Annotated in this window: 113 protein-coding genes and 8 pseudogenes; 48 read left to right on the plus strand and 73 right to left on the minus strand. The window is 55.4% G+C overall.

What is annotated here, in order from left to right; translation table 11 throughout:
- The first annotated feature begins 396 nt into the window (after window positions 1–396).
- Window positions 397–957 (plus strand): type 1 glutamine amidotransferase domain-containing protein, encoded by a 561-nt coding sequence (locus tag LB462_RS25705; RefSeq protein ID WP_224513971.1) that lies wholly within the window; start codon window positions 397–399, stop codon window positions 955–957.
- Window positions 958–1,054: 97 nt separating this feature from the next.
- On the opposite strand, the pseudogene LB462_RS25710 reads toward LB462_RS25705, so the two are convergent.
- Window positions 1,055–1,681, minus strand: a pseudogene (locus tag LB462_RS25710) (protein-L-isoaspartate(D-aspartate) O-methyltransferase); the annotation flags it as partial.
- 145 nt (window positions 1,682–1,826) lie between these two features.
- Here LB462_RS25710 and LB462_RS25715 point away from each other — a divergent pair.
- Entirely contained in the window at window positions 1,827–2,732 is a 906-nt protein-coding gene (locus LB462_RS25715; RefSeq protein WP_224513973.1) for a hypothetical protein, read from the plus strand.
- A 121-nt stretch (window positions 2,733–2,853) separates the two neighbouring features.
- Here the strand turns inward: LB462_RS25715 and LB462_RS25720 are convergent, their stop codons facing one another.
- Window positions 2,854–3,063 carry a cold-shock protein gene (locus LB462_RS25720; protein ID WP_183663394.1) on the minus strand — a complete coding sequence of 70 codons (210 nt, stop codon included), beginning with the start codon at window positions 3,061–3,063 and terminating at the stop codon, window positions 2,854–2,856.
- Between the two features lie 1,408 nt (window positions 3,064–4,471).
- Between LB462_RS25720 and LB462_RS25725 the strand changes: the two genes are divergently transcribed.
- The 5 genes from LB462_RS25725 to LB462_RS25745 all read left to right on the plus strand — a co-directional run bounded on the left by LB462_RS25725 (window position 4,472) and on the right by LB462_RS25745 (window position 7,317).
- Window positions 4,472–4,708, plus strand: coding sequence for a DUF7662 domain-containing protein (locus LB462_RS25725; protein WP_224513974.1), 237 nt, complete (start codon window positions 4,472–4,474; stop codon window positions 4,706–4,708).
- A gap of 188 nt (window positions 4,709–4,896) precedes the next feature.
- Window positions 4,897–5,217 (plus strand): hypothetical protein, encoded by a 321-nt coding sequence (locus LB462_RS25730; RefSeq protein ID WP_224513976.1) that lies wholly within the window; start codon window positions 4,897–4,899, stop codon window positions 5,215–5,217.
- Between the two features lie 433 nt (window positions 5,218–5,650).
- Window positions 5,651–5,914 (plus strand): GlsB/YeaQ/YmgE family stress response membrane protein, encoded by a 264-nt coding sequence (locus LB462_RS25735; RefSeq protein WP_224513978.1) that lies wholly within the window; start codon window positions 5,651–5,653, stop codon window positions 5,912–5,914.
- A gap of 102 nt (window positions 5,915–6,016) precedes the next feature.
- Complete coding sequence (locus tag LB462_RS25740) at window positions 6,017–6,367, plus strand: hypothetical protein (RefSeq protein WP_224513980.1); 351 nt, start codon at window positions 6,017–6,019, stop codon at window positions 6,365–6,367.
- Entirely contained in the window at window positions 6,364–7,317 is a 954-nt protein-coding gene (locus LB462_RS25745; RefSeq protein WP_224513982.1) for an adenylate/guanylate cyclase domain-containing protein, read from the plus strand. Before LB462_RS25740 ends, LB462_RS25745 begins: the two co-directional genes overlap by 4 nt.
- Window positions 7,318–7,522: 205 nt before the next feature.
- Here LB462_RS25745 and LB462_RS31265 read toward each other — a convergent pair whose 3' ends face one another.
- From LB462_RS31265 to LB462_RS25755, 3 genes are all read right to left on the minus strand, one after another.
- Entirely contained in the window at window positions 7,523–7,729 is a 207-nt protein-coding gene (locus tag LB462_RS31265) for a hypothetical protein (protein WP_255627736.1), read from the minus strand.
- Window positions 7,729–8,142 carry a DUF6064 family protein gene (locus LB462_RS25750; RefSeq protein WP_255627739.1) on the minus strand — a complete coding sequence of 138 codons (414 nt, stop codon included), beginning with the start codon at window positions 8,140–8,142 and terminating at the stop codon, window positions 7,729–7,731. Before LB462_RS25750 ends, LB462_RS31265 begins: the two co-directional genes overlap by 1 nt.
- Before the next feature lie 69 nt (window positions 8,143–8,211).
- Window positions 8,212–9,078: an aldo/keto reductase gene (locus LB462_RS25755; RefSeq protein WP_224514185.1), complete on the minus strand. Its 867-nt coding sequence runs from the start codon at window positions 9,076–9,078 to the stop codon at window positions 8,212–8,214.
- A 386-nt stretch (window positions 9,079–9,464) separates the two neighbouring features.
- On the opposite strand from LB462_RS25755, the gene LB462_RS25760 reads away from it, so the two are divergent.
- The 4 genes from LB462_RS25760 (at window position 9,465) to LB462_RS25775 (ending at window position 11,730) form a co-directional block, all read left to right on the plus strand.
- A complete protein-coding gene (locus LB462_RS25760; protein WP_224513984.1) occupies window positions 9,465–10,547 on the plus strand; it encodes a transporter substrate-binding domain-containing protein in 1,083 nt (360 codons plus the stop codon).
- A gap of 272 nt (window positions 10,548–10,819) precedes the next feature.
- Entirely contained in the window at window positions 10,820–11,002 is a 183-nt protein-coding gene (locus LB462_RS25765; protein ID WP_224513985.1) for a hypothetical protein, read from the plus strand.
- Entirely contained in the window at window positions 10,995–11,258 is a 264-nt protein-coding gene (locus tag LB462_RS25770; RefSeq protein WP_224513987.1) for a hypothetical protein, read from the plus strand. The genes LB462_RS25765 and LB462_RS25770 overlap by 8 nt, the downstream gene beginning before the upstream one ends.
- 16 nt (window positions 11,259–11,274) lie before the next feature.
- Window positions 11,275–11,730, plus strand: coding sequence for a hypothetical protein (locus tag LB462_RS25775; protein WP_224513989.1), 456 nt, complete (start codon window positions 11,275–11,277; stop codon window positions 11,728–11,730).
- A 33-nt stretch (window positions 11,731–11,763) separates the two neighbouring features.
- Here LB462_RS25775 and LB462_RS25780 read toward each other — a convergent pair.
- A pseudogene (locus tag LB462_RS25780) lies at window positions 11,764–12,230 on the minus strand (YciE/YciF ferroxidase family protein).
- 364 nt (window positions 12,231–12,594) lie between these two features.
- On the opposite strand from LB462_RS25780, the gene LB462_RS25785 reads away from it, so the two are divergent.
- Window positions 12,595–13,683, plus strand: coding sequence for an extracellular catalytic domain type 1 short-chain-length polyhydroxyalkanoate depolymerase (locus tag LB462_RS25785; protein WP_224513991.1), 1,089 nt, complete (start codon window positions 12,595–12,597; stop codon window positions 13,681–13,683).
- Between the two features lie 293 nt (window positions 13,684–13,976).
- A complete protein-coding gene (locus LB462_RS25790; RefSeq protein ID WP_370637301.1) occupies window positions 13,977–15,191 on the plus strand; it encodes a cation:proton antiporter in 1,215 nt (404 codons plus the stop codon).
- A 137-nt stretch (window positions 15,192–15,328) separates the two neighbouring features.
- Here the strand turns inward: LB462_RS25790 and LB462_RS25795 are convergent, their stop codons facing one another.
- Both LB462_RS25795 and LB462_RS25800 read right to left on the minus strand, forming a co-directional pair.
- Window positions 15,329–15,928, minus strand: coding sequence for a general stress protein (locus LB462_RS25795; RefSeq protein ID WP_224513992.1), 600 nt, complete (start codon window positions 15,926–15,928; stop codon window positions 15,329–15,331).
- Between the two features lie 31 nt (window positions 15,929–15,959).
- Window positions 15,960–16,280, minus strand: a complete 321-nt coding sequence (locus LB462_RS25800) for a PepSY domain-containing protein (RefSeq protein ID WP_224513994.1) — start codon at window positions 16,278–16,280, stop codon at window positions 15,960–15,962.
- A gap of 266 nt (window positions 16,281–16,546) precedes the next feature.
- Here LB462_RS25800 and LB462_RS25805 point away from each other — a divergent pair, with 266 nt between their 5' ends.
- Both LB462_RS25805 and LB462_RS25810 read left to right on the plus strand, forming a co-directional pair.
- Complete coding sequence (locus tag LB462_RS25805) at window positions 16,547–17,641, plus strand: zinc-binding metallopeptidase family protein (RefSeq protein WP_224513996.1); 1,095 nt, start codon at window positions 16,547–16,549, stop codon at window positions 17,639–17,641.
- A 71-nt stretch (window positions 17,642–17,712) separates the two neighbouring features.
- Window positions 17,713–18,576: an alpha/beta fold hydrolase gene (locus LB462_RS25810; protein ID WP_224513998.1), complete on the plus strand. Its 864-nt coding sequence runs from the start codon at window positions 17,713–17,715 to the stop codon at window positions 18,574–18,576.
- Between the two features lie 223 nt (window positions 18,577–18,799).
- Here LB462_RS25810 and LB462_RS25815 read toward each other — a convergent pair whose 3' ends face one another.
- From LB462_RS25815 to LB462_RS25835, 5 genes are all read right to left on the minus strand, one after another.
- Window positions 18,800–19,387 (minus strand): sigma-70 family RNA polymerase sigma factor, encoded by a 588-nt coding sequence (locus LB462_RS25815; protein ID WP_224514000.1) that lies wholly within the window; start codon window positions 19,385–19,387, stop codon window positions 18,800–18,802.
- A 540-nt stretch (window positions 19,388–19,927) separates the two neighbouring features.
- Complete coding sequence (locus LB462_RS25820) at window positions 19,928–20,182, minus strand: DUF6894 family protein (RefSeq protein ID WP_224514001.1); 255 nt, start codon at window positions 20,180–20,182, stop codon at window positions 19,928–19,930.
- A gap of 59 nt (window positions 20,183–20,241) precedes the next feature.
- The gene (locus tag LB462_RS25825) at window positions 20,242–20,739 is read right to left on the minus strand and encodes a YciE/YciF ferroxidase family protein (RefSeq protein WP_224514003.1); all 498 of its coding nucleotides are present in this window, start codon (window positions 20,737–20,739) and stop codon (window positions 20,242–20,244) included.
- Window positions 20,740–21,031: 292 nt separating this feature from the next.
- Window positions 21,032–21,751 (minus strand): Crp/Fnr family transcriptional regulator, encoded by a 720-nt coding sequence (locus LB462_RS25830; protein ID WP_224514014.1) that lies wholly within the window; start codon window positions 21,749–21,751, stop codon window positions 21,032–21,034.
- A 43-nt stretch (window positions 21,752–21,794) separates the two neighbouring features.
- Window positions 21,795–23,696 carry a hybrid sensor histidine kinase/response regulator gene (locus tag LB462_RS25835; protein ID WP_224514016.1) on the minus strand — a complete coding sequence of 634 codons (1,902 nt, stop codon included), beginning with the start codon at window positions 23,694–23,696 and terminating at the stop codon, window positions 21,795–21,797.
- A gap of 633 nt (window positions 23,697–24,329) precedes the next feature.
- On the opposite strand from LB462_RS25835, the gene LB462_RS25840 reads away from it, so the two are divergent.
- A complete protein-coding gene (locus tag LB462_RS25840) occupies window positions 24,330–24,722 on the plus strand; it encodes a con-10 family general stress protein (RefSeq protein WP_224514027.1) in 393 nt (130 codons plus the stop codon).
- A gap of 152 nt (window positions 24,723–24,874) precedes the next feature.
- On the opposite strand, the gene LB462_RS25845 is transcribed toward LB462_RS25840, so the two are convergent.
- From LB462_RS25845 to LB462_RS25870, 6 genes are all read right to left on the minus strand, one after another.
- On the minus strand, window positions 24,875–25,075 hold the full coding sequence (locus LB462_RS25845; protein WP_224514029.1) for a hypothetical protein: 201 nt from the start codon (window positions 25,073–25,075) through the stop codon (window positions 24,875–24,877).
- Between the two features lie 142 nt (window positions 25,076–25,217).
- The gene (locus LB462_RS25850) at window positions 25,218–25,397 is read right to left on the minus strand and encodes a hypothetical protein (RefSeq protein WP_224514031.1); all 180 of its coding nucleotides are present in this window, start codon (window positions 25,395–25,397) and stop codon (window positions 25,218–25,220) included.
- A gap of 48 nt (window positions 25,398–25,445) precedes the next feature.
- Window positions 25,446–25,688: a hypothetical protein gene (locus LB462_RS25855; protein WP_224514034.1), complete on the minus strand. Its 243-nt coding sequence runs from the start codon at window positions 25,686–25,688 to the stop codon at window positions 25,446–25,448.
- Window positions 25,685–26,026, minus strand: coding sequence for a hypothetical protein (locus LB462_RS25860; RefSeq protein ID WP_224514036.1), 342 nt, complete (start codon window positions 26,024–26,026; stop codon window positions 25,685–25,687). Before LB462_RS25860 ends, LB462_RS25855 begins: the two co-directional genes overlap by 4 nt.
- A 186-nt stretch (window positions 26,027–26,212) precedes the next feature.
- Window positions 26,213–26,665 carry a hypothetical protein gene (locus LB462_RS25865; protein WP_224514038.1) on the minus strand — a complete coding sequence of 151 codons (453 nt, stop codon included), beginning with the start codon at window positions 26,663–26,665 and terminating at the stop codon, window positions 26,213–26,215.
- Between the two features lie 270 nt (window positions 26,666–26,935).
- The gene (locus tag LB462_RS25870) at window positions 26,936–27,484 is read right to left on the minus strand and encodes a DNA-3-methyladenine glycosylase (protein WP_224514189.1); all 549 of its coding nucleotides are present in this window, start codon (window positions 27,482–27,484) and stop codon (window positions 26,936–26,938) included.
- A gap of 218 nt (window positions 27,485–27,702) precedes the next feature.
- Here LB462_RS25870 and LB462_RS25875 point away from each other — a divergent pair, with 218 nt between their 5' ends.
- Window positions 27,703–28,617 carry a hypothetical protein gene (locus LB462_RS25875; protein ID WP_224514040.1) on the plus strand — a complete coding sequence of 305 codons (915 nt, stop codon included), beginning with the start codon at window positions 27,703–27,705 and terminating at the stop codon, window positions 28,615–28,617.
- A gap of 684 nt (window positions 28,618–29,301) precedes the next feature.
- Window positions 29,302–29,733 carry a hypothetical protein gene (locus LB462_RS25880; protein ID WP_224514042.1) on the plus strand — a complete coding sequence of 144 codons (432 nt, stop codon included), beginning with the start codon at window positions 29,302–29,304 and terminating at the stop codon, window positions 29,731–29,733.
- 99 nt (window positions 29,734–29,832) lie between these two features.
- Here LB462_RS25880 and LB462_RS25885 read toward each other — a convergent pair whose 3' ends face one another.
- From LB462_RS25885 to LB462_RS25920, 8 genes are all read right to left on the minus strand, one after another.
- The gene (locus LB462_RS25885) at window positions 29,833–30,318 is read right to left on the minus strand and encodes a pyridoxamine 5'-phosphate oxidase family protein (protein WP_224514044.1); all 486 of its coding nucleotides are present in this window, start codon (window positions 30,316–30,318) and stop codon (window positions 29,833–29,835) included.
- Window positions 30,319–31,353: 1,035 nt separating this feature from the next.
- On the minus strand, window positions 31,354–31,572 hold the full coding sequence (locus LB462_RS25890; protein ID WP_224514046.1) for a hypothetical protein: 219 nt from the start codon (window positions 31,570–31,572) through the stop codon (window positions 31,354–31,356).
- Window positions 31,573–31,665: 93 nt separating this feature from the next.
- Complete coding sequence (locus LB462_RS25895; protein WP_224514047.1) at window positions 31,666–31,854, minus strand: hypothetical protein; 189 nt, start codon at window positions 31,852–31,854, stop codon at window positions 31,666–31,668.
- Between the two features lie 222 nt (window positions 31,855–32,076).
- Window positions 32,077–32,475 carry a hypothetical protein gene (locus LB462_RS25900; protein ID WP_224514048.1) on the minus strand — a complete coding sequence of 133 codons (399 nt, stop codon included), beginning with the start codon at window positions 32,473–32,475 and terminating at the stop codon, window positions 32,077–32,079.
- A gap of 172 nt (window positions 32,476–32,647) precedes the next feature.
- The gene (locus LB462_RS25905; protein ID WP_224514050.1) at window positions 32,648–33,505 is read right to left on the minus strand and encodes an SDR family oxidoreductase; all 858 of its coding nucleotides are present in this window, start codon (window positions 33,503–33,505) and stop codon (window positions 32,648–32,650) included.
- Between the two features lie 14 nt (window positions 33,506–33,519).
- The gene (locus LB462_RS25910; RefSeq protein ID WP_224514052.1) at window positions 33,520–34,500 is read right to left on the minus strand and encodes a DUF3618 domain-containing protein; all 981 of its coding nucleotides are present in this window, start codon (window positions 34,498–34,500) and stop codon (window positions 33,520–33,522) included.
- Window positions 34,497–34,916 carry a phage holin family protein gene (locus LB462_RS25915; protein WP_224514053.1) on the minus strand — a complete coding sequence of 140 codons (420 nt, stop codon included), beginning with the start codon at window positions 34,914–34,916 and terminating at the stop codon, window positions 34,497–34,499. Before LB462_RS25915 ends, LB462_RS25910 begins: the two co-directional genes overlap by 4 nt.
- On the minus strand, window positions 34,909–35,478 hold the full coding sequence (locus tag LB462_RS25920; RefSeq protein WP_224514055.1) for a nutrient deprivation-induced protein: 570 nt from the start codon (window positions 35,476–35,478) through the stop codon (window positions 34,909–34,911). Before LB462_RS25920 ends, LB462_RS25915 begins: the two co-directional genes overlap by 8 nt.
- A gap of 302 nt (window positions 35,479–35,780) precedes the next feature.
- Between LB462_RS25920 and LB462_RS25925 the strand changes: the two genes are divergently transcribed.
- Window positions 35,781–36,167: a hypothetical protein gene (locus LB462_RS25925; protein WP_224514057.1), complete on the plus strand. Its 387-nt coding sequence runs from the start codon at window positions 35,781–35,783 to the stop codon at window positions 36,165–36,167.
- A gap of 140 nt (window positions 36,168–36,307) precedes the next feature.
- On the opposite strand, the gene LB462_RS25930 is transcribed toward LB462_RS25925, so the two are convergent.
- The 3 genes from LB462_RS25930 to LB462_RS25940 form a co-directional block, all read right to left on the minus strand.
- On the minus strand, window positions 36,308–37,285 hold the full coding sequence (locus LB462_RS25930) for a PAS domain S-box protein (RefSeq protein ID WP_224514059.1): 978 nt from the start codon (window positions 37,283–37,285) through the stop codon (window positions 36,308–36,310).
- 309 nt (window positions 37,286–37,594) lie between these two features.
- Window positions 37,595–37,861, minus strand: coding sequence for a hypothetical protein (locus LB462_RS25935; protein WP_224514061.1), 267 nt, complete (start codon window positions 37,859–37,861; stop codon window positions 37,595–37,597).
- Window positions 37,862–38,138: 277 nt separating this feature from the next.
- Entirely contained in the window at window positions 38,139–38,666 is a 528-nt protein-coding gene (locus LB462_RS25940) for a DUF4142 domain-containing protein (protein ID WP_224514191.1), read from the minus strand.
- Window positions 38,667–38,987: 321 nt separating this feature from the next.
- Here LB462_RS25940 and LB462_RS25945 point away from each other — a divergent pair, with 321 nt between their 5' ends.
- From LB462_RS25945 to LB462_RS25955, 3 genes are all read left to right on the plus strand, one after another.
- Window positions 38,988–39,356 carry a hypothetical protein gene (locus LB462_RS25945; protein ID WP_224514063.1) on the plus strand — a complete coding sequence of 123 codons (369 nt, stop codon included), beginning with the start codon at window positions 38,988–38,990 and terminating at the stop codon, window positions 39,354–39,356.
- Between the two features lie 598 nt (window positions 39,357–39,954).
- Window positions 39,955–40,986: a blue-light-activated histidine kinase gene (gene lov, locus LB462_RS25950; protein ID WP_224514065.1), complete on the plus strand. Its 1,032-nt coding sequence runs from the start codon at window positions 39,955–39,957 to the stop codon at window positions 40,984–40,986.
- A gap of 145 nt (window positions 40,987–41,131) precedes the next feature.
- Window positions 41,132–41,404, plus strand: coding sequence for a hypothetical protein (locus LB462_RS25955; protein ID WP_224514066.1), 273 nt, complete (start codon window positions 41,132–41,134; stop codon window positions 41,402–41,404).
- Between the two features lie 44 nt (window positions 41,405–41,448).
- Here the strand turns inward: LB462_RS25955 and LB462_RS25960 are convergent, their stop codons facing one another.
- The 3 genes and pseudogenes from LB462_RS25960 to LB462_RS25970 form a co-directional block, all read right to left on the minus strand.
- On the minus strand, window positions 41,449–42,069 hold the full coding sequence (locus LB462_RS25960; RefSeq protein ID WP_224514068.1) for a cysteine hydrolase family protein: 621 nt from the start codon (window positions 42,067–42,069) through the stop codon (window positions 41,449–41,451).
- Between the two features lie 67 nt (window positions 42,070–42,136).
- Window positions 42,137–42,630: pseudogene (locus LB462_RS25965) on the minus strand (YciE/YciF ferroxidase family protein).
- Window positions 42,631–42,810: 180 nt separating this feature from the next.
- Complete coding sequence (locus LB462_RS25970; protein WP_224514070.1) at window positions 42,811–44,127, minus strand: Nramp family divalent metal transporter; 1,317 nt, start codon at window positions 44,125–44,127, stop codon at window positions 42,811–42,813.
- 184 nt (window positions 44,128–44,311) lie between these two features.
- Here LB462_RS25970 and LB462_RS25975 point away from each other — a divergent pair, with 184 nt between their 5' ends.
- The 5 genes from LB462_RS25975 to LB462_RS25995 all read left to right on the plus strand — a co-directional run bounded on the left by LB462_RS25975 (window position 44,312) and on the right by LB462_RS25995 (window position 48,583).
- A complete protein-coding gene (locus LB462_RS25975; RefSeq protein ID WP_224514073.1) occupies window positions 44,312–45,481 on the plus strand; it encodes a zinc-dependent alcohol dehydrogenase in 1,170 nt (389 codons plus the stop codon).
- A gap of 14 nt (window positions 45,482–45,495) precedes the next feature.
- Complete coding sequence (locus tag LB462_RS25980) at window positions 45,496–46,290, plus strand: SDR family NAD(P)-dependent oxidoreductase (protein WP_224514074.1); 795 nt, start codon at window positions 45,496–45,498, stop codon at window positions 46,288–46,290.
- Between the two features lie 206 nt (window positions 46,291–46,496).
- Entirely contained in the window at window positions 46,497–47,393 is an 897-nt protein-coding gene (locus tag LB462_RS25985) for a DUF72 domain-containing protein (RefSeq protein WP_224514076.1), read from the plus strand.
- Between the two features lie 459 nt (window positions 47,394–47,852).
- Complete coding sequence (locus tag LB462_RS25990) at window positions 47,853–48,158, plus strand: hypothetical protein (protein WP_224514078.1); 306 nt, start codon at window positions 47,853–47,855, stop codon at window positions 48,156–48,158.
- Window positions 48,159–48,379: 221 nt separating this feature from the next.
- Entirely contained in the window at window positions 48,380–48,583 is a 204-nt protein-coding gene (locus LB462_RS25995; protein WP_224514080.1) for a DUF3606 domain-containing protein, read from the plus strand.
- Window positions 48,584–48,912: 329 nt separating this feature from the next.
- Here the strand turns inward: LB462_RS25995 and nadE are convergent, their stop codons facing one another.
- From nadE to LB462_RS26010, 3 genes and pseudogenes are all read right to left on the minus strand, one after another.
- The gene (gene nadE / locus LB462_RS26000) at window positions 48,913–49,734 is read right to left on the minus strand and encodes an NAD(+) synthase (RefSeq protein WP_224514193.1); all 822 of its coding nucleotides are present in this window, start codon (window positions 49,732–49,734) and stop codon (window positions 48,913–48,915) included.
- Between the two features lie 150 nt (window positions 49,735–49,884).
- A pseudogene (locus tag LB462_RS26005) lies at window positions 49,885–50,214 on the minus strand (GFA family protein); the annotation flags it as partial.
- Window positions 50,215–50,389: 175 nt separating this feature from the next.
- Window positions 50,390–51,550: a cystathionine beta-lyase gene (locus tag LB462_RS26010; protein WP_224514082.1), complete on the minus strand. Its 1,161-nt coding sequence runs from the start codon at window positions 51,548–51,550 to the stop codon at window positions 50,390–50,392.
- Between the two features lie 155 nt (window positions 51,551–51,705).
- On the opposite strand from LB462_RS26010, the gene LB462_RS31615 reads away from it, so the two are divergent.
- Window positions 51,706–52,110: a DUF6766 family protein gene (locus LB462_RS31615; RefSeq protein WP_370637305.1), complete on the plus strand. Its 405-nt coding sequence runs from the start codon at window positions 51,706–51,708 to the stop codon at window positions 52,108–52,110.
- A 344-nt stretch (window positions 52,111–52,454) separates the two neighbouring features.
- Here the strand turns inward: LB462_RS31615 and LB462_RS26015 are convergent, their stop codons facing one another.
- The 3 genes from LB462_RS26015 to LB462_RS26025 form a co-directional block, all read right to left on the minus strand.
- Window positions 52,455–53,057, minus strand: coding sequence for a general stress protein (locus LB462_RS26015; protein ID WP_224514084.1), 603 nt, complete (start codon window positions 53,055–53,057; stop codon window positions 52,455–52,457).
- Between the two features lie 454 nt (window positions 53,058–53,511).
- On the minus strand, window positions 53,512–54,552 hold the full coding sequence (locus LB462_RS26020; protein WP_224514086.1) for an ATP-dependent DNA ligase: 1,041 nt from the start codon (window positions 54,550–54,552) through the stop codon (window positions 53,512–53,514).
- A 33-nt stretch (window positions 54,553–54,585) separates the two neighbouring features.
- Complete coding sequence (locus LB462_RS26025; protein ID WP_224514088.1) at window positions 54,586–55,188, minus strand: flavodoxin family protein; 603 nt, start codon at window positions 55,186–55,188, stop codon at window positions 54,586–54,588.
- Window positions 55,189–56,929: 1,741 nt separating this feature from the next.
- Here LB462_RS26025 and LB462_RS26030 point away from each other — a divergent pair.
- The 3 genes from LB462_RS26030 to LB462_RS26040 all read left to right on the plus strand — a co-directional run bounded on the left by LB462_RS26030 (window position 56,930) and on the right by LB462_RS26040 (window position 59,400).
- Window positions 56,930–58,327 (plus strand): cytochrome B6, encoded by a 1,398-nt coding sequence (locus LB462_RS26030; RefSeq protein WP_224514090.1) that lies wholly within the window; start codon window positions 56,930–56,932, stop codon window positions 58,325–58,327.
- Window positions 58,328–58,355: 28 nt separating this feature from the next.
- Entirely contained in the window at window positions 58,356–58,958 is a 603-nt protein-coding gene (locus LB462_RS26035) for a DUF4142 domain-containing protein (RefSeq protein WP_224514093.1), read from the plus strand.
- Between the two features lie 283 nt (window positions 58,959–59,241).
- Window positions 59,242–59,400, plus strand: coding sequence for a hypothetical protein (locus LB462_RS26040; protein WP_370637302.1), 159 nt, complete (start codon window positions 59,242–59,244; stop codon window positions 59,398–59,400).
- A gap of 129 nt (window positions 59,401–59,529) precedes the next feature.
- Here LB462_RS26040 and LB462_RS26045 read toward each other — a convergent pair.
- Together LB462_RS26045 and glf are read right to left on the minus strand one after the other, a co-directional pair.
- Window positions 59,530–60,636: pseudogene (locus LB462_RS26045) on the minus strand (glycoside hydrolase family protein); the annotation flags it as partial.
- A 76-nt stretch (window positions 60,637–60,712) separates the two neighbouring features.
- The gene (gene glf / locus LB462_RS26050) at window positions 60,713–63,094 is read right to left on the minus strand and encodes a UDP-galactopyranose mutase (RefSeq protein WP_370637303.1); all 2,382 of its coding nucleotides are present in this window, start codon (window positions 63,092–63,094) and stop codon (window positions 60,713–60,715) included.
- A 1,012-nt stretch (window positions 63,095–64,106) separates the two neighbouring features.
- Between glf and LB462_RS26055 the strand changes: the two genes are divergently transcribed.
- Window positions 64,107–64,820 (plus strand): Hint domain-containing protein, encoded by a 714-nt coding sequence (locus LB462_RS26055; RefSeq protein WP_370637304.1) that lies wholly within the window; start codon window positions 64,107–64,109, stop codon window positions 64,818–64,820.
- A gap of 79 nt (window positions 64,821–64,899) precedes the next feature.
- On the opposite strand, the gene LB462_RS26060 is transcribed toward LB462_RS26055, so the two are convergent.
- Window positions 64,900–65,631 carry a DUF1236 domain-containing protein gene (locus LB462_RS26060; protein ID WP_224514097.1) on the minus strand — a complete coding sequence of 244 codons (732 nt, stop codon included), beginning with the start codon at window positions 65,629–65,631 and terminating at the stop codon, window positions 64,900–64,902.
- Between the two features lie 65 nt (window positions 65,632–65,696).
- Window positions 65,697–66,092, minus strand: coding sequence for a DUF1236 domain-containing protein (locus tag LB462_RS26065; protein WP_224514099.1), 396 nt, complete (start codon window positions 66,090–66,092; stop codon window positions 65,697–65,699).
- Between the two features lie 263 nt (window positions 66,093–66,355).
- On the opposite strand from LB462_RS26065, the gene LB462_RS26070 reads away from it, so the two are divergent.
- The 10 genes and pseudogenes from LB462_RS26070 (at window position 66,356) to LB462_RS26105 (ending at window position 73,885) form a co-directional block, all read left to right on the plus strand.
- A complete protein-coding gene (locus LB462_RS26070) occupies window positions 66,356–66,643 on the plus strand; it encodes a DUF1236 domain-containing protein (protein WP_224514101.1) in 288 nt (95 codons plus the stop codon).
- A 67-nt stretch (window positions 66,644–66,710) separates the two neighbouring features.
- Entirely contained in the window at window positions 66,711–66,989 is a 279-nt protein-coding gene (locus LB462_RS26075) for a hypothetical protein (RefSeq protein WP_224514103.1), read from the plus strand.
- Between the two features lie 85 nt (window positions 66,990–67,074).
- Window positions 67,075–67,713: a hypothetical protein gene (locus tag LB462_RS26080; RefSeq protein WP_224514104.1), complete on the plus strand. Its 639-nt coding sequence runs from the start codon at window positions 67,075–67,077 to the stop codon at window positions 67,711–67,713.
- Window positions 67,714–67,764: 51 nt separating this feature from the next.
- Window positions 67,765–68,019 (plus strand): DUF982 domain-containing protein, encoded by a 255-nt coding sequence (locus LB462_RS26085; protein ID WP_224514106.1) that lies wholly within the window; start codon window positions 67,765–67,767, stop codon window positions 68,017–68,019.
- A 359-nt stretch (window positions 68,020–68,378) separates the two neighbouring features.
- Entirely contained in the window at window positions 68,379–68,627 is a 249-nt protein-coding gene (locus LB462_RS26090; protein WP_224514108.1) for a hypothetical protein, read from the plus strand.
- A gap of 678 nt (window positions 68,628–69,305) precedes the next feature.
- Window positions 69,306–69,716: an ATP-dependent DNA ligase gene (locus LB462_RS31815; protein ID WP_444359183.1), complete on the plus strand. Its 411-nt coding sequence runs from the start codon at window positions 69,306–69,308 to the stop codon at window positions 69,714–69,716.
- Window positions 69,717–69,843: 127 nt separating this feature from the next.
- Window positions 69,844–70,557 (plus strand): ATP dependent DNA ligase, encoded by a 714-nt coding sequence (locus LB462_RS31820; RefSeq protein ID WP_444359184.1) that lies wholly within the window; start codon window positions 69,844–69,846, stop codon window positions 70,555–70,557.
- A gap of 12 nt (window positions 70,558–70,569) precedes the next feature.
- Window positions 70,570–70,750: pseudogene (locus tag LB462_RS31620) on the plus strand (ISL3 family transposase); the annotation flags it as partial.
- A gap of 316 nt (window positions 70,751–71,066) precedes the next feature.
- The gene (locus tag LB462_RS26100; protein WP_224514110.1) at window positions 71,067–73,304 is read left to right on the plus strand and encodes a bifunctional diguanylate cyclase/phosphodiesterase; all 2,238 of its coding nucleotides are present in this window, start codon (window positions 71,067–71,069) and stop codon (window positions 73,302–73,304) included.
- A gap of 68 nt (window positions 73,305–73,372) precedes the next feature.
- Complete coding sequence (locus tag LB462_RS26105) at window positions 73,373–73,885, plus strand: isoprenylcysteine carboxylmethyltransferase family protein (RefSeq protein ID WP_224514113.1); 513 nt, start codon at window positions 73,373–73,375, stop codon at window positions 73,883–73,885.
- Window positions 73,886–74,038: 153 nt separating this feature from the next.
- Here LB462_RS26105 and LB462_RS26110 read toward each other — a convergent pair whose 3' ends face one another.
- The 5 genes from LB462_RS26110 to LB462_RS26130 form a co-directional block, all read right to left on the minus strand.
- The gene (locus tag LB462_RS26110) at window positions 74,039–74,833 is read right to left on the minus strand and encodes an ABC transporter permease (RefSeq protein ID WP_224514115.1); all 795 of its coding nucleotides are present in this window, start codon (window positions 74,831–74,833) and stop codon (window positions 74,039–74,041) included.
- The gene (locus LB462_RS26115) at window positions 74,830–76,011 is read right to left on the minus strand and encodes an ABC transporter permease (RefSeq protein ID WP_224514116.1); all 1,182 of its coding nucleotides are present in this window, start codon (window positions 76,009–76,011) and stop codon (window positions 74,830–74,832) included. The genes LB462_RS26110 and LB462_RS26115 overlap by 4 nt, the downstream gene beginning before the upstream one ends.
- Window positions 76,008–77,075, minus strand: a complete 1,068-nt coding sequence (locus tag LB462_RS26120; RefSeq protein WP_224514118.1) for an ABC transporter ATP-binding protein — start codon at window positions 77,073–77,075, stop codon at window positions 76,008–76,010. The genes LB462_RS26115 and LB462_RS26120 overlap by 4 nt, the downstream gene beginning before the upstream one ends.
- 123 nt (window positions 77,076–77,198) lie before the next feature.
- Entirely contained in the window at window positions 77,199–78,239 is a 1,041-nt protein-coding gene (locus tag LB462_RS26125) for an ABC transporter substrate-binding protein (protein WP_224514128.1), read from the minus strand.
- Window positions 78,240–78,340: 101 nt separating this feature from the next.
- Complete coding sequence (locus tag LB462_RS26130) at window positions 78,341–78,889, minus strand: cupin domain-containing protein (protein ID WP_224514131.1); 549 nt, start codon at window positions 78,887–78,889, stop codon at window positions 78,341–78,343.
- Between the two features lie 170 nt (window positions 78,890–79,059).
- Here LB462_RS26130 and hisD point away from each other — a divergent pair, with 170 nt between their 5' ends.
- Window positions 79,060–80,343: a histidinol dehydrogenase gene (hisD, locus tag LB462_RS26135; protein WP_224514133.1), complete on the plus strand. Its 1,284-nt coding sequence runs from the start codon at window positions 79,060–79,062 to the stop codon at window positions 80,341–80,343.
- 229 nt (window positions 80,344–80,572) lie between these two features.
- On the opposite strand, the gene LB462_RS26140 is transcribed toward hisD, so the two are convergent.
- The 14 genes and pseudogenes from LB462_RS26140 to LB462_RS26205 all read right to left on the minus strand — a co-directional run bounded on the left by LB462_RS26140 (window position 80,573) and on the right by LB462_RS26205 (window position 95,645).
- The gene (locus tag LB462_RS26140) at window positions 80,573–81,397 is read right to left on the minus strand and encodes an isocitrate lyase/PEP mutase family protein (protein ID WP_224514134.1); all 825 of its coding nucleotides are present in this window, start codon (window positions 81,395–81,397) and stop codon (window positions 80,573–80,575) included.
- A gap of 506 nt (window positions 81,398–81,903) precedes the next feature.
- Window positions 81,904–83,424: a DUF1254 domain-containing protein gene (locus LB462_RS26145; protein WP_224514137.1), complete on the minus strand. Its 1,521-nt coding sequence runs from the start codon at window positions 83,422–83,424 to the stop codon at window positions 81,904–81,906.
- Between the two features lie 63 nt (window positions 83,425–83,487).
- A complete protein-coding gene (locus tag LB462_RS26150) occupies window positions 83,488–84,918 on the minus strand; it encodes a DUF1254 domain-containing protein (protein WP_224514138.1) in 1,431 nt (476 codons plus the stop codon).
- Between the two features lie 90 nt (window positions 84,919–85,008).
- Window positions 85,009–85,821, minus strand: coding sequence for a transporter (locus tag LB462_RS26155; protein ID WP_224514140.1), 813 nt, complete (start codon window positions 85,819–85,821; stop codon window positions 85,009–85,011).
- A gap of 248 nt (window positions 85,822–86,069) precedes the next feature.
- The gene (locus LB462_RS26160) at window positions 86,070–86,411 is read right to left on the minus strand and encodes a hypothetical protein (protein WP_224514142.1); all 342 of its coding nucleotides are present in this window, start codon (window positions 86,409–86,411) and stop codon (window positions 86,070–86,072) included.
- 111 nt (window positions 86,412–86,522) lie between these two features.
- Entirely contained in the window at window positions 86,523–87,782 is a 1,260-nt protein-coding gene (locus tag LB462_RS26165) for an alpha/beta hydrolase (RefSeq protein ID WP_224514144.1), read from the minus strand.
- A 45-nt stretch (window positions 87,783–87,827) separates the two neighbouring features.
- Window positions 87,828–88,040: a hypothetical protein gene (locus LB462_RS26170; protein WP_224514145.1), complete on the minus strand. Its 213-nt coding sequence runs from the start codon at window positions 88,038–88,040 to the stop codon at window positions 87,828–87,830.
- A complete protein-coding gene (locus tag LB462_RS26175; RefSeq protein ID WP_224514147.1) occupies window positions 88,037–88,843 on the minus strand; it encodes a DUF2092 domain-containing protein in 807 nt (268 codons plus the stop codon). The genes LB462_RS26170 and LB462_RS26175 overlap by 4 nt, the downstream gene beginning before the upstream one ends.
- Window positions 88,844–89,327: 484 nt before the next feature.
- Window positions 89,328–89,901 (minus strand): annotated as a pseudogene (locus LB462_RS26180) (amidohydrolase family protein); the annotation flags it as partial.
- A gap of 312 nt (window positions 89,902–90,213) precedes the next feature.
- Window positions 90,214–92,007 (minus strand): adenylate cyclase, encoded by a 1,794-nt coding sequence (locus LB462_RS26185; RefSeq protein ID WP_224514149.1) that lies wholly within the window; start codon window positions 92,005–92,007, stop codon window positions 90,214–90,216.
- Window positions 92,008–92,451: 444 nt separating this feature from the next.
- On the minus strand, window positions 92,452–93,075 hold the full coding sequence (locus tag LB462_RS26190; RefSeq protein ID WP_224514151.1) for an exopolysaccharide biosynthesis protein: 624 nt from the start codon (window positions 93,073–93,075) through the stop codon (window positions 92,452–92,454).
- Between the two features lie 32 nt (window positions 93,076–93,107).
- Window positions 93,108–93,413: a hypothetical protein gene (locus tag LB462_RS26195; protein WP_224514153.1), complete on the minus strand. Its 306-nt coding sequence runs from the start codon at window positions 93,411–93,413 to the stop codon at window positions 93,108–93,110.
- A 51-nt stretch (window positions 93,414–93,464) separates the two neighbouring features.
- Window positions 93,465–94,445, minus strand: coding sequence for a TerC family protein (locus LB462_RS26200; RefSeq protein ID WP_224514155.1), 981 nt, complete (start codon window positions 94,443–94,445; stop codon window positions 93,465–93,467).
- 519 nt (window positions 94,446–94,964) lie between these two features.
- Window positions 94,965–95,645 carry a DUF1194 domain-containing protein gene (locus tag LB462_RS26205; RefSeq protein WP_224514156.1) on the minus strand — a complete coding sequence of 227 codons (681 nt, stop codon included), beginning with the start codon at window positions 95,643–95,645 and terminating at the stop codon, window positions 94,965–94,967.
- Window positions 95,646–95,837: 192 nt separating this feature from the next.
- Here LB462_RS26205 and LB462_RS26210 point away from each other — a divergent pair, with 192 nt between their 5' ends.
- Entirely contained in the window at window positions 95,838–96,431 is a 594-nt protein-coding gene (locus LB462_RS26210) for a P-loop NTPase family protein (RefSeq protein ID WP_224514158.1), read from the plus strand.
- Window positions 96,432–97,079: 648 nt separating this feature from the next.
- A complete protein-coding gene (locus LB462_RS26215; protein ID WP_224514160.1) occupies window positions 97,080–97,943 on the plus strand; it encodes an alpha/beta fold hydrolase in 864 nt (287 codons plus the stop codon).
- A gap of 251 nt (window positions 97,944–98,194) precedes the next feature.
- Here the strand turns inward: LB462_RS26215 and LB462_RS26220 are convergent, their stop codons facing one another.
- The 7 genes from LB462_RS26220 to LB462_RS26250 all read right to left on the minus strand — a co-directional run bounded on the left by LB462_RS26220 (window position 98,195) and on the right by LB462_RS26250 (window position 104,958).
- Window positions 98,195–98,950, minus strand: a complete 756-nt coding sequence (locus LB462_RS26220; protein WP_224514162.1) for an ABC transporter ATP-binding protein — start codon at window positions 98,948–98,950, stop codon at window positions 98,195–98,197.
- On the minus strand, window positions 98,947–99,828 hold the full coding sequence (locus tag LB462_RS26225; RefSeq protein ID WP_224514163.1) for an ABC transporter ATP-binding protein: 882 nt from the start codon (window positions 99,826–99,828) through the stop codon (window positions 98,947–98,949). The genes LB462_RS26220 and LB462_RS26225 overlap by 4 nt, the downstream gene beginning before the upstream one ends.
- 2 nt (window positions 99,829–99,830) lie before the next feature.
- On the minus strand, window positions 99,831–100,724 hold the full coding sequence (locus LB462_RS26230; RefSeq protein WP_224514165.1) for an ABC transporter permease: 894 nt from the start codon (window positions 100,722–100,724) through the stop codon (window positions 99,831–99,833).
- Window positions 100,721–101,716: an ABC transporter permease gene (locus LB462_RS26235; RefSeq protein ID WP_224514197.1), complete on the minus strand. Its 996-nt coding sequence runs from the start codon at window positions 101,714–101,716 to the stop codon at window positions 100,721–100,723. The genes LB462_RS26230 and LB462_RS26235 overlap by 4 nt, the downstream gene beginning before the upstream one ends.
- Before the next feature lie 79 nt (window positions 101,717–101,795).
- Window positions 101,796–103,397, minus strand: a complete 1,602-nt coding sequence (locus tag LB462_RS26240) for an ABC transporter substrate-binding protein (protein WP_224514168.1) — start codon at window positions 103,395–103,397, stop codon at window positions 101,796–101,798.
- Between the two features lie 26 nt (window positions 103,398–103,423).
- Window positions 103,424–104,170: an SDR family NAD(P)-dependent oxidoreductase gene (locus LB462_RS26245; protein ID WP_224514170.1), complete on the minus strand. Its 747-nt coding sequence runs from the start codon at window positions 104,168–104,170 to the stop codon at window positions 103,424–103,426.
- Window positions 104,171–104,196: 26 nt separating this feature from the next.
- Window positions 104,197–104,958, minus strand: a complete 762-nt coding sequence (locus LB462_RS26250; RefSeq protein ID WP_224514171.1) for a GntR family transcriptional regulator — start codon at window positions 104,956–104,958, stop codon at window positions 104,197–104,199.
- Window positions 104,959–105,046: 88 nt separating this feature from the next.
- On the opposite strand from LB462_RS26250, the gene LB462_RS26255 reads away from it, so the two are divergent.
- The 3 genes from LB462_RS26255 (at window position 105,047) to LB462_RS26265 (ending at window position 107,412) form a co-directional block, all read left to right on the plus strand.
- On the plus strand, window positions 105,047–106,294 hold the full coding sequence (locus LB462_RS26255) for a glucarate dehydratase family protein (RefSeq protein ID WP_224514173.1): 1,248 nt from the start codon (window positions 105,047–105,049) through the stop codon (window positions 106,292–106,294).
- 29 nt (window positions 106,295–106,323) lie between these two features.
- The gene (locus tag LB462_RS26260) at window positions 106,324–107,046 is read left to right on the plus strand and encodes a ribonuclease activity regulator RraA (RefSeq protein ID WP_224514175.1); all 723 of its coding nucleotides are present in this window, start codon (window positions 106,324–106,326) and stop codon (window positions 107,044–107,046) included.
- A gap of 117 nt (window positions 107,047–107,163) precedes the next feature.
- A complete protein-coding gene (locus tag LB462_RS26265; protein ID WP_224514177.1) occupies window positions 107,164–107,412 on the plus strand; it encodes a hypothetical protein in 249 nt (82 codons plus the stop codon).
- Between the two features lie 37 nt (window positions 107,413–107,449).
- Here LB462_RS26265 and LB462_RS26270 read toward each other — a convergent pair whose 3' ends face one another.
- The 4 genes and pseudogenes from LB462_RS26270 to LB462_RS26285 form a co-directional block, all read right to left on the minus strand.
- Window positions 107,450–107,782, minus strand: a complete 333-nt coding sequence (locus tag LB462_RS26270; RefSeq protein WP_224514179.1) for a DUF779 domain-containing protein — start codon at window positions 107,780–107,782, stop codon at window positions 107,450–107,452.
- Window positions 107,783–107,851: 69 nt separating this feature from the next.
- Complete coding sequence (gene adh / locus LB462_RS26275; RefSeq protein ID WP_224514180.1) at window positions 107,852–109,369, minus strand: aldehyde dehydrogenase; 1,518 nt, start codon at window positions 109,367–109,369, stop codon at window positions 107,852–107,854.
- Between the two features lie 162 nt (window positions 109,370–109,531).
- The gene (locus LB462_RS26280) at window positions 109,532–110,524 is read right to left on the minus strand and encodes a GAF domain-containing protein (RefSeq protein WP_224514182.1); all 993 of its coding nucleotides are present in this window, start codon (window positions 110,522–110,524) and stop codon (window positions 109,532–109,534) included.
- A 134-nt stretch (window positions 110,525–110,658) separates the two neighbouring features.
- Window positions 110,659–110,920: pseudogene (locus LB462_RS26285) on the minus strand (carbohydrate ABC transporter substrate-binding protein); the annotation flags it as partial.

Raw genomic sequence — 110,920 nt, forward strand, 5'->3', positions numbered from 1 at the left:
TCAATCGCACCTGGAGGATTCCAAAGCACGGGAGAAGCTGGCCAAGTATGAAGAGGCATTGGCGCGACTTTCGTGAATGGATGGATTCTCGCGTGGGAGAAGCGATATGCGTATTCGATGGGATGAAAAGCCCTCGCAACGGGGGTACGAGGGCTTTTCGGGTGGGCTTTCCAAAAGGAAGCACAGTCAGGAGGACAGTGTTTCAGATCCCCGCAATAAAATAAGACATGTCGCCCGCCCTTTCAGCGTCCTCGGAGCGCACATTGGCAGGCTGACAGCCCTACCGCTCCATTTGGAACATTTGTGTTCGTTAAAAGTTTCCGACCTGTACAGCACGGCAGAGCTCAGCTCTCGATTGACCGTGCTGACAACATCCTGAACCGAAAGGAACAGCCCATGCCTTCCATCAATGAAGCACGTATCCTTATTCTCGCAACCGATGGCTATGAGCGATCAGAGCTCCGGGTCCCCTACGACGAGTTGCGAAAGCGCGGTGCAGACGTCAAGATTGCATCCCCGAAAGCAGGTAGCATCAAGAGTTGGGACAAGAAAGATTGGGGCGATACCGTCGATGTGGACCTACTTGCCTCGGAAGCCTCGGTTGACGACTTCGACGCGCTGGTGCTGCCAGGCGGACAGATCAACCCGGATCTTTTGAGACGGGACGACAGCGCCATGCGCATCGTGAAAGACTTCCTGAACAGCGGCAAGACGGTTGCTGCAATTTGTCATGCGCCATGGCTTCTTGTCGAAGCCGATGCCCTCCGCGGTCGCGATGCGACGTCATACTCGTCGATTAAAACAGACGTTAAAAATGCCGGAGCGAATTGGAAGGACGAGGAAGTGGTGACTGACGAGGGTATTATCACCTCGCGCAGTCCGGACGATCTCCCGGCTTTTGTTTCAAAGATCGTGGAAGAGATCGAAGAAGGGACGCACAAGCGCCGCGCAGCGTGACGCGGCGATCACATCCAAGCTGCGGTGATCTCGGCACACCTACTTCGGGTGCAGCAGTGAAGCGAAGGCCGCTCTCTGCTGATCAGTTCTACGCGCTGATCAATGGGACGAACATCACGGAGTCGAGGTCCTCCGCCTCAAAGGTGGTTTCGCTTGTGCGCGTTAGTTTGCGAAGCGTCTGGCTCCATTCGTCATGGCCGACTGGCATCACCAGGCGACCACCGATGGTTAACTGCTCCTTCAGCGCCGGGGGCACCATTGGCCCGCCGGCCGCGACCAGAATGACATCGAAGGGTGCGGCCTCGGGCCATCCCTTCGTGCCGTCACCAATACGCAGATCGATATTGTCGTAGCCGAGATCCCGCAATCGCTTACTCGCAGATTCGCCAAGCGTGCGATGGCGTTCGATGGCAAACACACGCTTGGCGATCTGGCTGGCCACCGCCGCGGCATAGCCAGATCCTGCCCCCACATCGAGGACCATTTCACCGGGCCTCAGCGCCGCGGCCTCGATCATTCGTGCAACGATGTAGGGCTGTGAGATGGTCTGGCCCTCGCCTATGGATAAGGGGCTGTCTTCATAGGCAAGCTCTTCAAGTCGCGGATCGACAAAAGCTTCACGCGGCACACGGCGCATGGCGTGCAGAATATGAGGATCATTGATCCCGCGCCGGGCGATCTGGACATCGACCATTCGGTTCCGCGCACGGGAGAAATCACGCATTCCAAGCACTCCGGTAGCGGTGCATCCAGTTTCCAAACGTCGAACGAAGTCGATTGTTCCGGTTTCAGACGGGGGGCTTAAAAGCACGGCAGTGCCGATATTTGGCAACTCGTGGCGGCCTTCGGGCGTTGCATGCCCAGTATAAATGTCATTGAAGGTTATCATCTTGGTCGACCGTGGTTCCATGAGCAAGGAACGGAAACCGGGGGCGCTGGCCGCCTTTCCTTACGACCGCATGACCGTTGAACGATTTCGTGAAGCATTTCCGCGTGCACGATGGAACAACGACAAGCGAGCTTGGTTCGTGCCGGGTAAGACGGCTGTGCGTCGTCTGGACCGTTGGCTGGCACGCGAGGCTGACCAAGCGCTCCCGCACGCCGACGCCAAAGGCCGGGATGCTTATGCGTTTGAGCCGATCACCAGCGCTTATCTGGAAGCGGCCGACGATTTGCGTGTTAGAACACCCTATTCGAAGACTGTTATCGAGCAAATGCGGGCTATCCCATGGGCGCACTGGGACGAGGAATTGCGGGCGTGGCGCGTTCCGTTCCGATCTTATGAGGAACTGTTGCATCGGTGGACCACCATAGAGGCTGCCGCTCGCCGCAACGAGCCGGAGGAACGTAAGCGGCGGTTGGGGTTGCAGAGGAATTCGTCCACTTATAAGGCCGCTCAGCTTCGTTATGCCGAACGGCGACGCCGAAGATATCCCCTGCCTACCGAAGATCTGCCGCCACTCGAGCGTCCATTGATGACGGAGCGCTATGGCATCGTTGCTTTTACGGAGGTATCCGGGGAGTTGGTCGACCCTGCCTCGCTGGCGTTGTTTTACCCGCATGCTGCTCTCGGCATGTTCAACTACGTATGGGGCAGATGGCGAGCGCCGACGCTGGCGGAGCTCGTCGCAACGTGGCCTGCTCGTCGTGTGCCCGAGTTTTTGGAGCGTTCACGCGGATGGTGGCAGCCAACTTTGAGCGAGCTGCGATTGGCACGGCAACGGGCGCGGTCCGTCGAGCGCCGAAGGCAGCAGTCCGCTAGAATGACCCCGTAATTCTTCTGCATTCCTCGTAGCATGAGGGAAATACCGGCAGCGGTTTGCCTGCCGGGACACGAGAAGAAAGGCGGGACCATGATCCCGCCTCGTTGCTGTTCTGGTATTCGGCTGGGACGGCTTAACCTGCACTCAATTGATCGGCAGACATCTTGCCGGATCTGTTATCGCGCACCATTTCGTAGTTGATCTTCTGCCCGTCGTTCAGACTGCGCATTCCGGCGCGCTCGACGGCAGAAATATGGACGAAGACATCAGCGCCGCCATCGTCGGGCTGGATAAACCCGAAACCCTTGGTTGCATTGAACCATTTCACAGTACCTGTTGCCACGATGAATCCTCCCGCTAGCAAGTTCGAACAGTATCGTTATCGTTCGACGCATCCTGTATCAAGCCTTAGAGTCGGAAAGTATGATCTTGCAGTCCCTCCTCTCCTTGAAATCGCGTGTCTTCACCTTCATCGTATCGATGTGCTTATAGTGATTAAAGGCAGATCGAGATTGACGCCCTTATGGGCGGCAAAGATCGAATTCGCGTTTCCTGCAAACAGCGTACCGAACTCGAGTCAGTCGACGTTAATGAACCGATGTCCGACCAAATAGTGACGAGGGAATAGTGCAAGGATATGACTGTCCAAACGCCCTGACGGCAAAACCCAAACTCTGGCATAGGCGACTTTTGCCGAAAACGTTTCAGCAAACTCCTCCAGGCGAGTAACTCCTGTCGTGCATTGGTTCTTGTCATGGCACTGACTCGCGGTCGCAACTCGTCTGCAAAGGTGATAACCATTGCAGCACTCGGATAACGACCGATCAAGGAATGCTATGAGATCGACTTGCTGCCTTCTACTTGCCGCTGCCCTCGCCGCTTCGACCTCATGCACGACCCCAGACACGATCCCGGATATTCAAGGCAGTTCCTTTGTCGACAGCAATGTCGCGGCCAACTCTCTCCGGAACTCGGTATATGACCAGTGCGGATGGGCCGCGGAGCCTTCAAGTCTCAGAAACTTGGTACCAGGCATTACCGTAGGCCGAGACGGGTTTCAAAGGATAACCAATGCAATTTGCGCAGCGGCCCGGGGTACGCCGGCCCCAGCCTTACCGGGGGATTCCGTCACGGTTGAGATCGAGAGGACGCTGGTGCGCGGAAGGTTTCTCGAACCGGGCGAGGCATTTGCGGTTGCGCAAGACTGAGAGTCGAATCCATCCAACGGTACAGGACGCGTGCGTGCCGCCTTCCCAGTCACGGCAGAAACTCGCAACCAGACAACTAACGTGCGTCCCGGGCAGTCGCGCGATGAGAAGGATACTGGTCCAGCTCGGATGTTGCGTCATGACCGGCGGACTAAATCAGAAGGTTTATTTGACAGGATTTCGGTCTTAGCCCACTCTGATTTCTGTTGTATATCGGGATAATATTGCAACAGAGGCCCGGCGCTTTGGCCATCCTTCGATAAGACTGTCTCTCGCTGGGCTTCATTGCAACTTAATCTGCCCCTAGCGTATATTTAACAGCTGAAACCTGTGGGCCGGGGAGCAGGACGATTGTTTTGTGTATAGCAAGCCCGGGCCTTCATCGACATCACTATTATCATCGAAACCGCGATTGGTCCGGAACAAGGACGGAGCCCCTCTAAATTCGAGGTACCCGAGTTAATCCACCTCTGCATCTCAATTGGGTAGTTGCGTCCTGCCAGATTGTGTCTCATATCCACGGGTTTTGAGGGGATGCTGAATATGACGAAATACGCGGGCCTCACCGACTACCTTAAACTTAGGACGGAAGGTGAACTTACTCTGACATTCGATGAGATTGCTGACATCATCGACGGATATCTTCCGAAGTCTGCAGAGCAGTCCCAATATTGGGAAGACGCAGCCAAGATGTGCGCGGGGCACAAAGCATCACAAAAAGCTGGCTATAAGACATATCTCGTTCATGGGAACGACAAGGTGCGCTTCGTTCGAAGTTAAGTTTGTTGCGACTCCGATGCTAGGATGGTTGACAAAAATAAACTCACTTGTCTCCTGAGGAACTGAATTCGGCGTGAGGTGCGCTTCCGGACGAGGACACCAAGCCGGGGCTCATTTACGCCGTTGACGGTATAGGCTACGCGATAGGCTCTGTTTCATCTACGCTCGTGCCAGTTTGGAGGACTATTTTGTTTGGACATCTATCGATCGCGGCAGTCAGCGCCCTGATGCTTGCAAGCAGCGTGCAATCCACGCCTGAAGCGTCGATCGGCGCGGGCAACCCCTATCCCGTCAGCAACTACACGTGCGCGGACGGCACGCATCTGGCAGTGCGTCTCCTCGGCGATCGCGCTTCGGTATCCGTCAACGGCGCGACCGCGGTCGATCTGCCCTCCATGGGATCAGAAGGAACGACCTTTTCGAATGGCCGGCAGACGCTGAGCATCGTGCAGGGGCACCTGTCGTGGGGCGTTGGCCGAGCCATGCCGTCCGCATGCACCGGCGGTTGAGCGTTCTCGTCTTGCGGAACAGCGAGGTGTTCCGCCTATCGCCGAGACGGCCAACTGGTTGCCCGCGCTAGAGGGCGATTTCAATTTGACCTTGAGATCCTACCGCCCAACCTCGGTCTCGGACGGAACATACCGCTTGCCGGCCATAAAAGCGCACGGAATGAGTGCGTCATGGCCGAGGCAGGAACGCTCTAAAGTCAACGCTAATATGATTGCTTTTCAATAGCATAGATGACAATTGGTGGCTTTTGCTACCTAATTCCGCAGTTATTGCGCCGACGAGATCGCTGAGAATGTTTCGCGGCAAGGATCTGTGAAGGTGGTGATCGTCCTGACGTCGACATCGGGATTTCATGACGTGTCTTTTTCTTCTGGAACAAATTCTTCTTCTCAGGGTTGCATTTTCGACATTGTGTCACATGGAGAATTTGAAATGGAAAATGCCGAAATTGGTTGGATTGCCGCGATCATCATAGGTGGTCTTGCAGGCTGGTTTGCTGAGATGTTTATGAAAAGCAATACAGGCGTGATCATGAACATCATTTTGGGAATTGTCGGCGCCATCATAGCCAATGCGTTGCTATCGTTTTTTGGCGTTACCCTGACGGGGTGGTTGGGCTATTTGGTCGCCGGATTCATCGGCGCGTGTATTCTCATCGCTGTGGGCCGGATGTTTCGAGGAACCAGGGCCGTATGAAACAACCACAGCACTTGGCCCGGTTGCAGGAGATTGCGACGGGTTTACTTAGCGGGGCCGATCAGGCCACGGGTTTTTTCCAGAACAATACAGGATTGATCAATGCAAATCGACCCCACGTCCAATGAAGATGAATTCGAAAATGGAAGCGACACCTACCTGGTTGACCAGGTTCTTGAACAGCGCAAGAAAGACCCGGGCGAAGCAATATCGCAATACAAACCTATGTCGGATCAACTGGCGGCACTCCGGGCGGAGATTGGCCGTCTCGCCGAGTCGGCAAGTCTTATCGCTGAGGAAGCAAGCGCAATCGTGGCCCAAGCGCCAGCACGGTTACGTTCCGAGGGAGAAAGACAATTTCATAAGCGCCCTGTGATCTCACTGCTGGCAATCGGCATTTTGAGCTTCCGTCTTACCCGGGCGCTCCTTGGCAGGTCTTACAGGATGAGATGACCATCATGGAGGCACCCCCGCTTGAACGCAAGCTTGTTGCAATTCTGGCAGCTGATGTCGAAGGGTATTCGCGATTAATGCATCGGGATGAAGAGGCAGCTCTCGCAACACTATCGTCGCACCGTTCAATCATCGACGCTATAATCGTTCAGGGCCGTGGAGAAATCTCCGGTACGGCGGGCGACAGCGTTCTGGCAGAGTTCGCCAGCGTCGTCGATGCCGTTCATTCCGCCGTATCAATCCAGCAAGCCCTGACCAAAGCCAACGCCGCTTTACCCCAGGACCGGAGAATGATGTTGCGCATCGGCATTAATGTTGGCGATGTGATGGTGAAGGATGACGGGATATTTGGAGACGGTGTCAATGTTGCCGCTCGGCTCGAGGCAATGGCGGAGCCTGGTAGCATCTCCGTGACCAGAGGAGTGCGTGATCATCTGCGCGATAGGATGGACTATGAATTCGAAGACCTTGGAGAGCATACAGTTAAGAATATTACTCGGCCCGTCCGGGTGTTCCGTGTCAAGTTCGATCCGAACGCTACTTCCCCACTCCCGATATCGGAACCTGCTGATGGAAAGTCCAGTATTCAATTAACGGATATGGACGCCACTTCAGAAGGTCGCGGTGCCGATCCAGTCGAACTTGAATTTTGGAAATCGGTGGAATCGAGCGGTGATCACGAAGAGTATCGGGCGTATCTACAACAATATCCGGATGGCGACTTCACTGCTCTTGCGAAAACGCGTTTGGCAAAGCCGACTGCAGCCAAACCAGATGTGGCGGCTGACAGGGAGGTCGAGCTCGAATTCTGGGCTTCTATCAAAGATGGCGACGTCGCGGCCAGTTTTGAGGCCTATTTGGAGAAATACCCCGAGGGAGAGTTTAAGGCTCTCGCTGAAATCCGGTTGGCCGAGCTGTCTGGATTCCAAAATCAACGGGACAATGGATAATTTTCCTCGCTTTGGCATAATCCCCACAAGCGTTGTTACAAAGCCGACATTGAAAGGAGCAGGCAACCATTCACCTATGTCATCCTTCTCGTCCTGTTTGGGGTGGTCGTTCTGTTCACTGCTTGGTTGCCGATGCGGCTTAAGAACTTTTCGACGACGCCGTCATCATGATTTCATGGCGGAGGGCTCAGCTGATTGATGGCGTTTAGGCCCCCCACCTTTTAGCGATCGCCAGTGAAATACCGACGAGACACATGGTGAGCGGCACCCACCAAACGGGATCCCTTATGGTGAAAAGCGTGACGCTGCTGCTAACGAGCCAGAGCGTCGGGATAATGAACAACAGGAAGTCGTAGCGGTGCTCGGTTGATGCCAGAAACCCGATCGTCGCGATCGCGGTCGGATCGGGCATTATGCCGAAGACTTCCGCAGTTCCCAATCCCGACCTGCAATCAACGACAGGCCGGGATAGATCAGGACAGCCACTGCCATTACGATCAGCCCTGCGAAACCGCCCGCCAATGACGCTCCCGTTCTGCGCGGGATAACCTGAACGGCGAGCAAAAGGATCGCCTGAGCCACAAAGCCACAAGCGGCGTATGTGGCTGCCCAGTTGATGCTTGACAGACGCGACCAGAGATAGGCCCAACCGACTAGCAGCCAAAGCGCAGCCAGAACCGTCGCAACGATCCTACTCGCATTCGGCCGAGCACGCGCGAGCAAGCAAACGAGGCCTACACCCACCAGTAACATCAGAATCTGAAGTGGCCAAAGGGCGAGGTTATAGCTCTCGATCTGCCTGAAAAATACCCGAGGCGAAAACATAAAAAACTCGGAAGGCAATATGACCACCACTCCGTCACAAGGCATCCTCATTCGGGCGATTGACAGCCATTATAGGTTTTCCACGTCGTCGATGGTGCGTTTGCGCAAGGCCGGGTCCATGACGGTTCCCGTTGCCGCTTCCATGTTTTCCTGTACATGCGCCACGTTTGCGGTTGCGGGAATGGCGCACGTAACAGCCGGATGCGAGATGATGAATTTGAGCATCAGTTGCGCCCGGGTCTTCGCGCCGGTTTCGGAGACCCGGTCCGGCAAGGGATGATCCGCCATCTCCGCGATGAGGTCGCCCTGCCTGAAGGGCCGATTGACGATAACGGCGATCTTGCGCTCTGTGGCGAGCCGCAGGATGCGGTCCTCCACATCGCGGTCCAAGACATTGTAAGTTATCTGGACGAAATCGATCGGCTGCGACATCAGGATATCTTCGACTTCAGAGTGGCGGCGTCCCTCCGAGGTCGTGATGCCGACATATTTAAGCTGGCCAGCGTCCTTCATTTCGAACAGCGTCTGGAGATGCTCTTTCCAGCTTAGCAAATTGTGGACCTGAAGCAGCGTGAATTGAGGCACACCCCAAAAGCTTTGGGACTGCCTGATTTGCTCCCTGCCGGACTGCGGATCGCCGATCCAGACCTTGTCGGCGGAAAACAGCGTTTGGGGCCGCGACAGCTTTTCAAGCCCGTAACCGATCGTCTCCTGCGCCGAACCATACATTGGCGAGGAATCGATCAGCCTGCCTCCTGCAGCGAAGAAGGCCTGCATAACCGCAGTACATTCATCTCTGAGCTGTGTGTCATCCCCGACGTTGAAGGTGATCCAGCTTCCGAGGCCGACGACGGGAATTTCCTCTCCGGATGAAGGAATGGGCCTGGTCAAGACCGATGGCACCTGAGCAGACAGCCGGTCGGGAAAGCCCGCCAGAGCCCCGGAACCCGCTATTAGCGCAAGAGCTTCCCGCCGATTGATTGAGAATCGCCTCCCATCTTGTCTCCTCGCAAGTCGCGCCGGTTTGCCTCTTATTGGTGGAGTATCGGGTATCCGCCGCCACTTGAAAACCCATAGCTGGATGACCGTCACTCACATTGAATTGAAGCCATGATGCAGTCCCTAAGTCTTGTAGCGCTTCCGGCTTATGGCGCGGGATGATCAAATAATTTAGCTTCGGTCCGACAAGGCAGGATAGGTTTTCCGCAACATTTGAACACATTTGGTTCTGATTGCATCGATCCTAGATGCATGGTCAGTTCTCACTGGAATCAACGGCTGACGCGGCGAAGGACGCGAGATGCTGCAAGCAGGAGTTTTTCATGTCAAAGACTGCTCTCTACCTGGGCACGTTGTGTATCCTTCTATCCGTGGGCAGTCCATTTGCGCAAGAAATGCCTCAAGCCAAACAACCGGTCAGGGTGGGACTCTATGTGAGCCCGCCATTTGTCATACAGGAGAAGGACCATTTCACAGGAATGGCAGTCGAGCTTTGGGAGGCGCTTGCAAGAACACAAGGCCTTCAGACCGACTATCAACCGTTCCCGACGGTCCGCGCCCTGATCGACGCCACTGCGGATGGCGACATCGATGTTGCCGTCACCAATCTCACCATTACGCAAGGCCGGGCGCAGCGGATCGACTTCACCTATCCATGGTTCGACGCCGGACTGAGGATAATGGTCAACGAACATCAGGGCACGGGTTTTCTGGAGGTAGTAACAGGATTGAGGGACTCAGGATTCCTTCGCGCCTATGCATGGATTGCCTTTGTCGTTGCCGCGGCGACCGTACTGCTGACCCTCTTGGACCGAAGGTTTGCTCCCGACTTTCCACGGCGATGGCGTGACGGCATAGCAGAAAGCTTCTTCTCGGTCATGTCGATTGCTGCTGGCAAATCAACAGGCCGAAAGAATGTTTTTGGGTGGGTTGGGCGGATATGGCAGGGTTTGTGGCTCGTATGCGGGATTGCCGTGCTGGCATTTGTTACGTCCTCCGTGGCGACAGTAATGACCACGCTCTCGCTGACCAACCAAATCAACAGCCTTTCCGATCTTCCTGGCAAGGCTGTCGGGGTTTTCACCGGGAGTGTGTCGGAGGATTTTGCCCGTAACTCCGGGTTGGACTTGCATTTATTCCCGGACATTGACGCTGCCGTGGCGGCTTTACTCGACGGCAGCATCACAGCCATCATCGGCGATGCCCCGGTGCTGGAATATTATGCCCACAAACACCCCGAACAAAGGGTCGATGTCATCGGAGGCGTCTTCGAGCCGGACAAATACGGCTTCGGGCTTCCTCTCAACAGTCCCTCTACAAGGCGGCTGACCGTTGAACTCATAGGCGCTCATGAGCGTGGTCTCGTGGAGCAGCTGCACGCCAAATACTTTGGCGATTCACCCTAAATGGGGGCTGACCACCAGGCTCGCCCGACTGGCCAACCAGCGCGCGACCTGCCCCAGTGTTTTTATCGTTCTTGCCGTGAGAACAAAATAAGAACGTCGGATCAACTCGTCAAGGAGGAAACCGCGCGTGCGACACGCTTGCACACAACCGGGGATGGCTTATCATCAACCTTGCAACCAAACACCTTAATGCCGAAGTGACGGCCCGTGCCATGCCGATACCAAAGCCCCACCATCCAAGAACTCATCCCGAGCGGTTTGATTCATGTCAGTTGGCGATTGAGGACAAGCTGATAGAATTGATCGGCCACGCCTCGGATATGGGCTGGCACAGAGACGAAATACTGTCGGCCATCATCGCAATAGCCGACAACTTGTCCTTGGCCCGGCGTGACGATATCGCGCTCGCGATAGAAACGCAGTTATCGAAACTGATGAAGAAAAAGGATGTCTGAATTGGCTGACGCCAAAGCGCATCCCGCGCGCCTTATCGTTGTTGTCGCATTCAGCCGGGCAGACAATGGGCAGCTTGTACCTGCCTACGATCCGATGCAGTTCGAAACCCCAGAAGAGGCCACGCGAATGGCGCGCTATCTCGCGGTAAAATGCGCTGGCGTTTTGGCATGGGTTCGCGATGCACAGCCTGACGCGGGAGGCTACGGGCCTCCGACGATCCTGTTTCAATCTGGCGACGTACCGGAGTTGGAGTAGCCCTCAAGCGATCAAGATGACGTGGGAAGCAAACATTCAAAATCTCGTCAAAATTGGCGCGGTCAAAACCACCCAGCGCAATGAAGCTGTCATTCACCAGCGCCTGGCAGACGCCGAGGCATATTTAATGGACGCTCGACATGTTACGACCACTCAATCGCGCTTCCTGCTGGCCGTCGAAGGTGTGCGCCAGGTAAGTCTTGCGGTCCTCAACCACACCGGGATCAAAGTCATTCCCCACGCCCAGCACAAGATCGACGTGTCGCAGCTGGCTGCAATGATTACACAGCTTGAAACCGTCGTTCCGGCCGCGGCAAAGACCTTGGGAGACTTCCGGCATATCCGCATACAACGGAAAAGCATGTCACCTGCCCCACCAATCTCGGTGGAACAGGCAGCCAAGGCAGTGGATATGCTGGAACAGCTTCTCGCCCGCGCCCAGATTCTAACAAATGTCGGTAAAAACGCTTAGGGGATATAACCAGAGTTTGGTAGCGATTGGATGCTACTTGTTGATCGAGGTAACCGCCAAGTTTGTAAGCTTGTTGTTGGCCGCCTTTTCCTGGTCGAGGATTTCACTCAGCAGTACGTGAGCTGGTTCATTTCCGAGAACCTTTGCCCATTCGCGCAGAGAGCCATAACGGGCTATTTCATAATGTTCGACGGCTTGGCAGGCGGCTAGTGCACCAGCTTCCAAGGCAACACCTTGCGCTTCGGCAAGAATACCCACCGCCTCTTTTAAAATACCATCCGTAGCATCGCATTTCTCGCCTGCAGGTTTGACGCCGATAGTCTTGAAAACCTTTTCCAAGGTTTTGATCTGGCCTTTAGTTTCTGCAAGGTGCTCCAGGCTCATTTTCAACGCTGCATTTTTTACCGCGCTCGATACTTTTGGAAGGGCCTTTGCGATAGCATCTCGGCATAATAAACATCTTTTAGAGTGTGCTCGAACAGCTCAGCGAGTGTCTTCATAATTTGGTGCTCCAATTGAAATCGGCACCTCAACAACTCGCAGTTACATTTATCGTTCCGGCTTCAAATAGTTTGCCCCTTGTCCGGCTCCTGTTGTTCGTCTTCTGCTGTACCGAGCCGCATCAAACGGCCCTCAGACTGTTTGCCCATCGCCGGAGCAGCATATGGCCCGGCGGCAAACACCGCGGCCACCCCTCGCCACAGCCGTCAAAGACGAGAAGGCCTTTTGTTGTTTGGCGGTCGCCTGCCGTCAGCGCGACCACCCCTTAGTTCGAATAATTTGTGCAGTGCAGCAACGATTGCTTTCGAGACGCGTTAGCCGTGTATCAGCGCCATCCCGTCGTTGACCAATGAGGACGCTGTCATGAGGAATATTGCCGATACGATCAACCGCCTGAATGGTCAGCGCAGCCTGGCCAAGCCGACCTGGACGAAGTCGAACACGCGTTTATGCATGTTGCCCGACTTCGGTTCAAATCCAGGCGACCTGCTCGCATGGACGTATATTCCGAAGACGTTCCGGCCTGGATCGCCACTTGTGGTTGTCCTTCATGGCTGCACACAAACGGCAGCCGACTATAGCGACGGCTCAGGATGGTCTGAGCTGGCCGATAAATACGGATTTGCCTTGCTATTTGCCGAACAGCAACGGAAAAATAATCCGAACCTTTGCTTCAATTGGTTTGCCACTGAAGACACGACTCGAGGCCAAGGAGAGGTATGTTCAATCAGCCAGATGATTGAAGTCCTAATGGACAGGCTTTCCATAGACCCGGCAAAGATCTATGTGACTGGCTTATCAGCAGGCGGTGCGATGGCCGCGGCCATGCTTGCCACTTATCCCGAGATGTTCAAAGGAGGCGCAATCATTGCAGGTTTGCCGTACGGCAGCGCGTCAAGCATCCCCGAGGCATTCGACCGAATGCGTGGCCACGGCTTGCAGGAAGGCCGCGTTCTCGCTGATCGGGTCCGGCGCGCATCCGATCACCAAGGACCATGGCCCTCCATTGCCGTTTGGCACGGCACCGCCGATAGAACCGTCGATCCACTCAACATGGAAGCAATCCTTGGACAATGGCGCAACCTGCACGAATTCCATCAAGCTCCGATTGCGGGAATGGTGAATGGCCATCCCATGCGCAAATGGAGCGACACAGGAGGTACCACCGTAGTTGAAGCGTACACAATCAATGGAATGGGCCACGGCACTCCACTTCAGAGAGTGGGTGCAGACAGTTACGGGTCTCCCCGTCCGTTCATGCTTGATGTCGGCATCTCATCCACTTGGCATATCGCCAATTCCTGGGGACTCCTTGGCAATGAGCGAACGCTTGTCGTTGAGCAGGAAGCGAGTGCCGCCTCTCAACCTGAGCGGGAAGCTCCACGACATGCCAACCGATCGGTCAGCGATGTGATCGAAGATGCTCTGCGCACAGCTGGATTGCTGAAGTGACGATATCCTGTCCTCTTTTGGATGAGAGGACAATGCGTCTAGATACAGCGGTGCACCAGTCGGCTGACTCTACGCTATCTAATATTTCAGATTATTTGGGTCGTGGAGAACAAAATATTCAGTTGCGAGTTCGTTCCAAAGAAGGATGAACGAGAGCCTTTGGATCCAGCGTTTGGCGCTTCTGCTCAATAAGGTCTTCGAACTTCTCGTCACCTTAAGCGTTGTGGTAGGCCGCCGCTATCTACAGGAGTACGCTTATTAACACCTATGTTGTCCTCCTCGCACTGCTTGGCGTGGTCGTTCTGTTCACCGCTTGGCTGCCTATGCTGCTCAAGGACTTTCCTCTGTCATTGCCTATGATATGCATTGCCTTCGGAACATTGTTTGTATGGACACCTCTTTCGACAATCGTCGGTTCCAATCCCCTCGACAGTCGCTACATGACCGAGAAGGTGACGGAATTCGCCGTTATCATTTCACTGATGGGGGCAGGTCTGAAGATCGATAGACCTTTGGGATGGCGGAGCTGGATGACAACGTGGCGGCTTCTCGCCATCTCAATGCCGCTGACGATTGCTGCCATTGCTGCTCTCGGCTGGAGCATCCTTGGACTTGGATTGGCGTCGGCCCTCTTGCTTGGATCTGCCTTAGCCCCGACGGACCCGGTCCTTGCCAGTGACGTTCAGGTTGGACCGCCGCAATCGGGCGAAGATGGAGAAGTTCGGTTCTCGCTAACGTCGGAAGCCGGCCTCAATGATGGTCTGAGCTTTCCCTTCGTGCATTTGGCCATCGCCTTGGCACTGGCAACGCAAGCTGGCAATCCGTGGTTGCAGAATTGGCTCCTGTTCGATGTGTTGTGGCGGCTCGGCGCAGGTGTTTGTTTGGGATGGCTGACTGGGAAGCTTTTGGGCATCTTGACCTTTCGCCTTCCAAAACGAGCAAAACTCGCGCGCACTGGCGACGGATTTGTTGCGCTGGGTATCACTTGCCTGAGCTACGGTCTGATCGAGATGGCCCATGGCTACGGTTTTGTTGGCGTGTTTGTCACGGCCCTGACGCTTAGGGCGGCTGAACGCGGAAGCGACTATCACACAAACTTGCACGATTTTGCTGAACAGATTGAACGGCTTTTGATGATGGTCGTGCTTGTGTGTTTTGGAGCAGCCATCGCAGAGGGAACAGTTTTCCGAGCGTTCGACTGGAGAGTAGCTGCAGTCGCACTCACAATTATCTTCCTTGTTCGTCCAGCCGCGGGTTGGCTCGGCTTGATTGGAAGCCCGATTCCGGGGAGGGAAAAGGCGGTCATTGCAATCTTCGGCATTCGGGGTTTGGGGTCGTTCTACTACATGGCCTATGCGACTGGTCATGCCGCATTCGCCAAAACCGATGTCCTGTGGGCCACCGTTTCGCTGGTCGTTTTGGTGTCCATCATCCTTCACGGCATCGTCGTGACGCCAGTCATGCGACGTCTAGATCGCCGGCAAAAGTCAGCTGCAAATGCTTTATGACGTCGGAGGAATGTGCATGATCCCGCTATACCAAAGCATTCTAAAAAAGAAGCCAAGCCGCAGACATCCGCGACCTGGCTTTTCCCAATCCAACATGCTCAAGAAAAACTAGAACTCCATCTCGACAGGCATAGTGTTTACGCCATCGGACGGTAGTCGCGGGCTCGCTCACGCTCCCGCACCAGTTCTTCTTCGGTGAAGTCAGCGCTGTTTTCATCAAAGCCCTGCCAACCTTCCTCTCGATACATGGCGCGTCGTGTATTCAGGTCAACGGGAGCATTTTCATCGATGACCGAACGGGCAATATCAACCTGATCATCCTCGACGCGCGCCGAAACCAACGTGCTGCCTCTTCGGACACCTTCTGCATAAACGTGAGCGTCGTTTTCATCGACGCCTGCACTCGTCATTGAGCCGATTATTCCGCCTGCAGCACCACCAGCAACAGCGCCTGCAACCGCACCCGTTGCGGTAGCGACAAGCCAGCCCGCGGCGACGACTGGTCCGACGCCCGGGATTGCCAGCATGCCAAGGCCCGCCAGGAGCCCGCCTGCGCCGCCCATGACGGCACCGACGCCAGCCCCGGTTGCTGCACCCTCGCCTGCGTTGGATTCATCCGTTTTGCCACTGCGGCTGACGATGCTGATATTGGACGAGGAAATCCCTGCATCCTCAAGCGCGTTGACAGCGGTTTTGGCATCTTCGTGATTGTCATATAGTCCTGTTACGGTTTGCATAGTTCCTCCTGTTTATTGCCCGCTGAAAAAATTATTTGGCGGCTTCGACAACGTTGCCTTGGAAATCGAGTTTTACCTCGACCGATTTGCCGTCTTTCATCGCGGTGCCCGTCCAGACGCCATCTTCACCCTTGGTCAAAGGACCGACGTCGGCGTAACCCTTGGCTTCGATGCGTTCCCTTGCCTGGCCCTCGGTGAAACTGTTGGCCCCTTCAACTGGGGCTGCCGGATTTTTTGTATCTGGAGTCGCGACGGCAGGCGTTTGGGTATCAGTTGCAGGTTTTGTTGCCTCTTGGGCGTGGGCCGCGGAGAGGATAGAGAGAGCGCCGAGCGCGAGAGCTATACGTTTCATGGTGCCTCCTTATGTGATCGATGATCGATCAGTGGAGTGACAACCCGCCGTTGCTCCCAATGTTCCCGTACTATGCGCAATGCGCCCGAAGTTTATTTTTACTCGTGCATGGGACCAGACGGCGGTGAGCAAATCTCGCCCAACTGCGATGGGCTAAATCTTCTCCCCCGCTTTCGAAACCGATATGCAATCGGAACTATCCACACATTTCCTCGTTTCAAAACGATTCTTCTCAATTCGAAGCCCTCTCCCGGAACAGCGGTCCAATGCGCCTCTTCACCTGCGACAACTGCAAGAACGTTGTCTTTTTCGATAATCGCCAATGCGTCCAGTGCAAATCCAGGCTGGCCTATGAACCTGTTACTATGACAATGCGCGCGATCAGTTCCCAGGCTGCAGGTTCGTGGCGATTTTTGAGAGGTGAAGGATTGGATGCATGCATGTGCGCAAACGCATCTTTTGAGGTTTGCAATTGGCTGGTCGATCCCTCGGAGAACCGAGATTTCTGCCTGTCCTGCCGTCATAATCGTCTTGTGCCATCCGTTAAAACATCAGAGGGCCTAAACCATTGGCGCAAAATTAGTCGGGCGCAGCAGCACCTCTTCTATTCCATTTTGCGCTGGAACCTTCCGCATCCCGATCGCACCGAGGATCCAACGGGCGGACTGGTGTTCGATTTCCTTGAAGATCAACGTCTTCCCAGTGGAGTGATTGTACCCGCAATGAGTGGCCACGACGAAGGTCTCATCACCATTCGTGCCGCCGAGGCCGATGACGCGACGCGCGAAGAGGCGAGGCAATCGGTCCATGAACTGTACCGGACGCTGCTTGGTCACCTTCGTCACGAAAGCGGTCATTTTATATGGAACAAACTTGTTCGCGACGGCAATGACCTGGAGAACTACCGCTCAGTGTTTGGCGATGAGCGGGCAGATTATGAACGAGCTCTCCAGCACTATTATGCCAATGGTCCCCTCCTGGGATGGCAGGAAAGCTTCGTCTCGGCTTACGCAAGCTCCCATCCGTGGGAGGACTTTGCCGAGTGCTTTGCACACTATATTCATATCGTTGACAGCCTTGAGACCGCACGTGAATTTGGCGTCGCAGCAAAACCGCCAGAGCATCTGGCAATGGCAGCATCAATCGATTTCGATCCTTATCAAGCGGATAGCGCCGAACAGCTTGTGAGCACCTGGGTCCCACTTAGTATCGCAATCAATTCTATACAGCGCAGCATGGGTCAATCCGATTCGTATCCATTCGTCTTGTCCTCGCCCGTTATCGTGAAACTCGAATACCTGCATCGCCTTGTTCAGAAGTTCGGGAAGCAACAAGTCATTCGCGGAGCATATGATTGCTGATCGTACCAAAGCAGGCGAAGCGATGATGCCTACAGCCAAGGCCATGACATGAGAATCTGTGGAGTCGACCCGTGTTCGAAGGTTTCGATCTAGAGCTAATCTCCCTGCGGGACGCGACGCTGCGCGTCCGGCATGGCGGAACGGGACCTCCCCTGCTGCTTTTGCATGGCCATCCTCGTACGCATACAACCTGGCACAAAGTTGCGCCGCGCTTGGCACAGTCTTTCTTTGTGGTTTGTCCTGATCTGCGGGGTTTTGGTCAATCGTCGAAACCTGTGGACACAGTCGATCACGCCGGGTCCTCCAAACGAGCAAAGGCCAAAGATTGCGTTGAATTAATGCATACGCTCGGACATGAACAGTTCTCCATAGTGGGACATGATCGAGGGAGCTACACGGCTTTTCGGACTGCCATGGACTACCCTGACACAGTGAAGTCGCTCAGTATCCTTGATGGCGTTCCGATCTTGGACGCTCTGGAGCGATGCGACGAGAAATTTGCCAAGGCGTGGTGGCACTGGTTTTTCTTCGCCCAACAAGACAAACCGGAGCGCGCTATCCTGGCCGATCCACTTACTTGGTATGGCGGATCCCCGGACAAGATGGGCAATGGCAACTTCCAAGATTTTTGTGCAGCAATTCATGATCCGCAAACCGTGCATGGCATGGTCGAGGATTATCGCGCTGGCCTGAAGATCGACCGTGCGCACGACCTGGAGGACCGCGATGCTGGGCGCAAGATCACGTGCCCCACGCAGGTCCTGTGGTCGCAACATGACGATTTGGAATTTCTCTACGGCGACGTCCTGGATGTGTGGCGTCCATGGACGACCGACTTATGCGGGCATGGCCTTCCGTGCGGACATCACATGGCGGAAGAAATCCCCGAACTGCTGACGAGGGAATTGGCTGCGTTCCATGAGCGACATCAGTAACTTAAAAAGAGTCTTGAATGTCATTATTAAGCTCCGTGAATGACCTCTGAACGCAATCCAGGGAAGTCCATTTTACCTGCGAAAATGATCCAGGTCGCAAAGGTGTGCCCGTCTCAGGCTAACGAGCGTGGGTATCGCAAATTGCATATGGAACCATTCCCTTCCCCTCGTACTGGACCTTGAATCATTGTTGTGGCGTTACACGTCGCCGAACCGTGGGCCGCTAATGCCGTCGATGTGAGGCGTGGTGCCACCCCGAGTGTTGGGGCGCTTCGAGAATTTCCTCACGGGACTTCTCACCCAACATTTCCAAGAGATGGGTCTTAGCCCGGTTTATTCTGCTTTTGATAGTTCCAATGGGGCAATCGCAAATTTCCGCGGCTTCGTCGTAGCTAGCACCCATGACACAAACCAGCATGATTGCTTGCCGGAAATCCGGGTCGAGTTGATGCAATGCTGTCTCAAGTTCATGACCCCGAATAGTCCATTCCTGGGATGGTGGCCGGGAGGGTCCGTTTTCAGCGATATCTTTTTCCCCGCCTGTGACCTCCCTCAGTTGGTGCTTTATCGCTGTATTGAACGTATTTCTCATGATGGTGAACAACCATGACTTCATGCTCGTGCCCGGAGTAAACTGGTGCAATGATCCGAGCGCGCGTTTGAGTGTTTCTTGGACAAGATCGTCTGCGTCATCGGGTTGCCGATAGAATGACCTCGCAAATGCCCTTAACGCTGGCACAAGAGTAACGAGTTCCGCTCTGCAGTTAACTTCTAACTGGTAATCTTGATAAACGGGATCGATTGCAACCATATCTTGTCCTCTCTGGATAAGAGGACAATGCGTCGAAGAGATAACTCGTTCCTCCGTCGCCTGAACTGTACGCTACCGAACATTTCAGCTTTTTTGGGTCGTGGAAACCAAAGTGTTTACTAGCTCGTCTGTGCTCAGAAGAGCATGGTCGGCTCGCATGATGCAATTGAGAGCGAGTGTTTTGAGCGGCATGCTTTGTCACCTTTGAACGCTGCGGGTCCGCGCAAAGTGGCCGAGCTACAGGCCACTTTGCTTGAAGGACGAGGTCAGCGACTCTTGCTGCCCTCGCTGCCTTTCGACTGCTTGTCGGATGAGTTGCTCGATGAGCCGCTCTTATCCCGCCTGTCGGTTGAGCTTTTCGAACCACCCTTGGTGCTTGATTTGCGATCCTGACTATTTGGCATTTCTTTCCTCCATGTTGACTGGAAAAGTTCCAGTATCCAATCAACCCAGCATGAGGAAAACTGTTCCGGCTAGCTGACCTTTGGTGCGTTATCGCACCAAATCTCGTTCAGGACACGACATCGCCTTGAATCTCCATCAGTCGCCATGTCGCGGCTGCGGATCCGCCGTTAGTAGATCCGCAAAAAATATCGTTCCGATCAGCTCACCTGGCTCATTATAGACGCGAACGACCCAGCTGGTTGGGTCGAGTCCTTCGAGAACGCCATCAACAATAGTTTCCTGTGCAGCCTGTTTTGCCTCCGCCAGCGCGTGTTCGTAATCCGGAAGCTCGATCCCTTTTACGTCCTCAAGAACGACGTCCTCGTGAAAAACAAAACGAAACAATGGCATGGGAATCCCCCCGCTCTGATGAGGAAACGTGCTCATTCCAGAGTGAGCACGGCTGAACATCAAGCTGCTTTTTGGGCTTTGCTGTTAACGCCGCTTTCGGCGAGCTTGGTCAGCGCGGCATCGGTGGCGATTTCTTCCTCGAGGGTTTGCACCAGAAGTGCCGTCGCGTCTTTCATACCCAATTCGTCCGCCCAACGAGCCAATGTACCGTACCGGGCCATTTCGTAGTGTTCGACTGCCTGAGCTGACGAAACCAATCCTGCATCAAGAGCCGGCTGGCCTTTGAAATCTTCCAGGACGTCTTCACCTTCAGCGATGATGCCTTCAATCGCATCACAGGTTTTGCCTTGTGCACGCTTTCCGAATATCTCGAAAACCTGCTGCAGGCGCTCGACGTGGACTTCCGTTTCATCACGGTGCTTCTCGAAAGCCGCCTTCAACTCCGGCGATTCTGCGCCCCTGGCCATCTTTGGTAGCGCTTTGAGAATTTTCCGTTCGGCGTAATAGACATCCTTCAGGGTCTCGTGAAATAAATTGTCCAATGTTTTTGTTACCATGCTTTTGTCCTCCGGTTGTTATCGCTGCCCAATGTGGCGGGTGAGCAAGGAACCACGCCAGACGACGATTGTTCCGCTTGGCGATAACAAATTAGTGGGAATTTTGGTGACGGTGGAGAAATCCATGAGGGTGAAGGTGGCAATTACCAATCCTGCGAATTTCTCGACCAAGCGGAATTTTAAACATCAAGCCCTTTCCGCCGACAACTGCAAACGGTCAGCGCTCCAACCTCATCGGTTTGTGTGATGCACTGGTCTGACCCCGGGAGCCGCTCGGCCCTGCAACGCTTAACTACCGCAATGACCAGCCAGTCAGACGAACGGATTCTTCCTCGGCCAGACCATATGCCCCGTCCGCAAGCACCATTAAGCCTTCGCGGTCCAAAACTATGATCTCCGATCTCCTGGAACGGATGAGCCCCTTTCCCTCCAGGATGTGTAGAGCGACCGTAACGCCCGATCGTCTCACGCCTAACATGCGGGCAAGATGTTCATGTGTAAAGCTCATGCTATCGCCGTCCACCCTGTCATGTGCGAGCAAAACCCATCGGGCCAGCCGGTCCTCCAGTTTCGAATGCCCGTTGGCAATCGCCGTAGACCCCACCTGAATGGAAAGCGCACGCGCAAATCTTGTAAGCAATATTCTTATGGATTCCTTGGCGCGAACTGCATCCAATAAATCGGATGCGTCGATTCGAAAAGCGGTTCCATTCATTTGAACGACAGTGCGATATGCGCTGCGGTCGTCATATTGGAGAAGCGCAGAGCCGGACATCCCATCTCTACCGAATAGACCGACTTCCAGATCGCGACTGCGTGGCAAGCTCGCCATCATCGAGGCGATACCGCTTTCAAGAAAATAGACGCATTCAAGCTTTTGTGCGGGGATCTCGATCTCCTGTCCGAGCTTCAACGGAACGATCCGCATTTTAGGCAACAGTAAAGCTTTGTCCTCCTCGGACAACCTCGATAACAAATGATTGCGTATCGGGGGTAGTTGATCGCTTGCCATAGTCTTTCCTTCCAAGAACGACTTACAGGTCGTGACCTGCAAGTTATGAACTTTGGAGCATGACTTCGGAGACTTTTTGCGAGAGCTCGCTCTGCATAAACGGCTTTGACAGTAGGGATATGTCCTTGCCAGCACCGTCAGGCAATTCCGAGTAGCCGGTAGCCAGGATAACGGGCATATCCGGCCACCCTACCTGGATTTCCCGGATGAGCTGGGTTCCCGTCATGTTCGGCATTGCCTGGTCGGTCAAAACAAGATCAATACAGCTGTGGGACCGTAGAAGTTCGAGTGCCCGTCTACCGGAACCAGCTTCGATCACCGTATGACCGAGTTCTTCAAGCATGGCGACTGTGTTCATCAGCACCAAGGCATCATCGTCCACCGCCAAAATAGTCAAGGATTGCGGTGCACCAAGATCCTCCACCGTCGAAGAATCATCCTGAGCGGCCGTCGTCATTGGTTCTGGTATAACCGGCAACCAGAGCTCCGCTCTTGTTCCCTTGCCGATCTCACTCTGAAGAACGAGCTGACCGTCTGACTGCTTCATTATGCCATGAACCATCGACAGACCTAGCCCCGTGCCCTTTCCAACACCTTTGGTTGTGAAAAAAGGCTCGACGGACCGTCCGAGGGTCTCGTCATCCATACCCTCACCTTCATCGTTCACAGAGAGACAGATGTAGTCGCCCGGCGAGAGCTCCGAGTGAGCATCCGTGATTTTTGCTGTGCGGGCTGCAATCGAGATGGTGCCGCCATTTGGCATTGCATCTCGCGCATTGACCGCAAGGTTGAGAAGCGCAAGTTCAAGCTGATTGGGGTCGGTCTGGACCTTGGCGAGTGACAACGGAAACAACGTCTCGACCACGACTGTCGAGCCGAGCGATCGCTCAAGGAGGTCGGCCATGCCCCGCACAAGAGCTGGGACGTCAACGGGCTCAAGATGCAACTTTTGTCTTCTGGCGAAGGCCAGCATCCGTTTGGTAAGAGTGGCTCCGCGTTGCGCGCCCTGCATCGCGTTATCCAGCAATGCCAAGGTTTTGCGATCATCGGGTAATCTTCTCCGTAGAAGTTCCAGGCTTCCAAGAATTGCCATCAGGAGATTGTTGAAATCATGGGCAACTCCTCCAGTCAGTTGCCCGATGGTTTCCATTTTCTGGGATTGGAACAGCGCTTCGCGGGCCCTTGCCAGTTCTTGTTGGTTATGGTTTCGGTCGGTTACATCTCGGGTAACTTTGGCAAAGCCGACAAGCTCGCCAGTTTCGTTTTTGACGGCGTCGATAATTACGCTAGCCCAGAAGCGCGTGCCGTCCTTTCGAACCCGCCAGCCCTCATTCTCAAATCGACCTTGTTCCAGGGCAGTTTCTAAAGCCTTATTCGGCAGATCCAGATCCAAATCTTCCTGGGTATAGAATCGAGAGAAATGCTGCCCAATGATCTCGGAAGGAGGGTAGCCTTTGATGCGTTGAGCACCTGTGTTCCAGGTTATGACATTTCCCCGAAGATCGAGCATGTAGATGGCATAGTCAGTGACGCCCTGGACGAGTATCTTGAACTGCTCCTCGCTCAATCTCAGCGCCTCGTCCGAAGCCTTGTGTTCCGTTAGATCTCGGGTAACGTTCGCGTATTCAACTACCCCTCCGGACCTGCTGTAGATGGGGTCTATTACGACATGCGCCCAGAAACGGCTACCGTCCTTCTTGATCCGCCAGCCTTCACCTTCGAATTTGCCGTCACGGGTTGCGCGCTCCAGTGTATTCACAGGAAGACCAGAGACGTTGTCATCTTCCGTATAAAACCGCAAAAAATGCTCGCCGATGATTTCCTCTGCCCGATAACCCATAATGCGTTGCGCGCCAGGGCTCCATCCCGTCACAATACCGCTGCCATCCAGCATGCAGATGGCGTAGTCTGTCACCGCATCCGGCGATCGCTCATTGCGTTGCATTCATTTCCCTCTCGCCCTATCCGTAAACCATTGATCACCTGACAACGACAGTTCATCTGCAAGGTTCCGCCACGCTCAGATTTTGATGAAAATCGCTTACCGCCAAGCTTGCGGCAGAACAAAATTCAACACTTCCGCTTTCAAAGCGATAGCGTGAAACGATCGTGTCGGTCCGCTCGTCGCTGACTGTCTTCACTGTCAAGATTGGCACCTCCCGGTGGCGAGTCAATGTCGAGAAAGGTCTATGCCCTTTTTACAACCTTCGAACCATGTATCGTGCAAAACGTTCTCGCATTTCTCGCATATTGGATGAGATTTTCTCGCCAATGCCTTGCGAACACTGAGGTCAGATGTGGACACCCGCGTGTCAGGATAGGCGTTTGGGTCTACCGCGCCCCTGTCGCGGAGTGGTCAATGCCTCCCAAACACAAGCCGAATGCACATTCCAGATTTCAGTTCCGTCGGCGACCAATTCAGCCGCAACTTTTCTAACGCACCACAAGTGCGGTGCGCACACATGTACCTCAAAAGTATGTCCGCTAACGCACAGTCCGTCCGACACGAATCAGGAACATTTTGCTTTGGCTTTTGGTCGGGGAATAACGGGGAATTTAGTAGCAACAGGAGGAAAGTATGGCGAACAATGAACGTAACCAGCAGGGGGATACTTCGAATCGCGGCTTTGGATCTATGGATGACGACAAGCAGCGCGAGATCGCAGGCCAAGGCGGAAAGCAGTCCGGAGGCAATTTCAAGAATGATCCGGAACGCGCTGCGGAGGCTGGTCGAAGCGGTGGCGAGCAGTCTGGAGGCAATTCTAAAAATCCGGAGAGGTCAGCCGAGGCAGGTCGAGAAGGCGGACAGCAAGTCGGCGGGAACCGGGAATCCAATCAACAGTCCGGTGGAAACCACGAAGGTGAGCAACGAACCGCCGAAGAAGGTCAAAACGACCGACAGCAGGGTGGAAACTTCGCGGACGATCCCGAACGCGCTCGCGAAGCGGGTCGCAAGGGTGGACAGAGCTAAACGCTGAACTCTTCGAGAGCGGCCGGGACACATCCCAGCGCTCAGGGGTAGTCAAAAGCCCATACCCGAACCGGACAGCCTTCGGTGGTGCAAATAATGCGGAATCAGCTTTGCAGGAACTTTCGCAAATGAGAGAGACTCTCACTCGCAATTTAAGCTTTGCGTTCCGTAGACAAATGAACATCGATTAGCTGCACAATCGCCCTACGCGCCTCATGGGCAGGCCAACCGATCGAAACAGCATCGTCCAGTAGCCGCTTCAATGCTGGTCCGGCATGAGCCAGGAATTCAACTTCCAAGCTCTCCTGGCAATCCAGATCATCACGGTCGTCCTGGGGCGGTATTATAGGCATGGCGGATTCCCATTGTTATTTGCAGTCTTCTTGAGCGGTATGCGACTCAAACCTCCGCCATCACTGCCGGGAGTTTCGAGATATCGTTCATACGTCTTTCGAACTTGGCTGGCTGCTAGCTGTCGCAACGATTGAACACCGCTCACTCCATCCAGCCGAAACTGCGAATGGCGAGTAAAAATTTCCAGCACCACAGTCCACTTTCCGGGCCGCCATCAATGCGATGAACGCGACCGACATCGATTCCGCTACGATTCGTCGCAGTGAAATCCTGCGCTTGCTCTTCTAGTCCTACGCGAGTTTTTTGCCATTTAATTTCCATGGCTTTCAAACTCTGAACAATTCAATTTGTTTCAAACTTCCAATCGCTTCAAATATCTTTTCTCTTCATCAATTTGCGCAGTTCCCTTTCGACCGACGAAAGCACGTTCTGATGCATCGCCAGATTGGTATTCTCGGCAACCTCAATCATCGCGGCGAGAACCTCTTGCTTGGTCCATCCTGCAACCTGGGCGTCACCAAGCAATTCGAGTATCCGGTCTTCCACTGCTCGCTGACAGTCAGCGAAGCGATCCGGGTCGTCTCTTGTGCGCGTCGGGCCGGGAACCGTCATGAGCCATTGCCCGTAAAGTTCTCGTCGTTGAATGGCGGGAGGGCTCCGAAGTTTTTAGCGCTATAAAGCGCGATCAATTGTCCTTCGCCTTCATTGGGTACGCCCGAGAAGAGGAATACCTCACCAAGTTCAGGGTGATGACCGTGGACACCATTGAACGGGAACTCGTCGGGATCGGAGGATTCGTGAACGGTCACGTCGTCAACAAATCCGTCCTTCACATGAATAATTATTTCTGCAGAACCTGAAAGCTCCTGCGTATCCGTCAAAGCATCTCTGACCTCAAATTCAGACTCCGGATCCCAGCCTTCGTTTCCAATGAAATCCTTGTCGCGCAACCTGACTTTCCATGGCATGGCTCAATCCTCCGATCAGAGCAACAGCGGTTGTTCTTCCGCGTTTGGCAGGCTTTCCAACAGTACGCCTCGGGTCATCCCACGCGCTTCTTACGAGAAATTCGCGATAGCTGTCAGGGTCACTTAGATCACGTGACCATCCATGCCGCGTCAATAACCGCGATGCCGTTAAAGCTGGACTGGCTTGATATTGTCCACGCTGATTGACCCCGTTATAACGCCGCGTACCAGATCGGTTCTATCCGTTTCAATTTCGATCACAGTGTATAGTTTATCGTCTCTGAAAGCACTCGCGTTGATCGTTGTCACATCGTCAGCCGGCGCTGAGTCGATTTCCATAAAGTCGAGTTCGCGCCCTGCAGCAACAATTCTGGCGTCGCCCGTGGTACGGGCAGCGACAAGCACTTCGCCTTGATGGGGCGAGTTTTGCCAGCGCGGATCGCCAGCGGGTGCCGTCGGTACTAGCCGATAAAGGTGGAGCGTCTCACCCATTCCTGGCAAGGGTGATGCACGGCTCTCCGCGTCCATAACTTGCGCATGGCTTTCCACGGAACGGCCAAAGGTTGTGGCGCTACTTCTCTCAAATGCCTCATCACCATCGGCTTTGTTATCTTTCGACATCACATGCCCCTTGCTGCGTTTGCCTCCAACCTCAAACGCCATGATGTCGGAATTGTTCCGGTCTGGCCTCTGGCAGGCTGGGTGCAGCGCTCCCATGGCGCAGGCCGGGATAGCAAGGATTGAGCAATCAAGAGGGGCTGTGAAACCGCCGCTCTCTGCACGTATGCCTTGAGTGCTCGCCGGACCAACTGATTTAACACCAGCGTCCCCTGCCGTACCAAGGGCTCTTCACAAATCCCGCAACCAGACGAGACGAAGGCCAATATATCCTCACAGCTGAAACTTTTTGCTTACAAAGCGAGAACCGCGTAGCCCGAAACGCCAGGGTGTTTCGGCGGCCCGGCTGATGCCGATGCGTAGTCCACTGCAAACCTCGACATGTTCATGCCTGCGAGCGAATGAAAATGGCCACTCTAGCAGCGACATTCCGTCATGCGATTTTTGGATGCCCAGTGCTTGTGCGACTTTACCAGGCCCCGAACACAGTTGGCCGATATCGTCCGTGGCTCGCCGAGACCGCATCGCCTCGATACCCTGAGTTGGTTCGATCGCTCTGATCAGAACGGCTGATCCGGGAATGCAAACCAGGTTCAGACACCAATGAATACCGTAAGAACGGTAGACATAAGCGCGTCCAGCCGCGCCAAACATGGTCTTGTTTCCAGGCGTTGGACCCCTGAAACTATGCGATGCTGGATCGTCTTGGGAATAGGCTTCCGTCTCCACGATGCGTCCACCAATGTCCCCGACAAACATCGACATGCCAATCAAATCCCGAGCCACCGCTTCAGCATCCCGGCGGAAAAACTCGGCATCAATCGTGGCATCTTTCTGTTTTCGTTTCGAAGGGAACCAATTTGTCTTGCGTACCTTTATGAATCGCGGCGGGCCAACATCCTTGTGTCCTCCGCAATATTGTAACGACAAAAAGCAATCTACAGGAGGTTTTCATGGGTCGCGGCATTCTTCTTTGGTTACTCGGAGTTCCGATTCCAATCATCCTGCTCCTCTTTCTGTTCATGCGATAGGAGAGCAAAATGTCCCTCACCGATATGCAAACGGATGTTGATGCATCCGTGGAGACCAGTGCGAGCGCCGTCAGTTGGGGTCCGATTTTTGCGGGTGCTGTGACGGCTGCAGCCGTAACATTGCTATTGACCCTGCTGGGGTCAGGTTTCGGATTGACAATGGTTTCGCCGTGGGCTTCCGAAAGTTCCTCCGCCACAACATTTGCGGTGTCCACCGCCATCTGGTTGATCCTCGTTCAATGGGTATCCGCCGGAGTCGGTGGTTACTTAACAGGTCGCCTTAGGACCAAATGGGCGGGCATCCATACCAACGAAGTTTACTTTCGTGATACTGCGCATGGCTTTGTCGCATGGGCTCTCGCAACTTTGTTTGTTGCCGCTGTGCTCGGGTCTGCTGTTTCGTCGACAATCCATGCAGGTTTGCAGGCAGCGTCCAACGTCGCTTCCGAAGCCGCAAGTGCCGCCACCGCTGCCGCCAGCTCCACCTCAAGCGATACATCTGTTTCCTACTTCGTAGACAGTTTGCTACGGCCGGCCTCGCCTGCGTCGGCAACGCCCGAACGCGCAGGGGATGCAAGTGCAGAGGTATCACGCATTTTGTTGAACGCGGCAGCTACCGGAACGCTCCCTCCCGAAGATCGCACGTACCTTGACCAGTTGGTTGCGGCGCGCAGCGGCCTGAACGAGGCGGATGCGAAGGCACGCGTAGACGCCGTTCTCGCACGGGCGGATGCTGCAAAAAAATCGGCAGCCGAGGCAGCAGACAGTGCAAGAAAGGCCGCAGCCGCGGCGGCGTTCATGGCAGCGTTCTCATTGCTGCTCGGGGCGTTTATCGCAAGCGTTGCCGCAGCTCTTGGTGGTAGACAGCGCGATGATGACGAAACACTTTATCTGTCGGCATCAGATAGGGCCCGTGTCACCTGACGAATTCAGATGATCTGCGTTCCGCCCACGAATGGACAGCAGAATGGCTCCGTCGCGAGGTTGGATGAGAGACGAATACGGTTAAGGCGGGAGTGTGCTCTCGCCATTCACTTGGGAAAAGCTCATTACATGGCGATTGATTGATTCCGACGCCTCTGTAAGAACACTGCTTTTAAGGAGCACTGCTCTGCTCAACGAGCGGCGGTGTAGCATTGCGCGCAATTATCTTCGAGCGTCATGAAGAAAAAATTGCGATACCGGCTTTGTTACTGGCACCCGCTCAAGGAGCCAGAAGACAATCTCGTGCCACCGGACAAAGGTATGATTCTGCACTCGAGGCGTACCTCATCCAAGATTTGTTCCTTTGTTGGCTAAGTCTGATCAAGCAACCATGGCCAGCTACAGCGACATGATTGCGTCATGTCGCGGCGAGAAGACCGGCACGACGATCATGCCGACGGGATTTCTAAACCTTGGAGGTAACGGCGAAGAATACTGAGCGTCTCCTGACGGATGCCTGCCAGGAAGGCTGTGCTAGACACCTCATCCCTTGGCTGGCAAAGAATAAAGGGTCGTTTGACTATGACGATATCTCTGTTTCTCGCTGCTCTCGGATGCGAAGCTCCGCCAACCGACCGGGCGAAAGAATTGGACCTATATGGTTGGTTAATCGGAAGCTGGGAAATGGAAACCATCCGCTATCTCGACGATGGCACAACCCAAGGATCGACTGCAGAAATCCATTTCGGCTGGGTGCTGGAAGGTCGCGCCATCCAGGATATCCGGATCAGGCCAAAACGACCTGCTCCGTCCACCATGGATGGTACGACTTTGCGCATCTTCGATCCAGGCATTGGCGGCTGGCATATCATCTGGAGTGACCCACTCAACCAAGATTACTCGCGTCAGATCGGACGGGCCGAGAGTAAGGACATTGTTCAGGTCGGCGACGACTCGCGTGGCCTGAAAGCTCGATGGCGTTTCACTGAGATCACTGCCGACAGCTTCCATTGGATCGGCGAGGAAAGATCTTCCAACAGCGCTCTTGGCAAATCACTTACGAACATTTTGCCTGCAGAACCGATCCTTGCTTTGGGCAGTTTTGTGACGAAATAGCCACAGATGAATAAGTGCAGCCAGGAGTGTGCTCTCGACATTTTGTGGGGAAAAAGCTCGCGATGATATCGCGACGGGTGGTAGGGCACTTCCGAGGTATCAGTTCAAAGTGACGTCGGCCACATCTTTCTTATAGTCTGCCTTCGGATCGACTCCGATAAGCACTTTGATACCTGCCAGAATACTCGATCCGTTCAACCATATTTCAGCGCGGTCCGCTTCGAAGCGCAGCAGAACAAGTTTGGGATCGTCTTTTCCGTGCTCGTACCACGCCGCCACAAAGGTATTCCACAGTCGATCGATTGTGGCGCGATCGTTGTGGACAGCAACCGATCCATGAACGGAAGCAAAAAGATCGTGGCCCTTTGCGGCGAACGCCGCAACGGCCCGGCTGTTTTCTCCAAGGTTTTGGACAAGCGAGCTTTCCGTCGAAGTAAAGAAGAAGATGGGTCCATGATCTCCCTCTACCTGGGCTGTCATAGGTCGCGTATGGCTCTCTTCCACCCCCACCAGACCCAACATCATTGTCATGTCAGATTTTAGCGTTTTCCAGAATTTTTGCTGCAGTTCTTGAGGGGTTGTCATCTTCCGATCCTTTCTGAAATCGGATTGTAAACTGTCCGGAGCGAGAAAAGTTCCTGCCGTTTAAGCGGATAAGAATGGCGCACGCAGGTTCCAGTGTCGCGCTGGGAGATTTCTATTGCGTTCTTCGCAGCATCAGAACCGAATTTGTGGCTGCTTGAGAACATTGTTTGCAGAGCACGACAAGAAAGCGGGACTCCCGAACAAGCCTCACCAAGTGCCTGGCAATGGATCGATCGGAACAATATTTTGCTATCGGAGTTCGTGGGCCTGTCGGAGAGCGGGGGACCTCTTCGGCAGAGGCTCGGCGTGTCACCGCCCATTGAACCCCGCGTCGGGCCTCACCTGTCGTTTTTTATATAGGCATTAGCTAAATCCGTCGCCTCCGTGCGCTTGGCGTCGTATTTCCCTATGTGTTCGGCAAACGCTCCAGCTGACTCATAGGCGTGCCAACGAGCCGGAACGACGTTTCCGCACCGCGGCATGGCATCGATTTTTGCTGCATCGGCGCAGGATACCAACTTGGCCAACGTCTCGATTTGACAAGCGCATGGAATGGAATGGTATTGTCGGAGCATCCAGGGTAGGCGGACAAAGTCGCCTTGAACCCTTGGATCTCGTTCCGGTATTTGGATTATACTCTCAAACGAGCTTGGCATAGCCGCCCCTGAGCAACCGGTCTCGGCAAATCATGACCATCGATTGGATATCAACACTGCAAGAGGCAGGCGGAGTTCGCGAACCTGATCGCGGACGACGTGAAACAAACTCTGGAAATCCCTGATTTGCGCGTTGCCGAGGCTAGCGGGCTTTACCGCGTCGTGGAGCAAGGCGCGCACAGACATTTGATCGGATCATGGAGCAAATGAAGAGCGCCAGCGATATCGACGATGACTTAAGGGACGGCGCGGGATCAATAGCGGACGTGTGGACCAATCTTTCCGTGACGACTGCGAACAAGGTCCGCTCCATGCAGGGCTTGTCACCGATAGACTTCCCCTCGGGTCCCAGCGGTAGGGATTGAGGACCGATGGGCATTCAGTCAGCATAAAGCAGCAGGATGCCGCCAACCACAATCAGAACTATCGCCGGAATGTTTCTCGTCAATCCGAGGAACTTCAGCCCCTGCCCGCGAGGTTCCAAGGAGGGTGAGTTTTGATTGTCTGGCGGCCGGCTCAGCCTGCGACCACTGAGCGCTGACCAAGCCGAATAGAGCACGCCAGCAGTCACCAAAACTGCACCAAGAGCCTTCAGCATCACTCATCTCCACCACAATCGTGGAACTTCAATCATTCCACCGTCTCGGCGATCAGCTCGTGCGCCCGAATTGGTAAAGTTCGGACTCGCCTGTCAAAAGCCCTGCTTTTTTCCCGCGCTCTTGCCGTCGGAGCTTTTCGAGCGTTCCTCAAAACGATCTGCACCCTTGGCAAGGTCAGAACCTTTTTGCGCTTCGACCTTTTTCTCATCGGCAGCGGTGCTTTTTCTCAATCCGCGCGCGGCTTGCTTGCCTTTTTCTGTTGGAGCTTGCTCGATACCCATCGCCTTTCCTCCTCGCTTACTTCGCTGGGCTCAACGGTTAGATTGTGCCCTTCTTCCGCCACCTCTCGTTAGCCGCCGCGTGGCTTTTGGGGGTGCCTCGCTGTCTGCAGGCGGGTACTCACATCTCAAAGCAGGCAGGGCACAGACTCTGCCGCAAAGCAACTGATTATGGGCGTCCACCGTTGGACGCGTAATGGTCTACGTGTCCAACGGATGCCAACTTTAGCTTTTGCAATCCTTGTCGGCATCGGCTGAAGCGGCAGCAGTCTTGTCGCCCTTCTGCTGGGCCTGGACATCCTGCTGCGATGTTGCCTGATTTTTGTCGGCCGCCATGGGCATCGTGTCACCGGACTTTTGCTCCGTTTTGGCTGCCGTGCTGGAGCTTGTCGTGGTGCCCACACTCGCCGCCCCTGTTTGGGTCGTGCTATTCGCACTGTCCTGCATCGGGGCTTTCGTGCCGTCCTTCGCTATGCCCGCTTGGGTGTCTTTCTTCGCTGCGTCCGGGCAATCGGCCATAGCGGACGTTATTGCCATTGCTGAAATGGCTGCCGCGACAAAAATTGAAGCAATTGGTTTCATCTCGATCTCCTCCATAGGTGCCTTGCGACGAAACCGTTTCATGAAGGAAAAGTTCCTGTCGTTTGCGGCCAACGGCGTCGATAAATCAATTCCTTTATGGAGATTCGACTAACGGTGAACGAAAACTGACCTTTGTCATTTTACTGCCTATCCCTCATCGAACCTTACCATGCGACGAAGGGTCATTATTGTTTAACCAGGGGCACGTTGAACGTTACAATATCGGTTTGCCGCCTGTTACGGCGATTGTAGCTCCGGATACGTAGCTAGATAGCGGATCCGCGAGCATCACGTAAGCAGTTGCAAGTTCAGCCGGTTGCCCGGGTCGTTTCATCGGAACCTGGTTCCCGAAGCTTTCCACCGCATCCTTTGGCATAGTAGATGGTATGAGGGGAGTCCAAATCGGCCCCGGTGCGACCGAATTGGCACGGATCCCCTTTTCGGCAAGAAGCTGTGCCAGGCCGGCCGTAAAGTTCTGAATTGCACCTTTAGTCGTCGCATATGCGAGCAGCGAAGGATTGGGGGTGTCGGCATTGATCGACGTCGTGTTGATGATAGCGCTGCCTGGTCTCATGTGCGGAACGGCGGCCTTTGTGAGGTAGAACATGGCGTGAATGTTGACCTTAAACGTCAGCTCCCACTCCTCGTCAGAGATATCTTCTATTTTCTCGAAAGTCTTTTGATGGGCAGCATTGTTTACGAGGATATCGATGCCGCCGAGTTCGCTTATGGCGCGGTCAATGATTAAACGGCACTGCTCGGGCGACTGGATATCGCCTGCGAGGAGCACCGCTTTTCGCCCCGCCTCTTCAACGAGCCGTTTCGTTTCTCGGGCATCCTCGTCTTCATTGAGATAAGCAATCAACATGTCTGCGCCCTCGCGCGCATACGCGATAGCGACAGCCCGGCCGATACCACTGTCGCCGCCGGTAATGACAGCGCGCATGTCCCTAAGACGGTTGCTACCTTTATAGGATAACTCCCCGTGATCAGGAATAGGCCGCATCGAACCTGTGTGGCCGGGAATGGGTTGTTCTTGTGACGGAAATGGTGGAGTTGGAAAGTCAGACATCTCAGTACCTCATTTCAACTATGGTCGGCTGACGTCGCATCCTTTATACGCCCGCTTGCTGCTTCATAAGCGTCGTCGACCACGGCCGCAGTCTGATCATAGATGTCTGACGCAGCCTCCTTGCCCTTGTCGAGAATGTCTTCTGCCTTATCGGAGATACTGTCTTTGACACTTTCCGCGGCCTCTCCCGCGACAGAATCCTCAACTTGTGTGGGTGGGAGAGCCGCTCCGATCGCCGCTCCAACGGCGAAGGCGAGAGCGCCACCCACCAAAGGCTGATCTCTGAAATGCGCCAGGATTGACTCGTTCAGCCTTGTCGTTTGATCTTGGAACACACGACCGGCGGAAGCAGACGTATGACTGAATTGACGGGCTTTGTCGGCAACCTTGTCGGAAAGATCGTGCGCCGTGTCACTTACTTGCTGCCACGTGTCGGAGATCCAACCGGACGCATCATCCAGCATTGCGCCAGCTTCGTCCCTGATGCTTGTAACACGATTTCCAGCCGCATCTGCAAAACCGCGGTAGCTTCTGCCGCTCTCGTCAATGAAATAGCCGGCGCGTTTGCCTACTGTATCGGTCAGAGCTTTGAAACGGTTGCCAGCCGCGTCGGCAAAGTGGCTGTAGGACATACCTCCTTCTTCTTGTATCGGTCCGGTACGGCGGACTTCGCCGGTGATTGTTGCCAGAGGATATAGATCCGAGTCCCTAGCCTTATCGGCGTTTGTCCACTGATTGTTTTGCCCAGTCATTAGCCAAGCTAAACTCACTCCCATTAGAGCCATGGGGATCGGGTTTGCCTTGATAGCGCTACCCAAGTTGGCAGCATATTCCCCACCACCGCTGCTCTTTACGTAGCCAAGCACTTCATCGATCAGTTGCCCCGGAGACATCTTTTCCTGGATGGCGTCAATTCGCTCTTCAATGCGACGACGATCGCTTTCGATGTCTCGCTGGATCTCGGCTGCATTGGGTTTGTCGGCAGTCAGGGTCATGACATTTTCTCCTTGATGACATTGGCGTCATTGCCGAGTGAAGTAGTGGTGCGCTCCATTTTCCAGTTGCTGCCACGCAGAGCGGAAATGCCTTTGGATATTAACGCCCATGCAATGACTCCGATTACGGTGGCGACGACGAGCGCCGAGAGGGCGTTCGCACTTGGTTCAGTGAAACCTTGCGAGACGAGGATGGTGGTCAGTCCGGTTACGAGCGCACTCAGCAGAACGCCAAGCGCGCCAATCGCAAATACCACTCCAGCAGCCAGTATCTCGATCCCACCCAGTGCCCTGGTGAAACTTTCGGATGCCTCCGTCTTGGCAAGATTCAGTTCCTTGCGGACCAGTCCAGTGACATCTGTGATCAGCCCACGGACTAGCTCAGGCAACGGCCTGCTCTCGTTGACGTCAGTCATTTACGTTTCTCCTCCATTGATCACTTTGGCTACGCGCCTCGGTGGGATTGGCCGTCGATTCCCCGGTCGGGCGTCTGTGGGCAGAGGTTGTCAAAAAGCGGCTTGCTGCAAGTCCGGCGAGTGCCGCGACCCCAAGAAAGGCCAACGGTTGCCGCCGACCGAAATCCCCCGCCATATTTGCAACTTCTCTGAGTTCACGGTCCTCAATATCCTTTGCATAGGATTTAACCGTCGAGCCGAGTTCCCTGGCATACTGGCCTACCTGTGCGTCTTCTCCGGATTGCATCTCTGCGCCGACCTTTTCCAAGGCTGTCCCGATCGAGGCAGCATAGCGGGCTGCAATATTCTTTTGCTTGGATGCGACTTCCTCGACTTTGCCGGAAGCTTCCTGCAGCTGCTCTTTGGCCTTGTCTTTTACGGTGCCAAAATCATCGGAGGCTTTGCGCCTCAGATCACCAAATGATGGCTTGGTTTCTATAGTCCCGGAAATAGCATCCGGCTGATCGCCATGAGCAGACGCACCAGATCGAGATCTCGTCTCTTTTTGAGAATGGTCTTGCATCGTTCCCTCCAGTCGCCGCGGTTGGTACGCGATGTTGAATTGCATCACGAACTTTAGATGGAGGTAAAAGTTCCCGGTCGTTGTTTGGATTTTTGAAATTAAGACGAGTGACGTGGCCGTTTCGAATGATCGTCATCGGAGCACGGTTTTCGGGTTCGCTGGAAGAGGCTGGGCGAGAGCTTCTGTCCAACGCGAATGAGCGACTGTCCATTCACATTTCGGCGACGCCCGCCGCGATTCACAATCGCTGGAACAAAAGTCCTGAGCGATGGTTGATTGCAGATAACGGAGGATGCCTTTTCATGAGGATCATAAAAAGACATATTACTGCTCGTGAAGGCGGTGGCGGCCATACCGTCGAGTTTGTCTACGAGGATGGAAAACGGGCTTCGGTTGATCTGTCCGAGGCGAATTCTGTCGGTGTCGGCGAAGACGAGCTTATTCGTCAGGCAGAGCGTTTGCTCGACCAAATAGACGAAAGCGGGGTGCGAGGGGATTTGCCTCCGTATGATGCCGGGGAACGACAGAAATCTCCAAGTGCTCAAATGGCGAGCTCCTCGGGAACGGATTTCTCAACCACTCCTGATCAGCCGGAAGGGCCGCTTGCCCCAAAAAACCCGCTCCTTGAGGAGCAGGACGACGACGCCAATATTGTCGGGCTCGAGGGCGAAGGCATTCTCAAGCCTTAGGCGAGCAGGCAGCAGCTCCCATGCATCACCTATGCCGGGAATGCGCTATCTACCGATCTGCTCCTTGCTGACCTGACATTGATTGTCTCGTGCGAATGAGGATGCGGCGGACACCGGTTACTGACGCGAAGACGCAACACCTACGGATCGGCCTGGAATCCTTCAAGCTGCGCCAATACCGTACATCTTAACCCCTCAATGGCATACTCCAAATCGACCTGGTTCGGCGTGCCTGCGATACCGCTTTTTACCAGCCTGGTGCCCAGACCCTCGACGGTGGGTTCCACAACCGGCGGCCCGTTCGTTTCCCTCCAATCAAGTTTGAATGCCGGTTCCTCATTCATTTCCGCGATCCCCCATACAACGGATATCTGGCCTTGCGAGGTAGAAAGAGCGCCATACTTGAAGGCATTGGTTGTGAGTTCGTGCAGCAGCATCGCCAAGGACAACGCCGACTGGGGACCCACCTGTATCTCGGGTCCGTTGAGACTGAACTGACTGCCGCGCCCGTCCTGATCGAGATTGATCGCCCTTTCGATCAAGGTACGAACTGCGATCCGTTCGCCATATCCAGTCAATAACAAGTCGTGCGCTCGTCCCAGAACTCCAAGACGCTGGCTGATCGAAAGGCGGGCGGCCTCGATATTATCCGCTCGGCGTAGAGACTGATTGACGATGCCCTGGACCATTGCCAGCTGGTTCTTCAACCGATGGCTCAGTTCCTGACTCAACATCGACTGTAGCTCCTCCGCCCGCTTTTGCTGCGTTCGGTCGCGAACGATCTTGAGAAAGCCTTCTGCGGCACCGTCGTCGTGAAGTCGCAGCATTTCACCGCTTGCCCAAAACCTGGAGCCATCCTTGCGCACATGCCAACGCTCATCAGTCGCTCGGCCGTTTTGCAGCGCGTTTGCCAGTTCTTTGCCGGGAATATTGTGCGCACGGTCATCGCTCGTGAAGATGATATCGGCGGGCAGTCCCAACACCTCATCCTCGGTCCAGCCAAAGATATTCTCAGCGCCGGTGCTCCACGAGGTGACATTGCCGGAAAGGTCAGCAGTGATAATGGCGTAATCGATCGCGCTCTCGAGAACCATTTCCGCGATACCTCTGTTCGTCATTAGGCAGCATCCTTAACGACTTGACAGTTCCCGAGGAACCTAAATGTGGAACAGAAAAACTTCAACGCAAAATGATGTGGTCCGGACGAGGTCACTCATGCAAAATATCGCCAAACCTGTCTCTAGAGTAAGCGCTGAGCATCACCCTGTTTATCCCACTATTCCACTTTGGCCTCCCGGTCGAGAGACCACACCTGCGGATGTTTATGTTGTCGGAACACAATGGCCCGCGAAGAACAAGCTGTCAGGCAAAGATGAACCGCGTTTTTCCAATAGTTCCGAACGAAGCTCAGAGCCAACTCAGGCCTGTCACTGATCCTTGGAGATGAATTTGTTAAAGCGGCTCATTTTTCCATCCGCAGTCTTGTCCTGATAAAGGAAAGCCAGCTTTCGTTCGTCAAAAACCTGGAAAAAGTCGTTCCACGAAATCTTCTCTAGACCTTCTTCCGGCTCACCGAAATCAATACGCAGGATACCGCCTTCTCCGCTTTCCGCGACTTTAGATGGAACGCCCTTTCGCTCTTCCGCACAGCGCTGGATCGTCTTGTGATCAGTTGTCGTTTTGCTGTCGGTCATCCTCTCTTTCCTCGCTGTTACTTTGCGGCCTGCAACTACTTGGCGGGTGCTCGCCTATCGCGTTCATTCTCTTTCGCATCGTTCTTGAAAGTGGCATCACCGCCAGATTTACCGGACAGCACTCGGGGGTTTGCACTTGCCATACCATCATCTGTCGGGCCATGCCTGATGCGGGCATACTGCCCCTTGGCATCCGCTTGCGGTGAACTCTTTACCTCGTCTTTCCCAGGTATTTTGGCCTATTACCTCCTTTTGCAGGGCAGCTTGTGACCAAACTCTACTTGTTTAAATCCTCAGCCATCATCAGATGGTGTTCCAAAGCTGGACGAGTTTTTGCGGCCCAGGCCTTCAGGTCAGCGTTCTCGCCCTCGTCGCCATACCGTTTGAAGAGATCAACCGCATCCTTGTGAGCGGACACCTGGTCCGCATGATATTGTTCGGTAAAATCCGCACCCTGCAAACCCTTTAGTTTGTCGAGCGTTTCCTGCTGCGCTTCGGTCATGGAGGTCGGAAGTGCGGCCTTGACCTTGCCACCATCAACCAGCTGTTTCATTTCATCGGTTGTTTTCTGATGATCTGCAACCATCTGCTGCGCAAACGTTTTTGTCGGGGCGTCGGCACGCTCGAGAGCAAGCTTGCTCGACTCGATCTCGAACATGTCACTCGTCGCGGCCTTCAGTACGAAATCCTCTGTCGTAGGTGCAACGCCTATCAAAGAGTTAACTCCTGTTTTTTCAGTAGCCGACTGGGCAAAGGCGGGGCCGGCCAAGAGGATAGCAAGCGCAGTCATAGCAAATGGTTTCATGGCGGTTCTCCTGTTTTTCTGTCCACCCAACGTCCTAATTGCTGCAATGTTCCTCGCTCGCTAGCCCAGATGAATACATTTTGCTGAGGTGGCTTCGTCGTCTCCATCTCGGGACCGCGGAAACACGGTGCCGATCAACACCGCTTCGCGCGTGGCTTTGCCAAGGCTGCTGATGATCCTCGGTTCGACAGCATGGTCCTGTTCCGGTTTTGTCGGCCGTCTCAGGTCCTGCAATATAAGGCGCCGTTCTTCGTTCCGGATGCAAATAGGCACGAAAACAAGAGAGACGCTGTGCCTCGGTGGAACCATCGAACGTCCAGCATGTTCACCTTCAACACGAAAAGGATGAACGCGATGGACAAAAATTCACAACCTCCGGTCCGGGAAACAGCCAGAGAGGCGCGTCAGGGTCTTCTTGGCAAACCGATACTGATGGTGTTGATCGGGGGGCTATTCTTAGCTGCAGTGGCTTGGGGTGTCGCCGAAATTTATGGCGAGAGCACCGATAACAATGCCTCACAAACAAATCAGCAGAATAACCCGGGTAATCAAAATGCCCAGCCTGGTGACGTTACAAGTCCTTCCCCAGACCTGCCGAATGCGAATCCCGCGGTAGACAAGGATCCCACACCGCAAACGGGGACCGGCGGCGATAGCCAGACAAAAAATCCGCCAAACACGCAGCCGTAAGGAAGATAAAGACAAGGCGAAAGGAGCACCAAAACAGTGGTGACAACAACTCTACGCGGCGAATTTGAACGTCGATGAACATGTTGAGCACGGTGGCGGAATTTGCGATATCGCCGGAGAAGCTTCGTTCTCTTCAGCTCAAGTCAGTGACGAGCCATTGGTGGATACTTCCTGATACCCGGCCATGGCCGACGAAAGCCACGTTTCTGATCCGTGTGCCTGGCCGCCTCATCCAATTTTCTCAACAGATCTTCGAACATCCGGTCGGATGCGATCGGAAGCTTATATCGGAATCGCAACGCTTCTCTAAACTCGCGCATACTCACTTGTTCCTTAAAATTACGGAACTGTTTCCTCTTGTTCAAGTCATCATCATGGTCTGACATCAGAACGGTCCCAAAGGAATTCCACCACCAACTTCAGGGCCGGGAAATCGTTCCCCGTGCGCAACAAAAATCATTCCCAAACGCGCCATTGAATGGGTCAAAGTCGTCGGCGGCAAATTCAGTGACGGTAGTCCAGCCAACTGCATGGCGCCGGAAACCATTTGGGTGGGAAAACGTTCTGGCTTTGGCTTTAATAGAAGGGTGTTCGTAGATTGTCCGACAGCAAGCGTCGATCCGTGAAACTGCATGGTGACCGCCCGGCGGCGTCTTCGCAACGAGGATACCTGGACCGCAAGGAGCTTGCCGCAAGCGCGTTCGAGCGTACCCGCATGCCCATGGTAGTGACCGACGCCCGGCAGCTGGATTTCCCCATCGTGCTTGCCAATCAAGCCTTCCTCGAGCTGACACGCTACAGCGCCGAAGAGGTGGTCGGGCAAAATTGCCGCTTTCTTCAGGGACCGGGGACATCGCCCGCTGCAGTTGCCGAAGTTCGATTTGCGGTGTCTCAGGAACGCGAAGCCAACGTAGAATTATTGAACTATCGAAAGGACGGTTCGGTGTTTTGGAACCAGCTGCATCTCAGTCCAATACGCGATGATGACGGGCGATTGCTCTATTACTTCGGCTCGCAGCTCGACGTCACCGAATACCGCAAGGTCCAGTACCTTGAAGCAACGGAACATCGGCTGCTCAAGGAAGTCGATCATCGCGCCAAGAATGTATTGGCCGTGGTCGAAGGCATCGTCAGGCTGAGCCGATCCGACGATGCCGCCTTGTATGCAGCATCCATTCAGCAGCGGATTCAGGCTTTGTCGCATGCCCATGTTCTGCTCGCCGAGCGCGGCTGGCAAGAGATTGAGCTTGGGGAGATCATCAAGCGTCAAATGGAATCCTTCTCGAGTGAACGCGTCTCGATGGAAGGACCGGAGATTCTCGTTCCGGCGATGATTGTCCAACCTTTGGCACTTGTCGTGCATGAATTGCTCATCAACGCGGCCGTACACGGGTCACTGAGTGCCCCGTCGGGCCGGTTGAACATCCATTGGCAGGAAGTACCGGGACAAGGCGGCTTCAAACTTCGTTGGGAAGAAACCGGGGGCCGTACCCCCTCGTCCGATCGTCAGCCCGGTTTTGGTACGGCCATGGTCGGTGCGATGATAGAAAAGCAGCTTCTTGGCAAGGTTGAGCGAGAATGGTCCGATGACGGCGTTGTCGTTGATATCCTCGTACCCATGAAAAGCTGATTGGTTTTCGCCGCACCGACCCTATTTTCGGAGCTGTCATTCAGCGCCCCGAAGAGCCAAGCACGGTTCTTTGACGAGGGTGTGCGAAGCATCGTTGCGGGCGGTTGCGATAATCGAAGAAGGGTGCCAGGACGCTTGCCCGGGAATGATGCAGCAATATGGGTACGCTCCGGGAAAACCTGTGATCGAAGTTTTTTGGCTCCCGGTACTTCCTCTTGCGCATCCGGCGATATGCGCAATCATCGGCATGATGTCAATCATTTGGCAAGGGACACGGAAAAGCTCGGCGCTGAAGCGACAAGTGAACAACGCGTTAATTGCAGGACGCGGCGATTTGGATTTCTCGAAACCATATCTGACAACCAACGGCGCGCTTCACAATCGCGCAGTGGGATGCATTTACAGCGACCGCCATTGATTGCTAACAGCCGGCCGTAATCGCCATCAAGCTGCTTCGCCAGCTTACACACGACGGCGCGCAACCCAGCTATCCAACACTTCTTCCGTCGAAGCAGTCTCGACTTGCTGGGATAACCGTTGACCGTAGAAGAGCTGCATCGCATCATGAGCCGCATCGGACGAACTGCACACTGCGTCATGAACGACAATCACCCTGAAGCCAAAGTCAACCGCTCCGAGCACGGTTGAAAGCACACAGACGTCGGTTTCGCCGCCTGTTACAACAATCGTGTGGGTGGCGCGGGTTTTTAAAAGCGTCGGTAGGTTGCCTCCAAACCAGGGAGAGTAGACGGACTTATCCACGATCGCGGCCGGTGGTGCATAGCGCTTTAGCTCGGGGACGATGTCGACCTTTGACGGGTCGACGCGATCGAGCATGAGTCCCTCCCATTTTTGATAGTAGCGGAACCAAGCTCCCCCAGCTTCGCTAAGATTTCTCGCGGGCAAGAACCGCGTGAAGATTGTTGCATCAGGGTCCCGCTCGACGAGCAAGTGAATGTTTGGCAGCACCTTGTCGAACCACGGCATCGCCCATGGGCCTTGTCCCTGGAACAAGCCTTGCATGTCGACACAGATATGGCTCGCCAGTTTATCGATTGGTCCGAACCTTAGTCCTTCGGCCATGATGCCTCTCGTGCGTTGTTTTCCGAAAACAAACAGAGCGCCATTTTTTGCGGCGCTCTCATCTCAATCACGCCGCCCTAGCGGCCGAATTAAGCGAGCCTTCGGCCAAAGCGGTCAAAGCTTCGGCCGTTTTGGTCTCTTCCTGCAGGGTGGTGAGAAGAAGCTTTTGCGCGTCCTTCAGTCCGAGTTCGCCTGCCCAGCGTGCCAATGTGCCGTAGCGGGCTATCTCGTAATGTTCAACCGCCTGCGCTGCTGAGACAAGCCCCGCATCCAAGGCAGCCTGCCCTTTGAAAGCCTCAAGGATCTCATCTCCTTCGGCAAGGATTCCCTCTATGGCGTCGCAGGTCTTGCCACGGCTGGCTTCCCCAGAACGTCAAAAACCTGTTGAAGACGCTCCACGTGGGCCTCCGTCTCATCGCGGTGCTTCTCAAAAGCGGCCTTCAGCTTCGGCGAGGTCGCGCCTCGTGCCATCTTGGGAAGAGCCTTCAGAATCTTGCGTTCTGCGTAATAGACGTCTTTGAGCGTTTCATGGAATAAAGTTGCCAATGTTTTTTCGGCCATAATGATGTCTCCTCTTGAGCGGGCGGTGATAACAGGTCCCAAACGCAGGAAATGAGCGAGCGTTCCCGAGGTCCTTCTGTGTCCACCCGTGGACGCTTCTGTTGACAGATCGGACCCCCTGGCAGGCGAACCACGCCATTTTCTCTTCGTTCCGCCCATCGCATTATTTCGGTCGGGCGATCAAAACGGGATTACGTTGGTCGCGATCATCGCAATCGCCGCCAATGCCATGAACACGGTGGCAATCCATCCAAAAATCTTGAGCGTCAAACCGATCGTCTGTTCACCCATGATGCGCGGCTGGGTGGCCATGCGCATCATGATGATCATGACGGGGACGGCGACGACGCCGTTGATCACCGCGCTCCAATACAGCGCTTGCATCGGGTTGATGGGCGTGAAGTCGAGCCCGATACCGATGGCCGTGGCAAGCGCAATCGTTGCATAGAAGGCTTTCGCTTCCTTGGGCTTGCGATTGAGGCCAGTCGGCCATTTCAAGGTTTCCCCGACACCATAAGCGGCCGAGCCGCCAAGCACCGGAACGGCCAGCAGACCCGTTCCCAAAATACCAAGAACAAAAAGAAACTGGGCAAAGGAGCCGGCAATTGGCTTCAGCGCCTCTGCAGCCTGGGCCGAGCTTTCAATCTGGGTTATGCCATTCTTATGCAGGGTTGCCGCGGCTGTCACCATGATGGCCAAAGCGATGACGGTGGAAAAGCCCATGCCGACAAGCGTATCGAGGTTGATGCGTTGATCGGCACCGCGTGCCTGCTCGGGGGCATCCTTCAGCGGCTCGCGCTCCGGCTTTTCCCTCATGTCTTCCACTTCCTGCGACGATTGCCAGAAAAAGAGATAGGGACTGATCGTCGTGCCGACGATGGCGACGATGGCGGTCAGATACGCGGAGTTGAATGCGATCGGTGGGAACACCGTATCGTGCAGCAGGGCCATCCAATCGATCGTCACGAAGAACAGCGTGCCGATATAAGTGAAAAGCGCCAGTGTCAGCCATTTCAGGATGCGGACATAGTGTCTGTATTCGAGGAATATCTGCATCAGGATGCAGACAGCGCCAAAGATCAGCACATAGAGAATGATTGATCCGCCGATCAGTCCCGACATCGCATCCGCCATCGCACCAATGTCGGCACCGATATTGATGATGTTGGCGATCACAAGAAGCGTAACGCAGACATAGACGATCCAGCTTGGATAATATCGCCGGATATTCCCGGCAAGTCCGCGCCCTGTCGTTCTGCCAAGCCGCGCCGTGATAATCTGGACGGCCGCCATCAATGGATAGCAGAACGGCATGGTCCACACCGTGCCGTAACCGAACTGCGCACCCGCTTGGGAATAGGTCGCAATCCCGCTCGGATCATCGTCGGCAGCGCCTGTAATGAGACCGGGGCCAAGGACACTCAGCAGTCTTGGTTTGCTCGGCTCGACGACGGGGTCGCGCTTGGCATTTCCATGTCCGATCGAAGCTTGTGTCATAAAATCAACTCCCGAATTTGGTCAGCTGACAAACTCCGGCGAAGCCGCAGTGTTCCCGAGCGACACGCATTGAGCGTCATTTGTCATCCACCGGACGGTTGGACGTCGGTGCAAATCTCTTGGGAACAATCACTCTTCGTCGGGCTTTGAGCACGCGTGACAAGTTCATCTTTGGAGAAATCCGATGAAAGCACTGACCTGGCACGGCAAGGGCGACATGCGCTGCGAAAGCGTGCCCGATCCCGAAATTGAACATGGCCGCGACGCCATCATCAAGGTGACCGCCTGCGCCATCTGCGGTTCGGATCTTCACATTTTCGACGGCGTCATTCCCTCGATGGAACACGGGGACATCATCGGTCACGAAACCATGGGCGAAGTCGTCGAGGTCGGTGCGGACAACAAGGCGTTGGAAGTGGGCGACCGCGTCGTCGTGCCGTTCACCATCGCCTGCGGCGAATGCTTCTTTTGCAAAAAGGGCTATTTTTCAGGCTGCGAGCGATCCAACCCCGACAAGGCAAAGGCCGCGAAGCTTTGGGGAAGCTCGCCGGCGGGGCTTTTTGGTTATTCGCACCTTCTTGGCGGCTACAGCGGCGGTCAGGCAGAATATCTGCGCGTGCCCTACGCTGATGTGGGGCCAATGAAGGTGCCGGACGGTCTATCGGATGAACAGGTGCTGTTTCTTTCCGACATTTTCCCGACGGGGTTTATGGCAGCGGAATTCTGCAATATCCAGGAGGGAGACACCATCGCCATCTGGGGTTGCGGACCAGTCGGACAAATGGCGATCCGCAGCGCTTTCCTGCTTGGTGCCGATCGGGTTCTCGCCATCGACACCGTTGCCGAACGGCTGACCTTGGCGCGGTCAAGCGGAGCAGAAACCCTCGATTTCCGGCACGAGGATATATATGACCGGATCATGGAGTTGACGAACGGCAGAGGCGCTGACGCATGTATCGACGCCGTCGGCACCGAGCCGGATACGATGGCAAGCTTCGATTCCGTGGTCGACCGCATCAAGGCTGCAACCTTCATGGGCACCGACCGGCCGCACGTGCTGCGTCAGGCGATCCACTGCTGCCGCAACTTCGGCACGGTGTCCATTGTTGGCGTCTATGGCGGCTTCGTTGATAAAATCCCGATGGGTTCTGCAATCAATCGCGGACTGACCTTTCGCATGGCGCAGACCCCGGTTCAGCATTACCTGCCGATGCTGATGGAGCGTATCCAAAAGGGTGAGATCGACCCGTCTTTCGTTATTACCCACCGGGCAAGCCTCGAAGAAGGTCCCGAGCTTTACAAGACATTTCGAGACAAAAAGGACGGCTGCATCAAAGTCGTCCTCAAACCCTGATCGGAGACAATGATATGGTAAACACAGCGCGTCCCCTCGCCGTCGTTACCGGCGCTTCGTCCGGCATCGGACTAGAACTGGCCAGGATCGCCGTCGGCGAAGGCTATGATCTTATTATTGCCGCCGACGAACCGGACATCAAAAGGGCTGCGGAAAAACTGCGGCGAGAGGGCGCGACGGTCGATGCCATGACGATCGACCTTGCGGACGTTGCGGGTGTCGAGAAGTTCTGCACGTTCATAGCCGACAAGGGCAAGCCCGTTGACATTCTCCTCGCCAATGCAGGCCATGGACTTGGCCAGGGCTTTCTCGATCAGGATCTCGCCGAAGCGCTGCACGTCGTTGACACCAACATCACTGGCACAATCGCTTTGATCCATAAGATCGGCAACGCGATGCGCCAACGGGGCGAAGGACGCATTCTCATCACCGGGTCGATAGCGGGCTTCATACCAGGCACCTATCAGGCAGTTCATAACGGCACCAAGGCCTTCCTGAACAGTTTTTCCTTCGCCCTGCGTGAAGAGCTTGAGGACACCGGCGTGACGGTAAGCTGCCTTATGCCGGGTGCCACGGACACCCGCTTCTTCGAGCGCGCGCATATGCTTGACACGGCAATAGGCCAGTCCAAGAAGGATGACCCTGCTGATGTCGCACGGGCCGGATTCGACGCCATGATGGGCAACGAGGGCGACGTCGTCAGTGGCTGGAAGAACAAGCTCCAGTCGGCAATTGCGAACATCACACCGTCTGCAATGCTGGCCGGGCAGCATGCCAAAACAGCAGCACCAGGATCGGCGAAGGAATGATCAACATTGCATGTCATCACAACGACCGATCTTGAGACTGCAGCGATGGGTCGGACAACGTCCGCCAGCTTGCATTGTCCGGGCGGCTACCTGTGTTGGCGTAAGCAGATTTGGTTCGCCAAGGGCGCGTCGCGTCTCTCAGCTCGCATTCTGGATTCTGGATTAAAGTTAGTCTGCAGTGGTTACGCGCAGGAAAAATTGCTGCCGTGAGCGATCGTTCCCCCGAAGAGATCCAACAACGACGCGAGCGGCGCGCCGAGCGCAGGCAAAGGCAACGACTGACAAATCTACAACGCGCGGCAAAGATGCACGCAGTTCGTATTTCGAAGGAAGACGTGCTTGAGCCGGTGGCCCCGTCTAATCGTCTGCGGGATGGCGTCCATGTTGGGTGTTCCGGCTGGTACTATTGGCATTGGAAGGGCAAATTTTATCCAGATGGCGTGCCATCCAGTCAATGGTTTTCGATTTACGAAAAAAGTTTTGGAACCGTGGAGCTCAATGCACCATTTTATGCCTGGCCAACGGTTGCGACAGTCAGGACTTGGCTGCGCCAGGCGACTGGCGACTTCGTCTACACGATCAAAGTATGCGAACTGATCACTCATGTTAAGCGTTTTGACGGTACCGAACCCTTGATACGCGATTTCGGATACATCGCAGATTTGCTTGGGGAACGAATGGGCTGTTTTCTGTTTCAGCTACCTCCAAGCGTTCGCTACGACCCGACATTTCTTAAAACCATCTTGCAGCAACTGAATCCACGTCACCGCAACGTCGTTGAATTTCGTCACAAAAGCTGGTGGAACGAGGAAGTCTATGCGGCTTTTCGTGCGGCCGGAGCGATCTTCTGCTCCTGCAGCGGACCGCGACTTCCAGAGGAACTGGTCAAAACCGCCGACGATATCTACGTCCGATTCCACGGAACCAAGAATTGGTACCGTCATGACTACAGCGACGAAGAATTAGCGAATTGGGCTGCGCGAATCCGCAAGAGCCGCGCCAAAAATGTTTGGGTCTATTTCAACAATGACCGTGACGGTCATGCGATCAAGAACGCAAAAGCGCTTATAGAACTCCTGAAAAGCGATGGTTTGCGCACATAGGGAATGTGAAGAAAAATGGCGGAACGGCGGGGATTGCAGCGATCACTATGGGGGTCTTGGGTGGTTCGCGCAGATGTTCATGAAATAATCTGGCGTCGTTATTCATGGGGCCGTTCCTGGCCAATGCGTCAATGGCTGTTCGGCGCTGCCAGGCTGGCTGGGTATTTGATCCGGAATCGTCGGCGCATGGTTTCTCGTCGCGGTCGGCGCATGTTTCGAGCGCGTCGAGAGGTGCTGGACTCCGGCAATGCCCTAGAGTTCACCAGTTACGCGAAGGCGGCCTATTCGGCAGCTGTACTGTCGGCAAAGGTTCACTGAAGGAACCTGTGGAGCGGCAAGTGAGTTAAATCGGGAGCGCGGTCCGGGTTGATAGGACAAAGGGTACTGGGACGCCTGGTCAAGGGCCGGGAAACCGGGATCCCGGCATTTGTGGATTGAGACGATCATCGAAGGCAGGAAATGCATTTGGTCAAGATATATCTTCCCCTGAATGATCCGGATGGCCGCGCTCTTCCTTCCGAAACGCACGACCGGGTGAAACAGAAGCTGACGGCCAAATTCGGCGGCGTCACCATGTTTTCCAACGCGCCCGCTGAAGGATTGTGGGCGCACGGGGGAAAATTGGAGTTCGACCAGATCATCGTCTTCGAGGTCATGACCAAAAGGCTGTCTTATGACTGGTGGAAAGACTACCGAAAAACTCTCGAATCCGTTTTTCAGCAACACCAGATCATCATCAGCACCCATACGGTCGACATTCTTTGACGGCAATGCAATCTGGCGGGTCTGCTGGAGGCTCGTGTTGCTTGAAAGGGGCCGCGGGCTGTTACGTGCACCAGCGTACAAGTGCGGAACAATCTCTTGCTATGAAAGTTTGGGCCGAGTCGGGAGCGCTTAGCTCACCTGACGGAGGCACGTCGCGCAAACTCTGATATTCCTTGTTCTGCGGCGAGCCCCACCTGGCCAATCTATGGATGGAGGAAGTCATGGCTGATGATAAGACAAAACGTACGACCGACCGGGAGACAGTCGCCGCTGGCGAGAAGTATGAAGTCCAATATCTTATGAAGTCCCTGCATCTGCGGCGCGACGATGCCGATCAACTGATCGCGAAGTACAATGGCGACAGGGAAAAAATAAAGGCAGAGCTGTCGAAGCGAAAAACGCGTCAGACTTATGCGCACCTCTAGTTGGAATATCGGCTAGCTGTTTGCCCTCGAACTGGTATGGCAGATGCACGGTCCTTTCACGCTTTTCGCCCTTGACTGGGAAGTGTTCGTGGCGGCAGTCGTTGTCGTTTTAGCGCTTCTCTGGATTCGTTTCGCCTTTACCTCTTAGCCTACAGACGACGCGCAATGCACATGCTTGCTGACTTGCTCGCCCGCAACGCTTCAGGCCGCTGAATGGTTGGAGGACGGAACCCACACGGTGAAATGTGCCTTTCCATTTTGCATTGCGCTCGTACCATTGAACATTTATCTCATTCATTGATCCGTTCCGGAAATGATTTGTCCAGCATTCATGAGACGGTGCTTACAGGCAGGGCGCGTTTGTGTTGCGTGGCTTTATAGGCCCGAACAATGATGTCCCTGGCATTCTCCACGATCAGCTTCCCTTCCAGGAAGTCATCGATCTGGTCGTAGGTGACCCCATACGCATCTTCATCGGGACGCTGTGGCACGAGAGACTCAAGGTCGGCTGTCGGGACCTTGGTAACCAGGTGATCCGGAGCGCCCAGCGTTGCAGCCATGGCGCGAATGCGCCGTTTGATCAATCCGGACAGCGGCAGGATGTCGGCCGCTCCGTCGCCATGCTTGGTGAAGAAGCCCATGACTGCCTCTGCCGCATGATCCGTGCCGATGACGAGGCCGTGGTGAGCCCCAGCAATTGCGTACTGGGCGATCATGCGTTCCCTGGCCTTTATGTTGCCGAGTACGAAATCCTCATGGGCCTCGTCGCGGAACGCGAGATCCCCCCGCTTCAGTGCCATCATCATCGCGTCGACGGCCGGCTTGATGTTGATCGTAAGAACACGGTCCGGTGAAATGGCCGTCAGGGCCATCGATGCCGCATCTTCATCTGCCTGCACGCCGTAGGGCAGACGCACTGCAATGAACTGGGCGTCGTATCCGTTTTCGCGCAGTTGCTCCACGGCACTTTGGGCAAGCATGCCTGCAAGGAGAGAATCGACGCCTCCGCTGATACCAAGAACATAGGTCATTGATCCGGACGATCGCAAATATTCGGCCAGAAAATCAATTCGGTCCTGGGTCTGCGAAACCGGATCGAAGTCTTGGCTCACTCCGAGTGATCGAATGATTTCTTGTTGCCCGGTGCTGATGTTGACTGTCTCCCTTCCTTTCGATCGTTCTCCGCAAGTCTTTCGGGTGTTGGGATTGCCAAATTCGGCGTCTCGGATACGTGTATATTCATCAAACCGCGGGAGATTGTCAGAAAATTCGACCCAGGAAAGTTTCTCTCGCCAATAGCCGTGAGCCGCCGGCTTGAACCGCTCGGGGTTATCGAAGAAGCCGATCGTCAGATATATCTCGTCCTTGATACCCTCATCGAAATATCCGATTGACGATCCGCAGTTCCCGCAAAACGTCCGGGTAATGCCAGATGTCCTCGAGAACCTCTTCATCTCACCCTTGGTTATGCGGAATTGCTGCGGTCTATATCCTACCCAAACAGTAAGCGGGCCGCCGATCGCTTGCCTGCAATCGGCATCATGATCGTAATTGATCCAGAACGGTTCGCCTTCGCATTCCGCTTGTACGCTGCCGCAAAAACAGCTGGCTGTCTCTAGCCGGTCAACCATCTGGTTCCTCCACTGCACGTGCAACAGAGATGGCGGGACTTTGTTCCTTGCAACGCATCAAGGTTCCGAATCTTAGTCTAACGATGAGGAACACACCGGGGCCATGACTTGGTTGCTAGCCAAGGAATTGCGCGCGCTTCCCTGCTTGGTCCTGACCGAAGTAAAACGTCGATCGTCACAACGGAACCATAATCCGCAGCGATTGGTGAAGATCAGCAATAAGATCGTCGGGTTCTTCCAGACCGATATTCAACCTGACGATTCGCCCGCTGAAATCTTCACCGCCGTTTGCAAGATAGGGATAAGTCATCGCCAACGAGGTGACCCCTCCCCAACTGTAGCCGGCTTTGAACAGCGCCAGTCGATCAACGAAGTCGTCAACGTCCTTCGGACCAAATGTTTTCTTGAACACGATTGAAAAGACACTCGCGGACCCGGTGAAATCGCGTTTCCAGAAGACATGACCCGGCGACGACGGGAGCGCCGGATGAAGCACATTCTGGATCGCCGATTGTTCGGCAAGCCAATTTGCAACCTGCAGTGTCGAACGTTCCAGCCTTTCCAGACGCACGCCGAGCGTTTGCAGACCGCGCAAAGCCAGGCTGGCGTCATCGGGCGAAACCGCCATGCCCAACAGATCCCAGGCAGTACCCACTGACTCGTACAAGGCATCGTCTTTCACGGAGACGGTGCCCAAAAGAAGATCGCTGTGCCCTCCTACATACTTGGTCAGGGCCTGCATGCTGATATCCACACCATGCGCGAAGGCGTCGAAGAGAACGCCGGCAGAATATGTGTTGTCGAGGGCAACCGGAACACCACGAGCATGAGCGACCCCAACTATGGAGGGAACATCCTGGACTTCCATCGTGATCGAACCCGGGCTTTCCGTCCACACTAGCGCTGTGTTGTGTCTTATCAACGCGCCGATCCCATCACCAACCAGAGGATCATAGGGCTCAACCTCTATGCCCAGACGCTGCAGTAGCTTTTGGGCCAATTCCCTGTTTGGGCCATAGGCGCTGGCCGGTACCAGGGCATGGCTGCCGGTCTTGCAGACGGCGAGATAGATCAAGGCGATTGCGGCCTGACCTCCTGGGACCACAAAAGTGCGGTAAGCACCCTCTAGTTCAGCAATCCGTGCACCCAATTCCAGCACGGTAGGCGTTCCATAAAGTCCGTAATTGTAACCGGCCTCGATCTGACGCCAGTTATTGTGCGCTGCTCCCACATTGTCAAAGATCACGGTCGAACCCCGATAGGTCGGGATGACAAGAGACTGGTACCCGCCGATTGGCTTCTGTTCCGGGTTCAAGAGCCTGGTACGCCAATGCATTCGGAATCCTTCAGAAAATGATATTGCTGTGAACCACCAATGCCAAATCCTTCTTGGTCAGAAATGTTCCGAAGCGGAGCTATGTTCCAAGCTGCCCGGCGAAGGTGCCCACCAAAAAAGAGAGCATTCTCCCATGCGTTTCCTCCGAGACAACGGTGCTCTATTGCGCGCCTTCTTCGCAAGTATATGGCTTTGCTCAGGGTCGTGCCGCGAAAAACATGAAGTGCCAGGCATCGTCTCCCGCCACCGGATTTGTTGCATACATCACCGGCGAAAATTTCGTTCCGGCGTTATTTGCAAACCGAAAAAGTGAGTGGCTGCCGATGGCGACTCATGTGGTCCTCGCCGCATATCTTTTTGCAACGAGGATCGTCGGAGTCGCGCGACCCGATGATATGCCTACAGACAAGGAGCCACCGCCGCGGTCCCGCAGCTGGATTTACGCTTTTCGTTCTGGCTATTTCCTTGGAGCCATTCTGCATTCAACTCCGATGCAGCCGCCCATGGTGCGACTGTGCAATCCGCGCTGCTTGTCTTGGCAACGCACGTTTCTGCCTTGAATCTTGCCAAAACTGGCAATCGGAGTTTTTTCGACAGCGACGCGGGTCATGTCTCCATCTTCCTGCGCCATCGCGGATCGCCTTGATCAAGCCGGTTGAAGCATCCGATAGTCAGACCGGAAATTAACTGGGATCTCGGCCGACACCACCGGAGGCAGCCCAGGAACCATTCGGCATATTGAGAATATGTCGCGCAAAAGGGACATCTCCATAAGCGCTGGACGACAATCTCGACTTTTTTCTTCTGGCTTTACAACGCGAGGATCTCGCTGAGATGAAGGAAGTCGTTTCGCCGTTGAAAATAGCCACCCGGGAGCCCTCGCCTCGAGTGGCCAAGCTGAAGCCTATGGCATCATCTGAGTGGTCTGACGCAAACGATCGCGTTCTTTGAGCACATCTTCTTCTGTGTAATCGGGCAGGGATCCATCGAACCTCTCCCACCCGGCTTCACGATACGAGGCGCGGCGTGTGTCAAGGTCGACCGGCGCGTTGGCCTTAAGGATGGCCTGAGCACCTTCGGCCTCACTGTCGTCAACTCGTGCCGAAACCAGTGTGCTTCCGCGGCGAACGCCCTCCGCATAAACGTGCGCGTCTTTTTCGTCTACGCCTTCATTTGTCAAAGACCCTATAATGCCGCCTGCAGCGCCACCGGCGGCTGCGCCAGCTACCGCACCTGCCGCGGTGGCGGCGAGCCAACCTGCGGCCACCACGGGACCGATGCCCGGTATGGCGAGCATCCCAAGTCCGGCAAGAAGCCCTCCGGTGCCCCCCACCGCAGCACCGATTCCAGCACCGGTCGCAGCACCCTCCCCGGCGTTGTCGTCGCGCTCGTCGCCGTCGCGACCGACAATACTAATGCGGTCTGAAGCAATGCCGGCATCTTCGAGTGCGCGAACCACGGCTCGGGCATCGGCATGATTGTCGTACAGTCCTGTGATTGTTTGCATTTGCTATCTCCCTTGATTTTCTTACCCAACTATAGGGAAGTAGATAACCGTTGGATCAGGTGAAGGTTCCAGCCAACCCGTTGGCGCATTTGCCTTTTTGTGAAGAACGGCGGACTGGGATAGCTCTTAGTCGAACGCACAAAGAGCAAGATCGCTGACACCATTAATCGAACTACGACAGATCTCGTCTGGCCATTTAATCGGCGGCCCCTATCTTAACGGCGGAACTGGTACTGGTCCTGGCTCAGGATGGGGGATAGGCGGATCGTCCGGCAGCGGTGGGCTCGGTTCTGGCTCTGGGGTAGGTATTGGATCACCCATATCAAGGTCTCCTCCTGATGGATACAAACTGTTACAAGCGGCTTGTCAGCCACGCTCCAGGTTCCACTGTCGAATACCTGTTCACCCCGAGGGAGCTTGAGCCACCATAATTCAATGAATCTGGTTCGCTAGACTAGACAAGTTGTTCAACGGTGCATTGATCTGGCCGCTTGTCGGGTCGCCAGCGCATAAGTTTGGTGCCATGGCGAAAGCGGTCGCCTGTGATATGGTCGAACCGCACCTCGACGACGAGCTCCGGACGCAGCGGCTCCCACTCACTACTTCGTTTGCTCCAGCGGCTGATGCCACCAGGCGACGTCCCGGTAAAGCCGGGCGGCTCACGCAGTAGCTCCAGCCGCTTGGTTAAAGCCCCGCGTTCGTCGTCCTGAATCGTGGAGGTGAAGCCGACATGATTGAGTTTTCCAACTCTGTCATAAAGGCCAAGAAGCAGAGACCCGACCTCGCGAGATTGGCTTTCATAGCGAAAGCCTCCGACAACACAGTCGGCGGTGCGTAGCCGCTTCACCTTGACCATGACCCGCTGACCCGCCTCGTAGGTTCCCTCAAGCCGTTTCGCTATGACACCGTCGGAGCCCCCATGGCCAGCTTCGGACAACCATTTCAAGGCTTGCTTCACCTGTCTTGTTGTCGGGGAAAGGACAATATTTTCAAGCGACGCGTCCTCTTCAACCCGACCAAAAAGCTGTTCCAGCAGCTTCCGGCGTTGAGACAGGGGTTGATCCAAAACAGACTTGCCGTCTTCAGAAGCCAGCAAGTCAAACAGGACGAGCTTGGCAGGGGTTTCGTGCGCCAGTTTTCGTATCCGGCTCTCGGCAGGATGAAGTCGCAACTGCAAAGCGTCAAACGCAGGCTGACCGTCAATCTCAACGACAAGCTCACCATCGACGACAAATCTTTCAGATGGCCAATTTCGTAGACAGGTGATCATCTCAGGAAAATAACGCCCCAGGGGCTTGCCGGATTTAGCTCTGAGATCGATCTGGCTGCCTTCCTTGAAAACCAGGCAGCGAAAGCCGTCCCATTTGGGTTCGTATTGCCAGTTGACACCTTCAGGCAACTCTTGGGCGGAACGCGCTTCGATGGGCGGCGTATCGAGGGGTAACGCGAAGAGGCAAGCTTTCCCGCTTCCGGATGTCTTTGGGCTCTTCCCCATCTATGAACCTCGGCGTCTTTGAACCAGACCTGGCTATTCACCCGGATAAGGTTGGTTCTTTAACAGGTCAGCAAGATGAGCGGTGTTGCGCGCCAGCATGGCAATCGCATCAGCGACTTGTTTCGGAACCTCTTTCAAGTCAATAAAATCGGTACTGCCCATCGCCTCGCCCACCCAATAGGCAACGGCATTGGGGGCAATGGAAAACCCGACATCGTTCAACGCCTGATACAACTCTGCTGAGACATGGTGCGCTCCATCTTCATTACCGACGACTGCAATCGCCGCAACCTTCCCATAAGACGGCATCCTTCCCTTATCATCCGTTTCTTCCAAGAAGGCGTCCATCCGCTCAAGTGCCCGTTTGCAAACACTTGACGGCTGTCCCAACCAGATGGGAGTGCCAAGGATCAGAATATCCGCATCGATGATCTGTTGTCTCAAGTCGGGCCAATCATCGCCGTCACCTTCATCGGACGTTACACCGGGTTTGATGTTCACTTCAGCCAACCGGACGCTCGACGTGTTGATATCGAGTGCCTTGAAAGCTTCAATGACCAGATCAAGCATCCGTTGGGTAGAAGATTCGCCACTTGCCTTCAGCGTACAATTTATCGCTAGAACATTCAGGGGCATGTCGTTCCTAATGAGCGTTGCGTGTTCGTCGGACTTAGGACCAAGGAACTGTTGCGCTCGGGAAAAGTTCCACGTGACCTCAATGCGACATCTTTTGCCTACGCCAGTTTTCGCGGTCGATAGGCCTTTAATGCTCCCTCCTTGGAGCGCGCAATCTCTCTGATGCTGGTTACCTCGCGCCCAACGACGAACCTGTCCTTCCATTGCAAGTCATGCACGGTTGGTTGCGTGGACATTCACGGCCGACACGAGCCCCGCCTGTCATGCCCGCTGAAGCCCAGCGCCGGGTTCGTTGGATCTCACCAGCATGCTTGTTAGAACCGCAGCGACAATTTCCATCGCAAGTGTATTCATATTCCGATGAAACAATTTTTAGCGAGCTTTTTTCGGAACATTATCAACTTTGCCAGGTTCACGGCTTGTTGGAGAGTGTGACGCTCTTCCGCACGGGATCCGGTGCCGTTACGGTTACCGCGGCGTCGGATCCCACCCCTTGCTAAACCAGAACATTGCAGGTCTCCACTGCCCATACGCCCAATGCTATCGCACCGACCTGTTCTTACTTTAGCACGGCGTCATGCCAACCTGCTATTAATGGTGGGTAGGATCGCTAAAAGTGGCTTGGTCCGTACATCCACGGAAACGCGTCTTTGAATTTTTATCATTTGTCATGAAACAAGCCTCGAGGTGTCCAGGCCTCAACTTTAGCCGTGCAGGTTGCCTGGCCAAGACGTTGTGGCTTTCCTACCAGGATTTTGAAACAGGTTCGAGCCCTTGTTCCCGCCCGAATGGAACAGATCGTTTGCGATCGGGTTGTGTGATAGAGCTCAAGAATGGAAGGAATGGCTGTGAGTCCCACGGACAAAGCTTCAGGCACGGGTACCCTGTTTGAGAACGATACCCAAACGCTCGTATCCGACGCATTTGGTGGTGACGCATCAGGCGGCGGAGCGTGGCCAAAATATTTAGAGACACACCAATCGGCGACCGAAAATCGTTCCATATATTCATCGCAATCATCGCAAATCGCTGACAACGCCAAGAGTGCCGCCACGCCTTGATGGCGGGATGGGCAAGTGCAACACTTTGTGTTTGGGCCCGACGTATCGTGGAGGTTCGCTCAAGTCTAAAGGACTTAACGCCCACCATGACGAAACCAATGCCCGATAAAAATATGGCGGCTGATTTCTCGGTCCATATTGCTGCCGGTCGCGGGACCATTCGCCTTCATATTCAACAAGAAGGTGCCCGATAGTCAGGGCGCTTTTCCTCATTGCATTTTGACGTTAGGTTGCGACCAAATTCGCAAATTTCCGAGTAACTCGACAAGCGAGGCAACATCCTTTGGCGCGGCCAGCAGGCTAACGCCCTCATCGACACCTTCGGAAATGCCGGCCTTTTCAAGTCACGGCGGGGCAGCCGCGGTGTATCCAATGAACTTGCAGTGCGCAAAGCGTCAAGACCCGTCGTTGCGGACTTCGATTGCTCCGGCCTCGTCTTCGATGCCCTCGACGATGACATTTTCCGTCAAAAGAATTCGTGACGCCATCCTTTGCTCCTTGTGGGTTGCCGCTCCAACCAGCCGCGCCTCACTTTGTCGCGTGGAGATACAGCGGCGGGAGAAAGCAATCTCAGCTACACAAGACGATTTTCCCACCTCCAGCGGCAAGTGCGGCAACTGGGGAACCAATCCTGTCCTTGCAAGTTCGTGCGTTGTTCATGAGTGTTCTGGAGATTGGCCATGTCACCCTTAAAATTGGTTGCTCTTGCCTGTGTTGTGAGTGCGAGTGCGGCAAGCCTTGCTGCATATTCGGATCCCCTCCCCCCGGATTTGACCTACCGTCCGCTACCGACGCAGCCCCTTTCGAGCGTCAGGGCCAATGACGAGGCGCAGAAACCCAAAGTCATGAAACGCCAGCAAAACCTTCTCAACAAACGATATGACCTCGCGGATAAACCTATTCCCGACGCCCGCATGTCCGGGGGCCAGAAAAAAGTGCAGGACGGTGTAAGGGTCAGGCTGCCTGACGGGGTCACCTGGGATACCTTGGCAAGTATGAGCCCAACCGAGATCCGCGACAAGAACCTTCTTCCCGAGGGCTTCAGACCCCTGCCGCATGTGAAGCAAGCCACGGGGGGACAGGTTTTCCCGCAAAAGGCAATAGACGAGATCGGCAAACAGGAGAACCGCGACCTCAAACGCTTTGATGTCGATTTTGATCTTCCCGATCACTTGACGCCGGAATTTCCCCCTCCGATTTTCCTGACCACGCATCCCGAACTGGGTGACGTGTCGCGCGGAGAACTTCTGACGATCAAAAATTTCTACGAATATATGAATGGCATCATTACGCCGGTCCAGATGGAGGGGCTCAGGCTTCTCCTGACGCCATTTCCCCAAGAGGAGTTCAACCAGACAGAAGATCGCAAGGTCGCGCAGCAGAGCATGGGCGTTGCCTGCCTCGACTGTCACGCCAATTTTCACACCAACGGAGCCTTTCACCTCACGCCGGATGTCCGGCCGCAAGCCGCACGTTTCCGCCTCGACAGCACCAGTCTGCGCGGCATGTTCAACCAACAAATCCATGGTTCAAAACGCTCGCTGCGTTCAATCGAGGATTTCACCGAATTCGAACAGCGCACGGCTTATTTTAATGGCGACCATGTCAGCGCCACCCGCAAAGGGGTGAACTTGCCCGACAGACCCAACCAAGTTGCCATGATGGCGCAAATGCAGAACATCATCGATTTTCCGCCGGCACCGAAGCTCGACCCGATGGGCAAACTCGACCCGGCGAAAGCGAGCGAGCAGGAATTGGCGGGCGAGCGTGTCTTCATGGGCAAAGGCCGCTGCGGCGAATGCCACCTGCCGCAAACCTCATTCCTTGACAACAACATGCATGATCTCAAGCTCGAACGTTTTTACAACATCGGTTACACCGCCAATGATCAGGTCGCCATTGCGGACGGTCCGATCAAGACGTTTACCTTGCGTGGTATCAAGGATTCGCCGCCCTATCTGCACGACGGGCGCCTGCTCACCTTGGCCGACACAGTGGAATATTTCAATCTTGTCCTCGGTGTGAAGCTGACGAAGGAGGAGAAGGATTCACTGGTGGCCTACATGCTGACGCTTTGATGCTGCCGACAACATCAGGAGACAGGATATGCGCAATTTTCTGACCATTATTCTCATGACAATCACTACCGCGCCGGCGGCCGCGCAGATAGGCAATCCCGCGGGGTTTGCACCGGACACACGGATGCAGGAACCGGGCGTACCCGCAGATCATCAAACGAACAATCAGGATCGGCTTTTTGCCCAGCTCGCGGCGGCGGGTGGACTGGCCGAAGTTGATCTTGCAAAGCTTGCCGCAACAAAGGCGGCCGATGCCAGGGTCAAGGAATTTGCACAGGCTTTGGTTGATGATCATTCCGATGCCAACAGCAGACTGAAGGCGTTGGCGGATGCGGCCAAGATACCATTGCCGGACACGTTGGACGCCGATCATAAGGCAGTACGACAGAAGCTGGACGCGGCCGAGGGACAAGCATTTGACGTTGCATACATCCGTTCGCAGATCATCGCTCATCAAAAAACCGCGCAATTACTGGCATGGGAGATCGGGTCCGGCGAGGACGCGCAATTGCAACGATATTCGGCGGCAACCTTGCCCGCAGTGATGAAACATCTACGGATGGCACAGGACATCGCCTCCGCGCTTACAGGGCAAGCGTCCCGCGAAATCGTTGCTGCAAAACATAATTGACGGTGTCAAATGTTTCGGCGATCCGTGGCCAGGCGGGCGAGACCACCTGTGCGGTGAACATGCCTATGACATCGGGGCCCTCGTCAAGCGAATGGCTTCTTGCCTAGCGCTGTACCACCCAGCTCTCCAACACTTCTTCGTCGAAGTCGTCTCCGGACAAGTCGCATTGAGCGGCATTGGTCATCCACCGGACAGTTGGGACCCCAGGCCAATTTCTCGGGAACCAATCACGCGTCATCGGCTTTGAATGACCCGTCACACCTTCATTTCTTGGAGACATCCGATGAAAGCACTGAGCATGCATGGCAAGGTCGACTGGCGCTGCGAAAGCATGCCCGATCCCAAAGTTGAACATGGCCGCGACGCCATCATCAACGTGACCGCCGGCTCGGAACTTCACATTTTCGACGGCGTCTTTGCCTCAATGAAGGTGCGGACCTGATATGCAGCACTACTATGATCTGCTGCTTGTTACGGGACCGTTGTTGCTCTTCATCCTGATGCTCTCCGTCCCAAGGGGCGATGGTGGCTCAGCCGCACCTGAAGTCCCTTTCAGCACGTCTCACTGCTGCTAATATTGGCCGAACAGACGGTTTTGGCGTCTCAACTCCTCGGCGAGAGGAACATACTCCCCGCGGCGGCCGTTGTCCGGGAGGGCTGACAGAAGACCATTTCGGCACAGGCGGTCATCATCCCAGCCAAGATGTTCAAGGATAGGATAAAGGCAAATACCTTCCAGAGGCACACCAGCAGACATAGCAATGCGGGCCTCCGAGCAGACATGTCGTAGCCATCCCGGCCGCGCTTCGTCCTCGATCCCGGTCTCTGCGATAAAAATCGGCTTTCCGTACCGGGTGAATGTATCCAACAACATTGAATTCAAGGGTCTGTACCGCGGGTCGTCTGAGGTGAGAGGGCCGCCCCCGAAAACCCACTGATTGTGTCGATAGTAGTTCACCCCAATGATATCGAGAAGGCTTTGATGGCCGCCAAGTTGGGGCCAACGGATCCCGCCTATCATGTCCCAGGCTTCGAACTGTGCCCGGCGGTGACCTTCTGCAGCATCATGTTCCCATGGCCGAGCGGGATCCACCACGACGTTGATGATCGGGTCGCAATGGACAAAACGGGCGCGAGGATCAACGTCAAGAATGGCATGCATGGCTGCAATCGACGATCGCACGAGTTGGACCTTCAGTTCAAAACCCCGGCCGTGCGCAAAAGGATTTAAATAGCCAACGTCGCCGCCGCCCCACGCCATGAAAGAAATTTCGTTTATCGGAGCGTAAAATGGGATGTCGTCACTATGTTCTTTGACTGTTTTGGCAGCCGCAGCGGCGAATAATGCAAATCGCGTCACGAATTCCGGTTTCCAGATATCGAGGCCGCACGGCCAACCGTAATGCAACAAGTCCCAAATGACTTGGGTTCCAGCCTCCCGGGCGGCTTGCAGCATCGGGAGGAAACTATCCCAGTTGTACGTCCCGGTCCCCCGGTCGATCAAATGCCAGCGAATCCCATCGCGAACCGTCGATATGGAATGTTCGTTCAATTGCGCGTAATCGGCTACAGCCGAAATGTCGTGTTTCGTCGAAGCGAGTATGTCGAGGCGGCGTCCAGAGACCAATTGGTGGGTTGAGCATTCAAACCCGCCTTGAAAGAAAGACTGGAATAGACCTCCGGCCGACATCACATCCACTGCACGGGGCTGAAGTAGTTTCAAGTGACAATCCCTCACGCAAAGGACGATGGGACTATTCAGCGCTTGGGGAACAAGCCTTGGACACTTGCTCTGATCGGGACGCCAGTTTTTCACCGCTTGTGAAATTCTTCAAGCGGCGATAGGTAGCCAAGGCTTGGCCGACAACCTGATCCATATTGTAGTATTTGTATGTGGCCAGACGCCCGACGAAAGTGACATTTGGGCTTGCCTTGGCAAGTTGCTCGTACCGCTTGAAAAGGGCCTGATTTTCCGGACGCGGGATCGGATAGTACGGGTCCCCCTCTGCGCAAGCAAACTCATAGCTCACGCTGGTTTTCGGGTGAACTTGTCCGGTGAGGTGTTTGTACTCTGTAATGCGGGTATACGGAATTTCTTCTGATGGATAGTTTATCACGCCCACAGGTTGGAAACGTCGCCTATCGTGCGTTTCATGTTGAAACTGCAGGCTTCGATAGGGCAGCGCTCCATACCTATAACCGTAATATTCATCGATTGGCCCGGTGAAAATCGTATGAGCTGCCTCATATTCTTTGCGCACATCAGAAAACTCTGCTTCCAGCAGAATATCTATATTGTCAAGGTCAAGCATATTCTCAAACATTTGAGAATAGCCATGGAGGGGCATGGCCTGGATACTGTCCTGAAAATAACGGTCGTCGGTGTTTGTGCGTGTCGGAATCCGCGCGGTGACGGATTTATCGAGCTCTGAGGGGTCAAGACCCCACTGCTTGCGTGTGTATCCCTCGAAAAAAGTACGATAAAGATCACGACCGACAGTGGCGACAACGGCATCTTTTGACGAAATGATCGCCGGTAGATTTTCCGCGCGACTGGCCAGAAAAGCCGCAGCTTGCCCGTCATTTTCAAGATCGAGCTGATACAGTCCGTTGAGCGTGGTGCGGTTGATCGGGATCGGAAGCAGCATTCCCCCCACATCCGCAAGGACCCGATGTTCGTAAACCCGCCAAGCGGTGAATCTGGACAGATAGGAAAAAATTGCGTCGCTGTTGGTATGAAAGATGTGCGGGCCGTATTTGTGGACAAGGATGCCACTGGCATCGTGAAAATCGTAAGCATTGCCCCCGACGTGGGGGCGACGATCGCACAATAGCACGCGTTTGCCACCATCAGAGGCCAGTCGCTCCGCCAACACTGAGCCGGCAAAGCCAGCGCCGACGATGAGATAGTCATACCTCTGGCCTGGGCGACTTTGCCGACGGATCGACGGACGGGAAAGATTTTGAACAGATTCCGCCCTGCGAACCATTGCAGCATCGAGATGGCTGTTCATGCGGTTGAAGGTTTCATCCCAGGTACAGGACGCAAGAATTTCATCAACTGGCACCAACCAAGAATCATCCGATTTTTTGAGTGAAAGCGCCCTCTCACAGAGCTCGATAAATTCCTGACTATCGTCGGCGATGAATACGCCTTTCACTCCGCCATAATGACGAACCACGTCCTTAACCGGCGTCGAGACGACGGGTCGCCCCGAGGCAAGGTACTCAGGCGTTTTTGTTGGACTTATAAAACGCGTCGCGTCGTTCAATGCAAAAGGCATAATCGCCACATCCCACCCGGCGAGATGGGCGGGAAGGTCCGCATAGGGGACCTGACCGACGTAGCGAATATTGGGGGCACGCGGCAGATCACCTTGGGAGATTTTGACAACTGGCCCAATCAAGACAACAGTCCAGTTCGGTCGAGCGGCCGCCGTCGCCGCGATCAATGCCAAATCCAGGCGTTCGTCGATCACGCCACAATACCCCAACCTCGGACGATCTGTGGTTGTCGCGCCAGGAAGTTTGGAAGGTCCGTTGCGGGCAATGCGAAAGTGCTCAATGTCGACACCCGAAGGAAAGGGATGAATGTTATCGTGAAGCAGCCGCTTTGCTTCGAACAAACTGTATCCACCTGTGAATACGACATCCGCTCTTCTCATCAATTCGGCTTCCAATGCGTGCAGACGCGCCGGCGCGCCTAAAAAATTCGCCAGTTCGTCCATGCAGTCATAAATCACCAGTTCGGCGTCGATCTTCCGTGCGAAATCGTACATCATCGGCGTGTAAAACCAGAAGGTTGGGTTTCGGCCCCCGCTCAAGTCAATCAACTGACGCACCATTTCCTCCAACGCATCCCGGGTCCGGGTCGCTGAATATGTATGAGGAATGCGGGGGCGAATGCACTTGACGCGAGAACCCTTAAATGTGTGAAATTCGAAGTAGGGCGCATGGTGATCTGTGCCGATCATTTCTTCAAAGAAGAATACTGGTTGATGGACCGCAAACCGCTCCATGAGATGCTGGGGGCGCTGATAGACAAAATCCCATCGAAGGTGGGAAAAACATATGAGCGGGCCGCGTTCGTTTGCGTTATTGTACTGAAATACAGTGGATTTTTCTCGGATGTTCATCAGGGCTCCTAATTGGTAGGTTTGACCTTGGCGAACCGATGGCTACCAACTAGGTTCCTTAAACGAAGCCAAGTGTACTCTATCGCACAATTAGTCCCACGTTCCTTTGAATGACTGCAACGCTCGAACTGTCGTTTTGGCGGGCTCACCCTCATCGACATGACGTTTGAAGGTTGGTCAACCTACGCCCAAAATACCGACGATACTGTTGACCCAATGCCGGAACGTTAGGTCACACGCCTGTTCTTCGTCTATGCCGACAAACATGCGCATGCGTGGCGTAGGCATTGAAAACGCCCAGGGTGGATTCGTTTGATGACCCAGATTGTCCACCAGATGACATGCGATTGTAGCGAGAAAAATTAGGCATGTGACAGGATGCTGGGAGATGGAGAGATTTGGAAATAGATTTCCATTTTAAGGGAACGGCCACGGCGTCTTTGAAATGAATGAAGGCCAAATCATACACAAGGAATGATCCTGTGCGAATCGATTTCGACGATCCCAAAGACGCGCGGAATAATCTGCTCTATCACCACTACGCCGGGCTATTTTGTATCGACCTTGCATTTGCCGGCGTAACTGGCTGGCTGGTCTACTTAGAATTCATGGAGCCAATGTTTCCATGGTCACAGCTAAACTTCACATCGCCCCGACGCGTTCATGCAGTTGAATGAGCAGTCATCCTACGCCAGGCTGTATTCCATCCGGGGTGGCCTCGGCAAGGGCGAGTACTGCCTTCGAAAGCAGTAGCCTGTCGCCTGCGTTACTTCTTTTGCGGTAATACGTACGCTCATTTGGTCACTTCATACGCACAAATCCTGAGAGCTGTTGAGGTTACCCCTGATGTAAGCTGGTAAGCAGTATCTGGGAGGGTACGCTAAATCACAAGGAGGAAACCATGTCTTCAACTCCACAGTGTCATCTTCCGCCCAGTCGGGCCAGACGTCACTTCCTTGGCGTCATCGCTGCCACCAGCGCTCGCCTTGTGGCCATGAGCAGCACAGCCGCTATGATTTCGGCTTTGCCAGCTCAAGCCAAGCCGAAGGAAAAACACGGCAATGGTCCAAAGGGAGGCGGCCACAACTGTTTCCTCCGTGGCACATCTATCAGCACCCCCAAGGGCAGCACCCACATTGAAGATCTCAAGATCGGGGACTTTGTTGAAACCGTGCGCGGCGAAGCCGTTGCCATCAAGTGGATTGGTCGCCGGGCCTACAAGATGGCCGGCCCATCCTGGAATGACAGCGTGATGCCAATCCGCATTTCACGCCACGCCATTGATGATCGGACGCCGCACAGCGATCTTTATCTCTCCCCGAACCACGCTCTGTTGATCGATGGAGTTCTCATCCGGGTGAAGGAACTTGTCAACGGCATTTCGATTGTGCCCGCGCTCCCTACACAGCAGGAGAAAATAGAATACCTGCAAATCGTACTTGACACCCATGAAGTAATTCTGGCGGAGGGTGCTCCCGCCGAGTCCTTTCTACTCAGGGGCAGCAATCATGAGAACTTCACAAACTTTGCTGAGTTTGAGCGCCTCTATCCAGGCCACTCCCGCCTTGCCATGACCCCTTTCGCGCCGATCGTGGGTTATGAAGGTGGACGAGAACACCTGAGGGCTCTTCTAGGTCTTGGCATTTCGCGCTTTGTTCAGGTGCACGACCCGATACAGGAGGCTTACACGAGAATCGCGGCACGGACCGGCCAGCTTGTGAATTGATATATGTCGGCTGCAGGTATTGAAAGGTCTTTGAACATCGAAGGGTGGCCCACGGCCACCCCTTTGTACGGCTTAGATCTTAGGCAATTATGACAACGATTTCCAGCGAGTCTGGGTCGACGATAACAATCCTGCCGTCGGCCAGCAGAAAATAGCGATAGCCTTCATATCTGGGGACAAGCTTGACAATGCGCGGCGGCAGCGGCTGCAGCTCGACGGTTCGCGGAACGGCCACGCCAACGTTCACTTCAAAGTTCACGTCGCGAACCGGTTCAGCTTTCGTTTCGGTTATGACCTGCTTGATCTGCGTCTTCTGCTCGGCCGTCACATTGACGCTACCTGTCGTTTCGTTCGAAGTCTGGCTCGAGGACTTGGCCGTATCATCGCCAGACGCTGGCTTACTGGTCTTGGCTGTGCCTTGCGTCGTGGTCGTGCCAGTCTGCTCCGGCGTCTGTTTCTTGCTGGCAGTGCCCTGATCTGCCGGAGCCTGTGCCTTGTCCTGGGTGGCCTGCTCGCCTTGTTTCTTCAACTTGGTGCCGGTTGAACCTTCAACCTTTTGTCCAGTGCTGGTGCTCGTGTCCTGGTCGGCCGGAGCTTGCGCCTGTCCCTCCGTTTGCTGGCTCTTCTTCATTGGAGTGCCAGTCTGACCTTCGGTCTGGGACTTCGTTGTTGCGTCCTGTTCCTGGGTCCCTGTCTGGCCCTCGGTCTGCTGGCCGGGTTTCTTTTTCAGCATTTCAGTTTGCGCAAGCCCTGCTCCCGGTGCAACGCCAAGCGCAAGGACGAGAACACTTTTCAAAATGATGTTCTTCATGGGATTAACTCCTCCAGTTTAACGAAAGTGGAAGAACGCCTGGGCGCTCTTCCACTTACCCTTTGCTAGTGCACAACGTGAACCACGGTCCTGTTGGAAGGATCGACGATCACACGTTGATGGTTGACCACGGCGTAGGCGTATTTCGGATTATCCGGGATACGCATTATCTTGACTCTGTTAGGCAATGGCTCGCCGACAACCACTTTCTGTTTAACAACCACCTCACTCTCGGGGATTGGCTGCTGTTCTACATATGTAACGACTCTCCTCGGCGGCGGAGCGAGCACGGTGCCAACAACTGCACCGGCAACGCCGCCGACAGCAGCGCCGACGGGGCCGCCAACGATTGCTCCAGTCACAGCGCCACCGGCAGCGCCGTTAACGGTGCCTTCCTGCGCAGGGGCAGCGGTTGCAAAACCAAGCACCAGTGCCCCGGCTACGATCAGTTTCTTGTACATAATCATTTCCTTTCGTCCTTTGTCCGGCTTTGCTGTCCGTTGCCCTTGGCTCGTCCTGCGTGGACGGCAAAGCTGAAGGGCAAACGTCATCGCAGGTGCGCCGTTCCGATTTCGGGCTTCAGTCCGATTTCAGGATCGGTCGAAAGTCTGATGCATACACGGCAAAGGTCTGAAATCCTTGGACAAAGGGCCGCCGGCGGAACAAAGCTCAAGGCCACAAGTTGTGGCAGCCGAAGGGAACGATTCCACAAGGGAGAGTCATCATGAAACGGATCTTGCTTGCCACGGCCGTGATGTTTGCGGTGTCTGGTGGCGTCTTCGCGCAGGATGCAGTGGTTATCGATGTGCCACAGCCGGCGCGCGACTATGTTATCGCACATCCGACCGACCCGGTGGTCGTCGAGGGCGATGTTGCAATTGGCACTGCAGTGCCAGAGGACGTCAAGCTGGTGCCGATCCCCGACAGTCCGGACTACGGCTATATCTACATAGATAAGCAACCGGTCATCGTATCGATGAAGGACCGGAAGGTCGTCTACATGTCGAAGTGATGTCCCTGAAATGGAATGTCATCGGCATCACAGTCCGCGCGCCACAAACTGAACGGAGCGCTGGGTCATGGTAAAGAAGGACGAGTTGAGAGTCCCCCACGCGTTTGAATTGCCCGTCGTTAAGGGCAACCGAACCCATATTGTCATCGTAAGTTCTGATCAACTAGGCGGCGTTTATCTTCGTTTGATGCGGAGAGCGACCGATCCGCGCCACGACATCTTCCGGGTAAATGTTGTAATCAATGGCATCGAATGTGAAACTGAACAGATCACCAGAGATGCAGCCAGGAGCTTGGCAAAGACGCTGGCTGACCTGACGATTATCAGTCCCTCGGATGACGACTGAGCCGTTAGCCCTGGTTTTCCCGGCAGCGTGCCATCAGGGACCAGTTCTCGACAGACTGCTTGTCGAAAACTTATAGGAGGCCACGATGCTTACCCATATCAAGAGGCTTCCCCCTCTTTGCAGCGCGGTCCTGGCGTTGGGCCTCGTCACAGTGCCCTATAAAGTAACACTCGAAAATCACTCCCTCGAGCTTCATACACAGTCTGCATGGGCAAAAGATGGCGGCAAAGGCGCAGGCCGCGGTGGTGCCAACAACGGCAATGGCGGCGGCAATAGCGGCAACAACGGCAACAGCGGGAATGCCGGTGGCAATAGCGGGAATGCCGGAGGTAAGGGCGGTAATAGTGGGAATGGCGGCGACAAGGGCAGCGCTAATGCAGGAGGCAACAGTGGCAATAGTGGAGATGGTGGCAACAACGGCAACAACGGCGGTCGCAAGGGCGACAGCGGCGGAGACAGTGGTACCAGCGGAGACAACGGCAGCGACAGCACAAACACCAGTGCTGGCAACAGCGGCAATGTTCAGAGCGGGAAAATCGCCCCATCCACCCCCGCCGAAAGCGTAGCGATCGACGGTTCCGCGATGGAAGTTCGACACTGGAACGGAATGAGTGAACGTATCAAGGATGGTCGCTACGTGATGAAAGACGCGAAAGGGCGTACGATCATCAATCGCACCGCGACAGTATCCGATGAATCAAGATTGCGATCGTTCGACCGCTGAACCTTAGGCAAAACGAGAAGGAACATCGATCAAGGTTGCGCGTTTGTCGACATGTCCAAGCTTCCCTTCCCTTATGTGACCATTGCCGCCGATGAAGCTGGCAACACGAAAAACATCGCTTCGGTCGGCGAGGCCGCATTATGGCTGATTGAACATTGGTCTCAAAAGGGCAGCGACAAATTCGAGGCGGCAAAACGGGCCTGCCTGGACGCTCTGGATGGCAAGATGACGTGCACGGATTGCAGGGAGGCCTTCATTGAAGCTGCTAAAGAGGCGGGTATCTACATTACACATCAGCGGCTTTAGGGCTTTTGACTATTGTTGACTAGGCCTTTGGTCCGATTTGACGTCACGGACTCCATGTTAACTTTACATCCCGACACGTCCCGGTCGGGATTGGCCATTCAGGTTGGCTAACAGCCCGATCAGCTGACTTTACCCTTCCAGCTGATCGGGTTTTTCCGCCTCTCCGGAAAAACCAGGAACTGTTGCTCGCGGAACGCCCCGCAACACAGGGTCGCTCCAAAATGTCCGCCAGCAGACATAGCATTGACGCGTCCGCCAATCAGTTTTTTAATGTTATTGTCGCTGGACCTAGTCGTGGCAGACCTGCGATTGAGAGACGAACGAGCTCTCGCCTAACGTGTCGTGGCGGGAGGTTCGTCATGGTTCGGGGCCTTAAAACATTTTACTATACAAGCGATGACTGGAAGGTCATGCAGGGCGCGCTGCTGAAGGCGTCCGGAAAGCTTCAGCGCAATCGAGATCACCAAGACACGGATCGTCTCGCGCGAAGAGTGATGACGCTGTTTGACCGCGGCCTTCGCGACGTGGAGGTTATTGCTTCAGCAGCAGCCTATCAGGAAGCCTTGGTGGCCCGTATTGCGACCGTATCGGGAAAACATCATGGCTAGCATGCCGCAACGTCTGGATCAGAGTTGGATTGCAAGACTTGCGGTACGATCTATTTGGAAATCCCCAAAGAAGTTCAAAGCCACACGCCGATTTATTGCAACACATGCGCAGAGCTCCTTAGCCGTTGGGATGAACTCGAACTCGATTTTAACCAACAAGGCGGACAGCACGGCATTTTTGAGATGCATGATGGCCAGGCCATTCGAAAGGAGTGATCCTATGCGAATACAATTTGAGGACGACCCTGAAAATGATCGGGCTACAATGCCTGATCGCCATCACCTTCTGATCGTATGTATCGGTCTCGCCCTTGCCGCTTTAATTGCCTCGATAGCTTATTTGGAGCTCTCAGATCCAATGTTTTTGTAATCCAAATGCTCCTTACACAAGGACGTGTAGGTCTTTGGATATCTACTCATAGGCTTTGGTCCGATCTCGAGACGTCTGCCAAATGCTATCATTCAGGTTGCTGACACCACCCGTCGGCAATGGGGTCCACCATGGCCCCGCAGCTCGGTCAGCAGGACCTAAAGCGTCCTTGACCGGGCCCTTAAAGGAGAAGAGCCACACCACCAAAGAGCAAACCGATCAAGCCGCGTGAGAAGCGCCAACCACAGCTTGCGCTTGATCCCCTGCCAACGCGTATTGAACCTCAACTGACGACCCTCGCCACAAAGGTGCCTAACGGGGGTGGCTCGGCCCACGAGGTCAAATGGGACGGCTATCGTTCTGCGGTACACGCCGAGCCTAACGAAATTCGTATCATTACTCGAGGTGGCCACGACTGGACACGCTATTTCCCTGCGATCGACGATGCAGCAAGAGCTCTCGGTCCCGCGAGGTTCATTCTTGATGGAGAAGCTGTCGTGCTCGATGCCAAGGACGTGCCGAACTTTGGCCTGTTGCAACAGGATCTGGGCGGCCGGCGTGCAACCCGCGCGGCTCACAAGGCTGTGCTCTATGCCTTTGATCTGCTCTATTTCGATGGCCGCGACCTAAGGGGCCTTGAGCTGTCGTCACGGCGACGTCTGCTCGAAACGTTCCTGGAAGGTGAGACAGGGGCGATACCGTCTGTCGGAAGAGATTGAGACTGATGACGCAGCGGCTTTGCTGCGTTCGGCCTGCGCTCATGGGCTTGAGGGGATATTGCCAAGCGTAAGGACAGCCCCTATGGGTCTGGCTGGCTGGCCGGTCGATCGACTGGCTGAAAATCAAATGCTCGAACAGCGAAAGTTTCGTTGTCATCGGCTACGAGCCATCCTTTCTGGTTCGCGGCAGCATCGCAAGCTTGCTGCTTGCTGCGCGCAAGAACGACGGCTTGGTTATGTCGGCCATGTCGGCACCGGCTTTTCCACAAAACTTGCACGAGACTTGAGGGTTCCACCGGACGGCATGCGCGTCGCCGTTCCCGCAGCCAACGGCATTAAGGGGAAAAAATACGTTTTCGTGGAGCCAACATTGGTCGCCGAGATATCCTGTGGTTCCTGGAGGCGTGATGGAAAACTGCACCATCCATCCTTTAAGGGGCTAAGGGGCGTTGCTGATAGCGCTGAATCCACACGATGGACGGGAACCAATCACTTTAATCGGAGTTTGGGCAACGTTGTCCGGCAGGCATTGATAACCACCCTGGCAACAGAGGCTCGTCGTAATCTCACCCACCCCTTCGGGAAACTCCGCGGCGAGACTCACCTTTTGTTAACCATAGAGGCGCACGCTTTGGGTGCTGACCATAGTGCCACTGGGTCGGCACCCGGCCTGCTTTCGTATTGCGTATCCGGCAGGTCGGGACATCCGGCCTACCCCATTATCGTGCCAACCGAAAATGCGACGGACGCGCTCTACCCTAACCACCCGAGCCGTGCCCATAGATTTGGATGGGCCTCCGGCTCGGGGAGGTGTCGGGATTGTTGCCGTGGGTATGACTGATGCGATCCTGCACAGCTGAGGCGGGACGCCGCCGCCGCTTGCGCACTTGTCCCGTTCGAGTCGTCGGCATAGTTGAGCGGAGCTGGCGACGTTCATGGCGGTACGGTACGATATTAGTCGACCTCGAGCGTCGCTCGGTCGTGGAAATCCTGAAGACCGGAGTGCATCGAATACTGCGCAATGGCTCAATACCGTTCTGGCGCTTGCCCCGGGTCTTACGCCGTCACATCGATGCTTCTCAGCGCACGCATGCTGGCGTGCAAACATGCCGAACACCACAGAAAGACCCCTTTAAGAGCAAAGTGACACTCGCGCTACGGATCAGAACCTCCAGGCGGAACAGAATGGCGGAGAGCATGGCAGCTGGCCCATCGGCTGGTGCTTGATCGACGATACCTTCGCCACTCACCTATGCAGGTAGCGTCATCGCCGATCTCGCGCTGGCTATCGTCTCCGCCTCTTTTCGACTAAGTACCTTGATGTAACGGCCGAAATGCGAGCTCTCTTTAATGACTGATACTGCCTCGACGTCACCAAAGTTTCTGTTCAGGGCGACTTTGCCAATTTTTGGCATTGCCATGGCTGTTTGCGTTGCAATTTTCGCGCTGCTCGCATGGTCAAGTCGGATGACTGATCAGATTGCCGTTGAGCGGCAGGAACGGCTGCTCGCCTTGGTACTATCGCAGGCGCAGTTCTCGATCGCTCACGATCAGGAAAGCGCGACCGTCTGGGATGAGGCGGTACGCCAGGTCAAAATTCCCGACAATGGGGAGTGGCTGAGCAACAATCTTGGCGGCTGGATGACCACGTATTTTGGTCATGATGCGGTCTATGTTCTCGACGGAAAAGACAATGTTCTGTACGCCTTTGCTGATGGCAAGCAGATCGATCGTTCCGTGTATGACATTGCCAGATCGAGCGTCGCCCCGCTTGCGTCGAAGCTTCGCGAACTGTTGCGCAATCCCGATCCCGACGGATTTGGTGACCGGGTATTGAGCGCAGGCGCCTCGGAAATCGTCACACTTGGCAGCCGGCCGGCAATCGTCAGCGTCAAACCGATCGTCTCCGATAGCGGCAACGTTTTACAGACGGTTGATGAAACCTACCTGCACGTGTCCGTTCGCTATCTGGACAAGAGCTTCATCGCAGACCTTGAACGAGACTATCTTTTTGATGGCCTGCGATACGCATTACAAGACACATTGCAAGCAGGCGAATACAGTTATCCACTTCGGTCCACCGCCGGGAATACCATTGGATATTTTATCTGGCAGCCCTATCGCCCCGGTTCCACGGTCATGACGCAAATTGGCCCGGCATTTGTCGGCATTGTGCTGTTGATGTTGGGCATCATGGCGGTCCTCCTGGCGGTCCTACGCCTGAGATCCGCCAGGCTGCGCGACAGCGAAGAGCGGATGAACTTTCTCGCACTGCATGATTCCATGACCGGTCTGCCCAACCGGGCACATTTCAACGATAAGCTCGATGAGGCACTGTCAACCATCAGGAATGCCTCGGTGGCAGTGCTGTATCTCGATCTCGATAGATTCAAGCAGGTCAACGACACGCTCGGACATCCGGTGGGTGATGAGCTCATCCGGCAGTTCACGAAGCGCCTCAAAGACATCATCGACCAGAAGACTTTCATGGCCCGGGTCGGCGGTGATGAATTCACGATCATTGTTCCCAACTTCGGACCACTTTCGGCGCTCGAAGCGCTGTGCGAGCAAATAATAACCGTTGTCCGGTATCCATTCGATATCGATGGAAACCATATCTTCATCGGCGTAAGCATAGGCGTCGCCACCGCGCCACTGGACGGTACTGGGGGCGACGAGCTTGTCAGAAAGGCCGATATAGCGCTCTATCACGCAAAGACCGCCGGTCGAAGCCGGTTTGCAATGTTTGGTAAAGAGATGGACGCCATGTTGCAGCAGCGCCGTGCCTTGGAACGGGAGTTGCGCAAGGCCGTGAAGTCGGAAAACCAGATACAGATTGAGTATCAACCGCTTTATTCGGCCGAGGAACAGCATATCACCGGGGTTGAGGCTCTCCTGCGTTGGCAACATCCGGAACGCGGCTGGATTTCGCCGGAAGTGTTCATACCCATAGCGGAAGAAGCGGGCCTGATCGAAGCGTTGGGCGAACGTGTTCTGCGGCAGGCTTGCGCGGAATCGCGATCATGGCCAATCCAGACCCTCGCCGTAAACGTGTCGGCAGTCGAATTGAGAAATCCGGCCTATGCGATGAAAGTTGCGAAACTGCTATCGGCAATCGGAATGGATCCTCGCCGGCTCGAATTGGAGATTACGGAAAGTACTCTTACCGACAGCGCCGGACATTGTGAACACAACATCAGGGCGCTTCGTGCATTGGGTGTGACCATCGCGCTTGATGATTTTGGAACGGGCTTTTCGTCACTTGGACGACTGCAGCAGCTTGAAGTCGATCGCATTAAGATTGATCGAAGCTTTGTTCAGGGCTTCGGCCGCTCGGCCAATGACGAAGACATTGTCAAAGCCATTGTGAATCTTGCCCACGCAAAAGGTCTTCGTACGACAGCGGAAGGCGTGGAAACAACCGAGCAAAGTGACTACCTACGCCAGATCGGCTGCGATGATCTTCAAGGCTTTCTTCTGTCCCGTCCTATGTCCGCGGCGGGTATCGAACGCCTGCTGCGCGTCTCTGGTTCACTTGATCCGCTTTTTCCAACCGCGCACGACAAAAGTGGTGGGAATCCATTATAGAACACAGCTGACAGATGCGATGATTCGACGGTCAGAACGAACAGGTTCTTAACGAGCAAGAGGCTGCGATGCTTATTTTGTTTATCACTCTTGCTGTTGTATTTCGGGTGGCAACGCTCCTCATTTCGATCAGCAATGAGCGGAAGCTGAAAGCTGCCGGCGCCACGGAGATTGGCAAGACCAACTCAAACATCCTGGCTGTCGCGCATGTTGCGTTTTATCTGTGTGCGATCATCGAATACGCGTTCACTGACCACAGTATAGACACCGTCACTTGGCTCGGACTGGCCATCTATCTTGTTGGTGCAATATTCCTGATAGTGGTGATTGCGAGCCTTGGTCCACAATGGACAGTCAAACTCATCATCGCTCGAAATCACGTGCTGGTTACGTCCCTGCTGTTCCGTCTTGTCAGGCATCCGAATTATTACCTGAACATCCTTCCGGAGCTCATCGGATTTGCGCTCACGCTCCATGCATTCTGGACGCTTGTCGTAGGCATGCCTCTCTATCTGATCCCGCTTTTGGTTCGGATTGGTCAGGAGGAAAAAGCCATGCGTGTCCACTTCCCCCAGTATTGATGCACGTTCGTATTCCGACGACTTTTCAGGGAGCCATCTCCAGCACCGGCTGGTTATTTCCAGCTTATGCACAGAAACGGGCTGTATGGATAAGCTTCGTTTGACATGGCAATCATTGCTGATTGGCAGCAAGACGTTTGGCCATCATGTGTCCTATCTCACCTCCTTCGCCCGTTTGGTACCTCGCGAAAAGTTCACAACGATCGCAATCAACACCGTGCCGACAATGAAAACGAAGGCCGCGGCGGCGATCGCCGGGCTGATGTTTTCCCGTATCGTGGAGAACATTTGCCGTGCGAGTGTCCGCTGGTTTGGCCCCGCCACGAACAGCGTCAGCACGACTTCGTCCAACGACGTCGCAAAAGCGAAAACAGCCCCAGATACGATACCGGGGAGCGCCAGCGGCAAGGTTACTTGTTTCAGCACCGTAACGGGTGCTGCGCCGAGACTGGCTGCCGCCTGCTCCAGCCGGCGATCAATCCCCTGCAATACCGCCAGGACGTTGACAACGACAAAGGGCACCGCCACCACAGTGTGGGCTATGATCACCCCAAGATAGGTGTTGGTCAAAGCATATCGAGCAAACATGAGCTGCATGCCGACGCCGAGCACCACCGCCGGCACCACCATCGGCAAGAGAAAAACCGTCTTGATTGTCGTAAGGACAAGCGAAAGCTGCTTGTCGCGCAGTCCGAGGGCACCAACGGTTCCCAGGAATGTCGCAAGCACCGTGGTGCCGCAACCGATGATGAGGCTGTTGATGATGGACCGCTGCCACACACCGGCGGTGAACAGCTCAACGAACCATCGGGTTGAGTAAGCTGGAATGGGATAGTTGAGGAAGACACTGTCGGTGAAAGCGAGCGGCAGGATCGCAATCAGCGGTGCGATCAGAAAGAAGACGGTCGCAGAACCGAAAATCAGTTTCGAAAAACGCAACACGCTCACGGACTCGTTTCCCGTTCTGACGAAAGTCTGAGATATATCGCATAGAGGATCATCGTGGCCGCCAGGAGGACCAGCCCGAGCGCCCCTGCCATGCCCCAGTTGGCTGCGCCCGTGGCGTAGTAGGCGATCACCGAACTGATCATCTGATCCTTCGCGCCACCGATCAGGGCCGGCGTGATGTAGTAACCGAGCGCGCTCATGAATACCAGGAGCGAACCAGAAACGACGCCGCGCAGCCCGAGCGGCAGCAAGACATTCAAGAATGCCCTGACGGGATGAGCGCCCAACGACGCCGCGGCCGGCATCAGGTTTTTGGGGATACCGATCAGCACACTGAAGATCGGAAGCACCATGAAGGGAAGCAGGACATGGGTCATGGCGATGATGACGCCGGCTCGGTTGAAGATCAGCGGTATCGGACTTGACGTTACGCCCGATTGCATCAAGACCGAATTGATCAGCCCCCTGTCCTGCAACAAGATGAACCATGCCGCGGTTCGCACCAGCAATGACGTCCAGAGCGGGAGCAGCACCGCGCCCAGCAACAATTGGCGCTTCCAGCCATCGACCGAGGCAGCGATCATGGCGAAGGGAAAACCGATCAAAACGCACGCCCCTGTCACCGTCAAAGCCATCACAAATGTCCGCAGCATGATGGCCTTGTTCGCCGAAGCATCAGCCGGAACGGAGGCAATTGCACCGGACGCGTCCCGTTGCAGGTCAACTGCTGCCAAAAGATTGCGGTCCGTGATTTTCGAAGATGCTGCCACGCTGACGGCCTGCCAGTAGGAAATGTCACCCCATCGCTTGTCCAGCGCAACAAGATCAATGCTTCCGGCCGTGTCCAAAGCAGCCTTACGCGTTTTGGGCATCAAGGTGCGAAAGCCGGATTTGGCACTGTTCAGCCGCCGGACAAGATCCCCGAACAACTGGTCGTCGCTGATCTGGCGCAGGTCGGCAACGAAAGCAGCTTGCATTTCGACGGTTGGGGGGCTGGTGCGATTCCAGCTCGAAACCGATCTCGCGGTGGCGGGGAGCGTGCGTGCCGCCACCGGGTCGGACACAGCGGACTTCATCATCGTGACGAGCGGCAACGCAAAAAAAACAATAAGGAACAGCAACAGCGGCGCGACAAGCGCCAGGGAAATCACCTGTTTGCTGAGCCTTGGCGCATTCATGGACGGACCACCCAGCAATCGGACGACAGGAAGGAAAGTTGCACCTCATCACCAATCGAAAGCGTGGGCTGGCTGCGGTCCGTCTTGATGATCAGCGACTGGCCGTCGCTTCGTGCAATCAGCCGCAAATGATCCCCGTGATAGACGATATCGGAGACGGCGGCGGTGATGTTGTTGCCCGCAGCCTCGCGGCGTCCCACCTTTATCCGCTCGGGTCTTATCGACAGGCAAACTTTGCTGTTTGGGCCAAGGTCCGTGGCTGTTTCAACGAGAACCTGCTGGCCGGCGGGCAACTGGACACGGGCCGTGCCACCTTCCATGCTTTTTACCGTACCCCAGACCAGATTTGTCTCGCCAATGAACTCCGCGACGAATTGCGTGCTCGGATGGTCGTAGATATCCGAGGGTTTGCCAATCTGTTCTATTTTTCCGCGATTGAAAATCGCGATGCGATCCGACATCGTCAACGCCTCCGATTGATCGTGCGTCACAAAGACGATCGTCAGCTTGAGCCGCCGATGCAGATCCCTGATGTCCAATTGCATTTGTTCGCGCAGTTGCTTGTCCAGTGCGCCGAGCGGCTCGTCCATCAAGACCACTTCTGGCTCGAAGATCAGGGCACGTGCCAATGCAACCCGTTGCTGCTGTCCGCCCGACAGCTGTGACGGACGCCGCTCGGCAAGTGAACCAAGCTGCACCATATCGAGCGCCTTTCCCACGCGCTCCTTCACCTCCGCACGCGGGAGGCTGCGCATTTTCAAGGGGAAGGCGACGTTCTGCGAAACCGTCATGTGCGGGAAGAGCGCATAATTCTGGAAGACAACACCCATATTGCGTCTGTGCGGCGGCAAACTGTCAATTCGTTTGCCGCCCGCCCAGATCGCGCCGCTTGTCGGATTCTCGAAACCCGCAAGCATCATAAGTATCGTCGTTTTGCCCGAACCGGAGGGACCAAGCAGGCTGATGAACTCCCCCTTGCCGATCTCAAGATTCAGTCCCTCGACCACGGTGAGGAGCCCGAAGGATTTGCTGACCTCCTCCAAGCGGATGAATGGATTGTTCAACGTCGATCACCTCGGCTCTCGGGAAGCAATGCGCAATGGCGACGGCTCCGACAAACCGCGGGCCTGTCCGTCACAACAGTGAAGGCAGGACCGCGTATCTCTCAGCGCTCATGCAGGACAAAGTCATTGCGCGAGCCAGGCATTGAACCGCTGCGTCAGGGCCTCGGAATTGTCGGTCCAGAAATCAACATCCAGGGAAATCGCTCCCTTGAGATTGTCCGGCGACGTCGGAAGCTCGGTCTGGAACTTTGCAGGCACGAGTTCGCCTGCCTCAATGTTGGGAAGTCCGTAGGCGATGTATTCGGGCAATTTAGACTGGTTGTGCGCCTTGCTTGCATAGGCTATGAAGTCCATCGCCGTGTCCTTGTTGGGACTGTCCTTCAGCACCACCCAACTGTCGATAGCATAGATGCTGCCCGGAAACACAAAGCCGAAGTGCTTGCCTTCGGACCGGTTCAAACCGCTGATACGACCGTTATAAGCAGTCGTCATGACCACCTCTCCCGAGGAGAGCAACTGAAGCGGCTGCGCTCCGGCCTCCCACCAGACAATGTTCGGCTTCAGCTCATCGAGTTTTTTGAAGGCTCTATCGACGCCTTCCGGGGTAGCAAGGACTGAGTAAACTTCATCGGCAGCCACACCGTCCGCCATCAAGGCGAATTCGAGCGCGTATTTCGCTCCTTTGCGCAAGCCTCGCTTGCCGGGAATCTTCTTCGTGTCCCAAAAGTCGGCCCAAGAGGCCGGCGCTTGTTTCAACTTGTCGCCATCGTAGGAAATTCCAGTTGACCAAACGATGGCGCCAACGCCGCAATCGCTGACGGCAGCGGGTAAGAACTTGGACTTGCCGCCCAACTTGTCCCAGTCGACCTTTTCGTAAATGCCGTCCGCGCAGCCAAGCGCAAGTTCCTCGGCCTCAACCTGGACAGCATCCCAGTTTGGAACGCCCGCTTTCACCTTGGCCTGAAGCACGCCGTATCCGCCGTCCCAGCTCTCATCGAGCAGCGGCTTTCCAGCCAGCTTTGCGAAAGGCTCGAAATAGATTTTGCGCTGAGCGTCCTGGTAGTTCCCGCCCCAAGACACGACTGTCAGATCACGGGCTTCAGCGGTCGCTGTTCCGACGGTCGCCAACGCGCATGCTATCAACGTTGCGTTCAGAATTTTCATTGTCATTCCCCTTGTTTTTCTATGACCAAACTAAGAAACCACAGTTTGACTCGATTGAAAGCCTGATAAAGCGCCGCGGTGATTAAAATCACCATTCCAAGTCAATATGTCGGCGGGGTTATCGCGCTCAAGATCTCGCTCTTCTGCTCGCCGACGTTGCGGAAGCGATGGGGGAGCCGGCTGTCGAAATAGTACCCATCGCCCTGGTTCAGGATCTTTTTCTGGCCGCCAACGGTCACTTCCACAGCACCTTTGATCACCATTCCCGCCTCCTGCGCGGCATGCGCGAAGGCTTCTCCGGTGTCAGCGCCGACCGCGTAGGTCTCGTGCAGCATTAGAAGTTGCCGGTTAGGATGGTTGAGCCCGATGACACGGTAGGAGATGGTGTCGACCTTGCCGATCTCTACCAATTCCTCTCCTCCGTAGAACGGTGTGTATGGCAGGCTCGACTGAAGATCGCTGAAGAACCCGGGGAGCGTCGTCCCGAGCGCGTCCAGCACCGCGCTCAACGTGTCGATTGACGGACTCATCCTGTCCCGCTCGATCAGGGAAATGGTGGAATGGGAGATTCCGGACCTCACTGCCAGCTCTCGCACGCCCAAATCGCGCCTGCGCCGCATCTCTTTCAATTTGACGCCGATTTTTGGCATTGGATGTTCCCAAGATTGGAGTGCCTCATCGAAACAGCCTGTCACCACACGACGTACACAACGCGCCGCCTTGGTGAATATACTGAACAGATGCTCCGCCAGCAATTGCAGTAACGCGGCGGGTGCCCGATTGTGACGACATTCCTCCAACAAGCAACCCGGAGATCCAAATGGCAAACCGCTCCCGCCAATTCGGTGACAGGATAAATCATCTCAAGCAGCCAGACGTTGTCTCGATTTCGGATACTGCTGCAATTGAGGCCGTGGTCAAGGACATCATTGCGAATGTGCGGGCACGCGGAGACGATGCCGTCGGAGAATATGCACGCACCTATGACCGGTCCGATCTAGTCACATTCGAGGTGAGCCACGAGGATCGCCTGGAAGCCGTTGCCAATCTCGATCCCCAGACCAGGAAAGACACTGAGTTTGCCATTGAGCGCGTCAAGGCGTTCGCCGAAGCGCAACTGCGAACCCTACTTCCGCTCGAATTCGACGCCCTTCCGGGACTACACCTCGGACACCGCGTCATTCCGATTGAGGTTGTTGGAGCCTATGTGCCCGGGGGCCGATATCCGATCCTATCTGCACCCGTCATGACTATCGTGCCGGCAAAGGTTGCCGGCTGCGATCATGTCATCGCCTGCCTGCCGCCCAACGCCCATCCGGCCATGATTGCCGGCTGCCATTTGTCGGGTGCCGACAGGATCTTCAAAGTGGGCGGTGCGCAGGCCATTGCCGCCATGGCGTTCGGCACCGAAACCATTCCCGCCGTCGACAAGATCGTTGGACCCGGCAACGCCTACGTCAATGAAGCCAAGCGGCAGGTGTTCGGCCAGGTGGGCATCGACCAATTGGCAGGCCCCAGCGAAATTTATATCGTTGCCGACGAAACAGGCGACGCGGAGATGATCGCCACCGACCTTCTGGCGCAAGCCGAACACGATGTCAGGACCCGGGTTGGCCTTATCACAACCGATCAAAAACTCGCCGAGGCTGCACTGGAGGCGGTGGAACGCCAGCTGGCAACACTGCCCACGGCCGACGTCGCCGGCGTCGCCTGGCGTGACTACGGTGAGATCACCGTTTGTGCCGATGAAGCCGCAATGATCGCGTATTCGGACCACATCGCGGCCGAACACCTTGAGGTTCACACACGCGATGCCCATTCTACGGCAGGAAAATTGCGCAACTATGGCTCGCTCTTCATCGGGGAACTTGCCAGCGTTGTGTACTCTGACAAGTGCTGCGGGACGAATCACACGCTTCCGACCATGGCCGCAGGACGTTACACCGGAGGTCTCTGGGTAGGTTCCTACGTCAAGGTGTGCACCCACCAATGGCTCGACGCGCGCGGTGTGGCCGCGGTCGCTCCCCCCTCAGTACGGCAAAGTCGCACAGAGGGTATGGAGGGCCATCGCCGGGCCGCGGCGCTTCGACTGAGCCGGCAATAATGGCTTCCGTCTCAGGATCGCGCATCGAGTCGCCGCAGCTCATTAGCCGAGCAGGCCTTTGCAACTTCAAACTCCTGCAAAGATCGACCAGGGACATTCGGTCCTTCGACTGGCCGGAATCAGGTTTGTGTTCGAACGCAGTACCCGTGTCCGCAACGGCCGCGATCACGCGAACTTCCGCTCCGGGTTAGCTCCCGACACGTAGCGGTTTTAGGAATTCCGCGACTTCTCATGCCTTTGTCGCTCCGGTGAAAAATCCCTCCAATTCGGCGAATCCCATAGCCTGCTCCGAGAAGCAGAAAGTGCCTGCTGACCGCATTTCCCGCGCCGCATTCACGAACATGCCGAAGGATAGCCTCGCCAGAGCCGAACCGACGCTGATGCGCTTAACACCCGCCTCCGCCAGCTCCGACACGCCGAATGTTGTTCCCGGCATTCCCATTACTATGTTGACCGGCTTCGTCACTGCCTCACAAACCAATCGGATCGTGCTGAGGTCATTAAGGCCAGGTGCGTAGACTACGTCAGCCCCGGCCCTTGCGAAAGCTTGCAGTCGCAGGATGGTGTCACCAAGATCGGGCCGGCCCCACAAAAAATTCTCACAGCGCGCTGTCAGCACAAAATCATGGGAGAGGGATCGGCGCGCCTCCACAGCGGCCTCGATGCGCTCGACCGCCAGTGTGAAATCATAGATCGGATCATCGCGCCGACCGGTATGATCTTCGAGGGAACACCCCGCGAGGCCAATTCCGGCAGCAGCTTGGATTGTCTCGGCAGCACTCTCTGGACTGTCGCCAAAGCCTTTTTCAAGGTCGGCCGAGACAGGGAGGGGTGTTGCTGCCACGATGGTTCGGCAATGGTCCAAGATTTCCTCTCTCGGCACGGTCCCCTCCGCGACGCCCAGAGAGAACGCCATGCCAGCGCTGGTGGTGGCGAGTGCGGGAAAACCCAAGGCAGCCAAAATCCGGGCGGTCCCAACATCCCAAGGATTGGGAATGAGGAACGCGCCCGGTCCTTTGTGCAATTTGCGAAATGCGGTACGTTTGTCTTCCATCTTCTATCCCATCCTGATGCTGGTCCCGAGCATTGCACGACCGCTCCTGAGATGCGGTTTGGCGGCCCATTGGGCACAAAAGGGTAGCCCGCCTTATCCAGCACGAAATCTGGAAAGACGCACATTCCGATAAATCCAAACAGTTGCAAAGATCAGAACGTCAATCCTCCCTTCCTTCCTCCCTCCCTCCGGTCGCCGGCAACGGTCGCGTAAATGTGGTCCGTGCGGCTGATTGCGACAGGTCCTCCTCACTACACGGCCCGATATCGGGGATTGGACGACGAGTGCGCTTTGGGCCATCTGCAGACATCGTGACGGCTTTGAGGGTCAAACCCAATGCTGCTCAAATGTGGCTGCCGAAGTTTAAGTTCCAGACGAAACATTGAGCAACTTTGGACGTCCGTCCCGAGCCTTCGAGGGAGCCTCCATCACACACTTTGTTGTTGCCGCACAGGCTGGCGACGTCGACGAGCCTATGACGGACAGGCCGCTGCCGTTAGCGCTCCCTACCTGACGATTTCGAACTCGCCCGGCTTCCAGGACTTATCGAACCATGACTCCAGAGGGCCATAGAGGCGAAGAAGAACGTTCCAGCCCTTGCCGGGAACTGTCTGGACCCAGTTGGCCGCATGGCCTTCCGGTGCTGTCGGGCCGAACCATACGTCGACTGAAGAGTCCGCATTGATCACAATGTCTTTCTTGTCGCTGCCAATGCTGGGAAATTGCTGATCAGTCTGCAGCATCGAACGGGTCTGATTGTCATACACAACGAACGACCAGAATTCCTTTGCCGGAATGTCAGGCGGCAGGTGCACCTTATAGGTCTTGCTGCCATCGAACGGCTTGCCGTCCTTGTCGGTCGTGGCACCGGCATATTGCGAACCGATGCCGACGCGCTTTATCGCCATGGCCGGGGTGATTCCCGTCGCATAATAGTGGAACAGGACACGGGCATCCAGATAGCGAACGCCGGGCTGCAGAAGAAACTCGTAGCTGCCGCCGACAAAGCCGGTGAACCAGGCACTTTCCGGATAATAATAGGCGTCCTTCATACGGGTCTTGAAGGTGATGGTGCGCGCCGTCGCATTGCCGACGGCCACGGCTTCAGTGAGGATCTTCTTCATCCGCTCGTCGGGCGCAAACGGTTTGCCTTTTTCAATGCCGATGGCGGCGAGCTGTCCCAGTACTTCGGGGTGATAGGCCTCGTTCGGCTCGGATTGGACGATGTTGTTCACTTCCTCGTAGAAATGGAAATCATTGGCATGGATGGTGTTGTATTCCTTGCCCGAGGTATTGATGATCTTCATTGCTGGCGGGTTGGCAGCGTCCGAAAGAAGATAGACCTTGGCGAACTTTCTGGTGTTTTCGACCGCGGTTGCGGTGCTGCCATTTTCGAGGAATCCGCGCCAGAAGAACAGGTTTCCGTAGGTTGACGTCCGCAAAACGAAATAGCCTTGGGGGACCTCGCCTTCGTAACCCGGCGGCAAAAGCAGGTATTTTCCACCCTTGCCCTTGTCAGGGCCGGCATTGCCGACATCGCCGACATATTCGAACCAGTGATTGTCGATCATGCCGAGAATGTTGGGCGGCGTCTCGATGACCAGCGGGCCGGCCTTGGTGTCCAGCCACATGAGATTGTAGATGCTTTCGGTGTTGCCGGTCAGGAACAGTGAACGCGAATCCATCAGGTTTTCGAAGATCAAAATGGTCTGGTTGTTGTCGGCGCCCTGGCTGGCCAATCCAACTCTCAGGGCTTCGACCGATGCGCCGGGCATGGCATTGAGAAAGGCATCGACGCCGCGCATGAAGTCGAGATTGTCGTAGATCTTCTCCGAAGTGGCGTCATCCGGGAAGCCATCGAAAAAGTTCAGTTTGCCAAGTCTGGTGTCCAAACTCTCCGGCGTGATGATGGAACCCGGTATCGGCGTCGTCATTTTCATCTTCGGCGCCGTATCGGCGGAAGTGGTGCCCAAGCCCATCAGCACCATTGCGGCGGTCGCGCAAAGCAGCCTCGTCATGCGTATCATAGTTCTCTCCTAATTGACGGCGCCTCTTCGGGCACCACACATCAGTACGGTCGGGGATAATTATTACGCCACATTGATACCGGGAGGCTGCCATGTCCCTTCACCCGCCGGCAGTATGGAAGGGGCTTCGCTTTTCGGCCAGTACAGGCGCATCACGATGTAGGCGGTACCGTTGGGCGCAGGCAGCCAATTTGCCTCCTTGTCTGCGCCGGGGCTGTCTTTCTGGATATAGAGAGTGAGTGAACCATCCTCGTTCTTCTTCATACCCGGCAGCATCGGCGAGTTGATGAGGTAGCGATTGATCGGGTTCTTGATCAAAAGCTGGCTCTTGCCGTCATACATCGTCACCGACCAAAAGGAGTTCACCGGCGGGAGTTGCCCTGCGGGGAAGGTGATCGTGTAGTTGTGCTTGCTGGCGTCGAGTGTTTCGCCTGTCGCATTCGTACGGGTAAAGGGATACATGGCTTCCACGGCATCGTTGCCATACATACCCGCCTTGGCAGCGGCGGCACGCTTTAGCCAATCTCCCCTGTAAAAGCTGCGGTCGCCAAAGAATGAACCAATACTCCAGCCGTTGATGGTTTTGTTTCCGCTCGCCGCAAACTTGGCGACCTTGTCATCACCCTCTTTCATCCCAAGGCCGATTTCCACTTTGTGAGCAATCGGAAGGTCCTTGAAATGGAATGATTTATCCGGGCCCACACCAATACGGGCGAGCTTGGCACGGATGGCCTTGTCCTCTTCCGTGGGCGGCACGAACGCAAGCGCGGCATCGAGATAGTCGAAGAAGTTGTCTTTGATGCCCTGCGTTGTCGCCGGCAGGAAGTCGATCTTCGGGGCGGCCGGGGGTGCAGGTTGCTTCAGGAAGGCCGACAGCGGCTGCACATTGTAGCCGGCCTGCACCTTTTCCACGTTCGCCAGGTCTTCGACGTTGATTAGCTGCGTCCGAAAATTGGCGAATACGAACGGGGTGGTCGAGGAAAAGATCTGCTTGATGCCAGTGGGCTTCTCGCCGTTCCAGTCGGGTCCGACCACGAGATAGGAACCCGGATCGTTTCCCGTAGCGCGGCTGCCAATATAGCCAAAGTTATAGGTATTGCCGTCGATCAACTGCACCGAATAATAACGTTCCTTCTCCACCGCCGGCACGGAGATCACCATCGGCTCGGCGCGCAGATCCAGCCACAGAATGGAGTATGGCGTGTCGCTGTTCGGCGTGACGATGGCTGTATCTTCATAGGTCGCCACATGATGCATATTGTCGATCTGGTTGAACGGTGCCTTGAACTGGCTGGATTTCGGATCGACGGCGAACTCATGCATGACCGCATAATTCATTACCAGCGGCAGGCCGTAGATGAAGCCTTCCTCAGCGATGTCCTTGGCCTCGATGATGTCAGGGTAACTCTGCGCCATTAAGAGGCTTGGCCTTGCAATCGCGGCTCCCGCGGCGATCGCCGCTGCGGTGCGAAGTAGATCTCGTTTTGTCAACATTTGCCGTACCCCTTTGTCACAGGATGAATCATTGAATTCGTGCGTTTCAAAACGGTCTTCTTTCATACCGGCAGGCGGCGCTGGTCTTTCTCATTTCGGAAACAGGAACGTAACGGCCAAGCGTGCACCGAAGCCGTCAGGGCCGTTGTCCGGGCTTTGTGCCCAATAGCGGACACCTGCCATGAGCTGAACTGGTTGCTTGTTGACCTTCACCAGTTTGGCGACCGTGAAGTTGATGGGAACGGACCATTGTTCGGCCTCCCAATTATAGGTGCTCTCGGTGTTCAGCGCGAAGGTCCACGCTTTCGGTGTTGTGTAGGAAATGAAGGGTTGCAGGAACGTCGAGTTCACGTCCTGACGATCGTCATCACCCGCGAACGACCAGATGTGGTTCACCAGAGCACCATAGGTCCAAGGACCGGATTGCTTGAGGGCCACGGCCGTCGGGCCCGCGCCCCACTTCCCGCCTCCAAGCAAGTCGTCCGTCGCGGTCGGCAAAAGAAAGACGGGACCGACGCCCCAAATGATACCACTCGAGGTGGGCTTCTTGGGCGAGAAGAACAGGCTCTGCGTCGTATCCCCAAGCCCGAATTGATCGCCGGACGGTCCTGCGATGTCGTTTTGCCAGACAATCGGCACGATGGTGCGAGAGATGAGGTTCCAGTCCTCGTTCAAGGTGAACGGAATGACGGGTTGAACATTAATGGTGTATTTGCTGCCATCGTCCGGGCCGTAGCCGCCATCATAGTTGCCCTGGAATGGTACGCTGATGAGCGACGCGATGGGATTGGAGAGTTTCTTGGCGAGGTCCGCTGCACTCTCTTGCGCCTGCGCCGAAAAAGTAAGCGCATAAAAGGCTACCGAAGCGGATAGAAATCCCAAGCGCAAGATCGTCATAAACATCCCCTGTCCTCATTACACAACTGCCTTTACGGCTGTTCCAACCCATTGCAGGTAGCGGCGATAGAAAGAAGTACGTAACTGTTAAACCGACCATCAGTGCTGCCGCAGCCATGCACAACACTTGCGATCCTTGGTGCAGTGAAACCTATCGGAGCGCCACTCCTGCGGGGAGTATCTTACTGTAACCTACGTCCGTGATTACCCGTTGCGCGGCGCATCTTGAGACGCTGCACCACCAACGCGAACAACTACTCCTGACCGCAGTAGCGCGCTGTTGCCGTTCCGATTGTCTGAAACTTTCCGTTGCCGGTTACTGTCGTTGCGCAGATCGTCGTTCCTGGATTCCACCAATACGTCGTCGGGCCCTGCTGCTGGGTAAACGCGTAGCCTCGCAACCGCAGCTGGTTTCGAGCTCCGGCGGCGGGAGCATTTACCAGATCGGCGAGGTCGACCGGTGCTCCCCCCGTGGTCGTTCCGGTCGCGTCCATGGCGACCGGAACAGACGAGGCTGGGACAGCGTCGTCACCCGTCGACTGACACGCAGCAAGCGCTATCATCATAAATAGTGATGTGGAGACGGCAGTTCGCATTTGCTTGACTCCCCCTCAAAATCGTTGCTCAGCCCATGCTTGGGATGAGAATAGTTGCCGGCAACGTGAAGACGCAGAAGCTGTCAGCGATGACAACGCCCCGCCGGAACGTCAATCGCACATGGTTGGCTGAAGCGCATTGGGCTTGCAACGGTTACGCGCCGCCGTTTGCCCTCCAGACTTTCCGCTCAACCGAGCGATGTGATTTGCATAATTGTCCCGGGAATCCTGATCGACGACGGCGATCGGGGCGGAAAGGATCAATCCCGCAGCGCCGCCTGCCACTGCCGCCGTTCCGGTCGTGGCTTCGAGGATCTTGTCGCCGAGGCCAACCCTGCTGTCGGTCAAGGTCTGGCCCTGGGAAATACGAGCGCCGATGAGTTGTACGATTTGCGGGGATTCGGCAAATTTGCTGTGATGGAGACTGTCGCCGGCTTTGATCTTGGTGAGATCGATCACCCTGATCTTGTTGGCGGCCAGTTCCTCCCTATAGGGAGATTGTTCGGGATCGATGGAACCAATTCTCGGTATGTCCCCCCATACCCGCCGAGACAATGCGAGCGCGCGATCGTCGCGGGAAACGAAAAGGGTGAACTGCGGGCGATCCGACCCCATGTCTGCGATCTGGGAACGGAACACATCGACATCGACATCAGCATCGGCAAGCATAACGTTCTTGAATTTCGCTGGCAGTCTGCCGTTACGGATGGCCATCTGGCGCAGCGACTCCAGGGCGAGCCAGTTGCCCATCGAGTGCGCCAGAATGGAGACGTCCTTTACCACGGGATCTCTAGCGAGATATTGAAACAGTGTTTCGAGGGCATTCCTCGTGTAGTTCGTACTCTCTCTGTCATATCCATAGGCCAGCAAGCTGCCGCGCGAAGGCCAGGTAACCAACAGGGGCGTGTTGGGGATGCCCGAATCTTGCATGATTTGTGCGAAACGATAGACGGCATCCTCAAAGCGGTTGTTGAAACCGTGAATAAAAACAATGACGCTGCGATCGGGGTTTTTCTTCACTGTAGCGTTCAGCCATGATTTGGCTCCGTCCAGCGTCAATGCGTCCGCTTTCAGAACCGCAAAGTCCGTTAGCGGATTGGAGGGAAGCTTCTTGGGCCAGGCAACTTCGCCCACTTTTCGCACTTTGCCTGGCGGGATCGAAACCGTTACGTCGGCGAAGGACGGTGTCAGCCCGCGCTCGCCACTGAACATTTGCCCGGAAACACTGGAACGGCTTCGCGTCGTTGTGACCAGCATCTCAACCTTGCTTGAAGATGGCGACGTGTCTGCCACAGGTGACAACACGTTCTTCGGTCTCCCGGCACAGCCTGTAGTCATACCGGCGATCGCCAGTATCACAATCCAACGCATGCCCTTTGAAAAAGGCGGTGCCAAGAGAACGGTATCTTTCCCCGACTAACAATAATAGACCCCCACAGCGCATCGCCTGACTGTGCGTCGTGCCACGCCGGCTACGCTGACGGGCGTGAGGGGACGGCCGATCCGGGCCTCGGCTATGCCGACAAAGCTGTAGAGGCTTGGAACCGAGAACTCCGATCCTGCTTCCAATGCGAACAATCCAGCGATCCCGGCCACAAGCGCGATTCTGAGTTTCCTTGACGCGTTCATTTCGTGCCTCCGGGGGTGAAGTGATTGGGAAGTTCGTCAATATTGGGCAGCTTCTCCAGATCCACCTTTTCGGCTTTCGATTTGTTTTTGAAACTGAAGTCGTCGGCAATGACGTCGATGCCGGTTTTCCAGTCACTGATCTGGATGCTGTATTGGGGTCCCTGGTCCACCTGACTTGCGGTGATCACATATCTGCAAGGATAGGGATTTTTGCCTTGGGCGATCCAGATCTGCCAGTCGACTTCCTTTGCCCGAAATGCAAGGTGGTCGCATTCCGTGCCGGCGATCACGCCGCTGCCAAGGTCCTTGACATCGACCACATCGCGCATCAGCTCCGCATAGACATTTGGCAGGATCAGGTCGGCGGCTGGAAGCGGCCTGTGCAGTGTATCTCTTAGCTGGTCGACGAGGTTTTCGACGGTGCCCGGCACGTCGACCTCAGTATAGAGATTGGCATCCTTGCCCAGCACGGTCAGCGTCTTGCCGTCAAACACCATCTCGACATCGGCGAAACCGCCATGGCGGGTGGCACGAATTTTGTCGGGCCGCCCCAACTCGATCTTGCCCGAGCTTGCAAGCAGCAATTTCTGATGGTCCTTGGTGACGACTTCAAGGTTGGTGTCGTAGTTGAACGATATTGCTTTCTGTGCAGCCAGATAGTCCGACATCGCCTTGAGCAACGTCTTGGCATCTGCTTCGGCTGCCGTCGCGCCCGTTGGCATTCCCGCAGCAATTGTCAGGGCGAGCGCGGCCGACGAGACGGACGCTGCGAAGGTCCGCATCGCATATTGAGCAATTATCATCCTGGGCTCCTCCCCCTCAGTTATTGTGAAATCTGGTGGACTGGCTTCAGACCCCACCGTCTCGACAAGCCTCCCGATTGGCCTGGAAAATGTACGCGCCACAAAGGAATTACGCCCGTAACATCTCGTATGTTACAGGTATCAATAGCCCTGCGAAGCCAGAGTCAGGACTCACTAATCAGAGCAAGAAGATGACGACCGCTGCTATACATATGCTTAAGAAAAGGTGTGGGCGCAGCGGTCGTATCGAGTGTGAATACGACGCCAGTCTTTGAGTTTTCCGAACATGTTTCGATCTTTGTGACGTTGCTTGTAGAGCACAACATCGTGCGGGATTGGCATCTTTCTGTTGGCCTTTGACGGAATGCAGGCCGGGATTGTGCGATCAGCCGGCGCCTTTCGAAACCCGTCGGCGTCTTAGCAGGCTGGCTGCCGTCCGATGTCCTTTCAAATGGGTAGCATCGATCATCGGCCTTGGCGCGCTCGACCCACCCCGAAGGCCTGTCCTCATCAATTCGGGAAGCGGCTGCAAGCTCAGCCAAATGTCCTTTTCGGCGATCAGCCTGGGGGTGGCCTCATCCATGAGGAAGCCGTGTTTGATGCACTTCACACCAACCGCGATAGCCTTCCGGATCGCATCCGGGGTGAAGGCGTGGGCGGCGACGCAGGTGCCCCAATTTTCGGCAATTTCAACGGCGGCCCGGAAAATTCTGGTTCGGTGAAGGTGGTGACGTCGAGCGGGCTGAAGGGTGAAGACACCCGCAGAACGGGCCCCCGCATAACTGCACGCGGACGCGCAAACACACCTCGTCGGGGTTGTCCACGACCATGGCACCCCCGCTCGTCTCCATGGGGGGCAGCAGACACTGGTCCTCCGGGCAGGTCGGCGAGTAGGCGCAAATCACCAAACCGCTGGTTACTGTGATCATGGCACCGGACGGAGAGATGCGCGGTCCGGGGACGACGTCCCGATCTATCGCGAACGCGGGCCCGCCCACGTCGCGAACGGTGGTGAAGCCGCGCATCACGCTGGCGCCAAGTCCGAGCAGGAGAGTTGCCGCAAACATTTCTCTGCCAGAGCGAAGCAGGAAGTGAGCAGACGATTCTGACGAAGCGTCGCCTACGGGTCTTTGAGTGTAAAAATTTGGCCGAGGGACTTCCGATTTGGCTCGATTCCAGCCGCTGATCGGAAATCTTCAATCGTCCGCTCATGGCGCCATTTGAGCCTTGGTCTAAATCTCATAGCGGGAAGTTGCCGTTCGTGGCCTGTTCCGACAGGGAGGGCGCTTGGGCAGTTGATGCCGGCCCCACAGGTCCTGATCCTGGCTCGGGTCCAGAACTGGGCGGACTCCGAAATTTGGAGACCGCCGCTACCGCGAAGGAAGATCGGATGTGGGAAGCGGCGGCGAGGTGGTTTCTGCCGTCTCGGCCCGCACTGGCATGCCTGCCTTGCGCAGACCGGCAATGACGCGCAACTGATCCTCAGGTTGAAAGTTGCGGTTTGTGAGTTCCGCGGTAATGTTGGGGAGAAATGCGGGACGCATTTTCATGAACAAGGTTCCCTCGCGCGTGGCGTCCTCCATCATCCCGCGCTCCGCATAGATCACCGCCGCGACAATGTGAAAAAGCGGAAATTTCTGCAGGTTCGCCTGTCTGATATCGACGACCGCCGTATCGTAGTCCCCCAGCATATAGGAAGCCAGCGCCCTGTTGCCGCGATAGTAGCCCGCACCGCCGGGGTTGAGCGCCAGCGCCTGATCCAGCACCGCTGCGCCGCGTTGCCATTGTCCGCCCATGGCCAAGCGCACACCGTACTCACCCAATAGTTCCGTGTCGTTGGGATTGGTCGCCAGCGCCTGCTCACCTACACGGAGCGCTTCCGTCAGCTGCCGGTTGAAGAACAACGCCGTCATCAAGGCCTGCAGCGCACGCGTGTTGCCCGGATCGAGTTCTACAGCACGCCGAGCCGCATGGAGTGACCGTTCCAATGGAGTTGAAGATTCGGACGTCGGGTTGTAGCCAAATCGATCCTCGTCGAGATACAAGATCGACAGCATTGCCCACGCCGTTGCATAGGACGGGAAGCGAGCAACTGCGCTTTCAAGACACATGCGAACCTTACCGTGTTTTTCCACACTCAATTCGGCACGGTAACCATAAAACTGCAGCGTACAATCGTAAGCGCCACGGTCGTCAGGCGGGGGACTGGAGGCGACCGCTTTTGAAATAATGCCATACGGCTGGGCCACAGCGGTTGCCACCCGATTTGCAACGTCGGTTTGAATGGCAAACAGCCCGCGCGAGCGAACGTCATCGTCGTAGGTCTGGGACCAAAGAATTGCGCCGGTTTTTGTATCAAGCAAGCGTGCGGTCACCCGCACGCGATCACCGGAGACACGCACTGCACCGGCAAGCAGATAGTTGGCCCCGAGTTCCTTGCGGACACGCGAAGGGTCAACTTCCGGCGGGAAGGCCTCTGACGTTTCGCGTCCGAAGACCTTGATCTCCTTGAAGCGGGGAAGAGCGGTCAAGAGTTCCTCGGTGAGGCCGAGCGCATAGAGATTGGCCTCCGGTCCCTCACTGAAATTGGCAAAGGGTGCGATCACCAGCGTCGGCCCATCGGGGCCAGCTGCGGTGGTTGACGATGCAGGAGGCCCCGCCATCCAATAGCCCAAGGTCGCAACAAGGATGCCGAGCAAACCCAACAGAGCGGGCCATCTCATGCGCCAAGGATATTTTGATGACCGCGGCGAACTGCGGTGGGGAGCTTCCTCCGCTATCGGCCCATTCCAGCTGAAGAACGGAACATATTTGCCTTTCGGAATGTCGATCCGGACGGGGTCCTTCTGGCCAGCAACCAAATAATATCGCTCGAGCGTTCTCCTCAACCGCCCAGCCTCGATCCGAACGACGGGATCATCCTGGTTGAATCGCTCGTCGCGCTTGAATACCTCTATCGCTATAGAATAGCCTTTGATGCGCTCGGAACGGCCAGACAGAGTTTCTTCCACGACATATCGCAAGAATGAATGCGCGTGACCGGTGTCTGGAAATTCCGGACTGGCCATGATGCGATCAAGTTGGGCGCGGATATCCTCGGGAGCAGGTGGCTGCCGCACGGTCTGCTCGGGCCGATCTATGCCAGCCTTCGTGGAGCCTTGCATTGTGATTTCATCCCCCGATGAAAAGAATCAACCGGCATTTTTGCCCTTATATTACTGTAACCTACTCCCCAAACCGTGTTCCGTCCACGATGATGCGGCGAGCAACTCATTATTGCAGACATCGTGGCAACCGTTTGCCGCGATGGAAGGGGGTTCTGCCATGGACAAGGGCGTGGCTGCCGCTCAACGCAGCTTTCCTGAACGATGTCGATCGAACGACTGGCTGCGCTGAGATGGTCGATGAGAAGAACCCTTTGAATAGCCGAGATCGGTATAGGCCCAATGTGGCAGGTCTCAACACCGGGAATAACTCTCAAAGCGAGCTGATCTAAGCTCTGTAAGAGGCTTGTACCTCGCGATCTTTCGCGAGATGCCCGCCATCAGTTCCTTGCATCCGACCATCTGGCAAAAGTCGGGATACGAGCCACGTGTGAGCCTGGTCTATCAGGCGGTAAGCATTTCGGAGAGCATCAGATAAAGCAACGCTGCGGTCACGGCGATCGTCGCCGTGGCGAGCAACAATCCGATGAGGGTGATCAGCCCGTCGCGCTCCATCAGGGCGACCGCCAGGACCACCAGCGAGATCACTGGCAAGATATTGCCGAACGGGATCGGCAGGGCGATCACGACGGCGAGCAGGAAGATCGGAATGCCAAGCAGACTCTGCACTATCAGGCCTGTGAGCGCCTTGAGCCGGCCGGCTCGCATGACCTTCTCCACCCTGGCAATCATCGGAACCGAATGAGGGATGATAAGATCGAGCATTGCCGGCGAAATACGGCGGTTTCTGACCACGGCCGGCAACCAGAGGCTCCGGCGGCCGAAGGTGATCTGCAGCGAGATCAGCGCAAGTGCCGTGCCGAACACCATACCGAACGGACCCGGGATCGGGGTCAGTGCCGGAATTGCCAGAAACAGCACGGTAAAGGCGATGCCCGTCGATCCCATGACCTCCAGAGCCTCACCGATGGAGAGACCGCCTCTTTTCCGGGCAAGCTCCAGCATCTCCGTGAGCCGTACGGTTGCCACACCGCGGGGCGTTTCGATGTTATCGTCTGGTTCAGACATGTCGTCCAATCGGTTTCCGCCGAAAGCTGTCGTTACACTCTCTCGCCGCTGTTGCCGTTCAGGACACGGACGAGAGCCGCGCAGTGCGCGTCGCGGTTATCCAGGAGATCGGCCGGCGTGGTGCGCCCGATCGCGATATTGACGATGGTGCCTGCGGCCCAGCCATAGTCTCCGGCGGCCCGCTCGATCAGCAGCGGGCCTTGGGAGGCCAGGCAAGCCTGAGACTGGCGGACGATCTCCACGGGCAAGTGCGCACGCTCAACATGCTGCTGCATCTGTGCCTGGAAGGGATCGAAGATAAAAAAGGCAAAAAGCCAACCGACGATATCCGAAATCATATCTATTTCCTTCGTGTTGTGTTGCAGACCCGTTCTCCCAACGGGTTGCGGTTAAGCGGACTGGCGATCGCGGGTTTTGAGAAGGCTCCAGATCACGCCGGCGGCGATGATCGCGAAGGTGATGCCGAGCGAGAGAACAGCCGGGAACTTTTCCAGCTCCAGAAGATCGGCGGCAAAGATCTTCGAGCCGATAAAGATCAGGACGAGGGCGAGTGCCGGCTTCAGGTACTGGAAGCGATGGATCATCGCCGCGAGCGCGAAATAGAGGGCGCGAAGGCCAAGGATGGCGAAGATGTTCGAAGTGTAGACGATGAACGGATCGGTAGTGATCGCGAAAATTGCGGGGACCGAATCCACGGCGAAGATGACATCGGCTACTTCGATCATCACGAGCGCCATGAAGAGCGGCGTGATAAACCAGTTCGCCGCGCCAGTGACGGGATTTGTTTTTCTGACGAAAAACCGCTCGCCGTGGTGCTCGTGCGTGACGTTGAAGCGATTGCGCATGAACCGGACAAGCGTGTTTCTTGATATGTCCGGCTCGGCCTCCTTGATCGCCAGCATCTTGATACCGGTGACGATCAGGAAAGCCGCAAAGATATAGAGAACCCAAGCGAATTCTGCGACCAGCGTCGCGCCGACACCGATCATAATGGCGCGCAGCACGAGGACGCCGAGAATACCCCAGAAGAGTACCCGGTGCTGATAGAGGCGCGGGACGGCGAAGAAAGAGAAGATCAGCGCGATGACGAAGACGTTATCCAGCGCCAGCGTCTTTTCCACGACGAAGCCCGTCATATAGGCAAGGCCAGCGTCGGAGCCGAGATACCACCAAACCCAACAGCCGAATGCGATACCCAGCGCGATATAGAGGCCGGAAAGCTTCACGCTCTCGCGCACCCCGATCTCCCTGTTCTGCTTATGGAGAATGCCAAGGTCAAACGAGAGAATGGCGATGACGAGCGCGAGGAAGCTTGCCCACATCCAGAGCGGCTTCCCTACCCACTCGAGGAATAAAAATGAGAAATCCAACGAAAATCCCCTGTCGGCACGGATTGTCGGAAAAAGGTCCGACATCGCGAGAGTGCCGAGGCTCTCACCAGAGGGGCCCGGACCAGCGGGTTAAACTCCACATGGGTCTCATTTTTCGATTGTCAAGTCGCGGCTGGTGCATTTTCTTTGACCGCTTTGACCTTCGAACGACGACGTTTCAGTCTGTGCAACGAAATTGTCGAGCCCGCCTGAACCGGCAACAGTCGAGATGCTTCACGCCCATATACGCGGCGAAAACCGCGCCCGCTTTGGTAAACTCGTTGCCCACATACTTGCGCAAACCGTATGTCTGCCGATCCATATTTAATGCGAACGTCGCTTTGATTTTTAAATAGGTACCGCACTCAACGCGAACGGCCGCATGGTTTACGTCTGTGAACGTTCGGTGCTGCTTATATGGCTGCGGAGGCGTTATTCACTATGACTATGTCAATTGGTCTGGGTTCTCGAAACAGCATCCAGTCCATGCCGAAAGCTGCAGCACGGAACCTTTTATGGTCATGACAACTCCCGGATGAGCTTCAGCCTGATCGCCCTCGCAAAATCCTCGAATTTCGTAATGTCCATAACAAACCTATTGGGGCCCATGATAACACTCTTGTGGTAGTAATCTGCGAGGTCGGCTTCCTCGTCCGAGATCACCAGCCCGTTGATTGTCACTCCCATCGCTTCCGCGCGGCCGCGCGCCTGATGAAGAGAGATCGACTTTCTCCGCTTGGGCGCGATGGTTTCCCTTCCATCCCCGGAAATGTCCACGATTAGCCTTCGGGCGCATAACTTCGGGTCTGAAAGCAGATCAAGTGCGACCCAGAGGCCGCCACCTATGTCGGTATTTCCCCAAGCCGTTCGCTGATTGCGCTCGATTTCAAGCGCGAACTGCTCCGATGGCTTGATTCCGTCCATGATAATCCAGCTGATTCTTTGTGAGGATAATTCGCCGTCTCCCCAGAATACAGCGGCTACTGCCACGCTCCCGGAGGTTCGTATGGCTGACAGCACCGATGCGTCGCGGAAGGCAGAGACGATCGCTGACTTCTGAAATCCATATTCGTCGTCGGTTATGCTGCCAGAACCATCCACCGCTAATACCAGCGCCGTGTCGACGCATGCTTCCGAGCGCGTGGCGACAGTCATAACAGCCAACGCCCCAGCCGCCACGAGCCATGCCTTGCGCATCATCTCCACCCCCCGTGCACTCGCCAGCGACGATTGTTGTTCAAAGTAGCATGTCCGCAGCATGAACACGCTTAGCCGAAGAGGTTAGAAAACTCGTTTCTATTGTTGAGTGGGCCGAAGATCTGACAGGTGGCAGCGAGGACAGCTTATGGGTATTGTTGGATTGATACCGAGCGTGGCCTCAAGAGGTTGACGATGAAACTGGAGAAACCGTCGATCTACATAACTGGAGCATCGTGTTCAGGGGTGACAACGCTAGGCAGTGGCCTTGCCTCAGCGTTGGGAGTCCGCCATGTGGATTGTGATGACTTCTATTGGTACCCGACCAATCCGCCGTTCTCGACCAAGCGTCCCCCGGCTGATCGCGTCCGCCTGATCAAAGAAGCGCTGGGCGAGGATGGCTGGGTGTTGTCCGGATCATTCGACGGTTGGGGAGATAGCTTAATCGAGAACGTCAATCTGATTGTATTTGTGTACACTCCGACGCCAATTCGGATGGAACGACTATTGGCGCGGGAACATGAACGATACGGAAACCGAATATTGCCATCAGGCGACATGTACGAAATCCATACCGCATTCGCCGCTTGGGCTTCTCAATATGACAAACCGGATTTTCCAGGACGGAATTTAGCGCGGCACGAGGCATGGCTGGAGACACAAATTGGCCCCGTACTACATCTTGATGGAACCCAAGCGCCTTGGGTTCTCGTCCCCCAAGTTATCGCCGATCTGCCAGATCCAATCAAGGCGTTGGGAGGAAGTCCAGTAGCTTCACCGAGGGAATAGCACCCGACCTGGTTGAAGCAGTTGAGGCAATCTGCCCTGGGATCAGGAAAGTTGGCTAAAAACCGCGTTCTGGACAAGCGTTTCGCAAATGTACAACGCGCATGCCGATTTTTATGAAGGCGAACAAGATATCCGTCGGGAGATCCTCAGAGAAATTGTCTCGAACCGCTCGCTTCGCTGGCACCGCCGCGATACCATCTCTCTTGGCTGACCTAACTGAGACCGGCGAGCTTCTTCCCGCGATAGCAGGAAAGGTCGATATTCCTTAGTTCGATCTCAAAATCTATCCCTTGCCAAAAAGGGATGTCCGGCCCTCCGGTCAGCCCTTCGCCGTCGATCTGGCAAAGCATGATTTGAGTGAACTGACGCCGGAATCATCCTTTTCGTTGCTCGTGTGTAGCCCTGCGATTACCTTCTCATAATATCAAGCTCCGAACATGGAGTTACCGATTTAGCCACAGTAATTGCATCTGCATGAGCTGCATGTTCGAGAGCTTTGCATCCAACCGGCGACCGCGCATGGGGATGATACCGATTGGCCCTCCTTCAGCGCCCTGCAAAATCACTATCCATTCTGTCAGTAGTACTCGGAACCCATCGCGACCCCTCGAATTAAGCTTCTGATGTTCTCAATGAGGAAGGAAAACCATGACAAACGGGCTTGTACACCACAGAGAACTGAACCTGGACGGCATGAAGATTTTCTATCGCGAGGCTGGGCCGACAGACGCCCCCGCCGTTCTGCTGCCCCATGGCTATCCATGTTCGTCCTATGAGTTTCGCAACTACATGCCTCCGCTGGCTGACAGGTGGCGGCTAATTGCGCCGGATTTTCCTGGCTGCGGTTACAGTGATACGCCAGAGGAATTCGACTACACGTTTGACGGCTATACTGATTTTCTGCAACGTTTCACGGCAAAACTCGGACTTAGCAAATTCACTGTGTATCTGCATGACTTCGGATCACAGATCGGTTTGCGGCTCGCCATCCGTCGCCCCGACCTGATCGCATCATTGATCATCCAAAATGGTGACATCTACGAAGATGTTCTGGGGCCGAAATATTCATCTTTAAAAGCAATCTGGGAAAAAACCCCTGAGAATAGCTTTGCAGAAATCAGGCAGGGCATCTGCCAGGAAGAGTTCCAACGCGAATTCCTCAACGAGGTCCGACCAGAACTGGCAGCCACGATTCCGCCCGATCTTTGGACGCTGCATTGGTCGTTGATGACTGATCGACGCAAAGATATATCAGCCCGTATCATCGCTGGACTAAAGAACAATCTGGAGTGGTTTCCTCGGTACCAAAGTTATCTTCGCGACCATCGGCCGCCGGCTCTGATCATCTGGGGACCGCAAGATGGCTACATGCCTGAAGCGTCAGCAAGAGCATATTTGCGGGACTTGCCTGATGCGGAATTGCATTTGGTGGACGGCGGCCATTGGCTGCTGGAAACAAATCTCGATGAAGCGATCAGTTTGACGCGAAGCTTTTTAATGCGCCACAGTTAGTTGCCGACGCCGGCTTTCAAACCGCCTGCATCTCCAGTGTCAACAGAGCGGGAAATGCGGGCGTATTCGCCTGCAACACTTATAGGGTTTAAACTGTGTTGGTCAAAATCCACGCTCGTTAGAAAACCATCCTTTGAAGATGCCGATAATAGCGGTTTTCAATTGGCCGCCAAAAAATCTATAATACCCTCGCAGACCCGTGAAACCAGTCCCGCGCGCCAGGAGCAGACGGCCCCGCATTCTTAATCCGATCAGGCGGCGGCTTTCTTGTACCGCTGACTGCTTTCGATAAGTTCGCGAGTATAGGGATGATGGTTGTTGTTGTTGCGCAAATCATCGGCCGTTAATTCCCCCACGATCTTGCCGCTGTTCATCACCACAAGGCGGCTACACATGTGGGCAGTAACAGCCAGATCGTGGCTCACCAGGATATATGTCAGGTTCTTCAACTTGCGCAGTTCGGAAAGTAAATTGAGGATTTCAGCCTGGACCGAAACATCCAGCGCGGATGTGGGTTCGTCGAGTAAAACAACGTCTGGCCCTATGATCAGTGCCCTGGCAATTGCAACCCGTTGCCGTTGGCCTCCGGATAGTTGATGCGGGTAGCGTGTGCGGAAGGACGGGCCCAGTCCGACGTCGGACAGCGCCTTTTCGACTATCTCGGTCGAGCGAGGCATGCCTTGTGCCCGCAATGGTTCGAACAAGGCGGTTCCGATCGTGTGGCGTGGATGCAGGGTTCCGTATGGATCTTGGAAAACCATTTGAACAACCCGCATTTCCTGCGCCTGGCGGGAATGTGACAGCTCAAACCCACCCACGGATATGCGTCCCTTCCAGCCGGTTTCGAGACCACCGATACACCTTAGTAGACTGGACTTTCCGCAACCACTCTCACCCACGATCCCGAAAGCCTCTCCCTTCTCGATTTTGAATGATACGCCGTTCAAGGGTCTTGCGGCCGATTTTCCATGGCCATAGGTGAGATTGATATTTTCAACTTCGATCATTGCGAAAGGTTCCGATTCACGTCGCGTTGCCACGCGGGATCCCGGACAAGGACGGACAGCCGTTCTGTCGGCGCTTCGAGACGTGGCATGCTTTCAAGCAGTCCTTGGGTATAGGGATGTTTTGCGTTGCCAAGCGAACTGGCCGGTAGCTCCTCCAGAATCTGTCCGGAATACATGATCAAAAGACGGTCACAAAAGCCTTCTGCCAAATCGAGATCATGCGTAATGAAGATCAACCCGATACCCCGCGCGGTTACAAGTTCATCAAGCAGTTCAAGCAACTGCCTTCGGACTGTTACATCCAATGCCGAGGTCGGCTCATCAGCAATAATGATCTTGGGTTGAGCGACAAGTGTCATTGCGATCATTATGCGCTGCCCCATGCCGCCCGAAATCTGGTGGGGATACAATTCATAGACGCGTTGGGGGTTCCTGATCTTCACGCTGTCGAGCATTTCCAGGACATGGCTTTTCTTGTCTTTGCCACGTTTCCCCAGATGCAGTGTCACCGCTTCGCCAATTTGATCGCCGATCTTCATTGTGGGGTCGAGGGCATATTTGGGATCCTGAAGGATCATGCCAATCTGACGCCCACGTATTTGCAACATCTGCCGTTCAGTTGCCTTGCCGATGTCAGAACCGCAAAAATCAAGTCTATCGGCGGACATAGTGGCCATACGAGGCAACAACTTCAAGATTGCCCTCCCGAGTGTCGATTTGCCGGAACCCGACTCTCCGACAATGCCGAGCTTTTCTTTGCCAAGATCGAACGAGAGATTTCTGAGTGCGGCTACCGCCTCGCTACCATTTCCAAACCGGACACATAGTCCCCTTACGGAAAGCAGTGGCACAGCTTCATGCTTTTGATGCGCTGTCATCGTCAATTTGTCCTTGGGTCCATGGCGTCCCGCAATGCATCGCCGACCATGTTGAATGAAAGGCTGGTGACAAGGATTGCGATGCCCGGGAAAGCCGCAACCCACCAATGATCAATCATGACTTTTCGGCCTGTTGAAATCATCGTACCCCATTCGGCACTCGGCGGTTGCGCGCCCAATCCCAGAAACCCGAGGCCGGCCGCCGTCAAGATGAATCCGGCCATGCTCAAGGTCACCCGCACGACAATGGATGGAAGGCAAAGCGGAACAATGTGCCGGAAAATGATGCGGAGCGGCGAAGCACCGTACATGCGGGCTGCTGATATGAAATCGGATGAACGGATACTTAGTGTCTCTGCCCGGGCAAGCCTGGCGATGGGCGGCCACGCGGTGAATGCCATGGCAAGGACCGCATTTTCCGCGCCTGCTCCAAGCGCTGCGACAAAGGCCAGCGCCAGCACCAAGGACGGCAAAGCCAGGAAAATATCGACTATGCGCATAAGTACCTTGTCCACCCAGCCGCCGAAATAACCAGAACACACCCCTATGCACAGACCGATTGGCGCGACGAGAAGAGAAACCGAAATGACGATGAGCAAGGTGGTTCTGGCACCGAAGAGCAGCCTGCTGAGAATGTCGCGGCCAAGTTCGTCAGTGCCTGCCCAGTGCTCCCAGCTCGGCGGCTGCAGGACCAGACCAAGCGACTGCAGATACGGGTCGAATGGAGCGAGGACGGGTGCTGCCGTGGCCAGAAGGATGAGGACAAGAATAACCGCCAGACCGACGACCCCGGGCAAGTCAGTTCGGAACATTTTCCAGAAATCCAAGAGCTGTTGCAGCGAACGCGCGAGCTTGGAAGAACCGGCGGATGGAACAGCATTTGTGGCAATCGTCATTGGCGGGTCCTCGGATCGAGCAGGCGATAGAGAATATCGCTGAGAAGGTTCAATGCGAGGAAGATGACCCCGATGAGCAGCGTCGCAGCCATGACGGCGTTCATGTCGCCGATGAGCAGGGCATTGGTGAAATACTGCCCAAGCCCCGGCCAGGCGAACACGGACTCGACAAGGACGGTCCCCTCGAGCAATCCGCCATAGGCCAGCGCCAGAACTGTGAGCAACTGGACGCGGATATTGCGGAATGCATGTCCCCAGACGACCTGTCGCGCCGAAAGCCCCTTGACGCGCGCGGCAATGATATATTCTTGCGGCAGCTGTTCGAGCATGAAACTGCGCGTCATGCGCGCTATGAATGCGGTGGAGCTGTATCCCAATATGCTGGCGGGCAGGATCAGATGGTTCACCGCGTCCCGGAACACCTCCATATCCCCTGCAAGCAAGGCATCGACGGTTATGAATCCGGTTATTCGCGGGACAATATCCAGATTGTAAAGGCTCAGCTGTCCAGAACCGCCGACCCAGTGCAGAGCGGCATAGAAAAGCAAGAGGCCCATCAACCCCAGCCAGAAAATCGGGGTGGAATGCCCCATCAACATAACGATCCGCAAAATGTTGTCCATCGCGCGGCCTCTGTTGACAGCGGCGATCACCCCCAGTGGTATGCCCAGCAAAGCTCCTATCAGCATAGCTGTTGTTGCAAGCTCTATCGTTGCAGGAAAGACTTTGACCAGGTCTGACAAGACCAGATTTCCCGTAAGCCGCGCTCGTCCGAAATCGCCCGATACGGCGTTCGATACAAAAATCGAAAACTGCTGGATCAGCGGACGGTCGAGGCCAAGTTCGCGGGAAACTTGTTGATAGGTTTGCGCGTCCGCTTGGTCGCCGACAATCGTCAGGACAGGATCGATAGGAAGCACCCGGCCAATAAAAAAGATAATGACCATCAAACCAAGGAAAGCTCCAAGGACACTGACCAGCGGCCCCAGCATTGTCTTGACAATGCTGGCGGCCCGGTACCCCACCCCTTGCGGCGTTGTGGCGGCTTTTAACAACATGATTTGTCCCGAGCTATTCTGAGGTCTTTTTGACGTAGTACCAGCTTGGCGACCGGGCCTGCTGATCAACAAGACCCTGAACGTTCGCGCGTATGGCGCTGGGCTGTGTTGCCGCAGCAATCGCCAAGAGCGGCGGCGTGGAACTGAGGAACTTTTCCTGAATTTGCTTGTAAAGATCGAGGCGCTTGGCTTCGTTGAGCTCAGCCCTCGCCTTTGCAGTGAGGGCGGTCAGTTCTGGAATGTCCCACGAGGTGCGCCAGGCCAGACTGGCCGTCTGTGTGCTCTTCGGTCCATTATCGAAATTACTGGTATAGGCCTGAATGGCCCCCAGCACGTTAGGCATTTGTCCGCCGCTTCTGCCCACGATCATGGAGAACTGCCGGTCTCTCATCTTCCCGTAGACCTGTGTACCGTTGCCTTGGTTGATGTCCACCTTGATGCCCGCCTGTCCAAGGGTACCCTGGAGCGCCGTTGCAATCTCAACGAAAGGAGAGTCCGACAAAACGAGCATGCTGGTGCTGAAGCCGTCAGGGTAGCCAGCTTTCGCCAAAAGCTCCTTGGCCTTGGCAATGTCGGGCTTATAGCCTGGATCAGCGATCGCGCCTGGATAGTCGGCGGGGACGGGAACCTGCCGAGCGGATCCATAGTCGCCGATAACCGCTGTCTGCATCCCCTCATAATCGATAAGATATGGCAAGATTGCCCGTATTTCGGGTTTGGAGAAAACCGGGTCAGCGGTGCTGACAGCCAGATAGTAAAACCCGCCGCTTGCCACTTTCTGGATCTTCACAGTTTCATCGGTTTTAAGCGCCTTGAGGTCCGTGGCAGAAAGCGAGCGCGCCACATCAAGGTCGCCGTTTTCAATCTGGAGGCGCTGGCTTTGGGATTCAGGCATATGGCGGATGACGACCCGCTTCAGTTCAGGCTCGCCGCGCCAGTAAGAAGCATTGCGGTCCAGAATTACGGAATCGTTGGCGTTCCAGCGCTTGAGCACGAAAGGCCCTGATCCGGCGGAGTTGTTGGTCAACCAAGCTTTTCCCAGGTCATCGCTGGACTGGTTTTCCAGCACAGTCTTGCTGTCGATAATATTGCCGACCGTTCGCGCGAGAGTGAACAGAATGATCTCGGGATTGATTTTGGCAGATGGCTTGAGCACGACGGTGTGCGCATCGGGTGCGGAAAGCGAGGCGTCCAACACCTCAGCTGAATAACCTATCTCACGCAAGAATGATGCCGGCCCTCGGTTTAGCTTCATCACGCGTTTCAGCGACCACACTACATCTGCGGATGTAACCGGGTTCCCGGAATGAAACTTTGCCTCTGACCGGAGGTTGAATGTGATTGTTCCGTCTTCCGCGATCGTCCATTTCTCCGCGAGACCCGGAACGATTTTGCTCGGCGTCACCGGATCCATCTCGATCAGGCGGTCATAGAGATTGTTGAGAACGTCAAAGGATTCCGTTTCCACTGCCTCCGCCGGATCCATCGTCAATAGGTTTGTCATTGACAGCCCTATGATCAATTGGTCCTTGGGTGTTTCGGCGTTCACCGCAATGGGCGTTGCAGCAAGTATCGAGGCAATTGCCACCGTCGCAAGTTTCAGTTTGAGATTCATGGTTCGATCCTCCCGATCGTCGTTTTTTAGGAAAAGAGCAGGCCGCCATTGATGTCGAAACACCCTCCAGTGACGTAGCTGGCAGCATCGGACGAGAGCCACGCGGCGAATTCTGCCACCTCCGCCGGTGTTCCCTCACGCTTCAAAGCCGTGGCGCCGGCCACGCGGCCGCGCACTTCAGGTTTGGTGAAATTGTCATGAAAGGTGGTGTCGATCATTCCGGGACAAAGTGCGTTGACACGGATATCCGGACCGATCTCTTTTGCCAGTCCCCGGGTAAAGCTCATCACCCCGCCCTTCGAGGTCGCGTAGGCAAGCGCTCCTGGTCCGCCTCCGTCGCGCCCGGCCTGCGATGCGAATGTTACGATGGAGCCGCCCTCACCCATATGCGAAAGCACCGCCTTTACCGTGAGGAATAATGAGGTCAGGTTGAGGTCGAGCACCTGATGCCAGAATTCGGCGTCCATTTCAGGCACGGTCTTGCGGGCGACGAGACCGCCGGTCACGAACTGGAGGATGTCGATGCGGGGACCGAAGTTCTGTTGGGTCTCCTCAACGGCACGAGCGACTTCGGCTTGCTTGGTCAGGTCGGCGCAGATAGCGACTGCCAGGCCGCCAGAAGCGGTTATTTCGTCGATCGTATCGAAGGCAGCCTTTTCGCTGGAATTGTAGACAATTGCGACTTTAGCGCCACTTGCTGCCAGTCTCACGGCACAGGCGCGGCCAATATCGCGTGCGCCACCGGCGACGATTGCGGTCTTGTTCTTGAACATTCATTTCATTCCTTCGGAGAGATTTCTTATCCGGCGATACCGATCTGAGTTTTCAGTTGAGGACGGCTCACCGATTCAATGTAGCTCCACAGCGCATGGTCCTCGCCAAGCTCCCAGATGCGCTTGTCGACTTCACCCAGATGATTGCGGATCGCGGCCGAGGCCCGGCCCGGATCACGTGCAGCAATGGCGTCGACTATTTCCTCGTGCTGACGAATGACCGTTTCGGTACGCCGTACGCCGAGACGGTTCTTCAAGCTACGAATGCGGTCGACTTCAACCTTGGCGACTTCCATGATCGGGACGAGCCCTTTCAATCCTGCAGCTTTGAGAATAAGCGCGTGAAACTGCTCATCGCATAAGAAGAACTCCCAATAGGCCTCATTGTCCAAGGCCTCGCGCTGCCGGGAAAGGTTCGCCTTCATGCGTATGATGTCTTCGTCCGACCGAAGAGCTGCTGCCTGAGCCACCGCAGCGACTTCGATATGCAGGCGAGCAAAACAGCCCTCGCGGAACCGCTCAATATTGATAGGGGCCACCCTGGTTCCGCTCTTGGGCACCACGGTGACAAGCCGCTCCTCTACCAGCCTTATCAAGGCTTCGCGGATGGGCGTCTTGCTGACGTTTAGGCAACGCGCAATGTCCTTTTCCGAAAGTGCCGCTCCAGGACGCAACCGAACTTCGACAATTGCTGTGCGCAAGGCCCGGTGCACCTGAGTGACAAGATTGCCCTCCCCCCTCAACAATGTGGGATTGAGAATATCATCCAATCTATGGTCGGCCGTCATCTGGTATCTCCGTTATTAATCTGAGATATCACATTGCAATTGTAATATGCAAGTGTAATAACCTGCCATATCATCTAGGTGGGATTCAATGCGTATCGAAAATGTCGTGCTGACGCCGGTGGCCATACCGGACAAACCGCTTCTCAATTGCAAAGGGGTGCATCAGCCCTATGCGTTGAGAACGATCATCGAGCTCGTTTGTGATGACGGCACCGTAGGCTTAGGCGAGAGTTACGGTAGCATCAAAGCGCTTACCGGACTTCGCGAAGCGGCCCGGGGCCTGATCGGTCTAGACCCCTTTCATCTGCACGATTTGAAGAAGCGGGTGCTGCATGCTCTGCCGAAAGGCGGAGGGATTAATGCAAAAACCGCCGTTGCGGACCACAAGCTGACCGATGTCGTGGCCAGCGCCTACGAGGTCGCATGCCTGGACATCCAGGGGAAAATCCTCGGTCGTCCCGTGGTCGATCTTCTGGGGGGGCCGGTTCGGTCCAGCGTTCCCTTTAGCGCCTATCTTTTTTATAAGTTCGCAGCCCATATCGGCGACGAACCGGACGATTGGGGCGAGGTCATGACGCCTTCGGCGATGGTTGGCGAAGCAACGCGCTTTGTGGACCAGTATGGCTTTAAGTCCTTGAAGCTCAAGGGTGGCGTGCTCGAACCCGAGCTTGAGATTGAAACGATGCTGCATCTGCGTGCAGCATTCCCCGACCATCCCCTTCGCATCGACCCAAATGGCGGATGGACGGTCCCTACCGCGATCCAGGTCGCCCGGAAACTCGAAGGTATCCTCGAATATCTCGAAGACCCGGTTCTTGGTATGGAAGCGATGGCGGAGGTAGCACGCTCCTGCAATGTTCCACTCGCGACCAACATGGTTGTCCTGGAGTTCGACCATTTGGCGGAGGCGGTGCGCCGAGATGCTGTGAAGATTGTCTTGTCGGACCATCATTATTGGGGTGGCCTGCGTGCCTCCACGCATTTGGCGAAACTGTGCGAAGCCTTTGGAATGCAGGTTTCCATGCACTCAAATTCCCACCTTGGCATTACCCTGGCCGCGATGACGCATCTGGCGGCAGCAACGCCCAATCTGAATTTCGCCTGCGATACGCATTATCCATGGACCGACACCGACATCATTGAGGGCGATCCATTCCGTTTTGCCGACGGGAATCTTGAGGTCTCTGGCAAGCCTGGACTTGGTGTGTCGATCGATCGCCGGAAACTCCGTAAGTTGGCTGATCTTTATGAAAGTGCGGGGATGAACGACCGCAACGACACCCTCTACATGCAGCAATTCGACCCCACATATGAGCGCCGCGTTCCACGTTGGTAATTGGCGTATTCAATCAAGAGAGCATCACCATGACCCCTGCCCTGACATCTGCAACACGTGAGAAATTGCGCCGTGTAAGCACGGCCACACTTTGCACTGCACTCTTCAAACGAGGCTTGCGCAATCAGTTTATCCAGGACGTAAGACCCCTTGGAAAACCGGAGTACAACATGGTGGGCGAGGCATTTACGCTTCGCTATATACCTGCTCGTGAAGATCTCAACCAGCTGTCTGTTTTCCGCGACCCCGCGCATCCCCAGCGCAAGGCCATCGAGGAATGCCCGCCGGGCGCCGTGCTTGTTATCGACAGCCGCAAAGATGCGCGAGCCGCATCGGCTGGCTCGATACTAATCACTCGCCTCATGCAACGAGGTGTCGAGGGTATAGTAACCGATGGCGGATTTCGGGATTCTCCGGAAATAGCCAACCTTGCCTTTTCGGCATATCACAATCGTCCCGCAGCACCGACCAACCTCACACTCCATCAAGCGCTCGATATCAATGTTCCCATTGGCTGTGGAGATGTCGCAGTCTGGCCCGGCGATATCGTCGTCGGAGATAGTGAAGGTGTTGTGATTATCCCCGCACATCTAGCCAGCGAGGTCGCTGAGGAAACGGTGGAGATGACAGCATACGAGGACTTTGTTCTGGAACTCGTCCAGTCCGGCAAATCCATCATCGGCCTTTACCCGCCGACAGACCCCAATAATTTGACCGTCTTCGAAAAATGGCGCAACGCCAACAAAAGATAACTCTTGTCCACCAGTAGCAGGAGGGGATCCAAAGAGGCCGGGTGCAGACGCGACACTTATGCGATTTTCGCGGTACGGACCAAGAACCTCAGGCTGTTCAGTAAGCGGCGACGACCAATGGAAGACGTTCCTTTGAAACTCCAGATAACAGCGCTTTTCGACCTGTGCCTGGATGTCGTCAACGCATTTGCGGTCGCAGCCCAACAGGGATCCGCAAGGCGCAAGCATTTGATGGCTGCCACGCTGGCACCATCTCTCAGCGAAATCGATCCGGCAGTTACGAATTCTGTTCGATTGATCCGGCGCCTCCTGATCGCAAGGGCAAATGCGAGGCGACCAGCCTTTGTGCGGCGCCTTTCCAATTGACGGCTTAATCGGCCATAATAAACGATGGGGTACGGTCTTAAATGGTGCAGACCCGTGACCGCGTCAGAAATCTCACTTCCCGGCCATTGTCGAGCGAAAACATGCCGCCGCGGCCTGGGACGACGTCTATGATAAGCTCGGTGTGCTTCCACACGTCATATTGCGGGGCGCTGATGTAGACGGGAACTCCACCGATTTCACCGAGCTGAACATCTTGGTCACCGATGATAAAATCGCCTTTTGGATAACACATCGGTGACGAGCCGTCGCAACAGCCGCCAGACTGATGAAACAAGATTGGCCCGTATTCGGACTGCAGCGTCGCGATCAGTTCAAGCGCCGCAGGTGTGGCACTGACTTTGTCTTCCATGGTGCTCCTCCGGCAAAACGTCATCGGCGGCAACAATGTGCCACCGACGTTTGATTCCAGCCTACGAACTCAGAAGAAACCGAGCTTTTTGGGGCTGTAGCTGACGAGCATGTTCTTGGTCTGCTGGTAGTGATCCAGCATCTTCAGATGGTTTTCACGGCCAATGCCCGACTGCTTGTAGCCACCGAATGCCGCGTGCGCCGGATAGGCGTGGTAGCAGTTTGTCCAGACGCGCCCTGCTTGAATTGCACGTCCGAAGCGGTAGCAAGTATTGGCATCGCGGCTCCAGATCCCCGCGCCAAGACCATAGAGCGTATCGTTGGCGATCGACAGCGCCTCGTCATTGTCCTTGAAGGTCGTCACCGAAACAACAGGTCCGAAGATCTCCTCCTGGAAAACCCGCATGCGGTTGTGACCCTTGAAGACGGTCGGCTGGACATAATATCCGCCCGCCAGATCACCGGCGAGCAAATTGCGTTCGCCGCCGATCAGCACCTCGGCACCCTCCTGTTTGCCGATATCCATGTAGGAGAGGATTTTCTCCAGCTGTTCGCTCGAGGCCTGAGCGCCGATCATGGTCGCTGGATCCAACGGATCGCCTTGCACGATCGCTTCCACACGCTTCAGCGCCTTTTCCATGAATTTGTCATAGATGGATTCATGGATGAGAGCGCGGCTCGGACAGGTGCATACCTCACCCTGGTTGAGGGCGAACATGACGAAACCCTCGATCGCCTTGTCAAAGAAATCATCATCTTCGGCCGTGACATCCTTGAAGAAAATGTTGGGGGATTTGCCGCCCAGCTCCAGTGTCACCGGTATCAGGTTCTGGCTGGCATACTGCATGATCAGCCGTCCGGTCGTCGTCTCGCCGGTGAATGCGATCTTGGCAATACGGGGGCTCGAGGCTAGCGGTTTGCCGGCTTCAAGGCCAAAACCGTTGACGATGTTGAGCACGCCGGGCGGCAGGATATCTGCGATCAGTTCGGCGAGCACCAGGATGGATGCAGGAGTTTGTTCCGCAGGCTTCAGCACGACGCAATTTCCCGCAGCCAGTGCCGGAGCAAGCTTCCACACCGCCATCAGGATCGGGAAGTTCCACGGGATGATCTGACCGACGACACCGAGCGGTTCATGGAAATGATAGGCCACCGTATCGTGATCGATTTCCGAGATACCACCTTCCTGTGCACGGATTGCACCGGCGAAATAGCGGAAATGGTCGATGGCAAGCGGTAGATCAGCCGCCGTGGTTTCGCGGATCGGCTTGCCGTTGTCCCAGGTTTCCGCCTGGGCAAGAAGAGCGAGGTTGTCTTCCATCACCTGTGCAATCTTGTTGAGCATGACGCTGCGTTCGGCAGCGCTCGTGCGGCCCCAGGCTTCCTTGGCAGCGTGTGCTGCATCGAGTGCCGCATCGACATCACTTGCGTCGGAACGGGCAATTTCACAAAGAACCTGACCGTTTACCGGCGACGTGTTTTCAAAATAGCGCCCGGCCTTCGGTTCGACGAACCTGCCGCCGATGAAGTTGCCATAGCGCTTTTTGAAATTGGGTTTGACTGTGCGATTGAACTCTACCTTGTTCACGGATTTTCCTCCCTGGCAGCGCAGTTCGCTCCTGCAAACCGGCTGCGTTGAAAACACCGCCTGCTGCGGTATCAAAGGCAAGCATCGCGCTCTATGACTGATATGTCAGCCCAGCCAAGGCAGGGCCGTCGTTGATCTGTCGCAGTTTTGCGACAGTTGCGACTAGAGATCGCTGAACGACACCTTATCGGGAAAGCCGAGCCGTTTCAGTTTGCGATGCAGGGTGGCGCGGCTGATACCCAGATTGTTTGCAGCAGCGGATATATTGCCGCCAGAACGTGCCAAAGCACGCTGGATGGCACCTCGTTCTGCGGTGGCATAATCGAGCTCGGCATTGGCTTTCTCGCCCAGAACGTCAGAAGCCGGCAAGGGCTTGCGGAGCGATTCATCAGTCAATCCAAGCATATGGCGTGCTGCGCGGGAAGCGCCGATAACGAGATCATCCTCATCCACAGCAATCAGTGCATGCACGGCTCGTTCGCTCGCGGCGTCCGCGCCTTGCGCCAAAACAATTCTTGCCTTGGGAAATGCCAACCGGAAGTTCTCAGCCTCGAGCCTGCGCGCGGCATCAACCACGGCAACCGCGATGAGTTTGACGAAATCCTCGGTCAAGTCGCGACGGGCCGAGGAGACGTCAATTGCCGCAATCAGACGGCCCCGATGATCGAAAATCGGGGCAACGGTACAGGACAGCGCAGTGTTGCGGCTGCGGAAATGTTGATCCCGGTGGATCGTAAGCGCCCTCTGTTCGGCAAGTGCGGTACCAATTCCATTGGTCCCTTCGCTCTCCTCGCTCCACACTACTCCGGTCCAAAGACCGATCGTGCGGAATGTCGCGTCATCGCCTTCGTAGCCGCGGCGATCAACCGGAACTCCATCCTTGTCAGCGAGCAGGACACAGCAGCCTGCACCACCGACAGCGGAATAAAGGCGCTCCAGCGCCGACTCTGCGGTATCGATTAATGATCCAAGCCGTTCGCGCGCATCTTTCAGTTCACGGTCGGTGAGCACATTCGGAGCGCCTTCTTCGGGACTCAAACCGTAAAGACGCATCGAACGGCCCCAGGACGCGATCAGCGAAGATTGTGCAGCGGCACTTCCGATCAATGCGGACTGTATATGTTCGGCATGCAAGCCATCATGCCGCGTTGCCATGGCCTCCTCCCAAGGTTCAAGCGAACTACCATCGCTATTGCCAGCGTATGCTACTTTGACTTGCCGTCAATGGTCGACTTTGTCGTCACGGCTGGCGGCGGACACCTCCGCCACCAGCCGATGTCATCGGAAACTTACTTGCTCCAGCTCTTGACCAGCTCATCGTAGTTGACGGTCTGGGGCTTTTCCTTTTCGTTCTCGATCTTCAGCTGGGGTGCCAGATGGCCGTTTTTGACGGCATCGGCATTCCAGTAGGCAAGGTCATGTTCCTCGGCCAGTTTCGGACCGATATCACCCTGCACGCCTGACTTTTCGAGGCGTCCGAGAACCTTCTCCTGTTCGGAACATAGCGAGTCCATGGCTTCCTGTGCGGATTTCGCGCCGGAAGACGCATCG

Origin of the sequence: Phyllobacterium chamaecytisi, from assembly GCF_020164455.1 — a bacterium.
Classification (GTDB): Bacteria; Pseudomonadota; Alphaproteobacteria; order Rhizobiales; family Rhizobiaceae; genus Phyllobacterium; species Phyllobacterium chamaecytisi.

Excerpts from the sequence above, each read along its gene's own strand:
- LB462_RS25705 (WP_224513971.1), top strand. The coding sequence starts at position 397 with ATGCCTTCCATCAATGAAGCACGTATCCTTATTCTCGCAACCGATGGC.
- LB462_RS25715 (WP_224513973.1), top strand. The coding sequence starts at position 1,827 with ATGTCATTGAAGGTTATCATCTTGGTCGACCGTGGTTCCATGAGCAAG.
- LB462_RS25725 (WP_224513974.1), top strand. The coding sequence starts at position 4,472 with ATGACGAAATACGCGGGCCTCACCGACTACCTTAAACTTAGGACGGAA.
- LB462_RS25735 (WP_224513978.1), top strand. The coding sequence starts at position 5,651 with ATGGAAAATGCCGAAATTGGTTGGATTGCCGCGATCATCATAGGTGGT.
- LB462_RS25740 (WP_224513980.1), top strand. The coding sequence starts at position 6,017 with ATGCAAATCGACCCCACGTCCAATGAAGATGAATTCGAAAATGGAAGC.
- LB462_RS25745 (WP_224513982.1), top strand. The coding sequence starts at position 6,364 with ATGACCATCATGGAGGCACCCCCGCTTGAACGCAAGCTTGTTGCAATT.
- LB462_RS31265 (WP_255627736.1), bottom strand. The coding sequence starts at position 7,729 with ATGCCCGATCCGACCGCGATCGCGACGATCGGGTTTCTGGCATCAACC.
- LB462_RS25750 (WP_255627739.1), bottom strand. The coding sequence starts at position 8,142 with ATGTTTTCGCCTCGGGTATTTTTCAGGCAGATCGAGAGCTATAACCTC.
- LB462_RS25760 (WP_224513984.1), top strand. The coding sequence starts at position 9,465 with ATGTCAAAGACTGCTCTCTACCTGGGCACGTTGTGTATCCTTCTATCC.
- LB462_RS25770 (WP_224513987.1), top strand. The coding sequence starts at position 10,995 with ATGTCTGAATTGGCTGACGCCAAAGCGCATCCCGCGCGCCTTATCGTT.
- LB462_RS25775 (WP_224513989.1), top strand. The coding sequence starts at position 11,275 with ATGACGTGGGAAGCAAACATTCAAAATCTCGTCAAAATTGGCGCGGTC.
- LB462_RS25785 (WP_224513991.1), top strand. The coding sequence starts at position 12,595 with ATGAGGAATATTGCCGATACGATCAACCGCCTGAATGGTCAGCGCAGC.
- LB462_RS25795 (WP_224513992.1), bottom strand. The coding sequence starts at position 15,928 with ATGCAAACCGTAACAGGACTATATGACAATCACGAAGATGCCAAAACC.
- LB462_RS25800 (WP_224513994.1), bottom strand. The coding sequence starts at position 16,280 with ATGAAACGTATAGCTCTCGCGCTCGGCGCTCTCTCTATCCTCTCCGCG.
- LB462_RS25805 (WP_224513996.1), top strand. The coding sequence starts at position 16,547 with ATGCGCCTCTTCACCTGCGACAACTGCAAGAACGTTGTCTTTTTCGAT.
- LB462_RS25815 (WP_224514000.1), bottom strand. The coding sequence starts at position 19,387 with ATGGTTGCAATCGATCCCGTTTATCAAGATTACCAGTTAGAAGTTAAC.
- LB462_RS25820 (WP_224514001.1), bottom strand. The coding sequence starts at position 20,182 with ATGCCATTGTTTCGTTTTGTTTTTCACGAGGACGTCGTTCTTGAGGAC.
- LB462_RS25825 (WP_224514003.1), bottom strand. The coding sequence starts at position 20,739 with ATGGTAACAAAAACATTGGACAATTTATTTCACGAGACCCTGAAGGAT.
- LB462_RS25830 (WP_224514014.1), bottom strand. The coding sequence starts at position 21,751 with ATGGCAAGCGATCAACTACCCCCGATACGCAATCATTTGTTATCGAGG.
- LB462_RS25835 (WP_224514016.1), bottom strand. The coding sequence starts at position 23,696 with ATGCAACGCAATGAGCGATCGCCGGATGCGGTGACAGACTACGCCATC.
- LB462_RS25840 (WP_224514027.1), top strand. The coding sequence starts at position 24,330 with ATGGCGAACAATGAACGTAACCAGCAGGGGGATACTTCGAATCGCGGC.
- LB462_RS25845 (WP_224514029.1), bottom strand. The coding sequence starts at position 25,075 with ATGCCTATAATACCGCCCCAGGACGACCGTGATGATCTGGATTGCCAG.
- LB462_RS25850 (WP_224514031.1), bottom strand. The coding sequence starts at position 25,397 with ATGGAAATTAAATGGCAAAAAACTCGCGTAGGACTAGAAGAGCAAGCG.
- LB462_RS25855 (WP_224514034.1), bottom strand. The coding sequence starts at position 25,688 with ATGACGGTTCCCGGCCCGACGCGCACAAGAGACGACCCGGATCGCTTC.
- LB462_RS25865 (WP_224514038.1), bottom strand. The coding sequence starts at position 26,665 with ATGTCGAAAGATAACAAAGCCGATGGTGATGAGGCATTTGAGAGAAGT.
- LB462_RS25875 (WP_224514040.1), top strand. The coding sequence starts at position 27,703 with ATGTCCCTCACCGATATGCAAACGGATGTTGATGCATCCGTGGAGACC.
- LB462_RS25880 (WP_224514042.1), top strand. The coding sequence starts at position 29,302 with ATGGAAACCATCCGCTATCTCGACGATGGCACAACCCAAGGATCGACT.
- LB462_RS25885 (WP_224514044.1), bottom strand. The coding sequence starts at position 30,318 with ATGACAACCCCTCAAGAACTGCAGCAAAAATTCTGGAAAACGCTAAAA.
- LB462_RS25890 (WP_224514046.1), bottom strand. The coding sequence starts at position 31,572 with ATGCTGAAGGCTCTTGGTGCAGTTTTGGTGACTGCTGGCGTGCTCTAT.
- LB462_RS25895 (WP_224514047.1), bottom strand. The coding sequence starts at position 31,854 with ATGGGTATCGAGCAAGCTCCAACAGAAAAAGGCAAGCAAGCCGCGCGC.
- LB462_RS25900 (WP_224514048.1), bottom strand. The coding sequence starts at position 32,475 with ATGAAACGGTTTCGTCGCAAGGCACCTATGGAGGAGATCGAGATGAAA.
- LB462_RS25905 (WP_224514050.1), bottom strand. The coding sequence starts at position 33,505 with ATGTCTGACTTTCCAACTCCACCATTTCCGTCACAAGAACAACCCATT.
- LB462_RS25910 (WP_224514052.1), bottom strand. The coding sequence starts at position 34,500 with ATGACCCTGACTGCCGACAAACCCAATGCAGCCGAGATCCAGCGAGAC.
- LB462_RS25915 (WP_224514053.1), bottom strand. The coding sequence starts at position 34,916 with ATGACTGACGTCAACGAGAGCAGGCCGTTGCCTGAGCTAGTCCGTGGG.
- LB462_RS25920 (WP_224514055.1), bottom strand. The coding sequence starts at position 35,478 with ATGCAAGACCATTCTCAAAAAGAGACGAGATCTCGATCTGGTGCGTCT.
- LB462_RS25925 (WP_224514057.1), top strand. The coding sequence starts at position 35,781 with ATGAGGATCATAAAAAGACATATTACTGCTCGTGAAGGCGGTGGCGGC.
- LB462_RS25930 (WP_224514059.1), bottom strand. The coding sequence starts at position 37,285 with ATGACGAACAGAGGTATCGCGGAAATGGTTCTCGAGAGCGCGATCGAT.
- LB462_RS25935 (WP_224514061.1), bottom strand. The coding sequence starts at position 37,861 with ATGACCGACAGCAAAACGACAACTGATCACAAGACGATCCAGCGCTGT.
- LB462_RS25940 (WP_224514191.1), bottom strand. The coding sequence starts at position 38,666 with ATGAAACCATTTGCTATGACTGCGCTTGCTATCCTCTTGGCCGGCCCC.
- LB462_RS25945 (WP_224514063.1), top strand. The coding sequence starts at position 38,988 with ATGTTCACCTTCAACACGAAAAGGATGAACGCGATGGACAAAAATTCA.
- LB462_RS25955 (WP_224514066.1), top strand. The coding sequence starts at position 41,132 with ATGATGCAGCAATATGGGTACGCTCCGGGAAAACCTGTGATCGAAGTT.
- LB462_RS25960 (WP_224514068.1), bottom strand. The coding sequence starts at position 42,069 with ATGGCCGAAGGACTAAGGTTCGGACCAATCGATAAACTGGCGAGCCAT.
- LB462_RS25970 (WP_224514070.1), bottom strand. The coding sequence starts at position 44,127 with ATGACACAAGCTTCGATCGGACATGGAAATGCCAAGCGCGACCCCGTC.
- LB462_RS25975 (WP_224514073.1), top strand. The coding sequence starts at position 44,312 with ATGAAAGCACTGACCTGGCACGGCAAGGGCGACATGCGCTGCGAAAGC.
- LB462_RS25980 (WP_224514074.1), top strand. The coding sequence starts at position 45,496 with ATGGTAAACACAGCGCGTCCCCTCGCCGTCGTTACCGGCGCTTCGTCC.
- LB462_RS25990 (WP_224514078.1), top strand. The coding sequence starts at position 47,853 with ATGCATTTGGTCAAGATATATCTTCCCCTGAATGATCCGGATGGCCGC.
- LB462_RS25995 (WP_224514080.1), top strand. The coding sequence starts at position 48,380 with ATGGCTGATGATAAGACAAAACGTACGACCGACCGGGAGACAGTCGCC.
- LB462_RS26010 (WP_224514082.1), bottom strand. The coding sequence starts at position 51,550 with ATGCATTGGCGTACCAGGCTCTTGAACCCGGAACAGAAGCCAATCGGC.
- LB462_RS26015 (WP_224514084.1), bottom strand. The coding sequence starts at position 53,057 with ATGCAAACAATCACAGGACTGTACGACAATCATGCCGATGCCCGAGCC.
- LB462_RS26020 (WP_224514086.1), bottom strand. The coding sequence starts at position 54,552 with ATGGGGAAGAGCCCAAAGACATCCGGAAGCGGGAAAGCTTGCCTCTTC.
- LB462_RS26025 (WP_224514088.1), bottom strand. The coding sequence starts at position 55,188 with ATGCCCCTGAATGTTCTAGCGATAAATTGTACGCTGAAGGCAAGTGGC.
- LB462_RS26030 (WP_224514090.1), top strand. The coding sequence starts at position 56,930 with ATGTCACCCTTAAAATTGGTTGCTCTTGCCTGTGTTGTGAGTGCGAGT.
- LB462_RS26035 (WP_224514093.1), top strand. The coding sequence starts at position 58,356 with ATGCGCAATTTTCTGACCATTATTCTCATGACAATCACTACCGCGCCG.
- LB462_RS26040 (WP_370637302.1), top strand. The coding sequence starts at position 59,242 with ATGAAAGCACTGAGCATGCATGGCAAGGTCGACTGGCGCTGCGAAAGC.
- glf (WP_370637303.1), bottom strand. The coding sequence starts at position 63,094 with ATGAACATCCGAGAAAAATCCACTGTATTTCAGTACAATAACGCAAAC.
- LB462_RS26055 (WP_370637304.1), top strand. The coding sequence starts at position 64,107 with ATGATTTCGGCTTTGCCAGCTCAAGCCAAGCCGAAGGAAAAACACGGC.
- LB462_RS26060 (WP_224514097.1), bottom strand. The coding sequence starts at position 65,631 with ATGAAGAACATCATTTTGAAAAGTGTTCTCGTCCTTGCGCTTGGCGTT.
- LB462_RS26065 (WP_224514099.1), bottom strand. The coding sequence starts at position 66,092 with ATGTACAAGAAACTGATCGTAGCCGGGGCACTGGTGCTTGGTTTTGCA.
- LB462_RS26070 (WP_224514101.1), top strand. The coding sequence starts at position 66,356 with ATGAAACGGATCTTGCTTGCCACGGCCGTGATGTTTGCGGTGTCTGGT.
- LB462_RS26075 (WP_224514103.1), top strand. The coding sequence starts at position 66,711 with ATGGTAAAGAAGGACGAGTTGAGAGTCCCCCACGCGTTTGAATTGCCC.
- LB462_RS26080 (WP_224514104.1), top strand. The coding sequence starts at position 67,075 with ATGCTTACCCATATCAAGAGGCTTCCCCCTCTTTGCAGCGCGGTCCTG.
- LB462_RS26085 (WP_224514106.1), top strand. The coding sequence starts at position 67,765 with ATGTCCAAGCTTCCCTTCCCTTATGTGACCATTGCCGCCGATGAAGCT.
- LB462_RS26090 (WP_224514108.1), top strand. The coding sequence starts at position 68,379 with ATGGTTCGGGGCCTTAAAACATTTTACTATACAAGCGATGACTGGAAG.
- LB462_RS31820 (WP_444359184.1), top strand. The coding sequence starts at position 69,844 with ATGCTCGAACAGCGAAAGTTTCGTTGTCATCGGCTACGAGCCATCCTT.
- LB462_RS26100 (WP_224514110.1), top strand. The coding sequence starts at position 71,067 with ATGACTGATACTGCCTCGACGTCACCAAAGTTTCTGTTCAGGGCGACT.
- LB462_RS26105 (WP_224514113.1), top strand. The coding sequence starts at position 73,373 with ATGCTTATTTTGTTTATCACTCTTGCTGTTGTATTTCGGGTGGCAACG.
- LB462_RS26115 (WP_224514116.1), bottom strand. The coding sequence starts at position 76,011 with ATGAATGCGCCAAGGCTCAGCAAACAGGTGATTTCCCTGGCGCTTGTC.
- LB462_RS26125 (WP_224514128.1), bottom strand. The coding sequence starts at position 78,239 with ATGAAAATTCTGAACGCAACGTTGATAGCATGCGCGTTGGCGACCGTC.
- LB462_RS26130 (WP_224514131.1), bottom strand. The coding sequence starts at position 78,889 with ATGCCAAAAATCGGCGTCAAATTGAAAGAGATGCGGCGCAGGCGCGAT.
- hisD (WP_224514133.1), top strand. The coding sequence starts at position 79,060 with ATGGCAAACCGCTCCCGCCAATTCGGTGACAGGATAAATCATCTCAAG.
- LB462_RS26140 (WP_224514134.1), bottom strand. The coding sequence starts at position 81,397 with ATGGAAGACAAACGTACCGCATTTCGCAAATTGCACAAAGGACCGGGC.
- LB462_RS26145 (WP_224514137.1), bottom strand. The coding sequence starts at position 83,424 with ATGATACGCATGACGAGGCTGCTTTGCGCGACCGCCGCAATGGTGCTG.
- LB462_RS26150 (WP_224514138.1), bottom strand. The coding sequence starts at position 84,918 with ATGTTGACAAAACGAGATCTACTTCGCACCGCAGCGGCGATCGCCGCG.
- LB462_RS26155 (WP_224514140.1), bottom strand. The coding sequence starts at position 85,821 with ATGTTTATGACGATCTTGCGCTTGGGATTTCTATCCGCTTCGGTAGCC.
- LB462_RS26160 (WP_224514142.1), bottom strand. The coding sequence starts at position 86,411 with ATGCGAACTGCCGTCTCCACATCACTATTTATGATGATAGCGCTTGCT.
- LB462_RS26165 (WP_224514144.1), bottom strand. The coding sequence starts at position 87,782 with ATGCGTTGGATTGTGATACTGGCGATCGCCGGTATGACTACAGGCTGT.
- LB462_RS26170 (WP_224514145.1), bottom strand. The coding sequence starts at position 88,040 with ATGAACGCGTCAAGGAAACTCAGAATCGCGCTTGTGGCCGGGATCGCT.
- LB462_RS26175 (WP_224514147.1), bottom strand. The coding sequence starts at position 88,843 with ATGATAATTGCTCAATATGCGATGCGGACCTTCGCAGCGTCCGTCTCG.
- LB462_RS26185 (WP_224514149.1), bottom strand. The coding sequence starts at position 92,007 with ATGCAAGGCTCCACGAAGGCTGGCATAGATCGGCCCGAGCAGACCGTG.
- LB462_RS26190 (WP_224514151.1), bottom strand. The coding sequence starts at position 93,075 with ATGTCTGAACCAGACGATAACATCGAAACGCCCCGCGGTGTGGCAACC.
- LB462_RS26195 (WP_224514153.1), bottom strand. The coding sequence starts at position 93,413 with ATGATTTCGGATATCGTCGGTTGGCTTTTTGCCTTTTTTATCTTCGAT.
- LB462_RS26205 (WP_224514156.1), bottom strand. The coding sequence starts at position 95,645 with ATGATGCGCAAGGCATGGCTCGTGGCGGCTGGGGCGTTGGCTGTTATG.
- LB462_RS26210 (WP_224514158.1), top strand. The coding sequence starts at position 95,838 with ATGAAACTGGAGAAACCGTCGATCTACATAACTGGAGCATCGTGTTCA.
- LB462_RS26215 (WP_224514160.1), top strand. The coding sequence starts at position 97,080 with ATGACAAACGGGCTTGTACACCACAGAGAACTGAACCTGGACGGCATG.
- LB462_RS26220 (WP_224514162.1), bottom strand. The coding sequence starts at position 98,950 with ATGATCGAAGTTGAAAATATCAATCTCACCTATGGCCATGGAAAATCG.
- LB462_RS26225 (WP_224514163.1), bottom strand. The coding sequence starts at position 99,828 with ATGACAGCGCATCAAAAGCATGAAGCTGTGCCACTGCTTTCCGTAAGG.
- LB462_RS26230 (WP_224514165.1), bottom strand. The coding sequence starts at position 100,724 with ATGACGATTGCCACAAATGCTGTTCCATCCGCCGGTTCTTCCAAGCTC.
- LB462_RS26235 (WP_224514197.1), bottom strand. The coding sequence starts at position 101,716 with ATGCTGGGGCCGCTGGTCAGTGTCCTTGGAGCTTTCCTTGGTTTGATG.
- LB462_RS26240 (WP_224514168.1), bottom strand. The coding sequence starts at position 103,397 with ATGAATCTCAAACTGAAACTTGCGACGGTGGCAATTGCCTCGATACTT.
- LB462_RS26245 (WP_224514170.1), bottom strand. The coding sequence starts at position 104,170 with ATGTTCAAGAACAAGACCGCAATCGTCGCCGGTGGCGCACGCGATATT.
- LB462_RS26250 (WP_224514171.1), bottom strand. The coding sequence starts at position 104,958 with ATGACGGCCGACCATAGATTGGATGATATTCTCAATCCCACATTGTTG.
- LB462_RS26255 (WP_224514173.1), top strand. The coding sequence starts at position 105,047 with ATGCGTATCGAAAATGTCGTGCTGACGCCGGTGGCCATACCGGACAAA.
- LB462_RS26260 (WP_224514175.1), top strand. The coding sequence starts at position 106,324 with ATGACCCCTGCCCTGACATCTGCAACACGTGAGAAATTGCGCCGTGTA.
- LB462_RS26265 (WP_224514177.1), top strand. The coding sequence starts at position 107,164 with ATGGAAGACGTTCCTTTGAAACTCCAGATAACAGCGCTTTTCGACCTG.
- LB462_RS26270 (WP_224514179.1), bottom strand. The coding sequence starts at position 107,782 with ATGGAAGACAAAGTCAGTGCCACACCTGCGGCGCTTGAACTGATCGCG.
- LB462_RS26280 (WP_224514182.1), bottom strand. The coding sequence starts at position 110,524 with ATGGCAACGCGGCATGATGGCTTGCATGCCGAACATATACAGTCCGCA.